At 64.2% G+C, this 111,862-nt stretch carries 106 protein-coding genes, 1 tRNA gene, 3 pseudogenes and 1 riboswitch (1 of these 111 cut by a window edge); of the genes and pseudogenes, 56 read left to right on the forward strand and 54 right to left on the reverse strand.

Going from position 1 to position 111,862, the window contains the following annotated elements; all coding sequences use genetic code 11:
* The first annotated feature begins 116 nt into the window (after nt 1-116).
* The 7 genes from QY049_RS20110 (at nt 117) to QY049_RS20140 (ending at nt 6,621) form a co-directional block, all read left to right on the forward strand.
* Nucleotides 117-1,130, forward strand: coding sequence for an ABC transporter permease (locus tag QY049_RS20110; protein WP_258764241.1), 1,014 nt, complete (start codon nt 117-119; stop codon nt 1,128-1,130).
* Between the two features lie 3 nt (nt 1,131-1,133).
* The gene (locus tag QY049_RS20115; RefSeq protein WP_194478453.1) at nt 1,134-2,033 is read left to right on the forward strand and encodes an ABC transporter permease; all 900 of its coding nucleotides are present in this window, start codon (nt 1,134-1,136) and stop codon (nt 2,031-2,033) included.
* Between the two features lie 88 nt (nt 2,034-2,121).
* On the forward strand, nt 2,122-3,891 hold the full coding sequence (locus tag QY049_RS20120; protein WP_258764239.1) for an ABC transporter ATP-binding protein: 1,770 nt from the start codon (nt 2,122-2,124) through the stop codon (nt 3,889-3,891).
* Between the two features lie 27 nt (nt 3,892-3,918).
* A complete protein-coding gene (locus QY049_RS20125; protein ID WP_194464956.1) occupies nt 3,919-4,098 on the forward strand; it encodes a DUF4089 domain-containing protein in 180 nt (59 codons plus the stop codon).
* 7 nt (nt 4,099-4,105) lie between these two features.
* Nucleotides 4,106-5,500 carry an AtzE family amidohydrolase gene (locus QY049_RS20130; protein WP_258764238.1) on the forward strand — a complete coding sequence of 465 codons (1,395 nt, stop codon included), beginning with the start codon at nt 4,106-4,108 and terminating at the stop codon, nt 5,498-5,500.
* A 1-nt stretch (nt 5,501) separates the two neighbouring features.
* Entirely contained in the window at nt 5,502-5,894 is a 393-nt protein-coding gene (gene hpxZ, locus QY049_RS20135) for an oxalurate catabolism protein HpxZ (RefSeq protein WP_194478450.1), read from the forward strand.
* A gap of 4 nt (nt 5,895-5,898) precedes the next feature.
* Nucleotides 5,899-6,621, forward strand: coding sequence for a GntR family transcriptional regulator (locus tag QY049_RS20140; protein WP_258764237.1), 723 nt, complete (start codon nt 5,899-5,901; stop codon nt 6,619-6,621).
* 7 nt (nt 6,622-6,628) lie between these two features.
* Here the strand turns inward: QY049_RS20140 and atzF are convergent, their stop codons facing one another.
* Nucleotides 6,629-8,434, reverse strand: a complete 1,806-nt coding sequence (atzF, locus tag QY049_RS20145; RefSeq protein ID WP_258764236.1) for an allophanate hydrolase — start codon at nt 8,432-8,434, stop codon at nt 6,629-6,631.
* Nucleotides 8,435-8,628: 194 nt separating this feature from the next.
* Nucleotides 8,629-9,117 carry a MarR family winged helix-turn-helix transcriptional regulator gene (locus QY049_RS20150; RefSeq protein WP_258764235.1) on the reverse strand — a complete coding sequence of 163 codons (489 nt, stop codon included), beginning with the start codon at nt 9,115-9,117 and terminating at the stop codon, nt 8,629-8,631.
* A gap of 150 nt (nt 9,118-9,267) precedes the next feature.
* On the opposite strand from QY049_RS20150, the gene QY049_RS20155 reads away from it, so the two are divergent.
* Together QY049_RS20155 and QY049_RS20160 are read left to right on the forward strand one after the other, a co-directional pair.
* Nucleotides 9,268-11,124 (forward strand): feruloyl-CoA synthase, encoded by a 1,857-nt coding sequence (locus QY049_RS20155; protein WP_258764234.1) that lies wholly within the window; start codon nt 9,268-9,270, stop codon nt 11,122-11,124.
* Nucleotides 11,125-11,339: 215 nt separating this feature from the next.
* Nucleotides 11,340-13,022, forward strand: coding sequence for a tannase/feruloyl esterase family alpha/beta hydrolase (locus QY049_RS20160; RefSeq protein ID WP_258764233.1), 1,683 nt, complete (start codon nt 11,340-11,342; stop codon nt 13,020-13,022).
* A 335-nt stretch (nt 13,023-13,357) separates the two neighbouring features.
* Here the strand turns inward: QY049_RS20160 and QY049_RS20165 are convergent, their stop codons facing one another.
* Nucleotides 13,358-13,858: a MarR family winged helix-turn-helix transcriptional regulator gene (locus tag QY049_RS20165; protein WP_194478444.1), complete on the reverse strand. Its 501-nt coding sequence runs from the start codon at nt 13,856-13,858 to the stop codon at nt 13,358-13,360.
* An 83-nt stretch (nt 13,859-13,941) separates the two neighbouring features.
* Between QY049_RS20165 and QY049_RS20170 the strand changes: the two genes are divergently transcribed.
* Complete coding sequence (locus QY049_RS20170; RefSeq protein WP_258764232.1) at nt 13,942-15,150, forward strand: cytochrome P450; 1,209 nt, start codon at nt 13,942-13,944, stop codon at nt 15,148-15,150.
* 59 nt (nt 15,151-15,209) lie between these two features.
* Here the strand turns inward: QY049_RS20170 and QY049_RS20175 are convergent, their stop codons facing one another.
* Entirely contained in the window at nt 15,210-16,472 is a 1,263-nt protein-coding gene (locus QY049_RS20175; protein ID WP_194478442.1) for an NAD(P)/FAD-dependent oxidoreductase, read from the reverse strand.
* A gap of 322 nt (nt 16,473-16,794) precedes the next feature.
* Here QY049_RS20175 and QY049_RS20180 point away from each other — a divergent pair, with 322 nt between their 5' ends.
* Nucleotides 16,795-17,967: an ABC transporter substrate-binding protein gene (locus QY049_RS20180; RefSeq protein WP_194478441.1), complete on the forward strand. Its 1,173-nt coding sequence runs from the start codon at nt 16,795-16,797 to the stop codon at nt 17,965-17,967.
* Between the two features lie 115 nt (nt 17,968-18,082).
* Here QY049_RS20180 and QY049_RS20185 read toward each other — a convergent pair whose 3' ends face one another.
* The 10 genes from QY049_RS20185 to QY049_RS20230 all read right to left on the reverse strand — a co-directional run bounded on the left by QY049_RS20185 (nt 18,083) and on the right by QY049_RS20230 (nt 28,031).
* A complete protein-coding gene (locus QY049_RS20185; RefSeq protein WP_194478440.1) occupies nt 18,083-19,954 on the reverse strand; it encodes a bifunctional sugar phosphate isomerase/epimerase/4-hydroxyphenylpyruvate dioxygenase family protein in 1,872 nt (623 codons plus the stop codon).
* On the reverse strand, nt 19,951-21,009 hold the full coding sequence (locus QY049_RS20190) for a Gfo/Idh/MocA family protein (RefSeq protein ID WP_258764231.1): 1,059 nt from the start codon (nt 21,007-21,009) through the stop codon (nt 19,951-19,953). The genes QY049_RS20185 and QY049_RS20190 overlap by 4 nt, the downstream gene beginning before the upstream one ends.
* Nucleotides 21,006-21,743, reverse strand: a complete 738-nt coding sequence (locus QY049_RS20195) for an ABC transporter ATP-binding protein (protein ID WP_194478438.1) — start codon at nt 21,741-21,743, stop codon at nt 21,006-21,008. Before QY049_RS20195 ends, QY049_RS20190 begins: the two co-directional genes overlap by 4 nt.
* An 11-nt stretch (nt 21,744-21,754) precedes the next feature.
* A complete protein-coding gene (locus QY049_RS20200) occupies nt 21,755-22,498 on the reverse strand; it encodes an ABC transporter ATP-binding protein (protein WP_194478437.1) in 744 nt (247 codons plus the stop codon).
* Nucleotides 22,495-23,493 carry a branched-chain amino acid ABC transporter permease gene (locus tag QY049_RS20205; RefSeq protein ID WP_258764230.1) on the reverse strand — a complete coding sequence of 333 codons (999 nt, stop codon included), beginning with the start codon at nt 23,491-23,493 and terminating at the stop codon, nt 22,495-22,497. The genes QY049_RS20200 and QY049_RS20205 overlap by 4 nt, the downstream gene beginning before the upstream one ends.
* Nucleotides 23,490-24,365, reverse strand: a complete 876-nt coding sequence (locus tag QY049_RS20210; RefSeq protein ID WP_194478435.1) for a branched-chain amino acid ABC transporter permease — start codon at nt 24,363-24,365, stop codon at nt 23,490-23,492. The genes QY049_RS20205 and QY049_RS20210 overlap by 4 nt, the downstream gene beginning before the upstream one ends.
* Nucleotides 24,366-24,529: 164 nt before the next feature.
* Nucleotides 24,530-25,660 carry an ABC transporter substrate-binding protein gene (locus QY049_RS20215; protein ID WP_194478434.1) on the reverse strand — a complete coding sequence of 377 codons (1,131 nt, stop codon included), beginning with the start codon at nt 25,658-25,660 and terminating at the stop codon, nt 24,530-24,532.
* A 54-nt stretch (nt 25,661-25,714) separates the two neighbouring features.
* On the reverse strand, nt 25,715-26,593 hold the full coding sequence (locus QY049_RS20220; RefSeq protein WP_258764229.1) for a shikimate dehydrogenase: 879 nt from the start codon (nt 26,591-26,593) through the stop codon (nt 25,715-25,717).
* Nucleotides 26,594-26,725: 132 nt separating this feature from the next.
* Nucleotides 26,726-27,664 carry a LysR family transcriptional regulator gene (locus tag QY049_RS20225; protein WP_258764228.1) on the reverse strand — a complete coding sequence of 313 codons (939 nt, stop codon included), beginning with the start codon at nt 27,662-27,664 and terminating at the stop codon, nt 26,726-26,728.
* A 190-nt stretch (nt 27,665-27,854) separates the two neighbouring features.
* Nucleotides 27,855-28,031 carry a hypothetical protein gene (locus QY049_RS20230; RefSeq protein WP_128954487.1) on the reverse strand — a complete coding sequence of 59 codons (177 nt, stop codon included), beginning with the start codon at nt 28,029-28,031 and terminating at the stop codon, nt 27,855-27,857.
* Nucleotides 28,032-28,198: 167 nt separating this feature from the next.
* On the opposite strand from QY049_RS20230, the gene QY049_RS20235 reads away from it, so the two are divergent.
* From QY049_RS20235 to QY049_RS20265, 7 genes are all read left to right on the forward strand, one after another.
* Nucleotides 28,199-28,927: a LuxR family transcriptional regulator gene (locus tag QY049_RS20235; protein WP_258764227.1), complete on the forward strand. Its 729-nt coding sequence runs from the start codon at nt 28,199-28,201 to the stop codon at nt 28,925-28,927.
* A gap of 85 nt (nt 28,928-29,012) precedes the next feature.
* Entirely contained in the window at nt 29,013-29,672 is a 660-nt protein-coding gene (locus tag QY049_RS20240; protein ID WP_194478430.1) for an acyl-homoserine-lactone synthase, read from the forward strand.
* 1 nt (nt 29,673) lies between these two features.
* Entirely contained in the window at nt 29,674-29,892 is a 219-nt protein-coding gene (locus QY049_RS20245; protein WP_301269863.1) for a hypothetical protein, read from the forward strand.
* 307 nt (nt 29,893-30,199) lie between these two features.
* Entirely contained in the window at nt 30,200-31,117 is a 918-nt protein-coding gene (locus QY049_RS20250; RefSeq protein WP_258764225.1) for a branched-chain amino acid ABC transporter permease, read from the forward strand.
* Entirely contained in the window at nt 31,114-32,058 is a 945-nt protein-coding gene (locus QY049_RS20255; RefSeq protein WP_258764224.1) for a branched-chain amino acid ABC transporter permease, read from the forward strand. Before QY049_RS20250 ends, QY049_RS20255 begins: the two co-directional genes overlap by 4 nt.
* Complete coding sequence (locus tag QY049_RS20260; RefSeq protein WP_194478426.1) at nt 32,051-32,818, forward strand: ABC transporter ATP-binding protein; 768 nt, start codon at nt 32,051-32,053, stop codon at nt 32,816-32,818. Before QY049_RS20255 ends, QY049_RS20260 begins: the two co-directional genes overlap by 8 nt.
* The gene (locus QY049_RS20265; RefSeq protein ID WP_258764223.1) at nt 32,811-33,539 is read left to right on the forward strand and encodes an ABC transporter ATP-binding protein; all 729 of its coding nucleotides are present in this window, start codon (nt 32,811-32,813) and stop codon (nt 33,537-33,539) included. Before QY049_RS20260 ends, QY049_RS20265 begins: the two co-directional genes overlap by 8 nt.
* A gap of 45 nt (nt 33,540-33,584) precedes the next feature.
* Here QY049_RS20265 and QY049_RS20270 read toward each other — a convergent pair whose 3' ends face one another.
* From QY049_RS20270 to QY049_RS20280, 3 genes are all read right to left on the reverse strand, one after another.
* Entirely contained in the window at nt 33,585-33,953 is a 369-nt protein-coding gene (locus tag QY049_RS20270; protein WP_258764222.1) for a hypothetical protein, read from the reverse strand.
* A 278-nt stretch (nt 33,954-34,231) separates the two neighbouring features.
* Entirely contained in the window at nt 34,232-35,668 is a 1,437-nt protein-coding gene (locus tag QY049_RS20275) for a glutamine synthetase family protein (RefSeq protein WP_258764221.1), read from the reverse strand.
* Nucleotides 35,669-35,858: 190 nt separating this feature from the next.
* On the reverse strand, nt 35,859-37,217 hold the full coding sequence (locus QY049_RS20280) for an aromatic ring-hydroxylating dioxygenase subunit alpha (protein WP_258764220.1): 1,359 nt from the start codon (nt 37,215-37,217) through the stop codon (nt 35,859-35,861).
* A 111-nt stretch (nt 37,218-37,328) separates the two neighbouring features.
* Here QY049_RS20280 and QY049_RS20285 point away from each other — a divergent pair, with 111 nt between their 5' ends.
* Together QY049_RS20285 and QY049_RS20290 are read left to right on the forward strand one after the other, a co-directional pair.
* A complete protein-coding gene (locus QY049_RS20285; RefSeq protein WP_258764219.1) occupies nt 37,329-38,114 on the forward strand; it encodes an IclR family transcriptional regulator C-terminal domain-containing protein in 786 nt (261 codons plus the stop codon).
* Between the two features lie 114 nt (nt 38,115-38,228).
* The gene (locus tag QY049_RS20290) at nt 38,229-38,561 is read left to right on the forward strand and encodes a PRC-barrel domain-containing protein (protein WP_194478422.1); all 333 of its coding nucleotides are present in this window, start codon (nt 38,229-38,231) and stop codon (nt 38,559-38,561) included.
* 38 nt (nt 38,562-38,599) lie between these two features.
* On the opposite strand, the gene QY049_RS20295 is transcribed toward QY049_RS20290, so the two are convergent.
* Nucleotides 38,600-38,995, reverse strand: coding sequence for a group II truncated hemoglobin (locus QY049_RS20295; protein ID WP_258764218.1), 396 nt, complete (start codon nt 38,993-38,995; stop codon nt 38,600-38,602).
* 2 nt (nt 38,996-38,997) lie between these two features.
* A complete protein-coding gene (locus QY049_RS20300) occupies nt 38,998-39,906 on the reverse strand; it encodes a helix-turn-helix transcriptional regulator (protein WP_194478420.1) in 909 nt (302 codons plus the stop codon).
* Between the two features lie 121 nt (nt 39,907-40,027).
* Here QY049_RS20300 and QY049_RS20305 point away from each other — a divergent pair, with 121 nt between their 5' ends.
* From QY049_RS20305 to boxB, 5 genes are all read left to right on the forward strand, one after another.
* On the forward strand, nt 40,028-41,569 hold the full coding sequence (locus QY049_RS20305) for a benzoate-CoA ligase family protein (RefSeq protein ID WP_258764217.1): 1,542 nt from the start codon (nt 40,028-40,030) through the stop codon (nt 41,567-41,569).
* A gap of 128 nt (nt 41,570-41,697) precedes the next feature.
* The gene (locus QY049_RS20310; protein ID WP_258764216.1) at nt 41,698-42,516 is read left to right on the forward strand and encodes an alpha/beta fold hydrolase; all 819 of its coding nucleotides are present in this window, start codon (nt 41,698-41,700) and stop codon (nt 42,514-42,516) included.
* Nucleotides 42,517-42,534: 18 nt separating this feature from the next.
* On the forward strand, nt 42,535-43,071 hold the full coding sequence (locus QY049_RS20315) for a DUF309 domain-containing protein (RefSeq protein WP_258764215.1): 537 nt from the start codon (nt 42,535-42,537) through the stop codon (nt 43,069-43,071).
* A 117-nt stretch (nt 43,072-43,188) separates the two neighbouring features.
* Entirely contained in the window at nt 43,189-44,877 is a 1,689-nt protein-coding gene (gene boxC, locus QY049_RS20320; RefSeq protein ID WP_258764213.1) for a 2,3-epoxybenzoyl-CoA dihydrolase, read from the forward strand.
* Nucleotides 44,878-44,902: 25 nt separating this feature from the next.
* Complete coding sequence (boxB, locus tag QY049_RS20325) at nt 44,903-46,354, forward strand: benzoyl-CoA 2,3-epoxidase subunit BoxB (RefSeq protein ID WP_301269956.1); 1,452 nt, start codon at nt 44,903-44,905, stop codon at nt 46,352-46,354.
* 173 nt (nt 46,355-46,527) lie between these two features.
* Here boxB and QY049_RS20330 read toward each other — a convergent pair whose 3' ends face one another.
* Nucleotides 46,528-47,328: an SDR family oxidoreductase gene (locus tag QY049_RS20330; RefSeq protein ID WP_258764212.1), complete on the reverse strand. Its 801-nt coding sequence runs from the start codon at nt 47,326-47,328 to the stop codon at nt 46,528-46,530.
* 106 nt (nt 47,329-47,434) lie between these two features.
* A complete protein-coding gene (locus tag QY049_RS20335) occupies nt 47,435-48,493 on the reverse strand; it encodes a polysaccharide deacetylase family protein (RefSeq protein ID WP_301269864.1) in 1,059 nt (352 codons plus the stop codon).
* A 166-nt stretch (nt 48,494-48,659) separates the two neighbouring features.
* Here QY049_RS20335 and QY049_RS20340 point away from each other — a divergent pair, with 166 nt between their 5' ends.
* The 10 genes from QY049_RS20340 to phoB all read left to right on the forward strand — a co-directional run bounded on the left by QY049_RS20340 (nt 48,660) and on the right by phoB (nt 58,682).
* Nucleotides 48,660-50,054, forward strand: coding sequence for an OmpA family protein (locus tag QY049_RS20340; RefSeq protein WP_258764211.1), 1,395 nt, complete (start codon nt 48,660-48,662; stop codon nt 50,052-50,054).
* Between the two features lie 2 nt (nt 50,055-50,056).
* Nucleotides 50,057-50,359, forward strand: coding sequence for a hypothetical protein (locus tag QY049_RS20345; RefSeq protein WP_194478411.1), 303 nt, complete (start codon nt 50,057-50,059; stop codon nt 50,357-50,359).
* A gap of 450 nt (nt 50,360-50,809) precedes the next feature.
* Nucleotides 50,810-51,868, forward strand: a complete 1,059-nt coding sequence (locus QY049_RS20350; RefSeq protein WP_194478410.1) for a lysylphosphatidylglycerol synthase domain-containing protein — start codon at nt 50,810-50,812, stop codon at nt 51,866-51,868.
* Between the two features lie 32 nt (nt 51,869-51,900).
* A complete protein-coding gene (locus QY049_RS20355; protein WP_194478409.1) occupies nt 51,901-53,193 on the forward strand; it encodes an ATP-binding protein in 1,293 nt (430 codons plus the stop codon).
* 152 nt (nt 53,194-53,345) lie between these two features.
* Nucleotides 53,346-54,356 carry a phosphate ABC transporter substrate-binding protein PstS gene (gene pstS / locus QY049_RS20360; RefSeq protein WP_194478408.1) on the forward strand — a complete coding sequence of 337 codons (1,011 nt, stop codon included), beginning with the start codon at nt 53,346-53,348 and terminating at the stop codon, nt 54,354-54,356.
* 198 nt (nt 54,357-54,554) lie between these two features.
* Entirely contained in the window at nt 54,555-55,550 is a 996-nt protein-coding gene (pstC, locus tag QY049_RS20365) for a phosphate ABC transporter permease subunit PstC (protein WP_194482891.1), read from the forward strand.
* Nucleotides 55,551-55,554: 4 nt separating this feature from the next.
* Nucleotides 55,555-56,400: a phosphate ABC transporter permease PstA gene (pstA, locus tag QY049_RS20370; RefSeq protein WP_258764207.1), complete on the forward strand. Its 846-nt coding sequence runs from the start codon at nt 55,555-55,557 to the stop codon at nt 56,398-56,400.
* Complete coding sequence (gene pstB, locus QY049_RS20375) at nt 56,397-57,218, forward strand: phosphate ABC transporter ATP-binding protein PstB (protein ID WP_194478406.1); 822 nt, start codon at nt 56,397-56,399, stop codon at nt 57,216-57,218. The genes pstA and pstB overlap by 4 nt, the downstream gene beginning before the upstream one ends.
* Nucleotides 57,219-57,229: 11 nt before the next feature.
* Nucleotides 57,230-57,946 carry a phosphate signaling complex protein PhoU gene (phoU, locus tag QY049_RS20380; RefSeq protein ID WP_128968872.1) on the forward strand — a complete coding sequence of 239 codons (717 nt, stop codon included), beginning with the start codon at nt 57,230-57,232 and terminating at the stop codon, nt 57,944-57,946.
* A 22-nt stretch (nt 57,947-57,968) separates the two neighbouring features.
* On the forward strand, nt 57,969-58,682 hold the full coding sequence (gene phoB, locus QY049_RS20385; RefSeq protein ID WP_194478405.1) for a phosphate regulon transcriptional regulator PhoB: 714 nt from the start codon (nt 57,969-57,971) through the stop codon (nt 58,680-58,682).
* Nucleotides 58,683-58,784: 102 nt separating this feature from the next.
* On the opposite strand, the gene QY049_RS20390 is transcribed toward phoB, so the two are convergent.
* The gene (locus QY049_RS20390; RefSeq protein ID WP_018644522.1) at nt 58,785-59,297 is read right to left on the reverse strand and encodes a GcrA family cell cycle regulator; all 513 of its coding nucleotides are present in this window, start codon (nt 59,295-59,297) and stop codon (nt 58,785-58,787) included.
* A gap of 457 nt (nt 59,298-59,754) precedes the next feature.
* Between QY049_RS20390 and QY049_RS20395 the strand changes: the two genes are divergently transcribed.
* The 3 genes from QY049_RS20395 to QY049_RS20405 all read left to right on the forward strand — a co-directional run bounded on the left by QY049_RS20395 (nt 59,755) and on the right by QY049_RS20405 (nt 63,123).
* The gene (locus tag QY049_RS20395; protein WP_301269865.1) at nt 59,755-60,957 is read left to right on the forward strand and encodes an aspartate aminotransferase family protein; all 1,203 of its coding nucleotides are present in this window, start codon (nt 59,755-59,757) and stop codon (nt 60,955-60,957) included.
* Nucleotides 60,957-61,880, forward strand: coding sequence for an ornithine carbamoyltransferase (argF, locus tag QY049_RS20400; RefSeq protein WP_194478403.1), 924 nt, complete (start codon nt 60,957-60,959; stop codon nt 61,878-61,880). The genes QY049_RS20395 and argF overlap by 1 nt, the downstream gene beginning before the upstream one ends.
* Before the next feature lie 235 nt (nt 61,881-62,115).
* Nucleotides 62,116-63,123 carry an Hsp33 family molecular chaperone gene (locus tag QY049_RS20405; RefSeq protein ID WP_301269866.1) on the forward strand — a complete coding sequence of 336 codons (1,008 nt, stop codon included), beginning with the start codon at nt 62,116-62,118 and terminating at the stop codon, nt 63,121-63,123.
* 78 nt (nt 63,124-63,201) lie between these two features.
* Here QY049_RS20405 and apaG read toward each other — a convergent pair whose 3' ends face one another.
* Nucleotides 63,202-63,594 (reverse strand): Co2+/Mg2+ efflux protein ApaG, encoded by a 393-nt coding sequence (gene apaG, locus QY049_RS20410; protein WP_194482890.1) that lies wholly within the window; start codon nt 63,592-63,594, stop codon nt 63,202-63,204.
* 190 nt (nt 63,595-63,784) lie between these two features.
* On the opposite strand from apaG, the gene QY049_RS20415 reads away from it, so the two are divergent.
* The 3 genes from QY049_RS20415 to QY049_RS20425 are packed head-to-tail and all read left to right on the forward strand — an operon-like array spanning nt 63,785 to nt 66,825.
* Nucleotides 63,785-65,041, forward strand: coding sequence for an OpgC domain-containing protein (locus tag QY049_RS20415; protein ID WP_194478401.1), 1,257 nt, complete (start codon nt 63,785-63,787; stop codon nt 65,039-65,041).
* A complete protein-coding gene (locus tag QY049_RS20420; RefSeq protein WP_301269867.1) occupies nt 65,041-65,811 on the forward strand; it encodes an SGNH/GDSL hydrolase family protein in 771 nt (256 codons plus the stop codon). Before QY049_RS20415 ends, QY049_RS20420 begins: the two co-directional genes overlap by 1 nt.
* A gap of 12 nt (nt 65,812-65,823) precedes the next feature.
* Complete coding sequence (locus tag QY049_RS20425) at nt 65,824-66,825, forward strand: SGNH/GDSL hydrolase family protein (RefSeq protein ID WP_301269868.1); 1,002 nt, start codon at nt 65,824-65,826, stop codon at nt 66,823-66,825.
* 50 nt (nt 66,826-66,875) lie between these two features.
* Here QY049_RS20425 and QY049_RS20430 read toward each other — a convergent pair whose 3' ends face one another.
* Nucleotides 66,876-68,063, reverse strand: coding sequence for an O-succinylhomoserine sulfhydrylase (locus QY049_RS20430; protein ID WP_301269869.1), 1,188 nt, complete (start codon nt 68,061-68,063; stop codon nt 66,876-66,878).
* A gap of 74 nt (nt 68,064-68,137) precedes the next feature.
* Nucleotides 68,138-68,217: riboswitch (SAM riboswitch) on the reverse strand.
* Nucleotides 68,218-68,327: 110 nt separating this feature from the next.
* Between QY049_RS20430 and QY049_RS20435 the strand changes: the two genes are divergently transcribed.
* The 3 genes from QY049_RS20435 to QY049_RS20445 all read left to right on the forward strand — a co-directional run bounded on the left by QY049_RS20435 (nt 68,328) and on the right by QY049_RS20445 (nt 72,307).
* On the forward strand, nt 68,328-69,434 hold the full coding sequence (locus tag QY049_RS20435; RefSeq protein ID WP_301269870.1) for a 2'-deoxycytidine 5'-triphosphate deaminase: 1,107 nt from the start codon (nt 68,328-68,330) through the stop codon (nt 69,432-69,434).
* A gap of 208 nt (nt 69,435-69,642) precedes the next feature.
* Nucleotides 69,643-70,695 (forward strand): hypothetical protein, encoded by a 1,053-nt coding sequence (locus QY049_RS20440; RefSeq protein ID WP_301269871.1) that lies wholly within the window; start codon nt 69,643-69,645, stop codon nt 70,693-70,695.
* 166 nt (nt 70,696-70,861) lie between these two features.
* The gene (locus QY049_RS20445; protein ID WP_194478395.1) at nt 70,862-72,307 is read left to right on the forward strand and encodes an MATE family efflux transporter; all 1,446 of its coding nucleotides are present in this window, start codon (nt 70,862-70,864) and stop codon (nt 72,305-72,307) included.
* Here the strand turns inward: QY049_RS20445 and QY049_RS20450 are convergent.
* The 5 genes from QY049_RS20450 to QY049_RS20470 form a co-directional block, all read right to left on the reverse strand.
* Nucleotides 72,304-72,744 (reverse strand): hypothetical protein, encoded by a 441-nt coding sequence (locus QY049_RS20450; protein ID WP_301269872.1) that lies wholly within the window; start codon nt 72,742-72,744, stop codon nt 72,304-72,306. The genes QY049_RS20445 and QY049_RS20450 overlap by 4 nt on opposite strands.
* A 114-nt stretch (nt 72,745-72,858) precedes the next feature.
* Nucleotides 72,859-73,254, reverse strand: coding sequence for an SRPBCC family protein (locus QY049_RS20455; protein ID WP_301269873.1), 396 nt, complete (start codon nt 73,252-73,254; stop codon nt 72,859-72,861).
* Nucleotides 73,255-73,392: 138 nt separating this feature from the next.
* Entirely contained in the window at nt 73,393-73,752 is a 360-nt protein-coding gene (locus QY049_RS20460; RefSeq protein WP_301269874.1) for a VOC family protein, read from the reverse strand.
* 55 nt (nt 73,753-73,807) lie between these two features.
* Nucleotides 73,808-74,647: a helix-turn-helix transcriptional regulator gene (locus QY049_RS20465; RefSeq protein ID WP_301269875.1), complete on the reverse strand. Its 840-nt coding sequence runs from the start codon at nt 74,645-74,647 to the stop codon at nt 73,808-73,810.
* A gap of 9 nt (nt 74,648-74,656) precedes the next feature.
* Entirely contained in the window at nt 74,657-75,235 is a 579-nt protein-coding gene (locus QY049_RS20470) for a methylated-DNA--[protein]-cysteine S-methyltransferase (protein WP_301269876.1), read from the reverse strand.
* A 171-nt stretch (nt 75,236-75,406) separates the two neighbouring features.
* On the opposite strand from QY049_RS20470, the gene QY049_RS20475 reads away from it, so the two are divergent.
* Both QY049_RS20475 and QY049_RS20480 read left to right on the forward strand, forming a co-directional pair.
* Nucleotides 75,407-75,480, forward strand: a tRNA-Gly gene (locus tag QY049_RS20475).
* Between the two features lie 113 nt (nt 75,481-75,593).
* The gene (locus tag QY049_RS20480) at nt 75,594-75,779 is read left to right on the forward strand and encodes a hypothetical protein (protein WP_301269877.1); all 186 of its coding nucleotides are present in this window, start codon (nt 75,594-75,596) and stop codon (nt 75,777-75,779) included.
* Between the two features lie 243 nt (nt 75,780-76,022).
* Here QY049_RS20480 and QY049_RS20485 read toward each other — a convergent pair whose 3' ends face one another.
* The 5 genes and pseudogenes from QY049_RS20485 to QY049_RS20505 form a co-directional block, all read right to left on the reverse strand.
* Entirely contained in the window at nt 76,023-77,153 is a 1,131-nt protein-coding gene (locus tag QY049_RS20485) for a hypothetical protein (protein ID WP_301269878.1), read from the reverse strand.
* Between the two features lie 11 nt (nt 77,154-77,164).
* Nucleotides 77,165-77,902 carry an SOS response-associated peptidase gene (locus QY049_RS20490; RefSeq protein WP_301269879.1) on the reverse strand — a complete coding sequence of 246 codons (738 nt, stop codon included), beginning with the start codon at nt 77,900-77,902 and terminating at the stop codon, nt 77,165-77,167.
* An 18-nt stretch (nt 77,903-77,920) separates the two neighbouring features.
* Nucleotides 77,921-78,562 carry a hypothetical protein gene (locus QY049_RS20495; RefSeq protein WP_301269880.1) on the reverse strand — a complete coding sequence of 214 codons (642 nt, stop codon included), beginning with the start codon at nt 78,560-78,562 and terminating at the stop codon, nt 77,921-77,923.
* Nucleotides 78,563-78,590: 28 nt separating this feature from the next.
* Nucleotides 78,591-78,793: pseudogene (locus QY049_RS20500) on the reverse strand (hypothetical protein).
* A 10-nt stretch (nt 78,794-78,803) separates the two neighbouring features.
* Nucleotides 78,804-79,181 carry a hypothetical protein gene (locus QY049_RS20505; protein WP_301269881.1) on the reverse strand — a complete coding sequence of 126 codons (378 nt, stop codon included), beginning with the start codon at nt 79,179-79,181 and terminating at the stop codon, nt 78,804-78,806.
* Between the two features lie 185 nt (nt 79,182-79,366).
* Here QY049_RS20505 and QY049_RS20510 point away from each other — a divergent pair, with 185 nt between their 5' ends.
* On the forward strand, nt 79,367-80,596 hold the full coding sequence (locus QY049_RS20510; RefSeq protein ID WP_301269882.1) for a Fic family protein: 1,230 nt from the start codon (nt 79,367-79,369) through the stop codon (nt 80,594-80,596).
* 6 nt (nt 80,597-80,602) lie between these two features.
* On the opposite strand, the pseudogene QY049_RS20515 reads toward QY049_RS20510, so the two are convergent.
* The 7 genes and pseudogenes from QY049_RS20515 to QY049_RS20545 form a co-directional block, all read right to left on the reverse strand.
* Nucleotides 80,603-81,491, reverse strand: a pseudogene (locus QY049_RS20515) (3'-5' exonuclease).
* 91 nt (nt 81,492-81,582) lie between these two features.
* On the reverse strand, nt 81,583-82,830 hold the full coding sequence (locus QY049_RS20520) for a HEPN-associated N-terminal domain-containing protein (protein ID WP_301269883.1): 1,248 nt from the start codon (nt 82,828-82,830) through the stop codon (nt 81,583-81,585).
* A gap of 95 nt (nt 82,831-82,925) precedes the next feature.
* Nucleotides 82,926-84,539, reverse strand: a complete 1,614-nt coding sequence (locus QY049_RS20525) for a DUF2235 domain-containing protein (protein ID WP_301269884.1) — start codon at nt 84,537-84,539, stop codon at nt 82,926-82,928.
* The gene (locus tag QY049_RS20530) at nt 84,523-86,127 is read right to left on the reverse strand and encodes an E2 ligase fold family C protein (RefSeq protein ID WP_301269885.1); all 1,605 of its coding nucleotides are present in this window, start codon (nt 86,125-86,127) and stop codon (nt 84,523-84,525) included. Before QY049_RS20530 ends, QY049_RS20525 begins: the two co-directional genes overlap by 17 nt.
* Nucleotide 86,128: 1 nt before the next feature.
* A complete protein-coding gene (locus QY049_RS20535; protein WP_245448423.1) occupies nt 86,129-86,617 on the reverse strand; it encodes a Mov34/MPN/PAD-1 family protein in 489 nt (162 codons plus the stop codon).
* Nucleotides 86,614-87,207: a putative metal-binding protein gene (locus QY049_RS20540; RefSeq protein ID WP_301269886.1), complete on the reverse strand. Its 594-nt coding sequence runs from the start codon at nt 87,205-87,207 to the stop codon at nt 86,614-86,616. Before QY049_RS20540 ends, QY049_RS20535 begins: the two co-directional genes overlap by 4 nt.
* Nucleotides 87,208-87,224: 17 nt before the next feature.
* Entirely contained in the window at nt 87,225-87,665 is a 441-nt protein-coding gene (locus QY049_RS20545) for a DUF2604 domain-containing protein (protein WP_301269887.1), read from the reverse strand.
* Between the two features lie 164 nt (nt 87,666-87,829).
* Between QY049_RS20545 and QY049_RS20550 the strand changes: the two genes are divergently transcribed.
* The 4 genes and pseudogenes from QY049_RS20550 to QY049_RS20565 all read left to right on the forward strand — a co-directional run.
* Complete coding sequence (locus QY049_RS20550; protein WP_301269888.1) at nt 87,830-88,435, forward strand: hypothetical protein; 606 nt, start codon at nt 87,830-87,832, stop codon at nt 88,433-88,435.
* Between the two features lie 10 nt (nt 88,436-88,445).
* A complete protein-coding gene (locus QY049_RS20555; protein WP_301269889.1) occupies nt 88,446-88,838 on the forward strand; it encodes a hypothetical protein in 393 nt (130 codons plus the stop codon).
* Nucleotides 88,835-89,608 carry an ImmA/IrrE family metallo-endopeptidase gene (locus QY049_RS20560; protein ID WP_301269890.1) on the forward strand — a complete coding sequence of 258 codons (774 nt, stop codon included), beginning with the start codon at nt 88,835-88,837 and terminating at the stop codon, nt 89,606-89,608. Before QY049_RS20555 ends, QY049_RS20560 begins: the two co-directional genes overlap by 4 nt.
* Nucleotides 89,609-89,697: 89 nt before the next feature.
* A pseudogene (locus QY049_RS20565) lies at nt 89,698-89,956 on the forward strand (hypothetical protein); the annotation flags it as partial.
* On the opposite strand, the gene QY049_RS20570 reads toward QY049_RS20565, so the two are convergent.
* The 4 genes from QY049_RS20570 to QY049_RS20585 form a co-directional block, all read right to left on the reverse strand.
* Nucleotides 89,911-93,192, reverse strand: coding sequence for an exodeoxyribonuclease V subunit beta (locus QY049_RS20570; protein ID WP_301269957.1), 3,282 nt, complete (start codon nt 93,190-93,192; stop codon nt 89,911-89,913). The pseudogene QY049_RS20565 and the gene QY049_RS20570 overlap by 46 nt on opposite strands.
* Complete coding sequence (locus QY049_RS20575; protein WP_301269891.1) at nt 93,192-95,837, reverse strand: PD-(D/E)XK nuclease family protein; 2,646 nt, start codon at nt 95,835-95,837, stop codon at nt 93,192-93,194. Before QY049_RS20575 ends, QY049_RS20570 begins: the two co-directional genes overlap by 1 nt.
* A 332-nt stretch (nt 95,838-96,169) precedes the next feature.
* Entirely contained in the window at nt 96,170-96,544 is a 375-nt protein-coding gene (locus tag QY049_RS20580) for a hypothetical protein (RefSeq protein ID WP_301269892.1), read from the reverse strand.
* Between the two features lie 201 nt (nt 96,545-96,745).
* Nucleotides 96,746-97,048, reverse strand: coding sequence for a helix-turn-helix domain-containing protein (locus tag QY049_RS20585; RefSeq protein WP_301269893.1), 303 nt, complete (start codon nt 97,046-97,048; stop codon nt 96,746-96,748).
* Between the two features lie 217 nt (nt 97,049-97,265).
* Here QY049_RS20585 and QY049_RS20590 point away from each other — a divergent pair, with 217 nt between their 5' ends.
* Nucleotides 97,266-97,988: a hypothetical protein gene (locus QY049_RS20590; RefSeq protein ID WP_301269894.1), complete on the forward strand. Its 723-nt coding sequence runs from the start codon at nt 97,266-97,268 to the stop codon at nt 97,986-97,988.
* Between the two features lie 12 nt (nt 97,989-98,000).
* On the opposite strand, the gene QY049_RS20595 is transcribed toward QY049_RS20590, so the two are convergent.
* Nucleotides 98,001-98,504, reverse strand: a complete 504-nt coding sequence (locus QY049_RS20595; RefSeq protein WP_301269895.1) for a hypothetical protein — start codon at nt 98,502-98,504, stop codon at nt 98,001-98,003.
* Nucleotides 98,449-100,176 (reverse strand): hypothetical protein, encoded by a 1,728-nt coding sequence (locus QY049_RS20600; RefSeq protein ID WP_301269896.1) that lies wholly within the window; start codon nt 100,174-100,176, stop codon nt 98,449-98,451. Before QY049_RS20600 ends, QY049_RS20595 begins: the two co-directional genes overlap by 56 nt.
* Before the next feature lie 150 nt (nt 100,177-100,326).
* On the opposite strand from QY049_RS20600, the gene QY049_RS20605 reads away from it, so the two are divergent.
* A complete protein-coding gene (locus tag QY049_RS20605; RefSeq protein WP_301269897.1) occupies nt 100,327-101,661 on the forward strand; it encodes a hypothetical protein in 1,335 nt (444 codons plus the stop codon).
* A 386-nt stretch (nt 101,662-102,047) separates the two neighbouring features.
* Here the strand turns inward: QY049_RS20605 and QY049_RS20610 are convergent, their stop codons facing one another.
* From QY049_RS20610 to QY049_RS20635, 7 genes are all read right to left on the reverse strand, one after another.
* Complete coding sequence (locus QY049_RS20610) at nt 102,048-102,617, reverse strand: hypothetical protein (RefSeq protein WP_301269898.1); 570 nt, start codon at nt 102,615-102,617, stop codon at nt 102,048-102,050.
* Nucleotides 102,610-104,820, reverse strand: coding sequence for an ATP-binding protein (locus QY049_RS20615; RefSeq protein ID WP_301269899.1), 2,211 nt, complete (start codon nt 104,818-104,820; stop codon nt 102,610-102,612). The genes QY049_RS20610 and QY049_RS20615 overlap by 8 nt, the downstream gene beginning before the upstream one ends.
* A gap of 64 nt (nt 104,821-104,884) precedes the next feature.
* The gene (locus QY049_RS20620; protein WP_301269900.1) at nt 104,885-105,667 is read right to left on the reverse strand and encodes a metallophosphoesterase; all 783 of its coding nucleotides are present in this window, start codon (nt 105,665-105,667) and stop codon (nt 104,885-104,887) included.
* The gene (locus tag QY049_RS20625; protein ID WP_301269901.1) at nt 105,664-106,104 is read right to left on the reverse strand and encodes a hypothetical protein; all 441 of its coding nucleotides are present in this window, start codon (nt 106,102-106,104) and stop codon (nt 105,664-105,666) included. The genes QY049_RS20620 and QY049_RS20625 overlap by 4 nt, the downstream gene beginning before the upstream one ends.
* Nucleotides 106,105-106,209: 105 nt before the next feature.
* Nucleotides 106,210-106,872 (reverse strand): hypothetical protein, encoded by a 663-nt coding sequence (locus QY049_RS20630; RefSeq protein WP_301269902.1) that lies wholly within the window; start codon nt 106,870-106,872, stop codon nt 106,210-106,212.
* A complete protein-coding gene (locus tag QY049_RS39110; RefSeq protein WP_367401197.1) occupies nt 106,793-107,128 on the reverse strand; it encodes an HNH endonuclease in 336 nt (111 codons plus the stop codon). Before QY049_RS39110 ends, QY049_RS20630 begins: the two co-directional genes overlap by 80 nt.
* Before the next feature lie 327 nt (nt 107,129-107,455).
* On the reverse strand, nt 107,456-107,968 hold the full coding sequence (locus QY049_RS20635) for a transposase (protein ID WP_301269958.1): 513 nt from the start codon (nt 107,966-107,968) through the stop codon (nt 107,456-107,458).
* Nucleotides 107,969-108,456: 488 nt separating this feature from the next.
* Between QY049_RS20635 and QY049_RS20640 the strand changes: the two genes are divergently transcribed.
* The 3 genes in view from QY049_RS20640 to QY049_RS20650 are tightly spaced (at most 17 nt apart) and all read left to right on the forward strand, a layout consistent with a single transcriptional unit that may run on beyond the window.
* The gene (locus tag QY049_RS20640) at nt 108,457-109,095 is read left to right on the forward strand and encodes a gluconate 2-dehydrogenase subunit 3 family protein (protein ID WP_301269903.1); all 639 of its coding nucleotides are present in this window, start codon (nt 108,457-108,459) and stop codon (nt 109,093-109,095) included.
* 2 nt (nt 109,096-109,097) lie between these two features.
* A complete protein-coding gene (locus tag QY049_RS20645; RefSeq protein ID WP_301269904.1) occupies nt 109,098-110,867 on the forward strand; it encodes a GMC family oxidoreductase in 1,770 nt (589 codons plus the stop codon).
* 17 nt (nt 110,868-110,884) lie between these two features.
* Nucleotides 110,885-111,862 carry the 5' portion of a cytochrome c gene (locus tag QY049_RS20650; protein WP_301269905.1) on the forward strand. 348 nt of this gene lie beyond the right edge of the window, so 978 of the gene's 1,326 nt are visible here — the first part of the coding sequence; it begins with the start codon at nt 110,885-110,887; the stop codon falls past the right edge of the window.

The following is a 111,862-nucleotide window of genomic DNA, read 5'->3' on the forward strand; positions in this document are numbered from 1 at the left end:
TGAACGAAACGAGAATTGTGTTACCCATGTCGTCGGTTTGATCTGTTACCTATGTCGCCGGTTGCTCATGCAGCAGAGCGCGCTGCACGATCTCATTCCCACACCGGGAGCGCCCCATGCTCACCATGATCGGCAAGCGCCTGATGTTCGCGATTCCATCGCTGATCGGCGTCGTCATCGTCACCTTCCTGCTGACGCGCGCACTGCCGGGCGATCCTGCGGCGTACTTCGCCGGTCCCGCGGCGACCAAGGAAGCCGTCGAGCAGGTCCGCAAGAAGCTTGGCCTCGACAAGCCGCTGATCGAGCAGTTCTTCCGCTACACCAGCGATCTCGCCCATGGCGATTTCGGCAATTCGCTGACCACGGGACAGCCGGTTGCGACCGAGATCCGCAATCGCCTGCCGGCCTCGGCCGAACTGACGCTGCTCGGGCTGATCGTCTCCATCGTCATCGCCATTCCGCTCGGCGTGCTGGCGGCCACGCGACCAGGGTCATGGGTCGATCATCTCTGTCGCGTCACGACGACAGCAGGCGTCTCGCTGCCGGTGTTCTTCACCGGCCTGGTGCTGGTCTACGTCTTCTATTTCCAGCTCGGCTGGTCCCCTGCACCGCTCGGGCGCCTCGATGTGTTCTACAGCGCGCCGCCGACGGTCACCGGCTTCTATCTGATCGACACGCTCATCGCGCGCGATCTCGAGGCGTTCCGCTCGGCACTCAGCCAGCTCATCCTGCCCGCGACGACGCTCGCGATCTTCTCGCTGGCGCCGATCGCGCGCATGACCCGCGCCTCGATGCTGGCGGTGCTCGCTAGCGAATTCGTCCGCACCGCGCGCGCCAGCGGCCTGTCTCCGACCACCGTGATCGTCACCTACGCGTTCCGCAACGCGATGCTGCCCGTGATCACCACGCTCAGCATGGTGTTCTCGTTCCTGCTGGGGGCCAACGTGCTGGTGGAAAAAGTGTTCGCCTGGCCCGGCATCGGCTCCTACGCGGTGGAGGCATTGATCTCCTCGGACTTCGCGCCGGTGCAGGGCTTTGTCCTCACCATGGCGGTGATGTACGTGCTTTTGAATCTCGTGATCGACATTCTCTATGGCGTGATCGATCCGCGCGTGCGGTTGGAGGGCTGAACCATGAGCTCCGTTGCGCCTGCTGTTGAACCGGTCGGTCCCGCACGCACCTCGGGACTCGCTGCGATCATCGAACAGACCCGCTACGTTCTCAGCGAGAACAAGGTCACCGGCTTTGCCTTCGCATTGCTGATCCTGATCCTCGTTGCCGCGATCTTCGGCCCCTATGTCGTGCCCCATGATCCGCTCGCTTCCGACACTGCCGCGGCGCTGAAGCCGCCGTCGGCGGCGCACTGGTTCGGCACCGACCAGCTCGGCCGCGACATCTTCAGCCGTGTGGTGGTGGCGACGCGGCTCGATACCTTCATCGCGGTCGCCTCCGTCGTGCTGGTGTTCCTGATGGGCGGCCTCGCCGGTATCGCGGCCGGCTATTTCGGCGGCTGGACCGACCGCATCGTCGGCCGCATCGCCGACACCATCATGGCCTTCCCGCTGTTCGTGCTGGCGATGGGCATCGTCGCCGCGCTCGGCAACACCGTGCAGAACATCATTCTGGCCACCGCCATCGTGAATTTCCCGCTCTATGCCCGCGTGGCGCGCGCCGAGGCCAACGTGCGCCGCAATGCCGGCTTCGTGCAGGCCGCGCGGCTCTCCGGCAACGGCGAATTCCGCATTCTCCTGGTGCATATCCTGCCGAACATCATGCCGATCATGATCGTGCAGATGTCGCTGACCATGGGCTACGCCATCCTCAACGCCGCGGGCCTGTCCTTCATCGGCCTCGGCGTTCGTCCGCCGACCGCCGAATGGGGCATCATGGTCGCCGAGGGGGCGGGCTTCATGGTCTCGGGCGAATGGTGGATCGCGCTGTTCCCCGGCCTCGCGCTGATGATCGCCGTGTTCTGCTTCAACCTCCTCGGCGACGGCCTGCGCGACATCGTCGATCCGCAGCGGAGGACGTGATGGGCTGGAAAAAATTTGCCAATGATTTCAGTGGCGCCTCTACTGTGCATGGGGTTGTTTTCGACCTCTCGAGTGACGGGAGCCGCGCATGACCGCCCAGCCGCTGCTCGACGTCCAGGACCTCACCGTCGAATTCACCACCCGCCGCGGCATCGTCAAGGCCGTGCAGCACGTCAACATCTCCGTCGCCAGGGGCGAGACGCTCGCCATCGTCGGCGAGTCCGGCTCCGGCAAGTCGGTGACGTCCTACGCGGTGATGCGCATCCTCGACCGCGCCGGCAAGATTGCCGAAGGCTCGGTGATGTTCTCGGGCATCGACGTGAAGGCCGCGACCGAAGCCCAGATGCGCGATTTGCGCGGCCGCGAAGTCTCGATGATCTTCCAGAACCCGCGCGCCGCGCTGAACCCGATCCGCAAGGTGGGTGACCAGATCGAGGACGTGCTGCGCACCCATGTGCAGCAGGCCCAGGTCACGGATGGCGGCGAGAAGGCGATCGAGGCGCTGGAGCAGGTCAAGATCGCCCGCCCGCGCGAGCGCTACCACGCCTATCCGTTCGAGCTTTCAGGCGGCATGTGCCAGCGCGTCGTCATCGCGCTCGCGCTCGCCTGCAACCCGCAGCTCCTGATCGCGGACGAGCCGACCACCGGCCTCGACGTCACCACCCAGAAGGCGGTGATGGACCTGATCGTCGAGCTGACCAAGCGGCGTGCGATGTCGACCATTCTGATCACCCACGATCTGGGTTTGGCCGCCGCCTATTGCGACCGTGTCGTCGTGATGGAGAAGGGCCGTGTGGTGGAGACGGCAAAAGCCGCCGACATCTTTGCGAGCCCGCAGCACCCCTACACCAGGAAGCTGATGCGCGCGACGCCACGGCTCGGTGTGAGCTTGCGCGATCTGCTGCCGGAGGAAGAGGGTTCCGCTGTCATGGCCGGGCTTGACCCGGCCATCCATCACGTTTCGCAAGACCAGTCTCTGTCGATGGACCCCCGGGTCAAGCCCGGGGGTGACGAAAATCCAAAACCCCTCCTCCTCATCGAAAAGCTGGTCAAGGAATATCCCCGCCAGGGCGCGACCGCCACGCTCGGAAAGCTGTTCGGCCGCAAGCCGCCGGTGGAGCCCGACGTGTTCCGCGCCGTCGACGGCATCAGCTTCTCGATCGGTCACGGCGAGAGCGTCGGCCTCGTCGGCGAATCCGGCTGCGGCAAATCGACCACGTCGATGATGGTGATGCGGCTGCTCGACCAGACCTCCGGCCTGATCCGGTTCGACGGCGAGGACATCGGCGGCATCCAGCCTGCCGCGTTTGCCCGGCTGCCGCAGCGCAGCCGGATCCAGATGGTGTTCCAGGATCCGACCGACAGCCTCAACCCGCGCTTTACCGCCGCGCGCGCCATCGCCGATCCGATCATGCAATTGGGCGACATCAAGGGCCGCGACGCGCTCCGCACCCGCTGCGAGGAGCTAGCGACCATGGTCGGCCTGCCGCACAACCTGCTGGATCGCTTCCCGCACCAGCTCTCCGGCGGCCAGAAGGCCCGCGTCGGCATCGCCCGCGCCATCGCCCTGCATCCAAAGCTCGTCATCCTGGACGAGCCGACCGCGGCGCTGGACGTGTCGGTGCAGGCGGTGGTCCTGAACCTGCTTCAGGATCTCAAGGCGCGGCTGGGTATGAGCTATCTGTTCGTCTCGCATGATTTGAATGTAGTGCGCTTGTTGTGCGATCGTGTCATTGTGATGCGGACGGGGCGGATCGTCGAGGAAGGCTCTTCCGAGAAGGTCTTGAGCGATCCGCAGGACGACTACACCAAGGAGTTGCTGACGGCGATCCCGCATCCGCCGTTGCAGGTCCACTAAGTGCACTGAGATCAGCTTGAGAGAGTGATGGCCGAGCCGCTGGACGACTATATCGACGCCGTATCGAAAGCGCTGGCGCTGCCGGTCGAGGAGGCCTGGCGGCCCGCAGTGCGCGCAAATCTCGACGTCTCGCTGCGGCTTGGCCGCCTGGTCGACGAATTCGCGCTGCCGGACGAGACCGAGCCGGCGCCGATCTTCACGGCTTGACGCTGCCATGACCTCCAAGCCGGAGATGACGGCCGCGGGAATCGCAAAGGCGGTGGCCGACGGCCAAATGTCCGCTACTGCTGCCACTGAAGCTGCGCTCGCACGCATCAAGCAGCACGACGGTGTCCTCAATTCCTTCACCGACGTCACCGCCGATCGCGCGCGCGCGAAAGCACGCGCCATCGATGCCGACATTGCGGCGGGCAAGCCGGTCGGTCCGCTCGCCGGCGTGCCCTTCGCGGTGAAGAACCTGTTCGACGTCGCTGGATTGCCCACGCGTGCCGGCTCAAAGATCAACCGCGACTTGGCGCCCGCCAAGCGCGACGCGACGCTGATCGAGCGCATGGAAGCCGCCGGCGCCGTCCTGGTCGGCGCGCTCAACATGGGCGAATACGCCTACGATTTCACCGGTGAGAACATCCACGACGGTCCCTCGCGCAATCCGCATGACACCACGCGGATGAGCGGCGGCTCCTCCGGCGGTTCCGGAACCGCCGTCGGCGGCGCGCTGGTGCCGATCGCGCTCGGCTCCGACACCAACGGTTCGATCCGCGTGCCGTCGTCCTTCTGCGGCATCTTTGGCCTGAAGCCGACCTACGGCCGGCTGTCGCGCGCGCGCTCGTTCCCGTTCGTTGCGAGCCTCGATCATCTCGGCCCGTTCGCGCGCTCGGTCACGGATCTGGCGCTCGCCTATGACGCGATGCAGGGGCCAGATGCCGACGACGGCGCCTGCACGACGCGTGGGTTGGAGCCGACGCTGCCGCTGCTCGCCAATCCGATCTCGGATTTGCGTATCGCGATCGCCGGCGGTCATTTTCAGAAGAACGTGTTCCCGGAAGCCGTCGAAGCCGTCAGCCGCGTCGCCACTGCGCTGGGCGCGGCGAAGGTGGTCGATGTCCCCGAAGCCTCGCGCGCCCGCGCGGCGGCTTACGTCATCACCACCACCGAAGGTGCTTCGCTGCATCTCGATCGTCTGCGCAAGCGCCCCAACGATTTCGATCCGGCCGTGCGTGACCGGCTGATCGCGGGCGCCATGGTGCCGGCGCCGCTGGTCGACCGCGCGCAAAAATTCCGCCGCTGGTATCGCGCGCAGTTCGCCGAGATCTTCAAATCTGTCGACGTGCTGCTCGCGCCGGCAACGCCCTGCACCGCGCCGAAGCTCGGCCAGGTCAATTTCAATCTCGACGGCGTCGAGTTGCCGGTGCGCGCCAATATCGGCATCCACACCCAGCCGATCTCGTTCATCGGCCTTCCCGTGGTCGCGGTGCCCGTGCCGCTCGAACCGCTGCCGATCGGCGTGCAGATCATTTGCGCGCCCTGGCGCGAGGACATTGCGCTCCGTGTCGCATACGCATTGGAGCAGATGGGCGTCGTCGCCGCGCCAGCCCCGAGAGGATTCTGAAATGGAGATCGATCTCCCCGACGTGATCGCGGAAGTCAAAGCCGCGTTCGAACGCTATGAGCAGGCGCTCGTCACCAACGACGTCGCCGTGCTTGGCGAGTTGTTCCGCAACGATCCCCGCACGCTGCGCTATGGCATCGGCGAGAACCTCTACGGCTACGAGGCGATCTCCGGCTTCCGCGCCGGCCGCTCGCCGGTCGGTCTCAACCGCCGCACGGCCAAGACGGTGATCTCCAGCTATGGGCGCGATACGGCTGTCGCCTCCACCCTGTTCTATCGCGACACGGCTCCCGGCAAGGTCGGCCGGCAGATGCAGACCTGGATTCGCTTCCCGGAGGGCTGGCGCGTCGTCGCGGCCCATGTCAGCATCATCGACGAGTCGAAAGAGACCTGACCGTATGATGCTTGACGATTTTCCGCCCGCGACATTGCCGGCCGAGCCGGTGGTGCCCCGCGTCGACCGTGCCTCGCCGTCGGTGCAGAAGGTCACCCGCGCCGAGGAGCTGCGTCTTCAGCTTGCCGACGAGATCGTGCGTGGAGCCCTGGCGCCCGGCGCGCCTCTGGACGAGACCGACATCGCGCGCCGCTTCAGCGTCTCCCGCACGCCTGTGCGCGAGGCGCTGCGGCAACTGGTCGCGAGCGGCCTGGTCGAGGCCCGGCCCCATCGCGGCGCGGTGGTCGCGCAGCCCTCGATCGAGCGTCTCAAGAGCATGTTCGAGGCGATGGCGGAGCTGGAGGCGCTGTGCGCCGGTCTCGCCGCCGAGCGCATGTCGGCTGCCGAGCGTCACGGCCTGGAGGCCATCCATGAAGAGCTCCGCGTGCTGAGCTACGCCGGCAATCCCGATCGCTTCCACGAGGTCAACGAGCGTTTCCACAACGCGATCTATACGGGATCGCAGAACGGCTACATCGCCGAGATCACGCTGGCGACGCGCGTGCGCGTGCAGCCGTTCCGCCGCGCCCAGTTCCGCAATCTCGGCCGATTGGCAAAATCGCAAGCCGAGCACGACCGCGTCGTCGTTGCCATCATGCGCGGCGACAAGCAGGGCGCCGCCGCCGCGATGCGCGCGCATATCGAGCTGGTGCGCGGAGAGTACGAGATTTACGCGGTGTCGGTGTAGCTCGCGCCTACGCCGTCGCGGCTTCGGTCACGAACTTCCGCCAGCCACCATAGCTGGTGATATCCCGCGCCTCGCCCAGCACCTCCGGCTCGACGAGAAAGCCCTTGACGCTGCGGCCATCCGCGAGCCGGATCGTGCCAATCGCCATCGGTGCGGGTATCGCATTGACGAATTTGCCGAACGCAGACGACGACAACGACCAGATCTCCAGCTCGATCGACGTGCCCTTGCCGGCCTCTACGCGCAGCAGGCCCGGCTTCGGCGGCGTGGTCTTCAGCGCATAGAGCCTGTAGTCCGGCGCGGTCCTTGTCGCCTCGATCAACTTGCCGTTCAACGCCTTCAACTCGCCGTTCAGCGCCATGCCGGACAGATGCGCGCCGACCACGGCAACAGGGATCTCGTCGCCGCCATTCGTCGGCAGCGGCGCGAGAGGAGGCTGCGCCACCCCCTTCGCGCCAACCGTCAGCCTCGTATCCGCATGGAAGACCCGACCAATGCCAGCAAGCATCGCATCGCGCCCCGCAGGCGCCAGCAACGTGATGCCGAACGGAATCCCGTCCGCGCGCATCGATGCCGGCACGGCGAGGCCGCAGAGGTCGAGCAGGTTGACGAAATTGGTATAGGTGCCGAGCCTGCTGTTCAGTTCGATCGGATTGGCGAGCACCTGCGCAGTCGTATACGCCGTCGGCGCCGTCGGCAGCACCAGCGCGTCGATGTTTGCAAAGGTGCGCTCGGCGATCTTGCGCAGGCCCTGGAGACGATAGAGCGCGGAGAAGGTTTCCGCCGCCGTCAGCCGCGCACCGGCCGCGGTGATCTCGCGCGTCACGGGATGAATCGTATCAGGGGCCGAGGCCAACAGGTTCTTGATCACGAGGTAGCGTTCGGCGACCCAGGGACCTTCATAGAGCAGCCGCGCCGTCTCGTAGAACGGCTCCAGGTCGAACTCGACCAGATCGGCGCCGAGCGCGGTCCAGCGCTTCAGCGCATCGGCGTAAGCGGCTTCCGCTTTCTTGTCGCCGAAAAAGATCAGCTGCCCGTTGCGCGGCACGCCGAGACGTAGATTCGCCGGGAGTGGCGTGATCGCACCCAGCGGGCGGTCGCGCGAGAACGGGTCAGCCTGGTCAGGTCCAGTCATCACCGAGAGCGCAAGCGCGGCGTCGTCCACGGTCAGGGCGAACACCGAGATGCAGTCGAGCGTGCGGCAGGCCGGCACGAGTCCCGCGGTCGAGATCATGCCGAGGCTCGGCTTCAGGCCGACAATATTGTTGAGCATCGCCGGTACGCGACCCGAGCCAGCCGTGTCGGTGCCGAGTGACAGCGGCACGAGGCCCGCGCCGACCGCAACGGCCGAGCCCGAGCTCGATCCGCCGGGAATGAGATCGTGGCGGATCGAATTTTTGGGAATGCCATAGGGCGAGCGCACGCCGACGAGGCCGGTCGCGAACTGATCGAGATTGGTCTTGCCGATGATGATCGCGCCGGCCGCGCGCAGCCGTTCTACCGCAGTGGAATCGTGCGTCGGCGTGTAGGAGAAGGCCGGGCAGGCCGCCGTTGTCGGAAATCCCAGCGCATCGATGTTGTCCTTCACCGCGACCGGCACCCCATAGAGAGGCAGGCTCGCGGCATCCTTCGCGGCGAGCTTCTCGGCTTCCGCGATCGCGTCCTTCTCGTCGCGCAAGCTGATGAAGACAGCGGGATCGTCGTGGTCGCGGATGCGCTGATAGGTCCGCGCGATCGTCTGCGCTGGCGTGAGCGTGCCCGCGCGATGCGCGGCCACAATCGCGGCGATCGTTTCAGGCTGGTCAGCCCCCATGGCGATAAAACTCCGGCAACAGGTCTCACCCCGGATTGAAGCAAGCGATGTGCCATTGTGTACATTATCCGGACAGCGCGGTCGCTCCGGATATTACAGCAGGATCAGGTGTTTGGGAGCTACGCCGATGAGCGGGCGGGTGATCGCATCAACGGCCGGTTCTGGGCATTTGCCCAAATCATGTGCAGCCAGGATCAGGTGAAGTCCGCAAGAATCTGGAGCAGCCGCTCCCGGTTTGCCTTGCCGATCCTGTCCTCGACATGCCGCTCATGCTCGGCGGCGAGGCGCTTGAATTTGGCCAGCGCCGTCTCGCCCTGGGCGGTGAGGTGCAGGGCGTGCGAACGCCGGTCGGCCTTTGACTTGATCCGCTTCACCAGCCTGCGCTGCTCCAGGCTGTCGAGCAGGTGCACCAGCCGTGCGCGCTCGATGCCGAGGCGCTTTGCGACGGCCATTTGCGAAAGGCCCGGATTGGCGCCGATCACTGTCAGCACCGAATATTGCGTCGGCCTGATATCGACATCGCCGAGCGTCTTGATGAAATCCTGAAAGATCCAGATCTGGAAGCGCCGCACCGCATAGCCGGCATGGCCGACCAGCGCGTCGAGGCCGATCTCGTCCGCGTCGATCCGCCGCGCTGCACCGTTGCTTTTCTGCGGGGGCGTCTGGGCTGCACTGGCTGTCACGTGGGATCTCCTGCCGCCCAACCCTAGCGCCTTGGCGGCTTCAGCGGAAGATTGTTGTTGACGACAACAATTGTCGTGCCCAACATTATAGCCAAAGCAGCCCGGAACGAGGTTGTGACTGATCCCGGACGTGCCGGCGAGGAGGAAGCCATGACGTCAGCCCCACGCGGTGACGCTTCGAGCCTGTTCGCAGCGCCGAGAACCGTCGCCGAGCATCGCGCCGACGGCAGCATCGTGCTGCGCTCGCCGGATCCCTTGCGCGGCAGTGCGCGCTGCATCGGTGACTGGCTGGAGCATTTTGCGCGGCAAGCCCCTGGCAAGATATTCCTCGCCGAGCGCGACAGCGCCGACACGCCCTGGGCCACCGTGACTTACGCGGGTGCCCTGCAGCGGGTGCGTGCAGCGGCGTCGTGGATCCTGGCGCAGGGGCTCAGCGCTGAGCGACCCGTCGTCATTCTCTCCGATAACAGTATTGACCATGCGCTCCTTGCGCTGGCCGCCCAACATGTCGGTGTGCCCTCAGCCGCGATCTCGCCGGCCTATTCGCTGATGTCAAAGGATTTTGACAAGCTAAAGGGCATGATCGCGCTGCTCGAGCCCGGCGCGATCTATGTTTCCGCCACCAGGCCGTTTGCCGCGGCGCTGGCCGCGATCAAGCCGTTGCACAAGGCGCAGATCATCAGTGGTAATGCCGGCGACGCCGATGCGCTTGCCTTCCGCACCATCGCGGCAACGCCTGAAACTCCCGACGTCGCAAAAGCCTTTGCCGCGGTGACGCCCGACACGATCGCAAAATTCCTGTTCACGTCAGGCTCGACCGGAACGCCGAAGGCAGTCATCAACACCCAGCGCATGCTGACCTCGAGCCAGCAGGCCAAGGCGCAGACCTGGACCTTTCTTGAACAGAGTGGCGATGATCTCGTCATTCTCGATTGGCTGCCCTGGAGCCACACCTTCGGCGCCAACCACAATTTCAATCTCGTGCTGCGCAATGGCGGTTCGCTCTATATCGACGGCGGCAAGCCCGCGCCCGGTTTGTTCGCGACGTCGCTCGCCAATCTGAAGAGCGTGATGCCGACGGTCTATTTCAACGTCCCGCGCGGTTTCGACATGCTGATCGCGGCGCTGCGCAGCGACGAAGAACTGCGCCGCCGCTTCTTCGGCGAGGTGAAGTTCGCCTTCTATGCCGGCGCCGCGCTGCCGCAGAACCTCTGGGATGCGCTGGAGCAACTCTCCGTCGAGACGGTCGGCCGTGCGCTGCCGATGGTCTCGGCCTGGGGCTCGACCGAAACCTCGCCGTTGGCGACTGACTGTCACTTCCTGGCCGAACGCTCCGGCAATATCGGCGTGCCGATTCCCGGCACCGAACTGAAGCTCGTCAAGTCGGGCGACAAGCTGGAAGTGCGCGTGCGCGGCCCCAATGTCACGCCGGGTTACTGGAAAGCGCCGGAACTGACGAAGCAAGCTTTTGACGAGGAGGGCTTTTATCTCATCGGCGACGCGGTAAAGCCGGCGGACGCTGAGCGGCCCGAGTGCGGCCTGTTCTTCGATGGCCGCGTCGCGGAAGACTTCAAGCTCAATTCCGGCACCTGGGTCAGCGTCGGCACGCTGCGCGTCGCCGGCATCGCCGCGCTGGCGCCGCTCGCGCAGGACATCGTCGTTGCCGGCCATGGCGGCGACGAAGTGCGCTTCCTGGTGTTCCCGAACCTTGCCGCCTGTCGCGCGCTCGCCGGTCTGCCTGAGAACGCTGCAGTGACCGAGGTGCTGGGCCATGACAAGGTCAGGCGTGCGATTACGGAGGGCCTCGCCAGGTTGAAGGGGCAGAGCGGAAACTCCTCCGGCCACGCCACCCGTGCGCTACTGCTCGCCGATCCGCCGTCGGTCGACGGCAGCGAGATCACCGATAAAGGTTACATCAACCAGCGCGCCGTGCTGACCCGCCGCGCAGACGCGGTGGCGACTTTGAGCGACGATGCCTCCGCCGGGTGGATCGGCTGCGGTCGCTGACTTGAACCTGCGAGCAACGGCTCGTAGCCCGGACGCAGCGCAGCACGTAGTGATGTGCTGCTGAGCCGGCGCCCGGCCCGTTCACGTTGCGCTGGTCCGGTTCTGCATTGCGTTATTTCATGCCGCAACGCGCAGAGGACGCGGACCGATAGACTTGCAAAAATGAGAAATCCAAGTAATGATTATATATCATAACTAAATTAGGGAGGCCGCCCGTGAGGATTGGCTTGGGATCGACCGCCGCGCTGGCCGTTCTTCTTGGATCGACCGCGCTGGCCCGCGCCGAGGGTGAGGCCTGCTCGCCGGTGACCACCGCCTCGCTTGCCGTCTCGGGCGTCGAGATTACGGGATCAAAGACGCAGGAGGCTGCCAACGGGCTGCCCAAGCATTGCATCCTGACCGGGATTGCCAACCAGCGCACCGGTGCGGACGGAAAATCCTATGCGATCCGGTTCGAATTGCGGCTTCCTGCCGAATGGAACGGCCGCTTCCTGCACCAGGTGAACGGCGGCAATGACGGCGTCGTCGTGCCGGCTTTGGGCGACAAGCCTGACGGCTTCGCCTCCGGCGGCACGGTGCCGCTGGCGCGCGGCTTTGCCGTGCTGTCGTCGGACAGTGGGCATTCCGGCTCGGATCCCGCGAACAAGTCGCTGGGTCTGACCGCGGGGGCAGCCTTCGGCCTCGATCCGCAGGCCCGGCGCGACTACGGCTACGCCGCCGACATGACGCTGTCGCCGGTCGCCAAGACAATCATCGCGCTGCACTATGGCCGCAAGCCCGATCGTTCCTACATGGCTGGCTGCTCCAACGGCGGACGCCACGCCATGGTCGCGGCCTCGCGCATGCCCGAAAACTACGACGGTTTCCTCGTCGGCGATCCCGGCTTCGATCTGCCGCGCGCTGCTATTCAGCACGCATGGGACGTGCAGGCCTTCCTGAAGGCTGATCCGGACGTGCGCAAATCAATCACCAAAGAGGACGCGCAACTCATTGCTTCCCGCATCACGGAGGCCTGCGACGCGCTCGACGGCGTCAAGGATGGGCTGACCGCGAACCTCGCGGCGTGCCAGAAGGCGTTCGATTTCAAAAAGCTCGTTTGCGTGCCAGGTCAGACCAATGCCTGCCTGCCCGAAGCCAAGGTCGATGCGCTGAAGACGAGCCTTGCCGGACCGAAGAATTCGAAGGGTGAGCCGCTCTATTCCGACTGGCCGCTCGACGGCGGCATCGGCACCGGCAATTGGCGTGCCTGGAAGGTCGAGAGCCCGGTCGTGCCCTGGAACAACTATCCGATCATCGCCACCATGGGCGCGGCGTCGCTGAACTACATTTTCTCGACGCCGCCGGTTGCGGTCGAAGGCAGCAATGACAAGCTCGTCGACGCACTGAAGGCTTACGATTTCGACAAGGACGCCCCGAAGATCTTTGCCAAGGATGGTGCGTTTACCGAGTCGGCGATGGATTTCATGACGCCGCCCGACGTCGACGATCCCCGGCTCGCGACTCTGCAAAAGGCTGGCGGCAAGATGCTGATCTACCACGGCCAGGCCGATCCGGTGTTCTCGCTGAACGACACCATTCGCTGGTACGATCGGTTGAACAGGAACCTGCAAGGCCATGCCGACGGCGTCGTTCGCCTCTTCACGATTCCGGGCGGCACTCACTGCGGTGGCGGTGTCGCGCTCGACAAGTTCGATGCGCTGACTGCGCTGACGGATTGGGTGGAGAAGGGTAAGGCGCCCGAGCGGATTGTCGCCTCGGCCAATCCCGCCAACAAGGAAGTCCCGGCCTCGTGGAGCCCGAGCCGCACACGACCGCTGTGTCCGTATCCGTCCTATGCCGCCTATTCGGGGCAGGGCAACAGCGAGGACGCCGCGAACTTCGTCTGCAAGATGCCGTAGTCACCTGCCTTTCGGCAATCCGTGACGATGCGCACCATCGACCCCGGAATCTCGAGATTCCGGGTTCGCCTTTCGGGCGCCCCGGAATGACGGTCGAAGACTTTGCTCGATTTGGCTCGCGCTTCCTTTTGAATAAGCCACCATTGCTGACTCACCTCGCACACCTTCTTTTGTTGCCTAAGCAACTAATTTGTGCGAATCCTTCGCAGGTAGGGTGACTGCGGGATAACCGCTGCGCCCGTTCGGGGAGGAGCCATGTCTGGCAGGAACGGTGCCGCCGGCAAACGCTGGCGCATGCTCCAATGAAAGTCGGACGGATCACGCAGCGCAGCGGCTCAGCTATCGCTGCCCGTCACCGCGCCGAGATTTTCGTGCAGCCGGCGCAACAAATCGATCAGCACCTCGCGTTCGTCCCTGCTCAGACACGACAGCAGCCGCCGCTCGCGCTCGAAGGCGGCGACGATCACCTTGTCATGGGTGGCGCGACCCTTCGCCGTCAGCGAGATCGAATGAGTGCGGCCGTCATTGGGATCGGTCCGGATCGACACATGGCCGCGCTTCTCCAGGCCGGCGAGCGTGCGGCTCACCGGGCCCTTGTCGAAGCCGATGACGTGGCAGATGCGCGAGGCGGGAATGCCGGGCTCGATCGCCAGCAGCGACATGATCCGCCATTCCGTGACGTTGACGCCGAACTGCTTCTGATAGAACGCGGTCGCGCTGTTCGACAGCTTGTTGGCGATGAAGGTGATGAAGGCCGGTACGTAACGGTCGAGATCGAGCGTCGGCCCGACGTCGGCAGGCGCAGGCTTTTGGCGGGATCTGGTCGACGGCGGCATAGCGGGATTCTGTCTCGCGGCGTGGCCGATGACCTAAGGGCAAGCGCTGCCCTTTCACAAGATCAAAATGAGGGAGGACCTTCATGAGCGCATCCGGCTCGACCGCATCCGGCGTCCCGCATCTCGGCGTCGACCCTTTCGACATGGATTTCTTTGCCGACCCGTATCCCACGCATGAACTGCTGCGGGAGACCGGGCCGGTCGTCTATCTCGACAAGTGGAAGCTCTATGGCGTGGCGCGCCATGCCGAGGTCCATGCCGTGCTGAACGATCCCGCGACTTTCTGCTCCAGCCGCGGCGTCGGCCTGTCCGACTTCAAGAAGGAAAAGCCGTGGCGTCCGCCGAGCCTGATCCTCGAGGCCGATCCGCCCGAACACACCCGCACCCGCGCGGTGCTGTCAAAGGTGCTGTCGCCGACCGTGATGAAGGGGCTGCGCGATCGTTTTGCGGCTGCAGCCGAGGACCGCGTGGATGCCCTGCTGCAGATGCGCAGTTTTGACGCGATCACCGATCTCGCCGAGGCTTATCCGCTCTCGATCTTCCCGGATGCGCTCGGCCTGAAGCCCGAAGGGCGCGAGCATCTCATTCCTTATGCAAGCCTCGTGTTCAACGCCTTCGGTCCGCCGAATCAGCTCCGCCAGGCCGCGATTGCGCGCTCGGCGCCGCACCAGGCCTATGTCACCGATCAGTGCCAGCGTGACAATCTCACGCCCGGCGGCATCGGCGCCTGCATTCATGCTCATGTCGACGAGGGGGCCATCACGGCTACCGAAGCGCCGTTGCTGGTTCGCTCGCTGCTGTCGGCCGGCCTTGATACCACCGTCAACGGCATCTGCGCCGCCGTCTATTGCCTGGCGCGCTTCTCCGAGCAGTGGCAGCGCTTGCGCGCCGATCTCACGCTCGCGCGCAACGCGTTCGAGGAAGCGGTGCGCTTCGAAAGCCCGGTGCAGACCTTCTTCCGCACCACCACGCGAGAGGTCGAGCTGTCAGGCGCGACCATCGGCGAGGGCGAGAAGGTGCTGATGTTTCTCGCCGCCGCCAATCGCGATCCACGGCGCTGGGACAGGCCCGACAGTTACGACATCACCCGTCGCACGTCGGGCCATGTCGGCTACGGCTCGGGCATCCACATGTGCGTCGGCCAACTCGTGGCGCGGCTCGAAGGCGAGACGATGCTTTCGGCACTGGCTCGCCGCGTCGCCAGCATCGAAATCACCGGCGAGCCCAAGCGCCGTTTCAACAACACGCTGCGTGGGCTAGACAGCCTGCCTGTGACGATCACTGCGGCCTGACGTTACTGGCGGCGAAGGGCGCCCGCTGCACTTTCTCCCACGAGGGGGACGGAAGCAAACTATACCACCTTGCTGCTTCCCTGCGTGATCAGCCGCGCCGCGCGCTGGTCGCGGGCGTAGATCCATAGCCAGCTCAAGGCGACGCTGAGGCGGTGGCGGAGGCCGATCAGGAAGTAGATGTGGGCGATGCCCCAGATCCACCACGCGATGGTGCCGCGCAGTTTGACCTTGCCGAAATCGATGACCGCGAGCCGCTTGCCGATCTGGGCAAGGCTGCCGGCGTGCTTGTAGCGGAATGCGCCCTTGCTCTCGCCGCGCAGCCGCGCCTTGATCGTGTCGGCGACATGCTTGCCCTGCTGCTTCGCCGCCGGCGCGATGCCGGGCACCGGCTTGCCGTCCCAGGCGTTGATGTTGATGGTGTCGCCGATCGCGAAGATTTCGGGATGGCCGGGAATGGTAAGGTCGTCCTCGACCTGCACGCGTCCGGCACGGTCGGCCGGTGCGCCCAGCCATTCCGCCGCTGGCGAGGCGCGCACGCCGGCGGCCCAGATCCGGGTCTTGGCATTCAAGAGCTGACCGCCGAACACCACGCCATCACGGTTGATCTCGGTGACGGCTTGTCCGAGCACGACTTCCACGCCAATCTTTTCCAGCGAGGCTTGCGCGTAGGCCGAGAGGTCGTCGGGAAAGCCTCCAAGCACGCGTGGACCAGCCTCGATCAACACGACGCGCGCCTTGGTCGTATCGATGTTGCGGAAATCGCCGGGCAAGGTGTGATGCGCCATCTCGGCGATGGTGCCGGCGAGTTCGACCCCGGTCGGGCCGGCGCCGACGATGACAAAAGTCAGCCGCGCGGCGCGCTTGGCCGGATCGGTCTCGCGCTCGGCGCGCTCGAACGCCACCAGGATGTGACGGCGCAGCGTGGTCGCGTCTTCCAGCGTCTTCAGCCCCGGCGCCCACGCCTCCCATTCGTCATGGCCGAAATAGGCGTGACGCGCGCCGGTCGCGAGCACCAGCGTGTCGTAGGGCACCTCGCTGCCGTCGTCGATCAGCACGCATCGGCGCGCGGCGTCGACGCCGCTGACCGTCGCGAACAGCGTCGTCACCTCGCGCCGGTCGCGCATGAGATGGCGCACCGGCCAGGCGATCTCGCTGGTCGACAGCGAGGCGGTCGCGACCTGGTACAGCAGCGGCTGAAACAGATGGTGGTTGCGGCGGTCGATCAGCGTGATCTCGACCGCCGCGCCCGCGAGGCGGTAGGTCGTCTCCAGCCCGCCGAAGCCGGCTCCGACGATGACAACGCGATGGGGAGTTGCGGCCATGATGCACCCTTCGAATCTCGCTGCGTCTTTCTCTATTTAAGAGCGGATCGGGCGCCGCGGTCCAATAGCCGTCATCAATCGCGGCATAGGCCTGAAGCATCGATCAGGCGCGCAAAAGCGCCGCAGCCCCCGGACCGGCCCTGGACCGGCCTTGGTCGAAGTGAGTAGAATTATATTTCTTGCTATCCTCATTTGAGGCGAAATATGGTGCAGGAGCGGGCGCTGAGCCATTGGCGGCGTGATAGATTTTGCGTTCAATAGAGACAGACCCGGGGCGGCGATCACCCCGTTTCCGGGATCAATAATAAGGAGGGGAGTGGTTATGAGGACGGCATTCTGGCTGGCGGGCGCAGCAGCGCTGGTGCTGGCAAGCCCGGCTTTCGCCGGCGACACCATCAAGATCGGTTTCGTTTCGACTTTCAGCGGCCCGACCGCCGTGATCGGCAACGACATGCGCAACTCGTTCGAGCTCGCGCTTGATCACATGGGTCGCAAGATGGGCGGCAAGCCGGTCGAGGTGATTTACGAGGATGACGGCCAGAAGCCCGACGTCGGCAAGCAGAAGACCGAGAAGCTGGTGCAGTCCGACAAGGTCGATTTTCTTGTCGGCTACATCTGGTCGAACGTCCTGCTGGCCTCGCTCAAGACCGCGGTGGACTCGCAGACCATTCTGGTCTCGGCGAATGCAGGTCCGTCGCAGCTCGCCGGTGAGCTATGCTCGCCTTACGTGTTCTCGACTTCCTGGCAGAACGACCAGACGCCCGCCGCCATGGGCCTCTACATGAACCAGAAGGGCGTCAAGAGCGTGTTCCTGATCGGACCGAACTACGCGGCCGGCAAGGACATGCTTGCGGGCGTGAAGAGTACGTTCAAGGGTGAGGTCAAGGGCGAGGAATATACGGTCTGGCCGAGCCAGCTCGATTTCTCCGCAGAACTCTCGAAGGCGCGCGCCTCGGGCGCGGAGTCGATCTTCGTGTTCTATCCCGGTGCGGCCGGCGTGCAGTTCCTCAATCAATACGCGCAAGCCGGCCTGAAGAGCACGATGCCGCTCTACACGGCGTTCACCGTCGACGAGTTGTCGCTGCCGCTGCAGAAGGAGAACGCGCTTGGCGTTCCCGGCGCGCAGGAATGGGTCAACGACCTGCCTAACGAGCAGAACAAGCGCTTCGTCGCCGATTACCGCAAGAAGTACACCGGCCTGCGCCCGACCTACTACGGCGCCCAAGCCTATGACGCCGCCCAACTCATCAACAGCGCGGTCGTCGCGGTGAAGGGCGACACCAGCAAGAAGGACGCGATGAAGGCCGAGATGGAGAAGGCCAACTTCAAGTCGCTGCGCGGTCCCTTCAAATACGGCAACAACCACATCCCGGTGCAGAACTTCTATCTCCAGGACGTGGTCAAGGACGGCGAAGGCCAGCTCTCGCTGAAGACGGTTGCGACCATCGTGGAGAACGACCAGGATCGTTTCCACGACAAGTGCCCGATGAAGTGAGCTGAGCTCTTTCCTTCGTCATTGCGAGCGAAGCGAAGCAATCCAGAATCCCCCTGCGGAACGACCCTGGATTGCTTCGTCGCTTTGCTCCTCGCAATGACTGCGTGCATAGAGTTTACACCCGCGGCATGCTCGGAGGGCGCACTTCGCGGGCTTGCGCGGCAAGCCTGATCCCGGCATTGGCCGCGCCAAAGCCCTGATAGCTCCTCCGCTCGACGATCTCGAAGAAGAAGCGCTCATCGAAGATATGGGTGTAGACCTGGAAGAACTCGCCGTCGCCCTCGCGGTCGTAGAGAATGTGGTTGGCGCGGAGCTTTGCCATGACATCGGGCGCGAGCTCGTATTTGGCTTCGATGTCGTCGTAGTAATTGTCGGGAATGTCGAGGAAGCCGGCTCCGCGCGCACGCATCGCGGCGACGGTGGCGAAAATGTCCTCGCACGCGAAGGCGACGTGCTGCACGCCTGAGCCGAAAAACTCCGAGATGAAACGCGCCGGCAGCGTGCGGTTGGCGGAGGAGCCGTTGACGACGAAGCGCAGGCTCTGGTCGCCGTTGATGAGAGCCTGGCTCTGCACGAGGCCCCTGGGATCGGCGATCTCCATCTGCGGCAGCCGCTTGAGGTCGAGGATCCCGGTGTAGAACAGCAGCCAGGACAGCATCTCGTCATAGGGCATGGACTGCGCGATGTGGTCGACGGCGAGCAGCGCATCCGTGCCTGCGTCGCTTGCAACCGGTGCGAAATCCGTATCCCAGTTCTTGCCGGCCTGGTCGAGGAAATACAGAAGGCTGCCGCCGACGCCGTGGATCGCGGGGATTTCCAGCTCGCCCGGTCCGACCGGTTGATAGAAGGTGCGCGCCTTCAGCGTCTCCGCGCGCTGCATGGCAAGGCCGGCGTTGTCGACATCGAGCGCGATGGCGCAGACGCCGGGGCCGTGCGTCACGTAGTGCGAATGCGCAAAGCCGTCGGTCTCGGAGTTGATCACGAGCTCGACCTTGCCCTGCGACCAGCGTTCCACCGCCTTGCTGCGGTGCTTGCCGGTCTTGCGGAAGCCGAGCTGCGAAAACAGCTGAGCGAGCTCGCCGGCCTTGGTCTCGTTGACGGCGAATTCGATGAAGCCGGTGCCGCTGCTCCTGGGCTTCGGTGCCAGGGGCTCGCCCACGAGCTTTGGCCAGTCCGGGGCAAGGTGGTCCTGCAACAGGATCAGCGAGCGCAGGCCGTCGACCGCGGTCTGCGCCGCGGAGCCCGCGCGGAACTGATCGTTGAAGATCTCCAGCGACCACGGCCCGGAATAGCCGGTCGCCGCGATCGCCTGCATGAACTCGCCGACCGGCAGATCGCCCTGCCCGGGGAACGAACGGAAGTGCCGACTCCACGACAAGATGTCGAGCTCGAGCTTCGGCGCGTCGGCAAGCTGCACCAGGAAGATCTTGTCGCCGGGGATCGAGGCCATCGCGCGAACCGGGAAGCCCGGCGCCAGCGCGTGAAAAGAGTCGAGGATGACGCCGATTGCGGGATGATCGGCACGTCGCACGATCTCCCAGGCGTCGCGATAGTCGTTGACGTGGCGTCCCCAGGCCAGCGCCTCGTAGCCGACGCGCAAGCCGCGCTTGGCGGCGCGGTCGCCGAGCTCGCGAAAATCGTCGGCGGCGCGGTCGATGCCGCCGAGCGAAGCTGGCGACACGTTGGAGCAGATCAGCAACAGATCGGTGCCGAGCTCCTGCATCAGGTCGAACTTGCGCTCGGCACGGGCAAAATTGCGCGCGCGCTGCGGCTCCGGCATGCCCTCGAAATCGCGGAACGGCTGGAACGCACAGATCTCGAGGTTGAGGTCCTTGCAGAGCTTGGCGATGTCGCGCGGGCCTGAACCGAACGACAACAGGTCGTTCTCGAAAATCTCGACCGCCTCGAAGCCGGCGGACGCGATGGCGCGCAGCTTCTCGTCCAGCGCGCCTGAGAGGGAAACGGTTGCGATCGAGCGCTTGTTCATGCGGCCTGCTCCATGATGTGGCCCGGCGATATTTTTTGGCCCGTGCGCGCCGCCTCGCTGACGGCTTCGACGACCGCGAGCGTGCCCATGGCGTCTTCCACTGAGATCAGGGGTTGTTCCCGGCCCGCGATCACGGCGCAGAAGTGCCGGAGCTGCTCGGCCAGCGGATCGAATGTCACAGGCGCGATCGTCTCGCGCGACAGCTGCGCATACCAGCCAGGCTGCCGCCTGTAGGACCACAACTCCATGTTGGGCACCGATAGCGAGCCCGCGGTGCCGGAGAAGATGTAACAGGGCTGATCCTGCTTGGGATACGCAGCATTCTCGCCCGAGGCGAGCTCCCAGCTCCACGGCGCGGGCGTTGCGTCCGACACTGTCACCGTGCCCAGCGCGCCATTGGCGAAGCGCAGCAGCAAGGCGGCGGTGTCCTCGACGGCGAAGCCGCGAACCTTGTTCGAGGTCAGCGCCTGCACCTCGGTGATCTCGCCGCAGACGAAGCGGAAATTGTCGATGTCGTGGATGAGGTTGATGAGGAGGGGGCCGCCGCCGTGCTCGCGCCGCCACGCCACGTCGAAATAATCGTCGGGCTTTTTCAGCAGCCACAATCCGACCACGGCGGTGAGCTGGCCGAGCTTGCCGGTCGCCACCGCCTCGCGCGCGGTCTTGATGATGGGATTGTGCCGGCGGTGATGGCCGACCAGCATCGGCACGCCCGTCCGTTTGATCGCCGTGCACAGGCGTTGCGCGGTCGCGACGGTGTCAGTCACCGGTTTCTCGATCAGCGCGGGCACGCCGGCTTGTGCGCAGTCGAGCGCCATCTCGAAATGCAGCGCGTTCGGTGAAGCGATGATCAGACCATCGGGCTTCTCGTCCGCCAGGAGCGCGCGGTGGTCCGCATGCCAGGGCGTGCCGCGCGCCAGCGCAAATTCACTCGCGGCGGGGGAGGGGTCGGCGATGCCCGCGACCACGCAATCGGGCGACGCGTCGATCAGTTCGACATGGCGGCGGCCGATCAGGCCGGCGCCGGCAACGGCGATGCGCATTTTCGCGCTCATGCCGCGCTCTCCTCCATGGCGCCGCCGAGGAAGAGCTGGCCGATCCTGGGGTCGTTGAGGATGCGCTCCGCCTTGTCGACCATGCGGGTCTGGCCGAGCTCGAGCACGATGCCGATGTCGGAGATCTCCAGCGCCGAGCGCGCATTCTGCTCGATCATCAGGATGGTGACGCCGCGGTCGCGCAGGGACTTGAGGATGTCGAAGGTCTGCTGCACCATCAATGGCGAAAGGCCGATCGAGGGCTCGTCGATCAGAACGAGCTTGGGCTCGAGCAGCAGCGATCGCGCGATCTCGAGTTGCTTCTGCTCGCCGCCCGAGAGCGTCGAGGCCTGCTGCGTCGATTTGCGACGCAGTGCGGGGAAGAGGTCGAGCGCTGCTTCGATCCGTGTCGGCAGGTCGATGCCCTTGCCGGCGGCGACACCGCCGAGCTCGATATTGCTGCGAACCGAAAGCTCGGGGAAGATGTTGCGGCCCTGCGGCACGTAGCAGATGCCGGCATTGAGCAGCGCGCGCTGGCTCAAACCGGTGACGTCGCGGCCGGCAAAACTGATCTTGCCGTCGCGCAGCTTGAGCAGGCCGAAGATCGCCTTGAACACGGTGGATTTTCCGGCGCCGTTGGGGCCGATGATCGTGGTGATGGTCGCCGGCGGCACCGAGAAATTGGTGCCGTTCAGGATCGTCATCTTGCCGTAGCCACCGACGAGATTGTGAACCGAGAGGATCGGGTCGCTCATGGTCGCTTTCCCTAATGTCCGAGATAGGCTTCGATCACGGCAGGGTTCTTGCGCACTTCGTCCGGCCGTCCCATGGCCAGAACCTTGCCTTCCGCCATCACCATCACACGCGAGCACAGCGACATCACGAACTCCATGTTGTGCTCGATCACGACGAAGGTGGCGTTCTTCTCGCGGTTGATCGCGACCAGCCGCTCCTTCAGGTCCGCCAGCATCGTCGGGTTGACCCCGCCGGCGGGCTCGTCGAGCAGCACGAGACGCGGCCCGCCCATGAACGCCATGGCGGCGTCGAGCAACTTCTGCTGGCCGTAGGAGAGGCCGCCGGCAGGTTCGGCCGCGAGATGGTCGAGCTTGAAGAAGCCGATCATCTGGTTGGCGGCCTCGGTCAGTCCGGCATCGGAGCGGCCGACCAGGCGCGAGGCCATGTTGCCCTGATGCTCCTGGCCCGCGAGGATCAGGTTTTCCCGTACCGAGAGTTTTGGGAACACTTGCAAGAGCTGGAAGGTGCGGCTGACGCCGAGCTTGTTGAGCTCGGAGGGGCGGAGGCCCGTGACGAGCTTGCCGTCGAGCTTGACCTCCCCGCCCGATGGCGTGAGCTGGCCGAGGATGCAGTTGAACAGGGTCGACTTGCCGCAGCCGTTCGGGCCGATCAGGCCGAGGATCTCGCCCTCGCGCACGTCGAAGGAGACGCCGTCGACCGCGGTGATGCCGCCGAAGCTCTTCTTGATATTGGTGACTTCGAGCACCGCACTCATTGCGCCGTCTCCAGGCGGGACTTGGCGACGGCACGCAGCGCTGAGGCTGCCTTGGTGCGTCGCGCGGCCATATAGCGTTCGAGGATGCCCAGGATGCCCGTCGGCGACCAGATCAGAAGTCCCATGACCGCGATGGCGTAGAGCATCAGATAATAGCCTTCGGTGAAGCGCAGCCATTCCGGCAGCAGCACTGCAATCATCGCGCCCAGGAAGGGACCGAAATAGAAGCCGGCGCCGCCGACGATCACCATCATCAGGAGATCGAGCGAGAGCGACAGGTTGAAGGGAACGGGATCGATATATTGCGTCAGCGGCGCATAGAGCGCGCCCGCGACGCCGCCGAGCGCCGATCCGATTGCAAACGCCATCAGCGTATAGCGGCGGGTGTCGATGCCGAGCGATTGCGCGCGCAGCGGATTTTCGCGCAGCGCCATGAAGGCGCGGCCCCAAGGCGAACGGATCAGCCACCACACGGCAACCGAGACGATCGCGAGTGAGCCGAGGCAGACATAATAGAACGGCAGGGGCTTGTTGGTCGCGACGCCGAAAATATGCGGCCGCGGAATGTTGGAGATGCCGTAGATGCCACCGGTGAGCCAGCTCTCGTTGCGGAACACGAGGAAGGCGAGCGTGGAGAAGGCAAGGGTGACGAAGGCGAGGTAGTGGTGCTGCACGCGCAGCGCGGGATAGCCGAGGATCCAGCCGACCGCGAAGGCGAGCACGATCGCCGCCACGATGGCGGCCGGCAGCGGCCAGCCGTGAGTGGTCATGATCGCTGAAGCATAGGCGCCGATGCCGACGAAGGCGCCCTGCGCCAGCGAGACCTGGCCGGCATAGCCGAGCGTGAGATTGAGGCCCATCGCCGCGATGGTCATCACCGCCCACTGGCTGAGAATGAACAGGCCGTAGCGGTTGAAGTTGATGGGAATGACGATCAGGCCGGCGACGACGATGAGGCCGAGCGCGATCTTCAGGGGTTTGGCAAAGCCGCTCATACCGTGCGCTCCTCGGCGCGGCCGAGCAGTCCTTGCGGCCGGAACAGGATCACGGCGATCAGGAAGATCATCGGCACGGCGGCGCGGTATTGCGTCGAGACGTAGGCGGCCGCGAGGTTGTCGAGCACGCCGATCAACAGGCCGCCGGCGATCGCGCCGCGCACCTGGTTGAAGCCGCCGACGATCGCCGCGATGAAGGCGGCCTGGCCGAGCACTTCGCCGGAGGAGAATTTCGCCAGATAGATCGGCGTGATCAGCAGCGAGGCCAGCGCGACCAGGAAGGCGTTGATCAGGAAGGTCAGCAGGATCATGCGCTCGACCGGCACACCGATGATGCGCGCGACCGTCGGGTTCTGCGCCGCTGCCTGCATCTGGTGGCCGAGCGAAGTGCGGTTCAGCAGCGTGGTCAGGCCGAACACGGCAACGATCGCGACGACGAGCACGCCGATGCTTTGCAGCGAGACGGCGTGGCCGAGCACGGAGATGTCGCTGGTTGGTACGATCGACGGGAAGGGCGAAGCCTCTGCGCTGAAGAATTGCTTTACGGCTTCCTTGATCCCGATCGCGAGCGCCATGGTCGCGATTGCCAGCGGCAGCACGCCGTGGCGCATCATCGGGTCGACCAGAAGCATCTTGAAGGCGAGGCCCAGCAGGATCATCGACAAGAGGGTACCGAGGATGATCGCGAGCCAGAACGGCGCGCCGACATGCATTGCCGCCAGCATCAGGAACGCCGGAAGCATCACAAACTCGCCTTGCGCGAAATTGATGGTCTGCGAGGTCTGCCACAGCAGCGTGAAGCCGACCGCGACCAGCGCGTAGATCGCGCCGGTGGCCAGTCCAGCGACCAGAAGATCGAACAGATTGGACATTTTCCCCTCTCGCGTCGCTCTTTCGTCTCCCTCTCCCAGTCTTACGGAAGAGGGCGGGTGAGGGGCTCTGTCCGCGAGCCCATCTCTCACCGGCCTTGCAGAAGCACTCCTCACCCCGACCCTCTCCCCGCCAAGAGCGGGGCGAGGGAGAAGGGAGGCGAAAATCACTTCATCTTCGGCAGCACCTGCTTCACCACCTGTTTGCCGTCGACCACCTCGACCAGGAAGCTCTGGCGATCGATGTCGCCATTCTGGTCGAAGGTGACGTCCATCAGGATGCCCGGCTCGTCGGCGGCCTTGATGGTCAAACCGTGCAGCGTGTCGGCGAAGGCCTTTGAGTCGACCTTGCCCATCTTCTCGGTGGTGGCCTTCACCATGTAGACGGCCAGATAGCCCTTCAGGCCGTTGTGATCAGGAACGTAATTGTACTTCTTGGAGAAGCGGTCGCGGAAACCCTTGATCAGGTCGACCGGGGCGTCGGTGGTGAGGCCGACATGGCCGCGCGCGCCGTTGGCGGCATCGCCGGCGAGTTCGATCACCTTCTGGCCGATCAGCGTGGTCTCGCCCATCAGCGGCGCGGTGACGCCCTGGCGCTTCAGCTCTTTCAGGATGCGCGCGCTCTCTTCCTCGTTGAGGTAGATGAACACGGCGTCGGGATTGGCGGCCTTGATCTTGCCGACGTCGGCGGCGAAGTCGGCCTGGCCGGCTTCTGTCGAGAGATCTGCCACCACCTTCGAACCAAGACGCTCGAGCTCCTTGATGACGACGTCGCGGCCACCGCGGCCAAAGTCGTTGTTGACCCAGACCACCGCGACCGACTTCGCCTTCATGTCGTCGTGAATGTATTTTGCGACCTTCGGCATCGAGGACTGCTGGCCGAACGAGGTCCGGAACAGGAACTTGTTGCCGGCCTGCGTCAGCTCGGCGGCTTCGCCGCCCATGATCTGCGTGATGCCGGCTTCGGCGGCGAGCGGGGCGGTGACCTTCACCGAGCCGGAATAGCCGGGGCCGAGCAGCACATAGGGCTCGGCATCGAGTGCCTTCTGCACCTGTGCGCGGGCAACGCCGGGGTTGGACTGCGAGTCGGCGTGGGTGACCTCGAGCTTGCGGCCGAGCACGCCGCCCTTGGCGTTGATCTCCTCGATCGCGAGATCGATGCCGTTCTTCCAGTTGGTGCCGACCGTGGCGCCGCCACCCGAAAGCTCGGCGACGTCGGCGAGCTTGATCGCCTGCGCGAAGGCGCCCGTCGTCGTGATCGCGGTGAGCAGCGCGCCCACCAGTAGCGTTGATTTCATCGTCCTCTCCTCCCTTTCAATTTTGCAAGCGGCCTTGTGTCCGGCCGCTTCGCCTCAAGCTGCCTGATAGGCGGCGCTGCGCGCGGCCATCACGGCGTCGAAAGCCTCTCCCATGACTTCGGTCGAAGGGGCAAGGCCGGTGAACAGTTCGAAGGCGTCGGCGGCCTGGTAGATCGCGAGCTCGCGCCCGGTCATGATCCGCGCACCCTTCTCTTTCGCTGCGGCAAGCAGCGGCGTGATCAGCGGCGAATAGACGGCGTCGGCTACCCACAGGTCCGCGCGCAGCAGCGCCGGCGGCACCGGCGTGTCCCGGTTCGGCAGCATGCCCACCGGCGTGCCGTTGACGAGGCCGGTCGCGCCGTCGAGCGCGTCCTCGACGCTTCGGGCCACCCGTGCGCCGCCATGCGTGGCCAGCAGCGAGGCGAGCTTCTCGGCCCGGGCCGGCTCGCTGTCGAAGATGCGAAGGTCGGCCACCTTCAGGCTCGCCAGCGCAAAGGCGATCGCTTTGCCGACGCCGCCGGTGCCGATGACGGCCACAGCATTTGCGGAGGGCCCCAGCAGCGGCTTGACGGCGCGTGCAAAGCCGGTGGTGTCGGTATTATGGCCGATCAGCCGGCCGTTCTTGACGACAACGGTGTTGACCGCGGCCATGGTGGCTGCGGTCGTGGCGAGCTCGTCGAGCAGCGGCACCACGGCTTCCTTGTAGGGAAAGGTCACGTTGACGCCGGCAAAGCCGAGCCGCCGCACGCCCTCGAGCATCATGCTGAGCGCGGTCGCGTCAGCGCCGGCGACCTCGATCAGCTGGTAATGGCCGCGCAGGCCGAGCGCCTCGGCGGCGCGTTCATGCATGGCGGGCGAAGCGGAATGGGCGATCGGCGCGCCGATCAGGCCGGTCAGGAGCTTTTTGGAGGCAGCAGGTCCGCGGCTAGACATGATCCACTATCGTCTTTCGGGGCGCGTTGATATCAGGCCATTAGCGGGGAAATCCGCGCAATTCCAAGAGGGACGATAGTCATTCCCGAGCCTAACACAATTACTCATTTATCCGACAAACCTAACATTATGTTATTTCTTTCGCCCGCGCGCCGACGCGACCTTGCCATTGCCGCGGGAGGGCTCGACCGCGCGCATCTCGGCGCGCAGCGACTCGATGAAATGCTCGACATGCAGCGATAGCGGCGCGCCGCGCTTGACCGCGATATAGGTGTCGAACCGGGTCGGCTCGGTAATCTTGATCAGCTCGATCCCGGGATAGCCGCCATGGGCCACCGTGAACTGGTCGATGATGGCGATGCCAAGCCCCGCCTTCACCAGTGCGCAGACCGTGGTGCCGAACCGTGCACGGATGGTGATGTTGTACGCCAGCCGGTTGCGCGCAAAGATCTCGGCCATGATCCGGCCGTAGGGGTCGTTGGGGTCGATGCCGATCAGCGGGTAGCGGGTGATCTCGGCGGCCGAGACCTGCTTGCGGCCGGCCAGCTCGTGGCCCGGCGGCACGATGCAATAGAGCTCGCCCGAGGCGAGCGGCATGAAGTCGAGCCCGGAATGCTCCAGGCGGTAGCTCATCGCCACGCACTCGCCCCGGCCGAGCATGAGATAGTCGATGGCTTCCTCCAGCTTGAGGATGTTGATGTCGATGCCGAGGTCGGGATAGCGGCGGCGGACGCGCTCGATCGCGCGTGGCACCATCACCTGCGAGATGCTCGGGACCGAACCGATGCGCAGCTCGGACAGTCCTCCGCGGCCGATCTTGGAGATGATCTCGGAGAGGTCGTCGACCTTCTTGTAGACTCCGTTGATCTGTTCGAAGATGTTCTGGGCTTCCGGCGTCGGAAAGTAGCGGCCGTTCTGGCGCTGGAAGAAGCGGATGCCGAGCGAACGCTCGGTGTATTTGACCAGGCGGCTGATCCCCGGCGCCGAGACGTTGAGCAACTTCGCCGCGCCGCCAATGGTGCCTGTCACCATCACGGCACGGATCACTTCAACCTGGCGCAGCGTCATCATGGTCTTGGCATCCGAAAGACGATCGTGGTGGCGATCATCTCACGAGAGCCGTGATGTCAGCTAGCGGCAAGTGCTCGACGGTGGATGGGGGAGCTGCGCTCCATCCGGGCATCTTGGAAGTCGGCGCGCTCGAATTGAAGGACGGCGTCGCGCGATGCGTTGCGTCGGCGTCGTTTGCTGCAACCGCGTTCTAGCTTGCCGGTCCCTCCGGCGACACGCTGCCGGGGCGCTCCGCGCGTTCGCTTTGCAGTACGTCACGCGCGAACTCGATGATCTTCTGCTTGTTTGCCGTATCACGGACGGCGAAAAACACGCGGTTCAATTCCAGGCCGAGCACGCTGTTGAGGGCGATGTTCTCGTCTTCCATCGTGGTTTTCCCGCTCCAGACGTCTTAGGTGTAACTGGACGTGACTTCCTCCACAAGTAGATTAAATCTTCGATCCCAGCGCCACACCGGGAAATTACGGGCGCGGTGAATTGAGGCAGCCGCCAAAGGCGTGCTATACGAAACCTCGAGGGTCAGGAAACGCACCGATGCCCGCCGTGGATTATGGCCGCGAAGCGCTGGACTTCATTGAAGGGCTGGGAGCCTATGGCAATGTTCCTGACGCCATGGACGCGCTCGCCGTCACCTTCGGCCGCTACGGCTTCGAGCACATCATCGTCACCGGATTGCCGAATCCCGATCAGCGCTTTTCCCAGATGGTGCTGGCCAAGAAATGGCCGGCAGAGTGGTTCAGCCTCTACACCGAGAAGAGCTACGACCGCGTCGATCCCGTGATCCGAAAGTGCCGTCAGACGGTCAATCCGTTCGAATGGTCGGAAGCGCCCTACGACGCAGAGCTGGAGCCGGGCGCAGTGGAAGTGATGCGGCGTGCCGCCGATTTCCGCATGTCGCGCGGTTTCGTCGTTCCGATCCACGGTTTGACCGGCTATGAAGCCGGCGTCTCCCTCGGCGGCGTTCATCTCGATCTCAATGTCCGCAGCAAGCCCGCCTTGCACTTGATCGCGATGTACGGCTTCGACCACATCAGGCGTCTGCTTGCGCCGTCGCAGCATCCGTCGGCGCGCCTCACTCCGCGCGAGCGCGAGGTGATCACCTGGGCGTCGCAGGGCAAGTCGGCCTGGGAGATCGGCGAGATCCTGAACATCACCCAGCGCACGGCGGAAGAGCATCTTGCAACCGCTGCGCGCAAGCTCGGCGCCGTCAACCGGACGCATGCGGTCGCGATCGCGATCCGCCAGAGAATCATCAATCCCTGAAATCGCCGCCTACTGGGAAATTTCCCAATAGTCGGTTGGGCTGATTTCGCTGAGTCTTCCCCCATTTCAAACTATGGGGGAGTTCATGATTCATGTGATTTCTGCCGTCAACCGGCACCTCTACGAAGACGTCCTCGACCAGCATTTCCGGGTTCGTCACGAGATCTTCGTCGAAGAGCGCAAATGGGAGGCGCTGCGCAAGCCCGACAGCCGCGAGATCGATGCGTACGACAACGAGGACGCGATCTACCTGCTGGCCCTCGAGAACCGTCGCGTGCTCGGTGGCTCGCGGCTGTATCCGACCACGAGGCCGACGATGATGAGCGAGGTGTTTCCCCACCTTGCGGCGGTGCGCGGTTGTCCGGCCGATCCGCAGGTATGGGAGTGGTCGCGCTTCTTCGTGACGCGCGAGCGGCGCGACGGCGCGTTCAATCTGCAATTGATGGCGGCGGCGCAGGAGTTCTGCCTCGATCAGGGCATCGACCGGCTCTGCCTCGTGATGGAGACATGGTGGCTGCCGCGCTTCCACGATATCGGCTTCGTCGTCACGCCATTGGGATTGCCGGCGCTGGTCGAGGATTCCTGGACCATGGCCGCGACGATCGAGATCCGCCAGGAATCGCTCAACGTCGTGCGCGACCGGATCGGGATGAAGAATCTCGTCCATCAGGACGGACCGCGTCTCGATTGTATCGCCCGTGCCAACCTTTGCGGCCGCACCGCCGCGCAACGAAAGAGCGCCTGAGATGTCGAACCTGATGCGGGACAGCCTAATCATGGCGCAAACCAAGGACGAGAATCTCGGCTACATGTCCGACATGGCGCTCGAGCTGGCGCAGATGGCGGAAGACGCCGGGCTGGCGACGCTGGCCTACATATTCCGGATGGCCGCGCTGGAGGCCTCGACCGCCAACAGCGAGCTCAACGAGCAAGACGATCTCCCCCGTCGGGTCACGTCGCATTAGACGTACCTTCACTCCGACACCTGTCGCACCCTCTTCCCAGCATTGGGGGAGGGTGATCTTTTGGGTGCGGCAGGCTGACCCACCCCTGCGCGGCAGCCTTCTTGCACGGCCGGTTTTGAAAGGCCGATTTTGACCACATGCAGCGGCATGCAACAAAGTGCATGTTTGGTGTCGAATCGCTCTTGCCTCGGAACGATACTGCCATTACCCATTTTTCCGCCTTGTAGAGGCACAGGGGGAGCTCTTTCACTGATGGCGACTGTGTTCGAACATCGGCGCGCGTCTGCATGCGCCTGAAAGAGTCTTGATGCTGCTCGTCGTCGAACAGTTCCTGAACGGATTGCAGTTCGGCCTGCTGCTGTTCCTGCTCGCCGCCGGCCTGACCCTGGTGTTCGGGATCATGGATCTCGTCAACCTTGCGCATGGTTCGCTCTACATGATGGGCGCCTATTTCGCCGCGACCTTCGCGGCGTGGACCGGCAGCTTCCTGCTCGGTGCGCTGATGGCGCTCGGTGCGACGCTGATCCTCGGCATCGTGCTGGAGATGTCGGCGCTCCGGCATCTCTATGGACGCGACCATCTCGACCACGTGCTCGCGACCTTCGGCCTGATCCTGTTCTTCAACGAGGCCGTGCGCCTGATCTGGGGACCGGCGGGCCTTGCGCTGCCGCTGCCGCCCTGGCTCACGGTGCCGGTGCCGATCCTGCCCGGAATTCAATATCCGGCGTACCGCCTCGCCATCATCATCGTGGCGCTGCTGGTGGCGCTGCTGCTCTATCTCGGCGTGATGCGCACCCGCATCGGCATGCTGATCCGCGCCGGCGCCTCCAACCGCGAGATGATCGGCGCGCTCGGCATCAACATCAAGCTGCTCTACACGCTGGTGTTCGGCCTCGGCGCTGCGCTCGCCGGCCTCGCCGGCTTGATGCAGGCGCCGATCCTCACCGTGCAGATCGGCATGGGTGAGAACATCCTGATTCTCGCCTTCGTCATCATCGTGATCGGCGGCATCGGCTCGATCCGCGGCGCGTTCCTCGCCGCGATCTTCGTCGGCATGATCGACACGCTCGGCCGCGCCTTCCTGCCCAATCTGCTGCGGCAGGTGCTGAGCGGAGCTGCGGCCTCCACCGCCGCGCCCGCGCTGTCCTCCATGCTGATCTACCTCTTGATGGCGATCGTGCTGGTGGTGCGGCCGGAGGGGCTGTTTCCGGCCAATCGTCGATGAAGGGTTTGAGCGTGAGCAAGGCCGTCACGGCCCTGATGCTGGCAGGCCTCGTGCTGTTACCGCTCTATTCTTATCTGTCCGGCAACATCTTCATCCTGACGCTGTTCACCCGCATCGTCATCCTTGCGATGGCCGCCGCCAGCCTCAACCTCATCATGGGCTTTGGCGGCATGATGAGCTTCGGGCACGCCGCCTATCTCGGCATCGGCGGCTATGCCGTCGGCATGCTCGCGCAGGAAGGTATCGGAAGCGGCTTCATCCAGTTTCCAGTCGCGCTCGCGGCGTCGGCGGTCTACGCGCTGGTGATCGGTGCGCTGTCGCTTCGCACCCGCGGCGTCTATTTCATCATGATCACGCTCGCTTTCGCGCAGATGGCCTACTACGTCGCCTCGGGCCTTGCACGTTACGGCGGCGACGACGGCCTCACCGTCTACAAGCGCAGCGATTTCCACGGCCTGATCAACCTGTCGGATCGCACGCAGTTTTATTATCTTTGCCTGGCCTGCCTGTTCGCCGTGATCTTCCTGATCTGGCGCATCGTCAATTCGCGCTTCGGCCTCGTCGTGCAGGGCCTGCGCTCCAACGAGCAGCGCATGCAGGCGATCGGCTTCCCGGCAAAACGCTACAAGCTGGTCTGCTTCGTCATCTCGGGCATGATGTGCGGCCTCGCCGGCGCGCTGCTCGCCAACAACACGGATTTCGTCAGCCCGGCCGTGATGTACTGGACCCGCTCCGGCGATCTCATGGTGATGGTGATCCTGGGCGGCATGGGCACGCTGTTCGGCCCGGTCATGGGTGCGGTGGTGTATCTCCTGCTGGAAGAGTTCCTGTCGCAGATCACCGAATATTGGGCGCTGATCATGGGCCCGCTGCTGCTGCTGATCGTGCTGTTCGGCCGTGGCGGCATCATGGGCCTGCTGGGGAGGGTTGGCCGTGGCTGAACCGCTGCTCCGCGTCGAAAAGCTGGTGCGTCGCTTCGGCGGCATCACCGCGACGGACAATGTCTCGCTCGACGTCGCGAGCGGCGAGCTGCACGCCATCATCGGCCCGAACGGCGCCGGCAAGACCACGCTGATCAGCCAGCTCACCGGCCATCTCGAACCGCATTCCGGCAGCGTCTCGCTTGATGGTCGCGACATCACCTATCTGCCGGCCTATCGCCGCTGCGCGCTGGGGCTCGCGCGCTCGTTCCAGATCACCTCGCTGCTGCTCGACTTCACCGCCGCCGACAATGTCGCGCTCGCAGCGCAGGCGCATGCCGGCACCTCGTTCCGCTTCTTCGCCGACGCGCGCAAGGAGAAGGGCCTGCGCGATGCCGCGAGTGCCGCGCTCGACCGCGTCGGGCTGGCTCATCGCGCCGATGTCCTGGTGTCGAAGCTTAGCCATGGCGAGCGACGCCAGATCGAGCTTGCTGTCGCACTCGCCAGCAAGCCGAAATTGTTGCTGCTCGACGAGCCCATGGCCGGTCTCGGCGTCACCGAATCCCAGGGCATGGTGAAGCTGCTCCAGGAGCTGCGCAAAGAGGTTTCGATCGTGCTGGTGGAGCACGACATGCCCGCGGTGTTCGCGCTCGCCGACCGCATCTCGGTGCTGGTCTACGGCCGCGTCATCGCCTCCGGCGATCCCTCTGCGATCCGCGCCAACGAGGACGTCAAGCGCGCTTATCTCGGCGACCAGCATGTGGTGGCGCACCATGGCTGAAGAAACGATGGCTCACACCCTGCTTGAGGTCGACGGCATCGAGACCTGTTACGGCCTTTCGCAGGTGCTGTTCGGCCTGTCCTTGTCGATCAAGCCGGGCGAGATGGTCTCGCTGATGGGCCGCAACGGCATGGGCAAGACCACCACGATCCGCTCGATCATGGGCCTGACGCCGGCGCGATCGGGCGCGATCCGTTTCGAGGGCACGGAGGTCAGGCAGCTTCCGTCGTACCGGATCGCCAAGCTCGGCGTCGGGCTGGTGCCCGAGGGGCGCCAGATTTTTCCGAACCTCACCGTACGCGAAAATCTCGTCGCGGCTGCGGCCGATCGTTTTGATAGCGCCAATCCCTGGACGCTTGCCGCGATCTACGTGCTGTTCCCGCGCCTTGCCGAGCGCGCCAGCAACATGGGTAACCAGCTCTCCGGCGGCGAGCAGCAGATGCTCGCCATTGGCCGCGCGCTGATGACCAACCCGAAGCTCCTGATCCTGGATGAGGCGACCGAGGGCCTCGCGCCGCTGATCCGTGAGGAGATCTGGCACTGCCTGTCGCTGCTGAAGAGCCGAGGACAATCGATCCTCGTCGTCGACAAGAACGTCGACCATCTCGCCCGCATCTGCGACCGCCACTTCATCATCGAGCGCGGCAAGACGGTATGGAGTGGCACGTCGGATGAGCTGATGGCCGAGCCGGATCTGCAGCACAGGTATCTGGGGATTTGAGCCCGCGCTCTCTTTCCGTCACTGCAATCCAGACTTTCTAACCCCTCACCAGTAAATCCCGTGCCGATGCAATTCGCGAATCACGCGCGCCTCGGTGGACGGCTCGCGATGCTTTTGCTTGGCCGTCCGCGCAACCGGCTGAACGGACGTTGCGGCCGGCGCTGTCGCCGTCTGCACGGGTGCGGCTGGCGGAGTTGAAGCGGGCGTGGTGGTCGCTGTCTGGAGATTCGCCGGCGGTGTTGCCGTCGGAGCCTGTGCTGCCTGCGGCGCGGCGGCTGCTGCCGGCTGCTCGGTCGTCTGGCTCGCATTGGTCGCTGCGAGGCTGAGGCTGCGCGAGCCGCCGGCATAGGCCTGGCTGGCCAGCAAGGACATCGTCGCGATGAGGATCAGCTTGCGCACGGAAACCCCCTTCATTTGGTCAACCCGTCTGACCTGATTTGCGTGCCGTCAGCGGGCGAGGTGGTGCACGCCGATCTCGACCAGGGTGGTCCGGCAGGACAGGCGATAGATCAGGCTCAGCAATTGACCCAACATGATCGAACTCCATTGTTGATCATGGGAAGCAAGCGTAGCCCTCGCGCTTTTCAGGCGATCTTCGCCGCGCCGGGAAAACGACTTCGTCGGGGCGCGGAGTGATGTCGTCGGAACGAATGCGATGAAGTCGTCTCACAGGGGCGTGAGGCGGAGCTCGGTCAAAACATCTCGAAATATTCGCGGTGCTCCCAGTCGGTCACCTCCGCCAGGAAGCGGTCGATCTCGGCGTTCTTGATGTGGGTGTAGTAGTCGACGAACTCCGCCCCGAATTTTTCACGGAAGAACGGATCGTCCTTCAGCGCGGAGACCGCATCGCGCAGGCTCTTCGGCAACAGGGGCGCCTCGGTCTCGTAGGGCGTGTCGGCGGAAGGGCCGGGATCGCATTTGCGGTCGACGCCGTCGAGGCCCGAGAGAACTTGCGCGGCCATATAGAGGTAGGGATTGGCCGCGGGCTCGCCGACGCGGTTCTCCAGCCGCGTGGCGGCATCGTTCGCCCCGCCGAGCACGCGGATCATCACGCCGCGATTGTCACGACCCCAGATCGCGCGGTCAGGCGCCAGCGAATAGGACCGGTAGCGCTTGTAGCCGTTGATGGTCGGCGTCGTGAACACCGTGGCCGCACGGGCGTGATCGAGCAGGCCGGCGAGCCAGGCGCGCCCGAACTCGCTCAGCGGCTGTCCGGTCTCCCTGGCCATGAACAGATTGTCGCCGCTCGCGCGCGAGACGACCGACTGATGCAGGTGCCAGCCGCTCGCGAACAAATTCGGCAGTTTCGGCCGGCACATGAAGGTGGCGTGATAGCCGTGCCGGCGCGCGATCTGCTTCACGGCGCTGCGAAACAGCACCATGTTGTCGGCTGGCTCCATGCCCTTCCTCGGCGCGAAGGTGAATTCGCACTGGCTCGGGCCGAACTCGACCTCGACGGAGCGCAAGGGCAGGCCGAGCGCGACGATGTCGCGCCGCAAGATCTCCAGCACCGGCTCCATCTGGTCGAAGCGTTGCTCAGTGAGGTACTGATAGCCGTGAGAGAGCAGGCTCACCGAGGGCGGCGTGCCGGGCTGGCCCGCGTCCTCAGGGCGCATGTGCTGATCGTCGAGCTTGAAGATGTGGAATTCGACCTCGAGGCCTGCGACGAAATCATGGCCGCGGCGACCCAGCTCGTCGAGCGCCTTGCGATAGAGCCCGCGCGTTGCGAACGGCACCGGGCGGCCGTCCTGGAAATACAGGTCGCACAGCACCCAGCCGGTGGCCGGAGCCCATGGCAGCACGCGAAACGTGGTGGGATCGGCAACCATCAGCACGTCGGCCGCGCCCTCCATCTCCTTCATGCCGAAGCCGCCGCCCGCGGTGAACACCGGAAACACCGTGCGGTGCGAGGTGTCCTTGGCGAGCATGGTGGTGGTGATGGAGCAGCCGCCTTCCAGCGAGGCGATCGCCTCGGCGGCGATGATGGTCTTGCCGCGCAAGATTCCGTGCTGGTCGGGGAAGGCGAGGCGGATGACCTCGAGGTTCCTGTCCTCGACGAGACGGCGCATCCGCGCTGCGGCGTCCTTCTGCTCATCCGACCACAGCGCATGGCGTGCGACGAAAGTCACTGCAATCTCTCCTTGATGTTCGCGAGCGTAGCCCACGCTGTCATCGTCCGCGAAGGCGGACGATCCAGTATTCCAGAGACGGCAACGCAACCACGAGGGGCCGCGGCGTACTGGATGCCCCGCTTTCGCGGGGCATGACAGCGGAGAATGTGGAGCCGACGTCGCGACTCGCCGTCGGCGGAAGTCACCCTCACTCCGCTGCCGTCAGCCGATGCACCTTGCCTTCGATGTCCTTCGGCACCGGTGCCGTCCACGGCGCGCCGCGGCGGCGCTTGACGTCGACTTCCATCCAGTAGGTCTCCCAGCCGCGGGTCGGCCCGATGCCGTCCATCGTCGCCGGTCCCTGGATGCTGCGCGCATTGGCTTCGTCCAGGAACAGCATCGGCTTCTCGCCGCCGCCGACCTTCTCGATCTCCTGCCGCAGCAGGCGGCGATATTGCACGATCGCCTTGTCGCTCGAGCCGAGATGCTCCTTGGTGCGGTCCTGGATAGCACCCATCGATTCCACCGCCCACTGGTCGTGGACGTTGATGTCGTTGCCCATGCCGGTATAGGTGGCGGTCTGCTGCTCGTGCGGATCGAAGCCGTAATCGTTGCTGCGGTTCTTGCGCGAGACGTAGTCCGGCAGCTCGTAGAGCTCGAGCCGCTGGTCGCGCATCTTCTTCTTGTCGACCGGGTTCGAATAGCTGGTGAAGATCGCGTACCAGTAGCAGTTCTCGTCATCAACAGGCACGTGCCACTGCGTGATCGTCATCTCCGTGCTCATGGGAATGACGAAGCCGTGCGGGAACAGCTGGTTGGTGACGCGCACATGCGTCCGTTCCCCGTCGATTTCGCGCAGCGCGATCAGCCGCAGCCCGTATTCGGTGTGCTCGACGTTGATGATCGGGCGATCGTATTCGCGCAGGATCTTCGTCATCGGCAGGTCTGAGCCCGCCGATGCACCGCGGAACTGCTTGCCGTAGGCGGTCGACGTGTCCTCGTCCTCGAAGAAACGATGCAGATAGGACGCGTGCGCGGGATCGATGCCGACCTCGAGCGCCTGCAGCCAGTTGCAGGCCATGTGCCCCTTGAACGCAAAGGTGTGCGTGCCGGGTGCAACGAAGCAATCGATCTCCGGAAATGCCGGCGGCTCGCCCTCGCCCAGATAGGCCCAGAGGATGCCGCTCTTCTCCACCACGGGATAGGAGCGCTGGCGGATGTTCTGGCAAAGCTTCGAATCCTTCGGCTCGGCCGGCGTCTCGATGCACTGGCCCGACGCGTCGAACAGCCAGCCATGGAAAGCGCAGCGCAGCCCGCCATGCTCGAGCCGTCCGAAGACGAGGTCGGCGCCGCGATGGGCGCAGTGGCGATCGATCAGGCCGTAGCGACCGGTCTCGTCGCGAAACAGCACCAGGTTTTCACCGAGCAGGCGCACAGGACGGATCGGCCGCTCGCCCTCCAGTTCATCGACCAGCGCCGCCGGCTGCCAGTAGCTCCGCATCAGCTTGCCGCACGGGTCTTTCGGCCCGGTGCGGGTGATCAGGTCGTTCTGTTCCTGGCTCATCATGGCGGTCGCGTCCTTTTCCGAAGAGCGTTTGTTCGCCTATTGAACGAATGGGCGAATTATGACATGCCTTGGATCGGCAGCAAGCACTATTTTGCAGGACATTCCCGAGCCATGCCCAAGTTGAAGCGAAGCGAAACTGACGAGCGGGCGACGGATTTCGTCGAAAGCCTCGATCGCGGGCTGCGCCTCTTGCAATGCTTCGGCACCAATGCAGGCCCGATGACGCTCAGCGATCTCGCCCGGGCTGCCGGCCTGCCGCGCGCAACGGCGCGGCGCATGCTGTTCACGCTTCAGCGCGGCGGCTTCGTCAGCGGCGACGGAAAGCTGTTCTCGCTGACGCCGCATGTGCTGACGCTGGCGGCGTCCTACCTCCGCTCCAACCAACTCGTCACGGTGTTGCAACCGGTACTCGATCGCATCGCGACCGCGGCGAACGAAATCTCCTCGCTCGCAGTGCTCGACGGCGACGATGTCGTGTTCATCGCCCGCAGCGGCCCGGCACGAATGTTCTCCGGCGGGCTGGAGATCGGCTATCGGCTGCCCGCGTTCTGCACCTCGGTCGGCCGCGCGATGCTCGGCCAGCTCGGCGACGCTGATCTGGCGGTACGCCTCAAGGCGATGAAGCGCGAAGCGCTGACGCCCCAGACGGTGACCGACCCCAAGGCGCTCCTCACGACCATCGCCGCTGACCGTGCGCTGGGCTATTCGCTGGTCGACCGCGAGGCCGAGCCGCATTTCCGCTCGATCTCGGTGCCCGTACGTCGCTACGACAACGTGATCGTCGCCGCCATCAACATGGGCGCCCATATCGACCGCGTGCCGGCGCAGGAACTGATCGGCCGTTTCCTGCCCCTGCTGCGCGAGGGGGCGGAATCGGTGCAATCGCAGCTCTTGTAGCTCGGGCGGGCGTAGCGAGGTTCGGGACGACTCGTGCGAAGGATCGCGGATGTCGCTTCGCTGATCCGGGCTGCGGGACTATACTGCGCCCGACACAACGCCAGGGAGCACGCCATGCAACACACCATGGTTCCCAGTGACCGCGTGCAGCACGTCGCCGTCTACGGCCGTGACGGCACGAAGCTCGGCACGATCGAGCGGTTGATGCTCGACAAGGTGAGCGGAACGGTCGCCTACGCCGTCATCAAGACCGGCGGACTGCTCGGTACCCACCACCATTATCCGGTGCAGTGGAGCGCGCTGAAATATGATTCGGGCCGTCAGGCGTTCCAAGTCGAACTGACGCCGGAGCAATTGAGCAGCGGCCCATGCGAGTTCGACGGCGAGGAGTTCGATTGGGGCGACCGCTCGCGGCCCTACCAGCATCCGAATTACTGGTCGATCTAGCTGCGTCGGAAGTACTCACTACGCCCCGGCAAGCAGCGTTACGTCCGGTTGCGCATCCAGTCGGCGAGGCCGGATATTGCCTTGTCGAGGTCTCGCCGCGCAGCGGCGTCGGTGACGGTCTCCTCCATCGCGCCGCGCATGCACAGCAGCCACGCGTCGCGCTCGGCGTCACCGATGGTGAAGGCGATGTGGCGCTGCCGCAGCCGCGGATGGCCCTTCTCGGGCGTATAGAGCTTTGGACCGCCGGTCCATTCCGTCAGATAGCGCTTCAGCACGTCCCGGATCAGCCCTAGATCGCCCGCATGCATCGCGCGGATCACTTTCGCTTCCGGCAGCGTGTCCATTCGGTCGTAGAAGCAGTCGACCAGGGCGTCGATCGTGGCGCTGCCGCCGATCCGCTCGAACATTGAGGTGGTGGCGTCGGTGGAGGTCATCGTTACAGCGCAACACTCCGCAGCCCAAAGCTTCGCGCCTCGTTCTGCAGCACCGGCCGCACCGCATCGATCAGCCGGGCCGCCGCAGCATCGACCGACAAGCCCGCCGTGTCCACCACCGCCGTCGCGCGCGCATAGAGCGGTTCGCGGCTGAGCAGGATGTTGCGCAGCTCTGCCATGGCGGAGCGATCGTCCGCCATCGGACGCAGATCGCCCTGGCGGCGGACGCGGGCCATGTGCTCCTCGGGCTCGGCCTTCAGCCAGATCGTGTAGAACGAGGTCAGGATCTGGTCGAAGGTCAGCGGCTCCGAGACGATGCCGCCGCCGGTTGCCAGCACCATCAATTCGTTGCGCGCGAGCAGCTGTTGCAGCGCGGCCTGCTCCATGCGGCGAAAGCCTTCCTGGCCGTAGAGCGCGATGATCTCGGCGACCGAGAGGCCGTTCTGCTGCTCGACCTCCTTGTTGAGTTCGACAAAGCTCCAGCCGATCTTCTTCGCCAGCATCCTGCCGAGCGTGGACTTGCCGGCGCCGCGGAGGCCAATCAGCGCGATGCCGCAGAACGGCGCGCGTCGTGGTGCCGTCGCGCTGCCGCCGGCGAGCAGATCCTTGGCTTGCGCGATTTGCGCTGGCGTCGCTTTGCGCAGGAGATCGCGAAACATCTGCCAGTCCGGCGTCGGATCGGCCGAGGGGAGCAGATCTTCCAGATGCGCGCCCATCGCGTCGGAGACGCGGCGCAGCAGCACGATGGAGACATTGCCCTTGCCGCTCTCGAGCTGCGCGATGTAGCGCTCCGAAATTCCTGATACCTTGGCGAGCACTTTTCGCGACATGCCGCGCAGCGCGCGCATGGTGCGCACGCGCTGGCCGAGCTGTTCGAGAAAACGGGATTCGGCGTCGGGACTGTCGGTCATGAGCCTTCTTTACAGGTGTCCTGCGGCGCGTTTTAATGAAACATAATGCCTGATGGCATTGACAGCAAGCTGTCACAGTGTCTTTCTATGAATTATAATTCTAAATTCGGGGGAGACGACCGTGAGCGAGGGATCCTACAACGCGGTGACCTGGCTGCTCGACCGTAACGTCGAGGAAGGCAGGGGCAACAAGCTCGTCTTCGACGATACCGTTTCGCGGCTGACCTATGGCGAGCTCCAGCGCGAGACGCGGCGTGCCGCGAACATGCTGCGCCGGCTCGGCGTCCGCCGCGAAGAGCGCGTGGCGATGATCATGCTGGATACGGTCGACTTCCCGATCGTGTTCCTGGGGGCGATCCGCGCCGGCATCGTGCCGGTGCCGCTCAACACGCTGCTGACGGCGGATCAATACGCCTACATTCTCGCCGACTGCCGCGCGCGCGTGCTGTTCGTGTCGGAGGCGCTCTATCCTGTGATCAAGGACGTCGTCGGCCGCATGCCCGATCTGGAGCATGTCGTGGTTTCCGGCGCCAAGCAGAACGGCCACAAGCAGCTCGCCGAGGAAATCGCCGGCGAGAGCGACCAGTTCACCACCGCTCCGACGCATCCGGACGAGCCGGCGTTCTGGCTCTATTCGTCCGGCTCGACCGGCATGCCCAAGGGCGTGCGCCACATCCATTCGAATATGCAGGCGACCGCCGATACCTATGCGAAGCAGGTGCTCGGCATCCGCGAGAGCGACGTCTGTCTCTCCGCGGCAAAATTGTTCTTCGCCTATGGCCTCGGCAATGCGCTGACCTTCCCGATGTCGGTCGGCGCCACCGTGGTGTTGAACAGCGAGCGCCCAACGCCGGCGCGGATGTTCGATCTGATGAACCGTTACAATCCGTCGATCTTTTACGGCGTGCCGACGCTGTTCGCGGCCATGCTCAACGACGAGGCGATGAAGAGCGAGCGCGGCGGCAAGTCGCTCCGCATCTGCACCTCGGCCGGCGAGGCGCTGCCGGAATCGGTCGGCAACAGCTGGAAATCGCGCTTTGGCGTCGACATTCTCGACGGCGTCGGCTCGACCGAGCTGCTGCACATCTTCCTGTCGAACGCACCCGGCGACATCAAATACGGCTCGTCCGGCAAGCCGGTGCCGGGCTATGCTGTCAGGCTCGTCAACGAAGCCGGCCAGGACGTCGCCGACGGCGAAGTCGGTGAGCTGCTGGTCGATGCGCCCTCTGCCGGCGAGGGCTACTGGAATCAGCGCCACAAGAGCCGCCGCACCTTCGAGGGCCCGTGGACCCGCACCGGCGACAAATATGTTCGTGACGCTGACGGCCGCTATACCTTCTGCGGCCGCGCCGACGACATGTTCAAGGTCTCCGGCATCTGGGTCTCGCCCTTCGAGGTCGAGAGCGCGCTGATCACCCATCCCGCCGTGCTGGAGGCCGCCGTCGTGCCGGAGGCCGATCCCGAAGGCCTGTTGAAACCGAAGGCCTTCGTCGTGCTGCGCCCCGGCGCGACGACGAGCGACCTGCAGGAGATGCTGAAGGAACACGTCAAGCAGAAGATCGGCCCGTGGAAATATCCCCGCTGGATCGACGTGGTGGACTCGCTGCCGAAGACCGCGACGGGAAAGATCCAGCGCTTCAAGCTGCGGGAAGGGGCGAGTTAGCGAGTCCGTCATTCCGGGACGGTGCGAAGCATCGAACCCGGAATTTCGTGCGGCAATGGCAATCTCGGGATTCCGGATCAACGCGCCTTGCGAGTTGTCCGGAATGACGGAGTGAATGGAAACAGAGCATGACCAGCCTCACCCCCGCCGGCTTCCTCAGCATCGGCAACGCCAGCCTCGAATTTATCTGGCTCGCGCCATCAGCCGCGGATGCGCCGACCATCGTCATGCTGCACGAAGGTCTCGGCTCCGTCGGCCTGTGGGGCGACTTTCCCGAGAAGCTCCAGCAAGCCACCGGCGCCGGTGTCTTCGCCTATTCCCGCGCGGGCTATGGCCAGTCGAGCCCGGTCGCGCTGCCGCGGCCGCTCGACTACATGCACCGTGAGGCGCTCGACGTGCTGCCGAAAGTGCTCGACGCGATTCCCTTCAAGCGCGGCCTCCTGCTCGGCCATTCCGACGGCGGCTCGATCGCGGCGATCTATGCCGGCTCGCATCAGGATCATCGCCTGCAAGGCATCGCGCTGATCGCGCCGCATTTCATCGTCGAGGACGTCTCGGTGAAATCCATCGCCGCGATCAAGACAGCCTATGAGACCACCGATCTCAAGGCCAAGCTGGCGCGCTGGCACAAGGACGTCGACAATGCCTTCTACGGCTGGAACGGCGCTTGGCTCGATCCGAAGTTCCGCGACTGGGATATCTCGGAATATCTGGCCTACATCCGCGTTCCCGTCATGGTCGTGCAAGGAAGGGACGACCAATATGGGACACTGCGTCAGGTCGAAATTGCGCAGGAAGAGTGTTATTGTCCGGTAGATCTAAAAGTTATTTCAGACGCGGGGCATTCCCCGCATCGTGAAGCGCCGGGGGCGACGCTTGACGCGATCGAGCAATTTGCAAGAGCGGCCCTGCACGACGATCAGGGACTTCGGGGACGCGCCGCCTGACCATGCGGAGGCACATCCATGAATGTGCCTTCACATGCCGGCGGTCCGTTGCCGTGGCCGCGATGGGCCTATGTGCCTGGTGAGACCGGTGAGGTCGAGGCGGACTACGAAACGCTTGATTTGGCCAAGGCGCTGGTGCCCTCGGCCTTCCGCGGCTACGTGCCGGCGCGCCATCCGGCGCTGCGCTATGGGCTCGCGCTGAACGACCGCGGCTATTTCTGGGAGGCGCAGGAGGTGCTGGAGGCGCTGTGGGCCGCTGCTCCCCAAGGCGGCCGCGAACGTATCCTGTTGCGCGCCTGCGTCCATGTCGCCAACGCGAACTTGCGGCTGCGCATGCAGAAGGCGCATTCGGCCGCGCGACTGTTCGGGGATGCCCTCACCGAACTGCGGGCGCTCAGCGCGCGCAAGGTCGCGGCTGCAGGCGACGGCTTCGTCGAGAGCTTTCCGGTCCCGGCGCTGATGGCCTTGCTTCAGGCCAAGCTCGGCCGGACCCAGATCACCAAGGCGGACTGGATCGGGCTCGGCGCTATCGTGCGGTCCCAGGCGCCTTCCTGAAGTATAATACTTTCATGAAACAAAGTGCATGTATTGGCCGTTGAGGGCTAGACGTGGTTCTAAAGATGCACTATTGTGCATCTAACGTTAAAACCAAGATGAGCTCAAGGGTGGCCCATGGCCGGGGAAGATCGGCGCCTCGCAGGCGGCGCGACATTCATCGATTTCCAGACCGAACCGTCCCGCTACAGGCACTGGAAGCTTGCGGTCGACGGTGACGTCGCGACGCTGACCATGGACGTCGACGAGAATGGCGGCCTGTTCGAGGGCTATCTGCTCAAGCTGAATTCCTACGATCTCGGCGTCGACATCGAACTGGCCGACGCTGTGCAGCGCCTGCGCTTCGAACATCCCGAGGTGAAGGTCGTCGTGATGCGCTCGGCCAAGAACCGCGTGTTCTGCGCCGGCGCCAACATCCGCATGCTCGCGGGCTCCACCCATGCCCACAAGGTCAACTTCTGCAAATTCACCAACGAGACCCGCAACGGCATGGAAGACTCCTCCGAGAATTCCGGCCAGCGTTTCATCACCGTGGTGAACGGCTCGGCTGCCGGTGGCGGCTATGAGCTTGCGCTCGCGACCGACCACATCATTCTCGCCGATGACGGCGCCTCTGCTGTCGCGCTGCCGGAAGTGCCGCTGCTCGCGGTGCTCCCGGGCACCGGCGGTCTCACCCGTGTCGTCGACAAGCGCAAGGTGCGCCGCGACCACGCCGATTTCTTCTGCACCATCGAGGAAGGCGTGAAGGGCAAGCGCGCCGTGCAGTGGCGCCTGGTCGACGAGATCGCGCCGAATTCGAAACTGGAAGCCAGGATCGTCGAGCGTGCCAAGGAATTTGCCGGCAAGTCCAGGCGCGCCGGCAGCGGCAAGGGCATCGCGCTCTCGCCGCTGAAGCGCGTAATCGACGAGACCAGCATCCGTTATGGCTTCGTCACGGTCGATATCGACCGTGCCGCCCGCATTGCCACCATCTCGATCAAGGCGCCGGAGACCGCAGCGCCTGCCGACATCGACGGCATGATGGCGCAGGGCGCTGCGTTCTGGCCGCTGCAGGTCGCGCGCGAGCTCGACGATGCCATCCTTCACCTGCGCATCAACGAGCTCGAGATCGCGATGCTGGTGTTCAAGAGCCATGGCGAGCGCGCCCATGTGCTTGCATCCGACGCCTTCCTCGAAGCCAACAAGGCGCATTGGCTGGTCAACGAGATCAGGCACTACTGGAAGCGCGTCTTGAAGCGCATCGACGTCACCTCGCGCACGCTGGTGACGCTGGTCGAGCCGGGCTCATGCTTTGCCGGCACATTGGCCGAACTCGTCTTCGCCGCCGACCGCTCCTACATGCTGATCGGTGCGCGCCAGGGCGACAACCAGCCGCCGCCGTCGATCGAATTGTCGGCGATGAACTTTGGCCCGTATCCGATGAGCCATGGCCTGACGCGGCTGGAATCGCGCTTCCAGGCCGATCCGGCCGATGTCGAGCGCGCCGAAGCCACGCTCGGCACCGCGCTCGACGCCGAGCAGGCCGAAGAGCTCGGCCTCGTCACCTTCGCGCTCGACGACATCGATTGGGACGACGAGGTCCGCGTGTTTCTCGAGGAACGCGCCAGCTTCTCGCCCGACAGTCTCACCGGCATGGAAGCGAGCCTGCGCTTCGTCGGCCCCGAGACCATGGAATCAAAGATATTCGCGCGCCTGACCGCCTGGCAGAACTGGATCTTCCAGCGTCCGAACGCGGTCGGCGAGGAAGGCGCGCTGCGCCGCTACGGCAGCGGCCAGAAGCCGAAATTCGATATGACGAGAGTTTAAGGAGCGAGCGGCCATGAACATGAACATGAACATGAACATCATGAACGTCGACTACTCGACCAAGATTCCGAACAACGTGAATCTCGCCGAAGACCGCCAGGTGCTGAAGGCGCTCGAGGGCTGGCATCCCGGCTACATGGATTGGTGGAGCGACATGGGCCCCGAGGGCTTCCAGGAGTCGCTGGTCTACTTGCGCACTGCTTATTCCGTCGATCCGCGCGGCTGGGCCAAGTTCGACTACGTCCGCATGCCCGAATATCGCTGGGGCATTCTCCTTGCTCCGCAGGAGGAGAACCGCGTCGTTCCCTTCGGCGAGCATTATGGCGAGCCGGCCTGGCAGGAAGTTCCGGGCGAATATCGCGCGATGCTGCGTCGCCTGATCGTGATCCAGGGCGACACCGAGCCGGCTTCGGTCGAGCAGCAGCGTCATCTCGGCAAGACCGCGCCGTCACTCTATGACATGCGCAATCTGTTCCAGGTCAATGTCGAGGAAGGCCGTCATCTCTGGGCAATGGTCTATCTGCTCCAGAAATATTTCGGCCGCGACGGCCGCGAGGAAGCCGATGATTTGCTCCGCCGTCGTTCCGGCGATGCCGACGCGCCGCGCATGCTCGGCGCCTTCAACGAGGCGACGCCGGACTGGCTGTCCTTCTTCATGTTCACCTATTTCACCGACCGCGATGGCAAGATGCAGCTGCACTCGCTGGCGCAGTCGGGCTTTGATCCGCTGTCACGCACCTGCCGCTTCATGCTCACGGAAGAAGCGCACCACATGTTCGTCGGCGAAACCGGCATCACCCGCGTCGTGCAGCGCACCTGCGATGCGATGCGCGAAGCCGGCATCACCGATCCCTCCGACATCGCCAAGGTCCGCGCGCTCGGCGTGATCGACCTGCCGACCATCCAGAAGAAGCTGAACCTGCACTATACGCTGTCGCTCGATCTGTTCGGCTCGGAAGTCTCGACCAACGCCGCCAACGCCTTCAACACCGGCATCAAGGGCCGCTATCACGAGACCCAGATCGACGACGATCACCAGCTCAAGAATTCGACCTATCCGGTGCTCAAGCTGATCAACGGCGAGATCAAGCTGGTCGACGAGCCGGCGCTGACCGCGCTCAACATGCGCCTACGCGACGATTACAGCCAGGATTGCGTCAAGGGCATGCTGCGCTGGAACAAGGTGATCTCGACAGCCGGCTACGACTTCAAGCTGACGCTGCCGAACGTGGCCTTCCATCGCCACATCGGCGAATTCAAGGACGTGCACGCCACGCCCGACGGCATCCTGATCGACGACGCCACCTGGGCCAAGCGCAGGGACGATTGGCTGCCCTCGACCGCCGACGGCGACTTCATCACCTCCCTGATGCAGCCCGTCACCGAGCAGGGCAAGTTCGCGTCGTGGATCTCGCCGCCCAAGGTCGGCATCGACAACAAGCCGGGCGATTTCGAATACGTGAAGATCGAGTCGTAAGCGTCAGGGGGCGGACGCTCGCACAACGCAAATGGTGTCATCACCCGCGAAAGCGGGTGATCCAGTATTCCAGAGGCGGTTAGAACCGAGAAGTCATGGCGTGCTGGATGCCCCGGTCAAACCCGGGGCATGACAGCGAGCGTTGGGTGAGAGCGAAGCACTTGCCCTCAGTCTTACCCCGCGATCTCCAACCCCGCATTGGCGTACACCACACCGCCGTCGACCGCGATGGTGTTGCCGACGACATAATCGCCCGCGCGCGAGGCGAGGTAGATCGCAACGCCCGCCATGTCCTCGTCGGTGCCGATGCGCCGCGACGGAATGCGCTTGGCGACGTCATCCGAATGGTCGCGCGCGGCACGGTTCATGTCGGACTTGAACGCGCCCGGCGCGATCGCGGTGACGTTGATGTTGTCCTTGATCAGCTTCGTCGCCATGCGTCGCGTCAGATGGATCACCGCGGCCTTGCTGGCGGCGTAGGAATAGGTCTCGCCCGGATTGACGAAGATGCCGTCGACCGAGGCGATGTTGATGACCTTGGCCGGCCGCTGGTGCGAGGCCGCCGCGCGCAGCGGCTTGGCCAAAGCCTTGGTCAGGAAGAACAGCGACTTGACGTTGAGGTCCATCACCTTGTCCCAGCCGCTCTCGGGGAATTCGTCGAAATCCGCGCCCCAGGCAGCGCCCGCATTGTTGACGAGGATGTCGAGCTTCGGCTCCAGCTTGATGATTTCGCCGGCGAGCTTGTTGCAGCCTTCGACGGTCGAGATGTCGATCGGCAGCGCGATGCATTCGCCGTCATATTGCGCCGACAACTCCTTCGCGGTGGCTTCGCAGGGACCGGCCTTGCGCGCCGTGATGTAGACCTTCGCCGCGCCGGCGCCGAGGAACCCGGCCGCGATCATCTTGCCGATGCCGCGCGAGCCCCCGGTCACGAGAGCGATGCGGCCTTTGAGCGAGAATAGATCGTTGGACATGGTGCCTCCCTTGGGTTGGCCACGTTTTGAGCGCGGCGGGGAGGGGAGTCAACTCGGTGTCGCCCTGGCCCCCCGTGCGCAATTGCGCACCAGGCCGGGACGACGCTCAAGCCGCCGCGATCCGGCGAAAGCCGTTCCACATCGCGGTCGCGGCGCCGGAGGTCAGCACCGGCAGGATGCGCGCGTCCTGGTAATTTCCGTTGAGCGAGACGCGCGGCAGCGCGGTCATGTGGCCGGCGTTCTCGGCGAACAGCATGCCGGGCCGTGTCGTCACCGCGGTCTTGAAGCCGGCGGATGCGGCCAGCGTAAATTCGCGCGTTCCTGCGGCCTCGCGGTCGCCATAGGGATAGGCGAGGTGCAGGACCTCGCGCTCCAGCGCGTTCTCGATCCGCACCCGGCTCACCGCCATCTCCTGCGCGGCGATCTCCTCGCTCTGCTTGGCCAGATTGCAATGGCTGATGGTGTGGGCGCCGATCGTGACCAGCGGATCGGCCGCGAGCCGCTTCACCTCGTCCCAGGACAGGCAGAGGCTGCGGCACAGCGCTTCGATGTCGACACCGTGCGCGGCGCAGAGCGCCTCGATCTCGCGTTTCAGATCGTGCTCGCCCGGCAGCGCGCGCAGCCAGTCATGCAGACGGTCGAAGGCTGCCTGCTTCGCGGCCGGCGTCGTTGCATCGAGTCGCAGTGCGGAATGACCGATTTGCACGTCGACCTGCCCGGCTTTGGCGATGACGGCTTCCAGCGCGGCCCACCACAGCCGCCCCGTGCCTTCGGCGAAGTCGCTGGCGACGTAGATGGTCGCGGGCGCGTCAAATTCGCGTAGCACCGGCAGTGCGTGCTCCCTGTTGTCGCGATAGCCGTCGTCGAGGGTGAAGGCGGCGAAGCGGCGCTCGAAGCGGCCCTGAACCAGCCGTTCGTGCAGCTCGTCCATGCTGACGATGTCGATCTCGCGCGAGCGCAAATGGCACAGGGCCGAGCGCAGGAAGTCCGGGGTGACCTCGAGATGCCGGTTCGGCTGGAACGCGCCCTCGCGAGCCGGCCGCACATGGTGAAGCATGAAAATGGCGCCGACGCCCGACAGCAGCGGGCGCAGCAGATGGTGCGCCCCGCTGAAATAGAGTGCTCCCAGCCCGGCGCGAATGACGTTGTTACGGAGTTGTTTCATGACCGGCGGGCCGACCCCTGGCATTCCGCCCGCAACTCTAGGGAATGACCCTTGAAGAAAAAGTTATTCCAATTGTCCACGGGGGGCCCCTGAAAGGGCCCCATTTCCGGTTTGACAGCCTGCCAAGGGTTTGTTTTGTCTCCGGTTCCAGAGTTCGGGTCGTCGAATGCAGATGCTTTTCAGGTGGGCCAGCAAATGGTGGCCGGGGCTGATTCCCCTGGCCATCATGTGGGGATTTGCGGCCTGGAATAACACCTTGCCCGTCGAGGCCGACCTGTCGGCCCGCAGTTCGGCCGCGCTCAAGGGCACCGTCCTGGACAAGACCCGGATCGTGGTCGATGGCCGTGACGTGAGGCTGGCCGCGGATGCCTTTTCCGAGGAGGGGCGCCGCGACGCCGTGACCACGGTCGAGACGGTTCCCGGTGTGCGGCTGGTCGACGACCAGACCCGCCTTGTTCCCGAAGCCAAACCCTTCGTCTGGAACGCCGAGCGTGACGTGGTCCGCGTGACACTGTCGGGCTCCGCGCCGCTGCCGTCGATGAAGGCGAGACTCACGGAGGCCGCGCGAAAAGAGGTCAACGGGACCGAGGTCGCTGACCAGATGGGCCTTGCCCGCGGCGCCCCGCCGCGGTTCGAGGCGGCGGCGATGCTGTTGCTCGACCAGATCGGCAAGCTGAAGGACGGCAAGGTCACGATCTCGGACACCAAGGTCAATCTGTCGGGCATGGCCCGTGAACTCGGCGGTCGCGAGGCGATTGCGGCGGCGCTGAAGAACCTTCCCGAAGGTTTTTCGATCGCTGCCAACGAGATCAAGGCGCCGCCTTACATCTTCCAGGCCTACAAGGATCCGGTCGCGGCCACCGTGACGCTGAGCGGCTACGTCCCCGATAACAACGTGCACGCTGCGATCGCGACCAGCGCATCGAGGAAATTCTTCACCGAGAAGGTCGTCGACAATCTCAAGGCCAGCGTCGGCGCGCCCGCCTCCTTCAACATGGCCGTGGTCGCAGCGCTCGGTGCGCTGTCGCGCCTGTCGACCGGCACACTCGTCGTGTCCGACCGCGAGGTGAAGCTGTCGGGCGATGCGCTGTACGAAGGTGCCGCCAGCGACATCCGCGCCGGCCTCGGCAAGGACTTTCCGAAAAACTGGCAATACAAGCCCGAAATCACCGTGAAGCCGGCGGCCGGGCCGGTCGACGGCACCGTCTGCCAGCAATTGTTCTCGGAGCTGCTGGCCAAGGGCAAGATCCGCTTCGGGTCCAAGCGCGCCGACATCGATCCTGACTCCACCGGCATTCTCGATCACCTGATCGAGACGGCGCTGCGCTGTCCGACCACCAATATCGAGGTCGCGGGCCATACCGATGCCGATGGCGAGGACTCGTTCAACCAGGCGCTGTCGGAGAAGCGTGCACAGGCGGTGATCGCCTATCTGGTCAAGGCCGGCCTGCCGGCGGATCGTTTCACCGCGGTCGGCTACGGCAGCACGCAGCCCGTCGCCGGCAACGACACTGACGATGGCAAGGCGCAAAACCGCCGCATCGAATTTCTGGTGAGGTGACGATGCTCTATCTCGTCTCGTTTCATATGGGCTGGCTGATCGGGTCGGTGCTGCTGGGCTTCTGCATGGGCTGGATCTCGGTGGTTCAGCGTGGCAACGGCACCTCGAAAGTTACCGCGCGCTGGCTCGCGGTGCTGGTCGCAGGCCTGGTCGCGGCCTCGTTCGCGCATGTGGTCCCGGGCCGCTTCGGCTATTGGCTCGACCTCGGCCTCGTCATGTTCGCGTGCTACCTGGTCGGCTGCACCATCGGAGCATGGCTCCGGTATTGGGTGGTGTCGCGCAGCCAGCCGTCCGCCGCTCTGTGATGTTGCCCTGCACCCTGACCGTCGTGGACAGGGGCTGGCCGCGGGGCGTTCGGCAGATCGGAAAACCGTGAACGACGGCTCCGGTCACCCCCTCTTTCAACAGGCGGATGCGGTCCATAGATTGATTTCGACTTAAGCCGTTGCGGAACATTGTCCGGTCGGAATCATCAAAACTTCACGGCGACTGCGCAGGATTGCCATGGAGATTAGCCTCAAGCTTGCCGCCGAAAGCGCCAAACCGTGCATCACGAGCCCGCAAACCTGCCTAAAATATTGAATGCACGTGTTTTTGTTCACATTGGCGAATTCCACTCCGCCCCAAAACGCGCTAGTGGAGGGACGGGGGGCATGCGCGAGGCCGGAGCCGGCGGCAAGGGTTCGTTGAGTGCTCGTTCGTTGAGTGCCTGTTCGCCGGCCACCCTGGCCGCTGAAGCGTTGTTCGAGGTCTAGATGCTGGAAGCCATACGCAGGGCGATGACGTTTCTGCGCCAGAAGCAAATCCTGCATAAGCTTGGCGTTGTGATCAGCGTCGCGGTCATCGGCATCGCTTGCTATGTGCTCTACCACATGCTGCGCGGCATCGATGTCAACGAGGTGATCGAGGCGATCAAGAGCACCGAGCCGAGCCAGATTGCGATGGCGGCGCTGTTCGTCGCCGCGGGCTATTTCACCCTGACCTTCTACGATCTGTTCGCGGTACGCGCGATCGGCCATTCCCACGTGCCCTATCGCATCAACGCGCTCGCCGCCTTCACCAGCTATTCGATCGGCCACAATGTCGGCGCCAGCGTCTTCACCGGCGGCGCGGTGCGCTACCGCATCTATTCGGCCTATGGCCTGAACGCGATCGACGTCGCAAAAATCTGCTTCCTCGCCGGCCTCACCTTCTGGCTCGGCAATGCCGCCGTGCTCGGCCTCGGCATCTCCTATCATCCGGAGGCGGCCGCCTCGATCGACCAGTTGCCGCCCTGGCTCAACAGGACGATCGCGATGATGATCATCGTGGGGTTGGTCGGCTATGTGGTCTGGGTCTGGACCCAGCCGCGGGTGGTCGGGCGTGGTCCCTGGACCGTGGTGCTGCCGGGCGGCCCGCTGACGCTGCTCCAGATCGCGATCGGTATCATCGATCTCGGCTTCTGTGCGCTCGCGATGTATGTGCTGGTCCCGGACGAGCCCAATCTCGGCTTCGTCGTGGTCGCCGTGATCTTCGTCTCGGCGACGCTGCTTGGCTTTGCCAGCCATTCGCCCGGCGGGCTCGGGGTGTTCGACGCCGCCATGCTGGTCGGCCTTTGGCAGATGGATCGCGAGGAACTGCTCGGCGGCATGCTGCTGTTCCGGGTCCTCTATTACCTCTCCCCTTTCGTGATCTCTGTAATCTTGCTGACGTTTCGCGAAGTTATCATCGGCGCCCGATCGAAACGGCTGCAGCAGGCGGCGCTCAAGCTCGACCCCGGCCCGGCGCGTGAGGCCGCCTACGTGCGAGAGCGCCGCGACAGCAGCGGCGCCTGACCGGCGCCAGCTCCCAGGAGAAGTCCGCCCCTATGGCGATCGACGCCCCATCTTCTCCCCCGGCACAGCCCTGGACCGACCGGCTGCGGCATTCGACCGTGATCCTGATCGCCGCGGCGCTGGCGCTGTCGGTGGTGGTCTCACTCGGCGAATTGTCGGTGATCCGGGCGGCGACGGTGTTCCTCTGCATCGCGGCCGCGGCGCTGATCCCTTGGCGGCTGCATGATACTGCGGCCTCGCGCGAAGACGTCAGGCGCGTCAATCCGGTCGAGAGCGCGGCGGTGGCTGCCGTCGTCGCCGGCATGCCGGATCCGGCCGTGCTGCTCGACCGCGCCGGCCGCGTCATCCATCTCAACGCCGCCGCCGCTCAGCTCGCGCCGGCACTGCGCAAGAACGAGCTCGCCCAGTTCGCGCTGCGCTCGCCGGAGATCATCACGGCGCTGCGCGAATCCATTGCGACCACCGAGGCGCGGCGCGCAACCTATCTCGACCACGTGCCGGTCGATCGCTGGATGGAGCTGATCATCACGCCGGTGCCGGTGCCGACCAATTTCGGCGGCGCCGACAAATGCATGCTGATGACTTTCCACGACCAGACGCCGCTGCGCCGGGTCGAGGAGATGCGGGCCGACTTCGTCGCCAATGCCAGTCATGAATTGCGCACGCCGTTGGCCGCGCTCTCAGGCTTCATCGACACGCTCCAGGGGCAGGCCAAGGACGATCCCAGGGCACGCGAGCGTTTCCTCGGCATCATGCACAATCAGGCCACCCGCATGGCTCGCCTGATCGACGACCTTCTGTCGCTGTCGCGGGTGGAGCTGTCGGCCCATGTGCGGCCGGACACCCTGGTCGACCTGCTGCCGATCATCTTCCAGGTCGCAGATGGCCTCGAGCCGCTCGCCCGGGAGCGCCAGGTCCAGGTGGAGACCCATCTGCCTGAAGCGCCGGTGATGATCGCCGGCGACCGCGAGGAGCTGCTCCGTCTGTTCGAAAACCTGATCGAGAACGCACTCAAATACGGTGCCTCGGGTGGACGCGTCATCGTCTCGCTGACTACGCCCGAAGCCACTGACGGAACTCCGGAAATACGTGTCATGGTGCGCGATTTCGGCCCCGGAATCGCGCCCGAGCACCTGCCGCGCCTGACCGAGCGCTTCTACCGGGTGGACGTCGGCGACAGCCGTTCGCAGGGCGGGACGGGGCTCGGATTATCGTTGGTGAAACATATTCTTAACCGTCACCGCGGCCGTCTTTTGATCGAGAGTGTGCCCAAGCAGGGGGCCACTTTCACCGCCTGTTTTCCTCAGGCTAAGACTTTAGTTTAGGCCATAAAATCTAGCGATTTCAATCGGTTGATTGTGTCATCCGACTGTCACGAAACCTTCGTAAAAGCTCAGTCGACCGCTCCTAAAGGGGCGGCGTGGGGGAGCGCGATCGGGCGCTGATGGGCGCTTCGTTCCCCTGTATGGAGACCAGCATGAATTTCCTCAAAACTATCGTCGCTGCCGGCTTGGTCGCCGCATCGACGTCTGCCTATGCTGCCGACATCACCGGCGCGGGTTCCAGCTTCATCTTCCCCGTCCTCTCGAAGTGGGCCGATGCCTACAAGAAGGACACGAACGGGGTCGTGAACTATCAGTCGATCGGCTCCGGCGCCGGCATCAAGCAGGTGCAGGCCAAGACCGTGACGTTCGGCGCCACCGACGCTCCGCTGAAGGCCGAGCAGCTCGAGAAGGATGGCCTCGCCCAGTGGCCGATGATCATGGGCGCGATCGTTCCGGTCGTGAACATCGATGGCGTGAAGCCGGGCGACATCATGCTCGACGGCCAGACGCTGGCTGACATCTTCCAGGGCAAGATCACCAAGTGGGATGACGCGGCGATCAAGAAGCTCAATCCGAAGGTGACCCTGCCGTCGGCCGCGATCTCGGTCGTGCATCGCTCGGACGCTTCGGGCACCACCTTCAACTTCACCGATTACCTGGCGAAGGTCAGCGCGGACTGGAAGTCGAAAATCGGTTCGGGCACCGTCGTCGAGTGGCCGTCTGGCGTCGGCGCCAAGGGCAATGAAGGCGTGTCCGCCAACGTTGGCCAGACCAAGAACTCGATCGGCTATGTCGAATACGCTTATGCCAAGCAGAACAAGCTGACCTACACCGGTCTGGTGAACAAGGCCGGCAAGCCGGTGCAGCCGACCAACGAAGGCTTCCAGGCCGCGGCCTCGAACGCCGACTGGGCTCACGCTCCCGGCTACTTCCTGATCCTGACCGACCAGCCGGGCGACAAGTCCTGGCCCATCGTTGCCTCGACCTTCATCCTCATCCACCGGGATGCGACCGACAAGGCAGCCGTCCAGGACGCGCTCAAGTTCTTCAAGTTCTCGTTCGACAAGGGCGGCAAGATGGCTGAAGAGCTCGATTACATCCCAATGCCCGACTCGGTCGTCAAGCAGATCGAGAAGACCTGGGCTGCGGACATCAAGAGCTGAGCAAGCGGCTCTCGTGTCCCGGACGCGGTACGGCTCTGGCGATGCGAACCATCGTCCAGCGCCGCGCCGCTGAGCCGGGCGCATAAGACTAGAGGCCCCGGATCGGCGTCGCACCGCTTCGCGCTGCGTTCCATCCGGGGCACGAGACCAGGCAGGCCAAACAGAATATAGTCAGTACAGGGGATCGGCGTGGCAGACATGGCCGTACAGAGCGACGCACCGGTGATGGAAGCTGCCGGACCCTATGACCGCGCCAAGGCGCTCAGCGCCTTCAAGCTGGGTGACATCACTTTCTATTGGATCACCCGCCTCAGCGCGATTTCGGTCCTGCTGATTCTCGGCGGTATCATCATTTCCCTGGTCATCGGTGCCTGGCCGGCGGCGAAGGCCTATGGCCTGCCGTTCCTGTGGTCGCAGCGCTGGGCGCCCTCGGCTGATCCGCCCGTGCTCGGCGCGCTTTCGCCGATGTACGGCACCCTCGTCACGTCTTTCATCGCCATGCTGATCGCGATTCCCGTGGGTCTGGGCATCGCGATCTTTCTGACCGAACTGTGCCCGCAATGGCTGCGCCGTCCGATCGGTATTGCGATCGAGCTGCTCGCCGGCATTCCCTCGATCATCTACGGCATGTGGGGCTTCTTCGTGCTCGGGCCGTTCCTCGCCTACACCTTCCAGCCGTTCATGATCGACACCTTCGGTTCGGTGCCGATCCTCGGCGCGGTCTTTGCCGGCCCGCCATCCTATCTCAGCCTGTTCAACGCCTCGCTCATCCTGGCGATCATGGTGCTGCCCTTCATCACCGCGATCTCGGTCGACGTCTTCAAGACGGTGCCGCCGGTGCTGAAGGAAGCGGCGTATGGCGTCGGATGCACCACCTGGGAAGTCGTCCGCAACGTGGTCATTCCCTACACCCGCGTCGGCGTGATCGGCGGCGTCATGCTCGCCCTCGGACGCGCCCTCGGCGAGACGATGGCGGTGACCTTCATCATCGGCAATTCGTTCCGCATCTCGACCTCGATCTTCGCGCCCGGCACGACCATCTCGGCGGCGATCGCGAGCGAGTTCGCCGAAAGCGACGGCTTGCACCAGTCCGCGCTGATCCTGCTTGGTCTGCTGCTGTTCGTGCTGACGTTCTTCGTGCTGGCGGCCGCGCGGCTGATGCTGTTGCGGCTTGAGAAGAAGGCGGGAAAATAGCGCCATGAATCCGATCTACGCACGCCGCCGCCGCAAGGACATCGTCATTCGCGTCCTGTGCGTTGCCGCCGCCCTGTTCGGCGTCACCTGGCTCGCGCTCATTCTGGCGACGCTGCTCTACAACGGCGTCACCGGTCTCAACTTCCAGATCTTCACGCAAAGCACGCCGCCGCCCGGCTCGACCGAAGGCGGATTGCTCAACGCCATCGTCGGCTCGGTGATCATGACCGTGATCGGCGTCGGCATCGGTGCGCCGCTCGGCCTGTTCGCGGGGACCTATCTCGCCGAATACGGCCGGCACGATCGCCTGACCTCGGTGATCCGCTTCATCAACGACATCCTGCTCAGCGCGCCCTCGATCATCATCGGCCTGTTCATCTACGGCGCGGTGGTGGTGCCTATGCGAGGTTTCTCCGGCATCGCTGGCTGTCTGGCCTTGGCCGTGATCGTGATCCCGGTGGTGCTGCGTACCACCGAGGACATGCTCTTGCTGGTGCCCAACCCGTTGCGCGAGGCCGCCAGTGCGCTCGGTTTGCCGCGCTCGCTGGTGATCAAGAAGATCGCCTACCGCGCGGCGCGCTCCGGCCTGATCACCGGCGTGCTGCTCGCGACCGCGCGCGTTGCGGGTGAGACGGCGCCGCTGCTGTTCACCGCGCTGTCGAACCAGTTCTTCAGCCTGGACCTCACCAAGACGATGGCGAACCTGCCTGTCACCATCAACAACTTCGTGCAGAGCCCCTACGAGTACTGGAAGCAACTCGCCTGGAGCGGCGCCCTGCTGATCACGCTCACCGTGCTTGCCTTGAACATTGGCGCGCGCATTCTTGGCGCCGAGAGGACCGCAAAATGACCGATCTGTCCGTATCCGTGAGTTCCAACGCTCATCTGGCATCGCAGCAGCCGTTGCCGGAGGCCCCGGCCAAGGTGACGGTGCGCAACCTCAACTTCTATTACGGCGAACACCACGCGCTGAAGAACATCAACCTGGCGCTCGGCACCAACCGCGTCACGGCCTTCATCGGGCCGTCGGGCTGCGGCAAGTCGACCCTGCTGCGCATCTTCAACCGGATGTACGACCTCTATCCGGGCCAGCGCGTCACCGGTCAGCTCATGCTCGACCAGACCAACATCCTCGACCCGAAGCTCGATCTCAACCTGCTGCGCGCCCGCGTCGGCATGGTGTTCCAGAAGCCGACGCCGTTCCCGATGACGATCTACGAGAACATCGCCTTCGGCATCCGTCTCTACGAGAAGATCTCGAAGTCCGAGATGGACGGTCGCGTCGAGAAGGCGCTGCGCGGCGGCGCGCTGTGGAACGAGGTCAAGGACAAGCTCAACGCCTCGGGCCTGTCGCTCTCCGGCGGCCAGCAGCAACGCCTCTGCATCGCCCGCACCGTCGCAGTGCGGCCCGAGGTGATCCTGTTCGACGAGCCCTGTTCGGCGCTCGATCCGATCTCGACCGCCAAGGTCGAGGAACTGATCCAGGAACTGTCCGAGAACTACACGATCGCGATCGTCACCCACAACATGCAGCAGGCGGCCCGCGTCTCCGACAAGACCGCCTTCATGTATCTCGGCGAGCTGATCGAGTTCGACGACACCAGCAAGATCTTCACGTCGCCGTCCGACCGGCGCACGCAGGATTACATCACCGGCCGGTTCGGCTGAGGAGACGGGACATGGGTTCTGAACATACCGCAAAAGCCTTCGACACCGACCTCCAGGAGCTCACCCGCCTGGTGGCCGAGATGGGCGGCATCGCCGAACGCATGATCGTCGATTCCGTCGATGCCCTGATCCGCCGCGATGTCGCGCTCGGCCAGCGCGTCGTCACCATCGACGCCGAGCTCGACACGCTGCAGAGGAAAATCGAGGAGCGCGCCGTGCTCACCATCGCACGCCGCCAGCCGATGGCGGTGGATCTGCGCGAGATCGTCGGAGCGATGCGCGTTGCGACCGATCTCGAGCGGATCGGCGACCTCGCCAAGAACATGGGCAAGCGCGTCGCGGCGCTGGAGACGGATTTCCATCCGCTCAAACTGTTCCGCGGCCTCGAGCACATGACCGACCTCGTGCAGCAGCAGGTCAAGTCGGTGCTGGACGCCTATGCCGCGCACGATCTGCCGGCGGCGATGGCGGTGTGGAAGGGCGACGAGGAAGTCGACGCCATCTGCACCTCGCTGTTCCGCGAACTCCTCACCTACATGATGGAGGATCCGCGCAACATCTCGTTCTGCATCCACCTGATGTTCTGCGCCAAGAACATCGAACGGATCGGCGATCATGCCACCAACATTGCCGAGACCGTGTTCTACATGATCGAAGGCCAGGCGATCACCGACAAGCGGCCGAAGGGCGACATGACGACGTTCGCCACGACGGTCCCGAACACCTGATCAGGCAAGGAGCGACCAGACCATGGGCGCACGCATTATGGTGGTTGAGGATGAGGAAGCTCTCACCGAGCTTCTCCGCTACAACCTCGAAGGCGACGGCTATGACGTCGAGACGGTGATGCGCGGCGACGACGCCGACACCCGCCTCAAGGAGCACATCCCCGATCTGATCGTGCTCGACTGGATGCTGCCGGGGCTGTCGGGCATCGAGCTGTGCCGCCGGTTGCGGACGCGGTCCGACACCAAGCAGCTGCCGATCATCATGCTCACTGCGCGCGGCGAGGAGAGCGAACGGGTGCGGGGCCTTGCGACCGGCGCCGACGATTACATCGTCAAGCCGTTCTCGGTGCCCGAGCTGTTGGCACGCGTGAAGGGGCTGCTGCGGCGCGCCAGCCCGGAGCGGCTCGCGACCGTGCTTGCTTTCGGCGACATCGAGCTCGACCGCGAAAAGCGCCGCGTGGCGCGCTCGGGCCGGCCGATCGATCTCGGCCCGACCGAATACCGTCTGCTCGAGTTCTTCCTGGAGCATCCCGGCCGCGTGTTCTCGCGCGAGCAGCTGCTCGACAGCGTCTGGGGCCGCGACATCTATATCGACGAGCGCACCGTCGACGTGCATATCGGCCGCCTGCGCAAGCTGCTCAATCTCGGCCGCGAGCAGGACCCGATCCGCACCGTCCGCGGCGCGGGCTACGCGCTCGACGATCGCTTCGCGAAGGCCGAGCAGGCCTCCGGCTAGCTACCTAGCTGCCCGCAAGCAAAACAAAAAAAGCGCGCTCGGCGGCGCGCTTTTCTTTTTCGCCCCGGCCGGTGCCGGGACGATGTCGGTCTCAAGCTGTACTCAGCGCGTGCCGGGCTTGGCCGGTGCGCGGCGGCGATCGGCTGCCGGCTGATACGCAACGCGCGAGTGCTGGGCGCAGTAGGGCAGGCCGGACAGGGCCTTGCCGCCGCAGAAGAAGAAATCCGGGCTCGAGGGATCGCCCACCGGCCAGTGGCAGGTGGCTTCGTTCAGCTCGAGCAACGAGAGCCGCTGGCTCATCGGCACCACGTTGTCGTAGGTAACGGGTTCGGCCTCGACCTCGACCTCGAAGGCCTGCGCCAGTGCGGTGTTGCCGCGCGCGATCGGCCTGCTCACCCGCATCATGTGCTGCGCAGGACGTGCCTTGCGTGGCCGCGGAGCCGCTGACGAGGGGCTCTTGGCGCGGCCGGACAGGCCGAGCCTGTGCACCTTTCCGATCACGGCGTTACGGGTGACATTCCCAAGCTCGGCGGCGATCTGGCTGGCCGAAAGTCCGGCCTCCCAGAGCTTTTTCAGCTGCTCGACGCGATCGTCGGACCAGGTCAAAACCGTCATGGCACCCTTTCCTTCGCCGCGCGCCCGCCATCCTGGGGCCGCACAACGAATGCCTAAGCCTCGAAAAACCCGTGCCGCCGGAATCCCTTAAGGCTCGCCGGGCGCGCGAAGTGCGCCCGAACGTTTACGCCGGTACATGAGGACTCTTGGGATCAGAACCGCTGCACGAGATGTCGTATCTGACAAGCCAAACGCTACAATATGGCGTGACTCGCGCGCAAGAGTCCGCCGACTCGCTTCCACATGTTCCGTGGCGAAAATCCTGCAAAATCGTCACCGCAAGACTACGGATTCAGCGTTTCACGAGGCTTTCCGGGCGGCATTGACACCCGGATCACCAGGCCTAAGATGGCCGTGCGTGCCGCCCTTAAAAGGCGGCACGTTTCGTTTTCCGGGCCGGTCAATGGTGCGTTGCGCAATGCACGCGTCGGCCGTCCGCAACAATCAAGTGATCGTCATGACCAACAGCGCAGCGCCGCATTTGCTCCCCGTTTTCGCCAGGGCCGACATCGGTTTTGAGCGCGGTGAAGGCGTCTGGTTGATCGCAACCAATGGCGATCGCTATCTCGATTTCACCTCGGGCGTCGCCGTGAACGCGCTCGGCCATGCCCATCCTGCGCTCGTCAAGGCGTTGCAGGAGCAGGCGACCAAGCTCTGGCACATGTCCAATCTGTTCCAGAGCCCGGATGGCGAGAAGCTCGCCGCGCGCCTGTGCAACGAGAGCTTTGCGGACTTCGTCTTCTTCTGCAATTCCGGCGCCGAGGCGCTGGAGGGCGTGATCAAGCTGGTTCGCCATCATCATTTCTCCAAGGGCCATCCGGAGCGCTACCGCATCGTCACCTTCGAGGGCGCCTTCCACGGCCGCACGCTGGCGACGCTGGCCGCAACGGGATCGGCAAAATATCTCGAAGGGTTTGGTCCGCCGATGGACGGTTTCGACCAGATCCCGCATGGCGACATTGAGGCCGTGAAGAAGGCGATCGGTCCGCACACCGCCGGCATCCTGATCGAGCCGATCCAGGGCGAGGGCGGCGTGCGTTCGGCGCCTCCCGGCTTCCTCAAGGCGCTGCGCCAGCTCTGCGACGAGAAGGGCTTGCTGCTCGCATTCGACGAGGTGCAGACCGGCATGGGCCGGACCGGCGATCTGTTCGCTCATCGCCGCACCGGCGTCACACCCGACGTGATGTCGCTTGCGAAAGCGCTCGGCGGCGGTTTTCCAATCGGTGCTATCCTGGCGACCGCGGATGCGGCCTCCGGCATGGGCCCCGGCTCGCACGGCTCGACCTTCGGCGGCAACCCGCTGGCGATCGCGGCTGCGAATGCCGTGCTCGACGTCATGCTCAAGCCCGGCTTCTTCGATCACGTGCAGAAGATGTCGCTGCTGCTGAAGCAGAAGCTCGCTTCCGTGATCGACCGTCACCCTGACGTCGTCAGCGAAGTCCGTGGCGAGGGCCTCCTGATCGGCATCAAGGCCGTAGTGCCCTCCGGCGATCTGGTCGCCGCGCTCCGCAACGAAAAGCTGCTCACCGTCGGCGCCGGCGACAATGTCGTGCGCTTCCTGCCGCCCTTGATCGTCACCGAGGCCGAGATCGAGGACAGTGTCAGCCGGCTCGAACGCGCCTGCACGGCGCTGTCAGGCAACAAGCGGGCGGCAAGCTGATGAGCAAGGGTCCCAAGCACTTCCTGGACATCAACGAGCTGCCGCTGTCGGAGCTCAAGAGCATGCTCGCGGCCTCCTCCGCCATGAAGGCGAAGCAGAAGGCGCATCAGCCGGTCAGGCCGCTCGAAGGCAAGACGCTGGCGATGATCTTCGAGCGACCGTCGACCCGCACCCGCGTTTCGTTCGACGTCGCAATGCGCCAGCTCGGTGGCGAGCCCATCATGCTCACCGGTGCCGAGATGCAGCTCGGCCGCGGCGAGACTATCGCCGATACCGCGCGCGTGCTGTCGCGCTATGTCGATGCCATCATGATCCGCATCCTCAACCACGAGGCGCTGCTGGAGCTTGCGGCGAATGCGACCGTGCCTGTCATCAACGGCCTGACGCGGCGCTCGCATCCCTGCCAGGTGATGGCCGATCTCATGACCTACGAGGAGCATCGCGGTCCGATCGAAGGCCGGACCGTGGCCTGGACCGGCGACGACAACAACGTGTTGGCGTCCTGGGCCCATGCCGCCGAACGCTTCAAGTTCAACCTCAACGTGGCAACGCCGCCGGAACTCGCTCCGAAGAAGGTGATGCGCGACTTCATCAAGGCGACCAACGCATCGATCGTGCTCGGCACCGATCCCGAGGCTGCCGTGAAGGGCGCCGATTGCGTCGTCACCGACACCTGGGTGTCGATGGGCGACAAGGAAGGCGAGCATCGCCACAACGTGCTCAAGCCTTACCAGGTCAATTCCAAGCTGATGTCGCTCGCCAAGCCAGATGCGCTGTTCATGCACTGCCTGCCCGCCCATCGCGGCGAGGAGGTCACGGATGAAGTGATCGACGGGCCGCAATCGGTCGTGTTCGACGAGGCCGAAAACCGCCTGCACGCGCAGAAGGGCATCTTGGCCTGGTGCTTCGACGCGGTCAAGTAGCCTGGGCGCGCGGTAACGATCGTCGTCCTGGCGTAAGCCACGACCCGATACCACCGAGCTTTGTTTGGCGAAGATTGGCGATTGCCGGCGTGCGCCACAACTCCTGGGGTTATGGGTCCTGGCCTTCGCCAGGACAACACCGAGTTTGCGGTATCGTATGTGATCAAAGCAGCCTTCGGGCGCGTTGATCTGCGCCCCCTTCCATTTTCAGCCCTCCGACCCCAGATAAAGCGCCATGGTTTCCCAATCCCCTGACATCAAAACCGGGCCTGAAGGCCCGGTTCGCGCGCCTTCAGCGGTTCCGATCGACGATGCCGTGCTGCCCTACGAAGTCGACGCGCTCGATGTGCGCGGTCGCCTGGTGCGGCTTGGCCCTGCGCTCGACGAGATCCTGACCAAGCACGATTACCCGGCCCCGGTCGGCAAGCTGCTCGGCGAGGCCATCGTGCTGACGACGCTGCTCGGCTCGGCGCTGAAATTCGAAGGCCGCTTCATCCTCCAGGCCCAGACCGACGGGCCGGTGTCGTTCCTGGTGGTCGACTATCAGGCCCCGGATCGCCTGCGCGCCTATGCGCGCTTCGACGCCGAGCGGCTTGGCGATGCCAGGGACTCCGGCACGCTGCTCGGCCGCGGTCATCTCGCCATGACCATCGATCAGGGGCCCGACATGAGCCGCTACCAGGGCCTGGTCGCGCTGGACGGCGGCAGCCTGGAAGAGGCCGCCCACGAATATTTCCTGCGCTCCGAGCAGATCCCGACGCGTGTGCGCCTTGCGGTCGGCGAGGAGTGGCGTTCGAGCGACGGCGGCAAGCACCGCTGGCGCGCCGGGGGCATGCTGATGCAATTCCTGCCGAAGGCGCCGGAGCGCGCGCGGCAGGCTGACCTGCATCCCGGCGATGCGCCTGAGGGCCTCGAGGCTCACAGCGTCGCTGAAGACGATGCCTGGGTCGAAGCGCGCTCGCTGATCGAGACCGTCGAGGACGTCGAACTGATCGATCCCGATCTCTCCGGCGAGCGGCTGCTCTATCGTCTTTTCCACGAACGCGGCGTGCGCGTGTTCAAGCCGCTCGTCCTGAAAGCGCAATGCTCATGCTCGCGCGATGCGGTCGCGTCGATGCTGAAGAGCTTTTCGCCTGACGATCGCAGCGCGATGGTCAAGGACGACAAGGTCGTCGTGACCTGCGAGTTCTGCTCATCGGTGTACGAGTTCACGCCCGAAGAGGCCGGCGTCGAGGACGCGTAAGGCGCGCTCCATCCTGGTTCATTCCGAGCCCCACGCCCGGTGTCACCGCCCGACTTGATCGGGCGGTGTGTGCCGCCTTTAATTCAACACCCGCTTGTTGTCCGGGCTGTCGAGCGAAAATGTCGGCACGTCGATCTCGAAACGTTCGCCGGTTTCGCTGACCATCTGGTAGCGGCCGGTCATGAAGCCGGAGGCGGTCGAGAGCGGCACGCCGGAGGTGTATTCGAACCGCTCGCCGGGGGCGAGGGTCGGCTGCTCGCCGACGACGCCTTCGCCCTTGACCTCCTGCTGGCGGCCGGAGGCGTCGGTGATGATCCAGTGCCGCGTCTTGAGCTGCACGGTCTCGTCGCCCGAATTGGTGATGACGATGGTGTAGGACCAGAAATAGCGCGAGCGGTCGGCCGACGACTGCTCCGGAACAAAGTTCGGCTCGACGGTCACTTCGATCTGGCGGGTCACGGCGCGGTACATGGCTGCCATCATAACGAAAACCCCGCCGGGAACCAAACGCCGCAGGCGGCCGGGGCGACATCGTCCCGCCAGAATTCACGAGGAAGTAGACCCCAAATTTGGTCCAGCCGCTTTGCGAGGCGGCGACTGGACCGGTACACTCCTTTCAACTTTCAACGTCGCGATTTTGCGGAAGGGTTTTTGGGCCCCGATGACCATTGCCGATCAAGTGACGGGATCGACGATCGCGGGAACGACAGGCGCCAAGCCCGCGGAGGCCAAGCCGCGCATTGCTGCGCCGGCCATCACGCTGCCGGCCATCGGCGAGCGCGAGCTCAGGCTCGACCTGTTCCGGGGCCTCGCGCTGTGGCTGATCTTCATCGACCATCTGCCGCCGAATTTGCTGACCTGGTTCACGATCCGCAATTACGGCTTCAGTGACGCCACCGAGATCTTCATCTTCATCTCCGGCTACACCGCCGCCTTCGTCTACGGCCGCGCCATGCTGGAGAGCGGTTTCGTCATCGCCACCGCGCGCATCCTGCGCCGGGTCTGGCAGATCTATGTCGCTCACGTCTTCCTGTTCACGATCTTCCTCGCCGAGATCTCCTACGTCGCGACCAGCTTCGAGAACCCGCTCTACACCGAAGAGATGGGCATCATGGACTTCCTCAAGCAGCCCGACGTCACCATCGTCCAGGCGCTGCTGTTGCGGTTCCGTCCCGTCAACATGGACGTGCTGCCGCTCTACATCGTGCTCATGCTGGCGCTCCCGCTGATCCTGTGGTCGATGAAGTGGAAGCCCGACGTCACGCTCGCGCTCTCGGCGCTGCTCTATGCGGCGACCTGGGAATTCGACCTCTATTTCTCCGCCTATCCGAACGGCTTCTGGGCGTTCAATCCACTGGCCTGGCAATTGCTGTTCGTGTTCGGGGCATGGTGCGCGCTCGGAGGTGCGCGACGCATGTCGCGCATTCTGGCATCACCCGTGACGATATGGATCTCGATCGCCTACATCGTCGCGGCGTTCTACGTGACGTTGACCTGGTACGTGCCGCAACTCGGCCATCTCATGCCGAAGTGGCTCGAGCAGTGGATGTATCCGATCGACAAGACCGATCTCGACGTCCTGCGCTTCACGCATTTCCTGGCGCTGTCCGCACTCACCGTGCGCTTCCTGCCGCGGGAGTGGCCAGGTCTGAAATCACCGTGGCTGCGGCCTCTGATCCTGTGCGGTCAGCATTCCCTCGAGATCTTCTGCCTCGGCGTCTTCCTGGCGTTCGCCGGGCATTTCATCCTGGCCGAGGTCTCTGGTGGACCGGCCATGCATGCGCTGATTAGTCTCTCCGGGATCCTGATCATGTGGGGCGTTGCCTGGGTGATTTCGTGGTACAAGCGCGTGGCTGACAAGGGCGGTGCGAAAACCAAAAACGCCGTCGGCAACGCCGATCTGGCGGGAGGGGGCTGATGAAGGCGAAGGTTCTCCTGAGCCTGATCCTGCTATGCGGTGGCCTCGCCGCGCCTTCGGCGCGTGCGGGCGATGCCGTGCCTGCCGCGCCCGCAGCCTGCGAATTGCCGCCCTATCTGCTCGCCACCGACAGCCAGCTCCACAAGGTTGCCGACACCGTCAAGGCAGGCAAGCCGCTCGAGATCCTGGTGATCGGCAGTCGCTCCACGACCATTCCGGCCCAGGAAGACAGCTCGTACCCGGCGCGCATGCTGGCCAATTTGAAGGACAAGCTGCCGCCTGCGGAGACCGTGCACGTATCCGTAGAAATACAGAGCAAGAAGACCGCGGAGGAAGCCGCGGGTACCTTCGTTAAGCTCATGGAAGCAAAAACGCCTACTTTGGTCATCTGGCAGACCGGGACCGTGGATGCTATCCGCTCCATCGATCCCGACGATTTTCGCGGCGCCGTGACCGATGGGGTCGCTGCGTTGCAAAATGCGGGGGCTGACGTCGTCTTGATGAACTTGCAGTACAGCCCGCGTACCGAAACCATGATTTCGGCGCCGCCCTATCTCGACAACATGCGGGTGGTGGCGCAGGAGCATGATATCCCGCTGTTCGACCGTTTCGCGATCATGCGGCAGTGGAATGATCAGGGTCAGTTCGACCTGTTCAGTCCCTCTCGCGGCCCTGAGCTGGCGAAGCAGGTCCATGATTGCATTGGCCGGGCGTTGGCACAGTTTGTGATCGACGCTGCCCATCTGGGGCCGGCCGAGCAGCAGAATTGAGGTCTAGCGTTAATGAGTTCTCTCCGCCCTTTTGGCCTGTCGACATGGCTGGTCGCGCCCGCCGCGGCGGCGCTGCTGATGCTGACGCCTGTGCTGCGGGCACCCGCCCTCGCGCAAGCAGCGCAGGCGACACCCGCTCCGCAGCAGGCCGCTGATCCGGCACCCGCATCGCCCTCCCAGACCACGGTCGCTGCGACCAGCCAGCCGCCCGCCGAGCAGCGCGGTCTCACCTCGCGCGCCATCGACAAGGTCAAGCAGGTCGCGAAATCGGCCGGCGACATTTTCAGCCGTGTGCCGTGTCTGTCGCCGAAGGGCAGCTCGAAGACGACGGGCTCGCTGCCGCATGTCGCGAGCAAGCTCATCGCCGGCAAGCCCGTCGTCATCGTCGCGTTCGGTTCGTCGTCGACCGCGGGCTATGGTGCGAGCTCGCCCGACTTCAACTATCCGAACCGTCTCGCCGCGCAACTGCGCCGGCAGTATCCGACCGCCGACATCAGCGTCATCAATGCCGGCGTCGGCGGCGAGGATGCGCCCGAGATGATGAAGCGCCTCCAGAAGGAGGTGATCGACGTACATCCGGATCTCGTGATCTGGCAGGTCGGCACCAATGCCGTGCTGCGCAATCTCGATCCGGGCGAGACCGCCAGGATGGTCGAGGACGGCGTCACCCGCATCCAGGCCGCCGGCGATGCCGACATCGTGCTGGTCGACCCGCAATATTCACCGCGCGTCACCGAGCGTCCTGAAAGCGCAAGCCGGATGGTGAGGCTGCTCGGCAAGGTCGCCGAGCTCCGTCACGTCGGCATCTTCCCGCGTTTCGAGGTGATGCGCGACTGGCACGAGAAGCAGGCGCTTCCGGTCGAGAGCTTCGTCATCGCCGACGGCCTGCACATGAACGATTGGGGTTACGCCTGCTTCGCCCAACTGCTCGGCGACGACATCATCCGCTCGGTCGGCCAGATCAAGCTCGGCGTGAACGTGCCGGCCGACGTGCGTACGTACCGGCCGATGTGAGCCGTCTCCTCCCCATTGTCGTCCCGGCCTTCGCCGGGACGACAATAACCTCACGCCTTCTCCAGCGCCGCCGTCAGATCCTCGATCAGATCATCCGCATGCTCGAGCCCGGCCGAGAAGCGGATGAAGCCCTCGCTGATGCCGAGGGCTGCACGATCCTCGGGCTTCAGCCGCTGATGCGTCGTCGTCGCCGGATGCGTGACGAGGCTCTTGGCGTCGCCGAGATTGTTCGAGATCTTCGCGAGCTTCAGCTCGTTGAGCACGCGGAACGCCGCCGCCTTGCCGCCCTTCACCTCGAAGCCGACCAGCGTCGAGCCGCCGCGCATCTGCTTTTTCACCAGAGCCGCCTGCGGATGATCCTCGCGGCCGGGATAAACCAGCCGCGCAATCTTGGGGTGGCTCGCCAGCACGTCGGCGATGTGCGCCGCGGTGTCGGTCTGCGCGCGCACGCGCACGCCCAGCGTCTCCAGGCCCTTGAGCAGGACCCAGGCGTTGAACGGCGAGATCGACGGGCCGGTCTGGCGCATGAAATTGTGGATGTGCTCGGCGATGAAGGCTTCCGACGACAGGATGATGCCGCCCAGGCAACGACCCTGGCCGTCGATGTGCTTGGTCGCGGAGTAGACGACGACGTCGGCCCCTAACGCGAGCGGGCTCTGCCAGATCGGCGTTGCGAACACGTTGTCGACGACGAGCCGCGCGCCGCCCTTGTGCGCTATCTCGGCAATCGAGGGAATGTCGAGCACGTCGAGCGTCGGATTGGTCGGGCTCTCCAGGAAAAACGTCTTGGTGTTCGGCTTCACCGCGCGTTGCCATTCATCGAGATTGGCGCCGTCGACCAGCGTGGCCTCGATGCCGTAGCGCGGCAGCAGGTCCTGAATGACGTAGAGACACGAGCCGAACAGCGCGCGGGAGGCGACGACGTGATCGCCGGCCTTCAGCGGTGCGAGGATCGCGGTCGTCACTGCGGCCATGCCTGTCGCGGCCGAACGTGCGGCCTCGGCGCCTTCGAGCTCGATCATGCGACGTTCGAACATCGCGATCGTCGGGTTCGAATAGCGCGAATAGATGAAGCCGGGGTCCTCGCCCTTGAACCGCGCCTCGCACTCCTCGGCGCTGTTGTAGACATAGCCCTGGGTCAGGAACAGCGCCTCCGACGTCTCGCCATATTGCGAGCGCAGGGTGCCGGAATGGACCAGGCGGGTTTCGGGACGGTAATTGGCAGGCGACTTCGACATAGGACCCTCCGATATGACCGTCTTGTCGAAAACGGTCACAAAAAAACCGGCCTGGATATCTCCACGGGCCGGGATCACAGAGGTCCCCGGCCTGTTTAGCGACTTATTTAACGTGGCTGCAAGCCGGCCGGCTCAAATCACCACGGGATAAGTGATGCTCATATTCCGCAATGCCCTTTTCGTCAAGGCGTCCATCGGATAGCCGTAAAAGGCTAGTATTTCCCGCAAGTCCGGATGTACTCGACCCCTGATGAGGACCTCCTGTTGACGTTCACGGTTGCCGCCGACGCCAATGGTATCCTGCCCGACCGCATGATCGCGGCGATGGCGGAAGAGGGCCTTATCCTGCCCGCTTATGATTTCGTCGAAAGCCAGATCCAGCCGGCGAGCCTCGACCTGCGCCTCGGCGACATCGCCTATCGCGTGCGCGCGAGCTTCCTGCCCGGTCCCGGCGCCACCGTGGCCGAGCGCATCGACCAGTTGAAGCTGCACGAGTTCAGCCTTGCCGACGGCGCAGTGCTCGAGACCAACTGCGTCTACATCGTGCCGCTGCTGGAGAGCCTCGCGCTTCCGCCGGAGATCGTCGCCGCCGCGAATCCGAAAAGCTCGACCGGCCGGCTCGACGTCTTCACCCGCGTCATCGCCGACGGCACCCGCCGCTTCGACATGATCGGCGCCGGCTATCACGGTCCGCTCTATGCCGAGATCAGCCCGAAGACGTTTCCGGTCCTGGTGCGCGAGGGCTCGCGCCTGTCGCAGGTACGCTTCCGCACCGGTGATGCGATCCTCAATGCCGACGCGCTCGAAAGCTTGCATGCCACCGAGCGTCTCGTCGACATCGACGATGCCGATCTCGCCGGCGGCGTCGCCGTCTCCGTCGATCTCTCCGGCGAGAAGGGCAGCGGCTTCGTCGGCTATCGCGCCAAGCGCCACACCGGCGTGGTCGATGTCGATCGTCGCTCCGGCTACGCGGTTGACGATTTCTGGGAGCCGATCTCGGCGCGTCCCGACGGCAGCCTGATCCTCGATCCGGGCGAGTTCTACATCCTCGCCTCCAAGGAAGCCGTGCAGGTCCCGCCTGACTACGCCGCGGAGATGGTGCCGTTCGATCCGCTGGTCGGCGAATTCCGGGTGCACTATGCCGGCTTCTTCGATCCCGGCTTCGGCTATGCCGGCGCCGGCGGCCAAGGCGCACGCGCCGTGCTGGAAGTGCGCTCGCGCGAAGTGCCGTTCATCCTCGAGCACGGCCAGATCGTCGGCCGCCTCGTCTACGAGAAGATGCTGGCCCGCCCCGACGCCATGTACGGCCAGCGCATCGGCTCCAACTACCAGGCGCAGGGGTTGAAGCTGAGCAAGCACTTTCGGGTGTAGCCGTATCCCCGTCCTCCGCCGTCATTCCCTGCCTTCGCGTCGCGAATGCGGGGAATCCAGTAAGCCGCGGCCTCTCGTTTCAATCACTGACGTCTCTGGAATACTGGATCGCGCGGTCTTCGCCGGGCGATGACAGCGAGATTGTGGCCGGTTGCCTCGCTCTATCCGCGATGACACACTCCGGCAAAACAACAAGCCGGGAGCGAACATGACCGTCGCAGCAGACGCCGCGCAAGCAGCGCAATGGAAACGCTGGCGCGCGGTCGCCGACCTCTATCACGCCTACTTCACCGGCCTCATCCTCACCGTGGTCACGCGGCGCGGCACGGCGGATGCGGCCGAATTCGTCTTTCGCGTGTTTCGCCGCCAGCAGCAGGAGCGATTCCTTCCCGGACTCGTGAAGCTCGGGATCGATCATCTGCCGCCGGCCGTGGCGGCTGCGCAATATCACTATCTCTCCAACTGGATCGGCGGCGTGCACGTCGAATACATGTACGAGAGCGACACCAAGGCGTGGATCCGCTATCCGCCGCCGCGCTGGATCTGGAAGGGGCCGGCGATCTGTGGCGTGCCCGGCGAGGTCTCGCGCGCCATGCTGCGCGGCTGGCACGCCAACAACGGCGTCGCGCTCGGCGATACCCGGCTGGGCTTCGTCTGCACCAAGCAGAGTGTCGACGGTCAGGACGGCCTCGAAGGCTACTATCATCAATACGACCATCCGCTCGAACTCGACCAGCGCCTGGTGTTCGCACGGCATCTCGAAGCGCCGCTGTTCGATGCGAAGACCGCGCCGGCGCTGCCTGTCGCGAGCTGGCCCAAGCCGCGCCTCGAAAAGGCCTACCGCAACTACGCCATGGAATATGTGCGCACGGCCGCGCCGGTGATGGTGCAACTGTTCGGACCTGAAGACGCCGGCCATCTCCTGCACATCACCGGCAAGCTGATCGGCATGCAATTCTTCGACGAGATCGCGGAGCCCCTGGCCATGCGCCGGGGTGGCGCGAGCGAGTTCGCATCCTTCCTCAGCGCGCTGTTCGCAGCGCAGGACGATATGGCCGAGACCACGCAATCCGAAGGCAGCTTCGAAATCCGTCAGCAGAGCTGGAAGCTGATGGACGATGTCGCCGACTATCATCGCGCCTGCGCCAAGGTGCTGGAGGGACTGTTCGAAGGGCTTGCTGCGGGATGCGGCCGGCATATCGGCGTCCACTTGCGCCCGGCAGCAGGCGGCCGTCTGCCGATGGTCTGGACAGTCGGGTAATTCCACCGCTTGAAATGCGCTGCCGCAGGGCACGCCTGCACCCGACGCAGGAGGAATCGGCAGCCGCCGTGCTAACAAGTGCCTGCCGCGCCTTTCGCGCGAGGAAATCGATTGTCACACCTATGCATTGCCGCGCCGCAAACGGCGCTTGTGCCCGGGAGAGGAAATGACTGATCTCGCCGAGATCCCGGTCGATGAGCAGGAACGTCCGCTGCCGCCGCCACGGCGCCCCGCACGGAGCGCGCTGACCGACGGGCCGATCCTGCGCACGCTGCTCTCCCTCGCCTGGCCGAACGTTGTCGCGCTGTCCGCCGGCACCTGCGTGGTGATCGCGGAGACCTCCTATATCGGCCGTCTCGGCGTCGAAGCGCTGGCCGCGATGGCGCTGGTGTTTCCGACAGTAATCCTGACCATGACCATGTCGGGCGGCGCGATGGGTGGCGCCGTGGCCTCCGCGATCGCGCGTGCGCTCGGCGCCGGCGATCGCGAGCGCGCCGGCTCGCTCGCCGCGCATGCGCTTCTGATCGGTCTCACCTTCGGTCTCGTCTTCATGCTGGGCATGCTGATCTTCGGGCCCCAGGTGCTCGAGATGCTGGGCGGCCGCGGCAACGTGCTGGCGCATGCGATTGCCTACACCCAGGTGTTCTTCGGCGGCGCGGTGCTGCCCTGGACGCTCAACACCATGGCCGGCGTGCTGCGCGGCACCGGCAACATGAAGCTGCCGTCGCTGTTGATTCTCAACTCAGCGGTCTGGCAGATCCTGCTCGGCGGCACGCTTGGCCTCGGGCTCGGACCCTTCCCGCAGCTTGGCATGCGCGGCGTCGCGGCCGGCGCATTGATCGCCTACTCCATGAACATCTGCGTGATGGGCTGGTATCTGTTTTCGGGCCGCGCGCGCGTCGTTCCAAAACTGCGCGGGCTGCGCATCCAATGGGCGATGTTCTTCGACATCCTGAAGGTCGGCGCCATCGCCTGCTTCTCGCCGCTGCAATCGGTGCTGACGATCTCGATCTTCACCCACATGCTGGCAAAATTCGGCACCGCGATCCTTGCCGGCTACGGCATCGGCGCGCGGCTTGAATTCCTGCTCACCTCGATCGCGTTCTCGTTCGGCATCGCTTCGGTGCCGATGATCGGCATGGCGGTCGGTGCCGGCCGCATCGCCCGCGCGCGGCGCATCGCCTGGACCGCCGGCGCGAGCGCCTTCGTCGCGGTCGGCGCGCCGGCCTGCCTCGTCGCGCTGTTCCCCGATCTCTGGGTCAACATTTTCACGGACAGCGCGACGGTGCGCGCGACCAGCCATCAATATCTGTCGACGGTGGCGCCGTTCTACGCCTTCATCGGCCTCGCCTCGACGATGTACTTTTCGTCGCAAGGTGCAGCCAAGGTGATCGGCCCGGTGCTGGCGCAGACCGCGCGCCTCTTCTACATCGCCGCCTGCGGCTGGTGGCTGTCGACGCACGATGCCACCGCGCAAAGCTTCTTCTGGCTCGCCGCGAGCTCGATGGTCGTGCTCGGCCTGCTCTCGTGTTCCAGCGTGGTGCTGACGCGCTGGGGGCCGCGCGAGACGAAGCCGGCGGTTCGCCCGGCGCTCTCGGTCGTTGCAGACTAGCGATGCCGATGGCGGCGATGGCCGCCACCGCCGACGTTGGCGAGCCGCATTATCTGCGGGATCATCGCCATGATGTCGCCGCCGCCGGCCCCGCCGAGCATGCCCATGATATCGCCGCCGCCCATGCCGCCGTTCATGGGCGCGTAACCGGCGCCGTAATTGGGAGCGCCGAGGCCACCTAAGCCTCCCATAGCGCCGCCGCCATTTTCCATCATGCGGCTCATCATCGGGCCCATGGTCTGCATCAGCATGGCGAAGCGGCGCTTGCCCATCTTCGCCTTCATCATCTCCAGCATCGGCGCCATCTGGGTCATCATGCCCTCGCCGCCGACACCTCCGCCGAGGCCCGCGAATTGCGCCTTGGCCGGCGCGCTCGAAATCGAAAACAGCAGCAGCACGGCAGCGGCCTGGCAGATCACCTTGTCTGCACGTCTCATGGCATGCTCCTCGCGTGCGTGGCGCCGCCGGGAGAGCGAAGCCGTCAGGACGCACGCGGTCATGGTTACGGCCGACGAGGGGTGGGCTCTGTGAGAGAGATCACGCAGGCGCGTCTAGGAGGGTGGAAATGCCTTGTGCATGGCGATCACCGCCGCCTTGGTCTGCTCCTGCACGTAAGGCGCAAGCTCGTTCGGCAGCATGTCGATGATCCAGACCAAGCGGCATGTCGCCTCGCCGTCGGCAATCACCTGCACCGAAGCGCTGTAGTGTTTCAGCCGTTCGTTGTTGATCGCGTAAACCAGCCGCTGCCGCCCGTCGTCGCAATCGACCAGCACCTCGCGCGCGACCGAGCCGTTGGCAAAGGTGACGATGCGCGCGTCGCCGTCGAGCGAGCACGTCGTGACGAAGCCCGGCACCAGCCGCTGATGCAGCGCGCCGAAATCGCGCACCGCATCCCAGACGTCGCGGGCCTGGGCGGGGAGGGAGATGTCGTTGTGGATGGAGGCCATGTTGCTTCCTCATGAAACAGAATTCGCAGGGTGGGCAAAGGCGCAAAGCGCCGTGCCCACGATCTGTCGATGATCGCGACGGATGGTGGGCACGCTTCCGCTTTGCCCACCCTACGGCATCGCGTGCGCCGCTAACGCTTACGTACAAACCGCCTCGACATTGTTGCCGTCAGGATCGATCAAGAACGCCGCGTAATAGGTCGGGCTGTAATCCTTGCGTGGGCCGGCGCCGCCATTGTCGTGGCCACCGCTCTTCAGGCCCTCGCGGTGAAAGGCCTTCACCGAATCATGGTCCTTGGCGCGAAACGCGATATGTGCGCCATCGGCCTTGCGTCCCTTGTTCAGATGCAGCCAGAGCGCCGGCTCGCCCTTCGGCCCGAAGCCGGCATAGCCGTCGCCGCTCGAGCACAGGATATAGCCGAGCGGTGCCAGCACCGCGGTGTAGAAGCGCGTCGCAGCGTCGAGGTCGGCTACGCGCAGTCCGATATGGTCATACATGGTCGTCTCCATTGCAAAGCGCGCCGCAAGTGGCGCGCGCCGGAGACGACCCTAGTCAGTTGAGGGTGAAACGCTCTTGGAGAATCTTGCGCTCACCACGCGCTGCCTGCCGGAATTTTGTCGGCGACATGCCGGCGGCGCGGTGGAAGGTGCGGACGAAGTTGGAGAGGTCACCGAAGCCGACGTCATAGGCGATGTCGGTGACCGCGATGTCGTCGTCCGTGAGCAGGCGCGCCGCGTGCCGCAGCCGCGAGCGCACCAGATATTGATGCGGGGTGACGCCGAGCACGCTGGAGAACAGCCGCAGGAAATGGAACGGGCTTAAGTCCGCCAGACGCGCAGCCTGTTCGAGATCGATCTCGTCATGCGAATTGTCGTCGATCCAAAGCGCTGCCTCGACGGCGCGGCGACGGTCGCGCGCCGTCGGCGCCACCTTCTTGCGGGGCTTGCCCGAAGCGACATCGACAAAGCGGCTCGCAAAAATCTGGCCGACCTCGTCGAGGCCGAGGTCGCTGTTGCCATCTGCCGCCGTCTGGGCGAGTTCGCCCAGCACCATCAGTTCGGGCAGTGGCGGTGTCGCGCCGACCTGCCAGGTCTCGCGCCGCCCGCCGAGGGCATCGACCAGGTCCTCGCTCAGGAAGAACGACAGGCAGACGTCGCCACAGACATGATCGTGCGTGCAGGTGTATTCGTCGCCGGGCGCGCCGACCAGCAGCGAGCCCGCCACCAGCTCGAAGAAGCCGGCGCGGCAATGACAGCCGAAGCTGCCCGAGCGCACATAGGCGATGGAATGACCGGTGCGGCACTCGGCAAATGGCGTGTCGCCCGGTCCCGCGTCGCAGCGAAACTCGGAGACCGTCATCGTCTGTGACGTCAGCAGCGTGGTGGCATCCATCCTGGATATTTAGGAGGGCGACCGCGGCGGGGCAACGGGCAGCAGCACCTCGAACAGCGTCTTGCTGGCGATCGGGTGAGCGCCTTCGAGCGCCAGCAGCCGCCGCTTGGAGATCACCCCGCCATAGGGCGAGATTCGGTCGGCATAACCGCCCGCTTCCAGCACCCGGTGGCAAGGCACGATGATCATGTAGGGATTCCGAGAGATCGCCTGCGCCACCGAATGCGCCGCCCCCGATGCGCCCAAAGCCTTGGCGATCTCGTGATAGGTCCGCGTCTCCCCGCGCGGGATGGTGCAGGCATACTCATAGACCCGCCGATTGAAGGCCGGCACGTCGCCGGCGTCGAGACTGACGTCGGAAAAATCCGGCTCGCTGCCCTGCAGCAAGGACACGATGCCCTCGATCGCGAGCTCGGTGTTAACAGGCACCGCCTGCTCGCGCGCCTCGGGATGGACCTGGAAAATCCTGCGGCGGGTGTCGATCTCCCGCGCCTCGGGCAATTGCACGGCGACCACGCCGGAGTTGCTCCAGACGATGCCGCAACGGCCTATTGCCGTGTCGAAAATCGCGTAAGCACGCCCCACCATGCACACGCCCCACTCAGTGCAGGTCCCCAGACGTTGGATCATAACACCGCCACAATTGGGCGCACCTGGAATCTTGCCGGGACGTTGACAACCGTCCAGCCTGGCGCGCCAAACCGCTTGGCGCCGGACACGGTCTCGGCTAATCAGGATGGGTGCGGAAGACGCGCATCGGCGGGCGTAGTTCAATGGTAGAACGGCAGCTTCCCAAGCTGCATACGAGGGTTCGATTCCCTTCGCCCGCTCCAGTCGCCTTTACCCAATGAAACAAGGCCTTCCCGGACGTTCCGCATCCCGGATCCTCGTTGGTTCCGAAAATCGCGTACAAGCCCCGTACAAAAAATAGCCCGGAATCTAGCGGATGGTGCGTCGGCATGCCCTGCCGGCGGACGAAGATCGCCCCCGGCACCGGCAATATCACGTCGGCACCACCATCATCATGGTGCCGACGACGATGCCCATGATGATGATCGCGAGCGGAGGGTCTGGCTACGCAGCTTCGGCGCGGTTACCCGACGAGTTCTCTTTGGACGAGATGTTGAAGTAAGCGTTCGGCGAACCAGCGTGCGTACGCTCGGCGGAGAAGCCCATCGCCAAGCCGCCGCGTTTAGCATGCCGTTCGAAACGTAGTCTCGACGCTCTGCTCGCCGAGCATCTCCGCAGTTCTCGAGGACGCGCGCCTCAGCGTGTTCGGCGGACTCGCCGCGGTCCCGCGACACGCAATAACCAAAGCCGCTGAGCTCGGGCTCGAGGTCCGTCGCCCATGTCGACATGGATGATCTTTCGCAACTCAACCGCCATCGCCGCTGTTTGGCTTTGAGCGCCAGTCAGCATCCATGGGGCCCAAAACGATTTGATCGGGGTCGGCCAGGGCCGCTTGAACCTCTTCATCAGTCACAGCGAAGCGCATGAAATTTCTGTCCTTATCGTGAAGAGATGTGAATGTATGCCCATCCGGCATCAAGATTTTATTGGGATCGCTGAAAGTGTGCCGCCCAATGAAGGCCGCCAAGCGTGCCGGGTCGTGTCTATCAGCGAGATATGGATTGAAATTCCGGCGAGTGTGAACCTGAGAAACGACGGCATTCAATTCTGGGTTCCAGAAGTAGGTGACGCGCGTGGCGTCATCGTGAAGCACCGTACCGTCATAGAACATCGTCGCCGCCACTTCGGCGAACTGGATGGGATGTAGCGCATGTCCGCCTAGAAAATCCCAAGTTTGACTTAAGAATCGACGATGTAACCCACCATCGAAGAGGCAGATGACACCGAGCGTACCCGTGCGGAGGCCGACACCGAGCGTGATCGGATTGTCGAAAAAATCGAATGCCTCAAATCGTTTGTCTCTTTCGTCTATTCGGAATCGGTACAGCGAATAGGGCACGTCGTAGAAGTATCTGGGAATGGCAGGGTCTCCGGCGTAACAGGCGACCATCCCTTTCTTCATCGCAAAAGCTCTTTCGATCATCCCGAGGTAGAGCGTGCCTGGCATGATATCATTGGGAATTATGCGATCCGGCTCCGGAAGATCACGGGTGCGGAAGTCAATCGCCGCTTGGCTCTTACGGATGAGGAGCCAGAAGATCTTTCCAAGCCATAAAGCGAGTTCCTCATCATCGAGCTGGTCGACGGAAGAAAAAGGATCATGCGACGTCAACAGCGGAGCGAGGCGGGTCTCAATCGCACCGAAAGTCCTGTTGTTGCATCGCTGGCAAATGCGAAGCTTTACAGTATCGTACCGCTTGCCGGTGAAATTCGGGATGTTTAGCCGACGGGTCCAAAGATTATGGTGGCGTTGCAGCCACTTCGGAAAAATGTGCTCCTCGTCGGACGGAAATCTCGCGAAAGATCGGCCACATAACGCGCAATGTGTAGATACGTCGCGCGGCTTGAGCACGTCAGATATCATCCTAAGCGACATCGATCACTCTTTCAGGTACCCTCTCGGGCTGCCGATACGGCCAGATCTTCCTTTACGCCGCGGGCGACGATCCGGAGCGCGCCGTCCGTAAGCGGCCGCTGTAACTTGAGGGCCTCGTCCGCGGGTGCGGTCATCCAAGTCTCGACCTCGTCAGGCGTCGTCAGGATCACGGGCATCGCCTTCGGGTGGATGGCGCCGACCTCGGCGTTCGGCTCCGTCGTGAGGAAAGCGTAGAGATCGTTGGCAGTCTCGCCTTCCTTGATCTTCCTGACAGAGGTCCAGTTCGTCCAGATGCCGGCGAAGCACGCGAGGGGGCGGGTCTCGTCAAGTGCGAACCAGATGTCACCGCCCGCGGCCTTGTTGAACTCGCTAAACGAATTGAACGGCACCACGCAGCGATGCTCCGGGTCCAGCCAGCGCGTCCAGTGCTTTGACTTCACGTTCCGGATGTTCGTCGTACCGCCGTCCGGCTCCATCCGCAGCAATTCCTTGAAATCGACCGGCTGGCCCTTGGCCTCGAGCTTAGTGGCGCGGTTCCTGGTGGCCTCCATCAGCGCGTGCTGCGAGGACGGCATGCCCCACCGCGCGGTCGTGAGTTCGCGGCCGTCGGCGCCGGTTCTGATGATCGGCGCCTTGTAATCCGGGAACACGCCAGGCATGGGCGCGAGGTTGCCGACGTACCGATTGACGACGCGGAACAGCGCGCTGATGGCGGCTTGGTTGGTGGTGATCGAGTAGAGATTGCACATGAGCCGGACCAGTAAACCCTAGTTCGAGTCCTCGTCGCCGGCGCGATCGCGAAGCGGCGCTTCGGATCGGGGACTCACTCCTCGCGCGGCTCTCGCCGCTTCGCTGTCGATCCTGAGATCGAACGACGTCGGGTTCGCTTGCAGGTCCCTGTACAGCGTCCGGACGATAGCCTGATAGACCTCTCGCAAGAGTGAGTTGGTTTCGACGAGCAGATTCCCGATCAGCGTGATCCCTTCGTCGAAGACCGACTGGATCAGGTACAGCGGCGTTTCGCCCTCCTCCGATACGTCGAACGGCTGCGTCGTCATCCTCATTATCTCCTCGTCCGAGTGCGCCATCATAGTGTTCCGCATATCGACGAGCCGGGCGTGGAGTGCGCGCTTTTGGTCGGACAGCTTGAGGCCGACCATCTTCATGGTGAGCGGCGGCGTCCCGCCCCGCGACTGGGTGAAAGGCCTTGTGTAGGCGACCACGAGCGTCGTTTCGAAACAGCGGAAACGCCGCAAATCGGCTGTGGAGTAGCTCGCATCCTCGTCGCAGTCGTAGAGGAATTCGCACGCGCTCAGGGCCTGCTGCAGATCGTTTTGCGAGTACAGAAGGCGCCGCCTGCGGGCGTCCGCGTACTGCGTCATCTTCTCCGGATTCGGTGGTGCGGACATGATCGCGGAACTGCCTCCTCGACTACAATCACGGCCCGGACGGATCGTGCCGCGCCCGAAATGCCGGTTGCGGCGGCGTGGCCGGCGGGCGCCGCCCGGCCTTAGCACATTTGCCGCAGCGGAGGCGTGGACGAAGGTCGTCGGCGGACGTGACGACGCGGCGATGTCGACGTCGCGCCTGGCCTTGCGGTCGCCGCCGCTGAAGGGCGTGGGATGGTGCTTCGGCGCCACTCGCCGGCGCTCAATCGAAGGAAGGCCAGCAGCCGTCCTCTTCGTGCCGCGCGGTCCGTTGCTGGCAGGTCGCGTCGAGCAGGCGCTGCCCCACCTCTTTCCAGACCGCGTCCGGGCCGTAGAGCCTGACGGCGTCGGCCTTCTGGATTTCCACGATGCTGCTGCAGCGGTTGCACGCGACCCGCAGCACGTGCCGGCCGATCTGTGAAACCTTGCTGGACTGAATCGGGCGGCTGACCTGTCTCTCGTCGGCGCTGGCGTCCTTCAGGACGGCGTCCCAGTATTCGGCAGACATCCTGTCGCCGGGACCGACCGCGGGCGACAGGGGGCCGTTTGTGCCGACCGCAGCGCTGGCAGCCAGCTTTTCCATCTGTTTGGGACTCGGCATGCGCCAACTCGCTGGTCTGTCAGAAGCCATCGAGCGACTAGAACATAACAAGAACAATGAGGTCGAGTTGGAACTTTGGCCACCCAAAAAAGCCTACACTGAGGTCGCCGCGATCGCGGCATGTTATGGCTTTTTGAAGGAACCCTAATTATAAATAGCGAATTGGCTCCTCAGGTTTGGTTTTCATGAAGCGCAGCGATCTCAGCCATAAGATCCGGGAAACTCTAAAGCGGCTGCCTGCCCCATATGATTCTCACTATGGGATCGTCCCGCCGGCGCCTCCGGAAGACGGCGTCTTTGCACCCGGTGCCACGAAAGCCTTGGAGGCTGCTCAAGCGGCGTTCGGCAAGGTCGACGCGATCGCAGCCCAGATGAAGGACCCCTACATCGTCAGCCGGGTACTGACCAGACGCGAGGCGGTCAGTTCCTCGTCAATCGAGGGCACCCAGAGCACTCTCGACGAATTGCTTTCTGTCGAGGAGACGGGCGACGACGGCGCCCGGGACGAAGCGCGCCAAGTCCGCAACTACGCCGTAGCCTTGGACGGATTCATCCCGAAGGCCGCCGATGATGGATACAGCGTCTTCACGATGGACCTGATCAAGGATCTCCATCGCGCAGTGATGAAGGACGATCCGGATTATCAGGATATTCCCGGCGACCTCCGCTCGCGCGTCGTGTGGATCGGCGGAAACCGGGACATCGCGTACTCGAGCCTGAATCCTCCGCCTCCTGCCGACGTCCCCGACTGTCTTGCACAGACGGTCGATTATCTCCGGAACGAGGGGATGCAGCAGATGACCCAAGGGTTCATCACGCGCATGGCGATCGCGCACACTCATTTCGAGGCGGTACACCCCTTCCGCGACGGCAACGGTCGCGTCGGCCGCCTTCTGCTTCCGCTCATGATGGCCGCGGAAAAGCACGTGCCCTTGTACCTTTCGTCCTACATCGAGAGCAAAAAGGGGACGTACTACGCCTCGCTCAAGGATGCTCAGCAGCGGCTCGACTGGGAGCCGATCATCACGTTCATGGCGGACGCCGTCACCGGTACCGTCGAAGAGCTCATTCGGACCCGCACGGCGTTGTCGGAATTATCGGAGCTTTGGCGAGAGCGCCGGAAATTCCGGAAGGGATCCGCGGCCGCGCGCGCGCTTGACGAACTTCACAACTATCCGGTCGTGACGGCCAAGCGACTCGGCGAACTTCTCGGGATCAGCGCTCCGCAAGTCCACCAAGCCATCGCGCAGTTGGAAGACGCCGGCATCTTGGAGGAAAGGACCGGCTATGCGCGCAATCGCGTCTACGCCGCCTCCGAGGCTCTTGGCATCATCAACCGCCCGTTCGGCGAAGACCCTCTTCTCCCCGGCAAGATCGAACCGAACGAGAATTCGGAGAGCCCCGAGCGGACGTGATGCCCGCTACTCCCTGACGGAGAAACGGGTGAACGCGGTGAGGGTCTGCAGCCTCGGGGCGATGTCCCGCAGGTAGATCGCCGATTTGAGGAAGGCGATCTCGTCGTCGACCGCCGTCTCGCCGACGTCGACGTACCAGGACCTCGGTTTTCCGTCGCTGCCGTCGCTCCATCTGTAGCCGCGCCGCTTCAGCGCATCCTTGAGATCGAACGGCGACTGCTCGGCCCACACCTCACCGTCTTTCTTCGGGCCCGCTCTAGCAGCACCGCAAGCGCCGGCGCGCCCGCGGCCGGCAGTTCGGCGGCGAGGATCTCGAGGAGGGCGTGGCAGTCGTCCACGGCCCTGTGCGCATGGTGAAAGAAGCCGGCGCCGTTGAGCAGGTATCCGAGTTGGGCGCCCGCGAATCCATGATGGCGCCACTCCACTTCGGTTGCCGAGCAATCCCATGCCTTGTGTTCGAACACGGCCCAGAACCGTTCGGCGAATTTCCTGTCGAACGCTGCATTGTGCGCGATCGTTATGACGGAATCCTGGACGAAGGTTTCGACGGCGGCCGTTTCGATGCGATGGCCGGCCACCATCTCTTCGGTGATGCCGGTGAGCGCTGTCACCTCCGCCGGGATCGGTATCGACGGCTCGTTGAACGAGGTGAACACGTCGCGGACGCCGACGATGCGGCCGTCGCCGACGGAGTCGAACTTCACCATGCCGAGTTCGATGACCTCGTCCTTCTGCAGAGGCCGGTGGTCTCGACGTCGAGCAGGATTCCTGTCTTGACGGCCTGGTCGGTCGGCGAGGCCGAGATCCGTCGCGGAATCAGGCGTCGGAGGACGCGATAGTCTTGCGATTGGCCGAGTGCTCCGCCATCTCGGCCAGACTGAGATCGGTGCAACATGACCCCCTGCCAACTAACTGCCGCGGCCCGTCCGACCGCGGCGGAAACTATCACGTGGACTGGCTCGGAAGACCGATTCCGTCGGCTTTCTTCACGGCACAAGCGAGAATCCGTGTTTCGGCTTCGCCGCCCAGCGGCGGATGTCCTTGTCGCCGACCTTGACCGTGCTGGCCTTGACGAGGCGCAGCCATCGCTCGTCGGTGCGGTAGAAATCCGGGCGTTCGTCCTCACCGAGGATCAGGTTGGACTGGTCGGCGAACAGGACGAGTGCGGTGGCGGCATGGTGTCGCGAACTGTTGTATCGAATGCCGTCGACCTTTCGCTTTCCAATCTTGACCGCGGTCCGGACGTATTCGGTGACGATCTGGGTCGGCACGTACTCGACGTGAACCCGGTCGTCGCGCGCGATCGGGCGGGAGATTTCCCTGCTGATGCTGTGGAGGAATCCGAGGCGCGGCCGCGGATCGCCCATGGTGTCCGACAGTTCGGCGAACACGCTGGGCACCTCGGGCAGGCGCGTGAGATCGAGGATCAGCAGGTCGCGATCGTTGACGAACTCGCCCACCGCGTACGTGCCTGGCTCGTCGGCGGTTTCGGCGAGTGCGGTCTCGCGGTCCTCGGCGGCATAGGTCATGACGACGCCCGGCGGGCTCATCCGGTTGGTCTTGATCGCATGATCGGTCGGCGGCGGACCGAGCGTACCGGCGGTCTTGTAGTGCGCTCCCTTGCCCTGCCATCGTGCGCGATAGACCGGCGTGCCTGCCGGGAGCGCCACGAACGCATCGGCGTCTTCAGCGTAAGAGAAGATGGTGCGCAGGATTTCGGCAGGAGAATAGAGTTCGTCGTTGTCGGGCCACGGCTTGTTCTTCGCCTCCTGCAGGAAGAAGTAGCGACGCTTGTGTTTCACCATCTCGCAGAAGCGTTCCCAACTGAACGTAAGTTGCTGCGCCGGCGAAAGCGCGTAGGGCTCGACCTCGCCCCACAGTTCGCTGTCGACTCCGTTGGAGATCGCCTGGCGGAGCCGGTCGCCGACGTCCTGGGGAAAGTCGAGGCCCAATTCGTCGAAGATTTCGTAGGTCCACCAGGTCTCACCCTGCCAGCCGCCTTCGCGGCTTTCGTAGGCCAGGCCGGTGTTCGCAGGATCGTCGTAGTAGCGGTGGATGGTCGCGTTGATGTGTTCGATCACCTCGTCGAGCGGAGCGGCGATCGGCTCGTCGCCGGTCGCTTCGCAGAAGTCGCATTCGGTGCGCTCGGCGTGGTTTGAGCAGAAATCCTTCATGCCCTGATCGCCGAAACATTCTGCGCAGACGAATTCGTCGTTACCTTGGTAGCGCGGCACGCAAACCTCCCGTCATGTCACCGCCGCGGCTGAAGATTCGGCGGAGCAAATATGTAGTAGCTCCCGCGCACAGATTCACTCGGATCCCCCGACGGTCATACCGCGGGTCTGTCACGCGTGGGGCTTTCTTCGGCGGGGAATTCCGGCGGCTCGCCAGCAAGGTTCTTTTGGCCGTCGTAGGAGTTCGCAGGGAAGGCCGCACCGGCTGCCCAAAAGCGAGCGAAGTCGTCGTGCCTGCTCAAGGAGACCGGGCGATAGGCGCCGTATCCGTCGTCCAGGCGGACGGCCTCGGCGTCGAAGCGCCGGTAGACGCTCTCGTGGATGATGCCGTGTAGGCCGCCGTCCGGCAGATCGCGGTGCTTTTCCGTCCAGGTGAAGCCCGTCCACCGCGGGATGGAATCGAAGCCGGCGGCCACCTCGTCGTGCTGCGGGCCGTCCGGATGCGGCCAGACCCTCAGCAAGTTGCGATCAAACTTCAGACCGTGCGGGACGGCTGCCGCCCAGCGGGTCATCCAGTCGAGCGCGATGTCCGAGAGCCGCGACTCGTTCTCGGGGTAGCCACCGCCGACGTCGGCGTGGTCGCCGGCGAACCAGACCTGCTCGAACCACTGGATGCCGTTTCCGTCCTTGCCCGCGCCGCGCGGGCTCGACCAGGCGACGCGCGCGAAATCCTTCCTGTTTTCGTCGATCGAGATCGCGTGCCTGGCGTAGCTGACCTGCGCGCTCAGTTCGGTATCGTAGAACTGCATCCAGAGTTCGTTGAGATGCATGGTGCGCAGCTTATCGCCCCGATCGTAGCCCTCGACTGTGAAGTCCCACTTCAGGTGCGTGTAGACGTAGACCACTAGCGCGGTGAGGGCCGCGAGCGCGATGACGCCGCCGAACACGTTGAGGAAGGTGAAGTACGCCAGGAAGCTGTCAGCCGGCAGAAAGGCGACCAGCACCTGGACGACCGCCGCGAACACGGCGACGCCGCCTGCGAAGACGCAGGTGAACAGCAGGAAGGTCGGCAGGTTGCCGAGCGCCGCGACGGTGTCGAACACGCCGACGAAGTACGGATAGACGTTGGCGTTCTCCGGCGCAGCCGCGTCGGCGGAGCCATAGCGCCGCCGGAAGGCGCGCGCGATGCGCACGCGCGTGTCGAGCAGGAACTTCTGGCGCGGCGTCGCCTTGTCGGTCTTGCGCGGCTCGGTGAACTGGTAGACGTGCTTGACGGCTTCGGCGGCGAGCTTGCGCACCGAAGCGTCGTCGAGCTTGAGGGGCGTCCCGGGATCGTCCGCGGCATGCGTCGGGATTCCGCAGCGTGCGACGATGCCGCCTAGACAGCGCACGGTGTACGCGCCCCTCGAAAATCCGATCATGAAGATGCGGTCGCCCGGACGCCACAACCGGATGAGCGCGGCGTAGCAGTCGATAAGGTTGCGGGTGATGCCGAAGCCGGTCGCCTGCGCCACCGTGTTGTGGATCCAGCGCAGCGCCTTGCCGAAAATGTTGACGCCGTCCGCCTCCGAGCCGAGGCCCGGATCGTAGAACGCGACCTGATCGCGAGGATCGATGGCCGAATCCGGGCCGCAGCGGCTCGCGCGGTACATCTTGTAGACGTTCGTGCGGGCCTCGTCGAAGCGGAAGCCACCGGCCTGGCCGGTGCCGTCCGAGTAGATCACGATGTTGCGGCCTGCCGGCTCGATGTCCTCAAGTCCATCGCTCATCGCGGATAGCCTCCAAGCAATCTATTTCGGTTGATCTAGCCAATTTCTTCTGTCGCATCGTGGCGTCCAGGCGATACTTTTTTCGATAGGCCTCCAGGAAATCCTGGTCGCGACAGATGCACCTGCCGGACGTATCTTGAGCGTGCGGGTCGGCAAGAATGGCGGCAAGCGGACGCATAAGATTGATCCGTGTGCTGGTCGCTGATGGGACCGGCAGACCTTCGGCATGCTTGACGAGGTCTGCGGCCAAACCCAATCCCGCAAGTGCGGATTGAAACGCCATCGGAACGATGGCCGCGCCGGCATTGCCGGCGCCGGTCAGCCCGATCATAAACCCGCCGCAAATCGCCTTCTGGTAAAAGGTGCGCAGCGGCTGACCGACGAACGACGATAGATCGGCATAGGGGACGTTGAAGGCGGTCGCGACCCTCTGGACAAAATTGTCGGAGACGCCGGCGCTGTTCTGCAGGAGCGCGCGTACCTCCATCTTCGCTTCGGGAAGTCTCAGTTCCTCGGCGACCTTTTCGTCTTCGCTCTTGATCGTCCCCGTCGGCATGTAGAGGCAGGCGAGGCACGCCTTGCCGTCGTCGAAGCCGTGTCTTGAGATCCCGAGGTCGAGCTGCTGGGTCCAGGCGTTCACGATCCAGCGGGGCAACGAAGCCTGTACGCCGATGCGGTCCGGCCCGTTGTCGAGCGCGACCGCGACGCGTTCGAAGTACCGCTTCTGACGGCTGCCGACGTAGTCGCTCCATGGCATGGGCTGCCCGGCGACGCTGAGGCCTTTTCTCTTGAGGATTCGTTGCGCTAGGCGGGATTTGGGCTGACCGACGTCCTTCTGAACGGCCATGACGTATCGCTGGAGGTTCGATAGATCGACCGTGTCATGGTCGACCGCATGGAGAGCTCCCGTGAGACCAGGAACGCGGCTTAGCGCCCACATCGCACCGTGTCCGATCGCACCGAGTCCGACGAGATACGCGTCGCCGAGGTCGATCTCGGCGGGGAGGGGCGGATTTTGCGCGCCGGCTTGGCCGTAGTCGAACAGAGAGACGTCGATCCGCTGGTCCAGTTCCCCGCGTGTAAGCTGTCCGGCAAAGACGAACCGAAAGACGTTCGCGGTCGCGAAGCAGGCAGCAGCGCCGGCGCCAAACGGGTTCGTGGTCGCGCCGGAGCCGAGCGGGCCGTCTGCGGAGATCAAAGCGCGCCAGCCGTCCGATCCGGCGAATATCTTGGTCATGGCGCCGGCGGTATCGGTCGAGCCGACGACGATCGCGACGCTCGAGCGAGTGATATCGCGCTCGACATCGATACGGTCGTTGATCTTGCGAGCCAGTCGCTCCAATTCTTTCCGGTATTTCTCCGCCTCGCCGCCGGCACATGCAATGGAGATCGTCGGGTAGAGCCGCGCGAGTACCCTGACGCAGAGGTCCAATGTCGCGCGTCCTTCCGGCGACGCGGCTGCCGCCTCGTCGAAGGCCAGGCCGATCACGTGTCCGGACAGCGTCGCCTTGTACGCTTCCAGATTGAAGTTCATGAGGACCTGGGACGCGGCCGTAGCGGTCCGGTCGAAGAAATTCGCGAAGGCCATTCTAGTCCTCGATCACGATCGTTTGGGCGGCGCGCGACGGGGCGATTTCCCGCCAATGGCCCGAACCGTCCAGCCGATAGGACGCAAGCCGGCCGATATCGAACACGCCGGAAGCGAAGTCCGGCACCACGAGCGAGAAGCACCCGACCGTGGTCGCGACCGCGAATTCGTCGTCGGTGCTCGAGTGGTAGGCGCGGCCGGGGTGGCTGTGGATTTGCGCGATCAACGACAGGCCGTTGCGGTATAGCCAGACGTTGATGCGATGGAGCTCCTCGGCGCCGGTGATGACGCATACACCGTCGGCGGTCCGGATGTGGCGCTGCGCAGGAATGACGGCCTGATCGACCTGAAATACCGCGCCGTTCTGTCTTCCGACCCAAAGCCCGAGGCCTTCGTAGCCTTGCCGACCGACGTCGCGCAGGTGCTTGTGGACGATTTGGGCGTCGCGCCGCTTGACGACGACCTTCTCGACGTCGACCAGACGCATCATTCCGGGATTCCCATCGGGTTCGGGGCGAGGCCCTGTATCTGAATCTGGATGTTGTACGCGGCGAGAGGATCTGCCCCGTAGATCCAAATCTTTTCCAGAATGAAGACCAAGGAGCCCTCGCCAGAACCCCGATGCAGTAGCCATGAATCCCCCGTGTGGGCTGGATTGTCGTGATATTCGCGGACCCCGGGCAGGCACAGGAAGGGAAAATCGTCCGGCTTGTTCGCCTGTAGCATCGCGGAAAGCTGGATCGCGCCTTGCTGAATCATCGCCGCGATCATCTCGGGCGGAGCACCGGGCATGGCAGGACGCCTGAGCATCTGGAAGCCGACGTTCGACGCCGTCAGCCGCTCGCGTGTGAAGGGGTCGACGAAGCGGACCGATGGGGGTTGCAGATCGTAATCGGCAAAGTCGACGATCACGGCGGCGACGATCGGCGCCGGCTTGATCTTGGTCGCGGCGAACGCGACGAAGACCTCCGGAAACGTGGCGCCGAGCAGAAGCCAACCGCGCTTTCGGTAGGTCGCCTCCAGCATGCGGTAGGCGGCGACCTCACGATCGAATTTGGCTCGCGAGACCTCGGGATCCACGACCTGTGGCGCTGCGGTCAACCGGCCACCCCCGCCTTCAGGCTCAGGAACAGGGTCGTTTCCTTGCCGAAATGATATTCGCCCACACGCTTTTCGGGATCGAGCAGGGTGCCGGCCTCGTTCTTGATCTCCCAGTTTTCCGGCGGCTGGGCCACGTTCTGGGTATCGTGCAACGCCTTCTTGCGGACCTCGGCCAGCGTTTCGTCTTCCTTGGCCTCGACGACGGTCGGCTGACCGTTCACCACCACGGTGATCCGGACGCGGTGGTCGTGACCGTGATCGTGGTCCTTCTCGCGCTCGCGACGCGCCTCTTCTTCAAGCTCGTGCTCGCGCTCATCAAGATCGTGCTTGATCTTCTCCTCTGAACGGATGACCTCGTCGACGCCTTCGATTTCCTTCTTCAGGAATTTCGCCTCGCGTTCGAGCTCATCGGCGGTCTTGTTTCCGTGCTCGGACATGGGTAGCTATCCTCTCTGGCCTAAGCCCAAGGTTGCGTGGACAGCGGATTGGCTGCCATCTACAAACATCTGCGCTCGCCGAGCCGGACTCGGACACGAAATTTTTCGTCCGAATTCGGCGCCGGTCGCGCATTCGAAGATAGGGTTGCCCAGCTGGGGGCCTCATGAGGTCCGACGATATCGATGGAGAGGGCCCGGGCGGTGCCCGCCACACGGCGGAGCAGATCCGGGCGATGCTCGAAGGCCTGACCGACGACGACCATCGTCGGTTGACGGCCATCGTGCGCTATTTCGCGCCTCGCACCGATATGACCGAAGACGACCTGCGGCAGGAGGCCTTTCTCAGGGTCCTGTCGAGCCGGACCTGCAGCGTCGACGTCGGGATCGTCGAATTTCTGGCCGGCACCGTCAAGAGTATCGCTTCCGAGACGCCCCGCGCCCGCAAGAGGGCGAGGGATGGGGCCGGGCTCGAACTGGTCTACGTGCCCGAGTATGGCAGTGGCGACTCTTCGGAACCGGTGGACCGTGCTACGCCTTCTCCCGAGGACCAAGCTCTGGCACGGACCGTGTATGCGAAGGAAATCGAGCGGGCAGGCAAGCTCGTCGCCGGAGACTACGAGCTCGAACTGCTGGTCGAGGCGTTGGCCGAAGGATACCGCGGAAAGGATCTGGAGAGTGTGCTTGGGACCGACACCAAGGGATTGGCTGCAGTGCGGAAACGATGGATTCGTAAATTGCAGGTAGGCTTTCCAAACGGCGTGCCACTTTGAGGATGCGACGATGAGCGACAAAGAGCGTGTCGACCGGCTCGACGATGCGATAATCGAAGAGATCCTGGGAATGAGCGGAGCGGAAACCGCCGCGCTCGTTGGAGCCGCCGACGTTGCGGCATCGCGAAAAAGCCTGGCTCAAGCGAAAGGGATGGTCGGGAAGCTGCGGCTGGCGCGGGCGAAAGCCGACGTCGCGCTGGACGCGGCAGGCGCCGCGGCGATCCGCCCGAGGACGGACGGACACAGGGTGAATACATTGCGGAAGTCGGATCCGGCTCTGGACAAGAAGATGACGCTCGCCGCCAGAAGCGGGACGGCGAACGCGGAGGCGGATGCGGCCAGTTTGGACGAAGACCTGGCGGAGCTCGACGCATGGGAAGCGCAGGATCTAGACCGGTCGTGAGCCGACGGCTGACTCTTCCCGAGCAACTATTGCAGGACTTCGGGATAGAGCGTCCGGAAGAGATCGATCTGCACGCCATCGCCTGGGAGCTTGGTGCGCGCATAAAGTACCGCGAATTGCATTCGTGCGAAGCGAGGATCGTGGGTCAGGGCGGCCGTGCCATCATTACGGTGGATTCCAAGGCAACACCTCGTCGGAAGCGGTTTTCGATAGCTCATGAACTCGGGCATTGGCATCATCACCGCGGACGCTGCCTGATCTGCCGGACGGATGAGATCGGCAATCGACGGCGCTCCGTAACGGATCCCGAACGCGTAGCCGATGACTACGCGTCGGACCTGCTGCTGCCGCGTTATCTGCTCGAGCCGATGCTCAAGGCCTGTCCTCGCCCGACGCTGAAGTTCGTGCGGGAGACGGCCGAGGCCTTCGATGCGAGTGCTACTGCAACGGCCTTGAAGATCGTCGAGACCGATCGATTTCCCATCATGCTGGTTTCCCATTCACAGAAGGGGAGGGCCTGGTTCAGAAGAGCGCCGAGCGTACCGGAGCACTGGTTTCCTAAGCAGGAATTGGACCATGAGAGTTTTGCGTTCGCTGCTCTATTCGGGAAGAACGAAGACAGAGGGGGTCCCAGACGCATCGGTGCCGACGCATGGTTCGACCATAGAGGTGCCGACGATTTCGAGATTTATGAGGAAACCTTCCGCGTAGCCTCCGATCAGATATGCACGATACTGTTCTTCAACGACGCCAAGATGCTCCGCGAGTAACCGGTGGGCAATGGAGTTGAAGCCGAAGCGATGGCGGGCCATGGCTGTCGCCTCGATCAGGCGACCAGTCCCTTTGACGATGTCACCCTCCGAGTCTCGACAGGTACCCTTGGATTGAAATCGAATGCTCGCGCTGCAAGACTAAGCGGGACGTCGACTTAGCGACGCTGCCCCATCCGCCACACAACCTTCGTCCAATACTTGGGGAGCCGGCTTCGTTGCAGCAAATTATGCGCCCAGACCAATCGCCGGCCCGCTGCCGGACCAGGCGGCGGGGTGTCGTTTTGCTTCAAATCCTTGGCTCAAGATGCAAGAGTGATCCAATCGACCAGGCCGGAAGTCATATAGACGATGGCGCCCCGACGCGATCCGGTCGCGCGAAGGTACTGGACGAGTTGTCGCCGATAGGTTGAGAACTCGGCCTCCTTGGGATCGACGTCGCTCTTCCAGTCGAAGACGACCATGCCTTCATCGTCGCGGGCGATCGCATCAGCTCGGCCGCCGACCAGATCGTCGGGACCGGCCGCCGTGCCGTAGACCGGCACCTCCGCCACGAGCCTTCCGCGATATCTGTCGACGTCCGGCAGTCGCAGCGTCCGCAGTGCGGTCGAAGCGAGCTCCCGTACGTCGATCGCGGCGTGCGTCGGAGCCATCGAAGACAATTGATCGAATAGTTCGTTGGACCGGGCCGTGGCGGCTTCCAGGTTCTCCTCCAACTCGCCGGAGATGAGCTCCTCCATCAGCTTGTGGAGAAGGATGCCGCGGATGCGGCCTCCTTCGACCGTGGTCTCGGCTCGTGGCAGCTCTTCGCCCGTCTCGAAGGACAGTTCGTCGGTGATGACGTCGGGATCGCCGTCGCTCGGCTTGATCCAACGGACGCGGGGCGCAGCTTCGATGCGCGATCGCTCTTCCGTGAAGATCTGCGCGGTCTGCCCGTTCGCCACCGGCACGCGCGAGGCGACGGGCGTTCGGGGTAGGCGGCCGATGTCGAGTTCGGGAACGGTGTCCAATTTGAAGTCGAGAAGCTTCGCCCAGGAAGCGTCGTTGCTCCATGAGAAGTCCGGAATGACCAGGAGCTCCATCGCCCGGGTGCATGCGACGTAAAGGAGCCGCACGTTCTCTTCCCTTTTCTCCTGCTCTTCCGTCCGCAGCGCGTCGCCTAGTCCCGGCGGCACCACCTGGCCCAGCGCCCAATGCAGGCTTTCGTCCTGTCTCCTGTGCACGAACGTCTCGGCCCGCCGCGGCATGGACGAGCGGTTGATCGGAATCACGACCGGCCACTCCAGACCTTTGGACGAATGCACGGTGACGATCTCGATCGACTGTCCGTCGGCCTCCATCATCCCTTCCGGTGATGCCGATCCGCTCGACCATTCGTCATCGATGTCCCTGGCGAACTGGACGAAGCCGCGGACGTCGTAGCTTCGTGCCCGTTCGACGAAGCCGTCCACGTTCGCGAGCGCGCGCGCCGCTTGGTCGCCGCTGCGGGCGGCGACGATGGCGCGGATGCGCAGACGCTCGATTGCCTCGGCGAGAACGAAGGCGGGCGCCGTCGCGTTGATGCGGCGGCGCAGGTCAGTCAGAATGGTCAGCACTTCCCGTGCGACGGGGTTTCGGACCGCCGCCGGATCGGTCCGGAGAGACAGACCTGAGATCCGGTCGCGGTCGACGGGAAGATCGGCAGTGATGTCGAGCAGCTCCTGCTCGGTCAGGCCCACGAGCGGACCGCGCATGAGCGCTCCCAGCGCCAGCGTGTCGTGGGTGTCCGCCAAGGCGCGGATCAGCGCTACCAGATCCTGCGCTTCCTGCCGCTTGTAGAGGTTTTTGCCCGCCTGCGAAGCGAAGGGCAGTCCAGCCTCCTCGAGAGCGCGTTCGTACCGCCAGAGGTCCGTGGAAACCGGTGCAAGGAGAGCGATGTCGCCCGGACACAGGCGCCTGGTCTCGCCGTCGTTGAGCTTGATATCGACGTTGCCGATGAGGCGCGCGCAAACTTCGGCCACGGCCTGGGCTTCCTCGTCGCGGGCACTGTCGACCCTCGTCAACGGGGGAAGCTCTACGGAAACCTTCGCCACGCACGGCAAGCCGTGCTCGCTGGCCGCCCTCGTCGTCTGCAAGGCCACGTAACCGGCCTGCTGCGACGAGAGCCGCTCCTCGAAGCATTGGTTCACGTGGTCCAAAATCTGGCCGCGAGACCGAAAGTTCGCGGTGACCCTGAGGATATTGTCGGGGAATTGCGCCTCGATCGTTTCGCGCACCCTGAGATACGTCGCCAGGTCCGCGCCGCGGAATGAATAGATGGCCTGCTTCGGATCGCCGACTACGAAGAGGTGGCCCGGCCTGAGCGATCGCGCGTGCCAGGCGCGGTCGTCCTTCGCCGTTCCGCACAACAGAAAGATGATCTCCGCCTGCACGGGATCGGTGTCCTGGAACTCGTCCACCAGAAGCCGCGAGAAGCGCTCGGCGGCGGTCGCCCGGACTGAATGATGGTCGCGCAGCACCTCGCGGGACGTGAACAGAAGGTCGTCGAAATCGAGGACGGCGGCCCGCCTCTTGAAGGTCTCGTACTCCATCATCACTTCGTCGAGCTCGCCCGAGAAGATCCCGATGATGGCCGTCGCGATCCGTCCCATCAGCGTGCAGTAGGCCTGCCGGCATCGGCCGAAATGCTCTTCCGCCTGATCGGCAAGCCGCTCGCCGTCCGCACCGCCAACCTTTCGCCACAGCGTCCGGCGTCTGTAATCCCGAAGATTGGACGTGCCCTTGCGCATGATCGGCAGCCATGCGGGATGCGCGAGCTCCAGCAGGCCTTCGAAGTCGGGCAGGGGATCGAAGCGCCCTTGGAAGTGGGTGACCAACGCCTCGAGCGCGACGATGTCTGGATCGGCTTCGGGGGGTACGTCGACCCGGTCGCACCAGCGCCGGAATTCCCGTACGCTCTCCGCGAATTCGACGTCCGCGTGCGCATCGAGATCGGCGGGCAACGGCCGCGCTCCCCGATGGCGTCGGCGGAATTTGGCGAAGCTGCGCAGCAGTCCTTCGGCGTTGATCGGATCACGCCGAGCAACCGATGCGATCGGATCCCCGGCCGCCGGCGCGGTCCGGTCGAGCCTGCCGCGCCACCACCTGTCGAAGATCGCGTCGAACGCGAAGTCGGCCTGATCTCCGTCCAGGACATCCGCGCCGGGATCGATCGCGGCTTCGACGGAATACGTCTTCAGGAGGTCGTGGCAGAACGAATGGATCGTTCCGCAGGTTAGTTCGTCGAGGCGCTTCGCGGCGGCGCGCAGCATCGCGGTCTGGGCGGCGTCGGGACCGGAGGGCAGGGCCGGCCGGAGCTCGTCAGGAATCCGGCCCTCGAGTATGCGATGGAGGTAGGAGGCGATGCGCTGACGCAGTTCGCCCGCCGCGAGTTCGGTGAACGTGATGGCCGCGATCGACTGCGGATCGACCCCGCGCGCGAGCAGCATCACCACGCGACCGGCGAGCAGGGACGTCTTCCCCGTGCCTGCTGCGGCTTCGACCAACAGGCAGGACTCCAGATCGGTCAACGCCCTGAGACGTTCGGCCCCGTCGACCATCTCCATCACGGAGCGCTCCAATATCGCGAGATGGCTGCGTTGATCTTGTTGCTTGCGGCCAGCTTACGCCTTTCGTATCCGGGCGACGCCGGCAGCGCCAATCGAAGTTCGTTCGACCTGTCGAACGAAAGCCGGCCCGAGGTGACGACGCCTTTGCGCATCATCGAGACCGCGACGTTGACGAAGGCGGCGATCTGCTCGATGGCGGCATCGAGATCGGGAAGCCTGACGGCGAGAGTATCGCCGCGAAGATAGAGAAGCCGGGCAACCACCGTCGGTTCGCCATCGAGCAGCTGTCGGCAGGCGAGTCCGTACAACGCCCGCTGCAGCTCGGACCCGCCCTGGATCACTATGCGTCCCGCGTTCCTGGGCGCTTGGCCGGTCTTGTAGTCCCAGACGCGGACGGCGGTGCCCGAGCTGTTGATATCCAGCCGATCGATCGATCCGCCCAGGGTGACGGGCGTCCCAGGTATCGCGACGGGAATGGTCGGATCCCACGGCAGTTGCCGCTCCGTGTCGACGACGTTCGATTGGCCGAACGGCACTTCCGTCCAGCTTCGAGTACCCGCATCCGTTATTTCCTTCCGCAGCAATCCCGCGAGAGCCAATGATGCCGCGAAATCGACGGTATTGCGCCAAAGCAGCGCCGGCGGCGTCTGTCCCCGCAGTGGCCACGCGTCCCTGACGACCGACGAGGCGTCCGTGAGAGCGGTTTCGATCTCCGCGTCCGACGCGCGTGCATATCCGGGCTTCGGCTCGAGCGCGTCCACCGCGCGCCGAAGAAGCTCGTGGACCAGCTTGCCGAGCTCGACGGGCAAGATCGTCAGCGGCTGCTCGCGATCGCGAGGCGCATTCCAGCCTAGCGCATAGCGCCACACGAAACCGAGCGGATCCCGTAGCATCCTTTGCAAGGATGTTGCGGACTGCACGCGTTCGATTGATCTCACGACGACTGGATGTTCGGCGTCGAACTTCCCGTCGTGCGGCGTGAACCGCTCAAGATGCCAATCGCGCCAGCAAGCATCGGCCGATCGTACGCGCTCGACCTCGGACGCGTCCTGGGGGCGGGCCATGAGGCGATCGGCCTCGTTCCAGGCGTACTCCGGAACGCGCGCTCTCGAGAGCTGCTCCTCCCTCCGACCTTCCGAAAGGGGACTTCGGCCCACTCGGCTTCCCTGCGCGCTTCGGCGCCCGCGAGAAAGCACGGCTCCGCCCGTGGCCGCCTCGACGACGATGCGGAAATGTCGTCGGTCGGCTTCGGCGACCGGATCGACATCGACGATCGCGCTCGAAAGAACGTGATCCGGAACGAGGGAGTCGTTGCTTTGCCGGCGAGGCCAGTGCCGGTCCGTCAGCCCGAGAAGCCGGACGTACGGGCGCGGCGCGGTGGCCAGCTCCCGTGCCGAGCACCACACCACGGAGTCGGCAGGGTCGTGATCGGACTCGAAGCGCGAGGTCCGCAGTGAGAGCTCGATGGCCTCCGGAGGAGCGCTGCGCAACGCGCTCTGCCATAGCTGGAGCGCCCTACCGTGCAAAACGAGGACCGCGGCTTCGGCCGCCGCCGGGATGCCCCGCGCTAGGATATCTACGATCGGCAATGCGGCCGCCGCGCCCGCCAAAGACGCATTGCTCGCTGCGGCCGCCGAAATAGCGCGTCGCCACTCATCAGGGCGCGACAAAGTCGCGCCGCGTGGCAGCGCTGCCAGCCAATTCGCGGGCAGGCTTTCGAAAGCGCTGCGCTCGCCCCGGCAAAGGGAAACAAGACGTCGCAACCGTTGCTGGTTCAGACCGTGTTGAAGCACGTCCGCCAGCGCGGCACACCGCTGACCGTCGCGGGTCGAAAGCGCGGGAATCCCGTGCGGAAAGGCCAGCCGGAATCCAGCGTCGGGCGCGAGAGCGCGGAAGTAATCGTCCCAAGGGGGCGTCCCCGCAGTAGCGATCGCGATCTCGTCCGGCCGGGCCGCGCCTGAAGCGATCAGGTGCCGCGCCCATCGCAGACTTTCGACGGCCTCGTGTGACGGATCGGCACACGACACGGCAGAGGGCGCGGGACGTTCGTCCTGTGGTGACCGCACGATCCTTCCCCCGAACCAATCGGTTTCCGCGTGCGGCGACGCGATCCATTCGACCGGGACCTCCCTCGCCAACGCGTCGATCAGGGGCCGCCAAAGCGGGGGAATAAAGGATAAGCGATCGATCGTCAGCGGTCCGATCGTACGGGCCGCGTGCCGTATCCTCGACAGAGCCTCCTCGCGCAAATCGATCGGAAGCGCCGTCGCGAGCGGCAGCTCGCGCCGAACGAGGTCCTCGATCGAAGCCAGATCGGCGAGGCGTGCATTCTTCGCGTCCGTTCTACGAAGAGAGACGTCGGCATCCCAGACCTTGCGCAGCGCGCGAGAGACCGCCCGCGTCATGCCCGGAAGATGCCGCACCTTCTCGATGTCGCGGAAGCCGCCTGCCGCGAGGGCCTGCTGGATCGCCCGATCCAGATGCTCCGAAGAAACCGGCGCACTGAAGCCTCCGGCGAGGCGCGCCGCCAAATTGGGAAGCGTGAGGATCTGCAGGCCGTTTTCGCGGGATCGCGCTGCGGCCGCACGGCGCATCCGGAACGCCAGCGCGCTGCCGACTATTGAGGTTCTCAATTGCGCCATCGCCTTTACTGGCCGCCTTTTTGCCTCATCCGATTCTCATCGTATCACCCCGCATCGAAATAGCCGGGAAAATGGCTGCAGATTCGCAAAAAAGCGGCTTGGCGGTCAAAGCGGCGAATTTGACTTCCTCACCGCGACAGGTGCGGACTCGTTGACCGGCTCTCAACTGGCGGCCTTCTTCGTTCGGCCGCCGGGCTGGGGGCGAATGTCGAGCGCCGATGTCTCGAAGGTAATCCCAGCGAAGAAGGTCGAAGATACTAAATTCTGAGGGCAACCCAATCCTCTCTGCGAGAGGACACATCAGGCAAGGTCATCTCTCGGAATAGTTGGATCTACGCGACATCCGTCCCGACAGGGGAGGCCCGCATCTTTCGATACCCGGTCCGCAGCTTGCGGCGGAAGCGCTTCCTGTCTTCGAGGCGCGCCGCGATCTGGCCGGCGTCGTTCACCTGAACAGCTGCCATAATTTCGTTGTAGACAGTGTTCCGGACCGAGAGCGGAAAAGTGCTCGGAGCAGCGGCGAACGCGCGCGGATACATCGTCTCGATATGAAAAGCGACCGCGTCGCCAACGTCCTTTGCGATTTGCTTGACCAACTCGCGGGACCACGCCGTCTCGATTGAGGACGGGATTTCTTCGCCCGGGCGGTTTCGGTCTGCCATCCCGAGGCTCTCGGCTTCGCCCTCGCCTGCACTCGACCTCTTCATCACCAATCTCCAATGCCCGTTGTATCCGCCCGGCGGGAACCAGCGCGCGATTGTCGCAGGCTATAAGTCGCTCGTAGCGGCAACCATGATCCCCCTGCCAGCAAAAGACTCAATCAAAAACAGTTTTGGTCAAATTGAATAATGTGGAAAGCGAGGTGTGTGGCCCACGGCCGTTTCGATGACTTTGCCGAAGGGCAGCGTTCACTTCGGCTTGGCGGGTGGCGTCAGGAGCTCGCCTACCGTTACCTCGAGCGCATCGGCGATCTGCTGGATCATCTGCAATGTGGGGTTTGCCCGCTGCCTCTCGATGAGAGAGATCGCCGCCTGATCCACGCCTAACGCTTTGGCCAAGCCTGTCTGACTGAATCCTTGAGCCTTGCGTAGGCCACGCAGGTTCATCGCAAGAATGACCGCTGCCACCGATTTCCGCTCGGGAAAGCGGCGGCCGAACGGCTTGTTTTTCGGCGCGGCCGATTTGCGCGGTTTCTTGGGTTGCCTTGTCAAAATCCGAGCGGGCTCAGTTTGGATGACCCCCTAAGAGACATCCTGCGGACGAAGGATTCATCGGAACGACCGTCCTCTACTGAGGTCAAGTGCCTGCAACGCTTTTCCACCGGTTCGGATCGGCAACCTCGGGGAGCATTACACGTAAGCCGCGCCGAAGCGCTGCTGGTGCTCGAAAAGGGCTGCTTTTGATCGGACGTTCGAGTAGAAGCTGGCCATGGCAACTTCTACCGCGCTTGCTGAAGATCTCGCGACGGCCTTGGGAATCCCGGCTCCGTCGGTGATGCACGTCATGCGCGGGCTGAGGGCGGCCGGCCTGATCGCCTCGCTCGGCCGCGGCGTGAGCGCATCGGCGATGTCCAGGGACGATGCCATCGCCCTTCTGATCGGACTTGCTTCGGGGGCTCCGGCGGCTCATCTGGAGCCGGACGTCCGGATGCTCATGGGGATGAAGCTCCGCCGTGCCGACCGGCCGCCCGGGTTTTCGGGAGTGCGCCATGCCATCGGCAACCGCTTTTTCTCCTTGCGGGAGGATCACACTTTCTTCGACGGCCTGACCGTCCTTTTCGAACAGGAATGGGGCGGACCGGTATTGGACGAGGACGGATACGAAAAGCGGCGGGGTCCTCTCGACAGGCTCGACACCCTGGGCATAACCATCGGCATGGACGGCGGGCGGAGCGGGGGCTTCGCGATCATCCGCGGCGGATCCCCGGACGGCATCATTCGCAACTTCTACAGCACCTGGCAGGTCAGCAAGACCGAGGGGGAGGGGCTTACGCAGCTCTTCGAGACGGACGCCGACGCTTTCCAAATGATGTACTTCGGCGGCAAGGTTCTGCGCGCGGCGCTCGACTCCCTAAAGCGGCCGGCAAACCGCGAGCGGGTCCGCACCCGGCGCAACCTGCGCTTCTCACGCACGCCGCAGAAATCCGTCTGAACGTCCGCTCCTCTACCGTCCCGGGGCCCGACGCGAGATGAAGCCGTCGATATGGCTGAACCGGCCGTCTTTGCGGACAAGTTTCAGCAGCGCGTCGCTGAAGCATTGGAAGTCCGAGCTCGGCTCGACGGCATCGTAGAGTTCACGGATGGCGGCGCGGCCATCCCGCTCGACGATGAGAAGGGCGAGCTCTTCGTCGCTCGCTTTCTTGGCGCCCCCTGCGGCTGGGGTGCAAGCCGATCCGGCCGCCCAAAGGACGCGCGCATCGACGGTCCAGCGTCGGTCAGAACGTTGACGGAGCCTGACGGCGATCTTCGTGAGAGTGCGGTTTATGTGGTCCCTGTCGAACCGCAGCTGGAGGACCAGCGGCAATTTGTCGTGGAGCTCGGCTCCGAACATCGCTCTGCGCTCGGAGACGAGAATTTTGACGCATTCCTCGTCCAGCTCCGGGCATTCCAGTTTATACTGCATATTTTTGGTCCCGCCGAACGAACAGCGCCGCCGTGGGATCGGCATGCCAGATTCCGTCGGAGACCTGGAGAGCCGGGTAGTAGTCCGCGGCGCGGCTCAAGATCTTGTCGAGCCCGGCCAAATGGCGAAGATGGCGCGGCAGCAGCTTTCTGATCTCACTCGACGTCGAATGGCCGCGCAGCCGCAGCACCTCGATGGCTGCGAGCGCGCATTCGTCCTCGATGCTGAGGTGGCGTGGCCGCGTCTCTTCGAGGTTGGAGAGGAACCAGAGTCCCGGTCCCTTTCTGCAGATCTGAGGGAAGCGCTCCGCCGCGCGTTCCAGGAAGTAGGAGAAGTGGGGACGCAGGCGCGACAACGTGTCCTTCATATCGGGCGACAGGCGCTCGCGGATCTCGATCGCGGTCATGGGAGCGCCCCTCGCCGTGAAGATCTGGACGACCTCCCGGCCCAAGGCCTTGTAATCGACTCCGCCGAAGCGCCGCGGCGCATACTTGGTCTTCGGCGTTGCAGGGACGTCCTCCCGTGCCGCATGCCACCAGCGGCCGTCGGGCAGCTTTCGCAGTTCGGGCGGGTTCGCGGAAGTCAGTATCGCTGCCGAGTACTCCTTCTTGAAGTCGAAGGATCGACCGCGGTGTATGCCGGCGATGTAGATCTCGGCGGGACCGGCGGGACGGCCGGTCTCGGTGATCAGCGCGACGGCGAACCGACTGAAATCGAGGCGCCGTTCGGCAGCTTTGTCGGCATTCCGCCGCTGCGGGGTCGGCTCGCCGGCGTCGGTGGTAGATCTCGTCGATTTGCGCGAGTGGTAGTGCCTCGGGAACACGTAGGATTCGGGCACGGCGAGTCCCGGGATCCAGAAGGCTCCGTTGTCGAGCTGTTCGAGCTTCGAGGCCTCCCTCAGGACTTCGCGGGACTGCTTCCTGGAGAACTGCGGCAGATATTCGTTCGCCAGAGCTGCGTCGAATATCTCGGCGGAGAGCGCCGGCCTGCGCACCTCCCACAGGTAGGTGAAGGCGAATCCTTGGAAGGCCTGCTCATCGAGCGCGTTGAGTTCGCCGCGCCGCTCTGAGATCAGCGGCAGCGGCTGAAGACGAGTCACGTAGTCCGTCGTCACCGGAGGCGCGCGCGATGCCTCCGCGGCGCGCCGGGCCGCCTCGCGCAGACGAGCGCCGGTGCCGCGGCTCACGGCGCGCCCTTCAAAGGAGACGATCGGAGACACTGCCGCCGGCGGTTCGACGCCGGACCGATTGCGGACCTCCTCGGCTTCGGCGAGCAGGGCTCTCACCCCCGCCTTCCAAACGCGCACCATGTCCGCGACCCCATTCTGACCGCGGTTGATTGCGGTCCTGACCTTAGGGACGGAGACCAAGTCCGGATTCAGGGTGCCCACGCTGGATGCCAAGGCCATCATCACGGCATGGGCCTGTTCGTCGATTTCCACAGCTTTCGAGTCGGGCGAGTAAAGCCCTTTACTCGCTGCCGCAGTAATGGTCGCAAGGTCGAAAAACTGCGGATTCCGTCCCGCCATACCCTCGAGAACATTGGGAAAACCGTGGTCGTCTTTGGGGGACTGATGGCGGGATGGAATCGCGATTTCGTTGCAGATCAATAGGTTAGCGGTACCCGAGAATCGATTCGATTCCTTTCCCGGCGCTTCGCTACCATATTGAATCTGCTTGGGCTTTTCTTTTGTCCCGCCAGTCATCTGCAAAACCATCCCGCCATCGTTCGCCTAACCGGTAAGCCAGAAGCTGGGCCCGATCGCGCGGTTACTCTGCATTACTTCGCATATTTGTCAAAAGATAATTTGTATCATGATATGCTCATCTCCTTGCCGGCGAACGGTCGGTGATGAACGGAGACATTGATGCACGATATAGTTTTGCCTCTCGAGGATCACGTGCGGCCCCACTGGTCGGCTCGGGACCGTTGTTACTATTACCGTCACGAGATGCGCCGGCCGCCGACAGGCTTCGTCCTCACCAAGGCCGAGCGCAGGCTCGGCACGGACTACAAAGTGGCGATGCAGCGCGCCCGCGAGATCAACGCCAGGCTCAAGCGTTACCGGGCCGAGCAAGCCTCGAACGTGATGATCGACCGGCCGGCGGCCGGAACGATTGCGGAGCTCTTCCAGCGGTGGAAGAAGCACCCGACGTACCGGGGGTCCCTGATCACCGACGCCACGCGCAGCTACTACGACGGCATCATGTCCCGGGCGCAGCGGCACGAACTCCGCTGCAGCGGTTTCGCCGGCATGAAGTTCGCGGACGTCCCAATCCGGAAAATCGACGTTCTCGCCGTCAAAAGGCTCGTGTTCGATTATGCAGACTTGGGGCTCAACGTCAGCCGGGCCGACGCTGCCAACAGATTCCGCGACACGATGCGGACGATCTGGAACGCGATGGCCGGCGAATTTCCTGGCATCGCCGAGCACAATCCCTGGCCCAAGGCTCGCAAGCTAAAGCACGTCAAGAAGAGGACGCGCCGCGCGGATCTGGTCGAGCTGGCCTTTCTCTACCGCGGTTCGAAGATCAAGGATTCGAATCTCGGCGTCGCGGCCTGGGCCATGCACGAGTTTCAGATCCGCTCTGGAGCGATTCTCTCCGCTTGGCTATGCCAGCATTGGAAACCGGCTGACCGACCCTTCCAAGTCTACGTGATCAGGCCGAAAACCGAGAACTCGCGCTGGATCGATTTGCGGGACGAGAACGGCGAGCCGCTGTATCCGGGTCTCGAGGCTGAGATCGACCGCATCAAGGGCACGCGCACCGAAGGCATCCTCATTCCGAAGGACGGCACCCATGACACGCCCTGGGCGCTGCCGGGAAAGAAGCTGCCGGGCGAATTCTACGCGCGCTTCGGCGAGGTCAGGCAGGCTGCGGGCCTCCGCGACGACATCAAGTGGACATCGTACCGGCACGGCGGCGTCTCGGAAAGCGCCGAAGCCGGTTGCACCGAGCAGGAGCTGATGGCCATCAGCGGCCATCTCGATCCGCGCACCGCGCAGAGGTATATCCACGAAACGCAACTGATTGTCACGACGTCGCAGAGGAAGCGCCTCGCGCACCGCGCCCGCATCCTGCAGCTCCTGTTGGCCAACGGCCGGCTCGAATCCTTGCGCGACGATCCGCAGGTGCAGGCCCTGTTCGCGGCCCTGACGCCGTACCTCACCCACGAAACCGAGATCTACCGCGGGGCGTGACGACGCGAGGCGAAGTCCCGGATTGCGTCCGCGAGCCAAACCGCCTCGGGGCGACCCGAGACGGTGCGGCACGCGGTCGGCGGCGCGGCATCCCCTTTCTGAATCGCCTTGCAGAGCTCCCTCGTCGTCGCATAGTCGAGGAACGCCGCCGCCGTCTCGGCCCTCATCTCAACCGGCCAAATTGGAGGAAACTTGGCCGGTCGGTTCGGTATGTGGACGCGTGTGGCCCGCAACGGCGTCCTGACCATCTGCGGTGATTGGGTTGCGACCGTCTCGGACACCGGCGTCCGCGCGCCAGCGCGCGGAAGCCGCACGAAACGCACCCGGTCCGGCGGAAGATCGTTTGCATGTGCCGGGGTGCCGACGTCGCGAGGAGTCTCGCTCATTTAGGCGCCCGAGTCGGGGCACGTCCGGTACATCTCGCCCGGACCCGGGAAGTCGATCTCGAAATGGTCCGAAATCTCCGACGCAGGGATCGTTAGATCGTCGACCTGCTCCGGGTCCGCCGACTGGTCGATGATCCCGACGACCACGGTGCGGAAGTCGAGATGCACCAGGCGCGCAAGATGCGCGCGCAGCACGAGCTCGGCGGCGCGGAGGTCCTCCTCGACGCGACGCCGCGCCATCGGCGACTGCGCGCCTTGGTGGCAGAAGGCATAGGCACCGGCCCAGGAGCTCCGCTCGTCGAGGACGACCATGTCGACCACGACCGTTTCGCACGGCCCTTCAACCGGCAGGGACAGGCCGACGTAGCCTCCGCGCGCGCGCGCCACCGCATGACGGGCTTGTTCGGTTACCGGGATCCGCAAGTTCGCGATCACCTTGTATCTGCCGGATGCCTGGAGCGCCGCGGCGACCGCCCGGCGTGCCAGATCGTTGCGTCGGCCCGCCGCGGGCGTCGGGCGGCTCCGCCGCGCGGGCGGCAGCGAGGGCAGCTTCGTTGCTTCCTTACTCATTACCATTCCTTCCCAGTTTCCGTTCAAATCCCTTTGCTCGAGCTTTCGCGGGCGCTCGGCCACCGCAATCGGCGACGATCCTCGCTACTTCGAGTCCTTCGATGTTTCCCTTGGCGAGCAGCCGCGCCGCGACCTCGTCGAGCGCCGCGCGGTTCTCGGAAATCAAACGGACGCACGCGGAGCGCGCCCGCGCCAGGAGTTGCGCGCTCTCGGCGCGGACTTCCGGAAAGATCAGCAGATTGGAAGTCGCGTCAGCCGCACCGAGATAGAGGAAGCGCGGGCCGGCGAGACAGTACGATCCGACCAGAGCGGCGGCCTCGGCGGTCGCCTGGTGAAGGTCGGAGCCCGAGGTCCCGGACCATCCACCACTTGCTTCGGCAAACCTGGCCTCTTCTGCGGCGTGTCCGGCGAGCAGAACCTGCAGCCGGCGGAAACGGTCCGCGAACGTACCTGCGTTTGGCACCTCGCGGAGCCGGAACGACGCGGCCGCCCGTTCCCCCAGAGCTGTCATCGTGGCCACCGCCCCCATCGGCCCGTGCAGGAGCACGTCCACCAGGATGTGACCGGCCTCATGAGCGGCGATGCGCGGAAGCAGCGCTTCGGGCACTTCGTTGCCGCCGGCAAAGGCGCGCCTCAGGTCGTTAGCCGCGAGCGGCCGGCCCTCGCGCCTGGCGATGCGCCGCGCGTCAGCGACCAGGCGCTCGATATCCGCGCCCGTGCATCCGGCGGCCGCCACCGCCAAATCGTGGAGGTCGGCGTCGGCCAGGTCGCCGCGCAGGCGGACCCGCATCATGCGCTCCAGCTCCTCGTGATCGGGCAGCCCGATGTGGATCACGCGGCCGAAGCGTCCGGGGCGCAGCACGGCAGGGTCGCATCGGGAGGAGTTGTTGGTGGTCGCCAGGAAGGCGATCCGCGGCCGCTCGGTCAGCGCTCGTCCACGCAGGCCGGCGCCTTCTGGGAGTCCGTCCACCATGGAAAGGAAGGCTGCGGTTGCCTGAAGAGCATAATCGCGATGAGAGTGGTTGATCGTCGCTCTGTCGGTGAAGCTATCTAATTCCTCAACTAAAAATAGAATTGGCGCCTTCTGCGCCATCCGGCAGGCTTCCGCATGGTCGCGCCGCATCTCGCGGAGGAAGTGGCCCAAATGGCCTTCGCCTGCCGACTGCCAGCGCGAGTGGCTGGCAACCAGAATTTCCAGCTTCGATTCACGGGCGATCAGACGACACAGCGTGCTTTTGCCGACGCCGGGTGGGCCGTCGAAGCAGACTCCTGTGCCTCCCTCGACGGCACTCCAAGGTATTTCGCCTCGGCGCCACGCTTCTACGCTATGGACGAAGGATTTCGCGAATTCCGTAGCAGCTCCCATTCCGTGCAATTCCGAGAGGGTCAGTTCGCGAACATCGGCTTGCGCGACCAGGCTGGACGTCAGCTCCCGCAGTCGGCGCATGCATTCGTCGGCAGAACGATCGAAGCGCACCGCAAGCGCGATCTCCTCGATCCCGACCTTTGCAAGAAGCTCGGGCTCCAGCGTCGCGCGGGTCCTCCCGCCGGTGACGATCCGTATCGTTTTCGCGATCGTGTCGAAATCCGGAGAGCCGATCGCGATCTTGTAGTCGCAGATCCGCAACAGCGCGTCGGGAAGGTGGGTCTCCGCCAACGGCGAGAACGCGAGCACGGGGCGCGCCGCGGACACTGCCGCCAGCGCATCGACCTGGTTCGTGAGCCGGGACGTCGCCTTCGGCGGCTCCCACACGACCAGATGGACCACGCCCCCTGAAGATTTCTGGGCTGCGAGGGGCGAGTGCTCCGAATCCAACGACGTGGTATGGGCGCCGGGAGCACCCAAGATGACGGCCCTCCAGTGCGCCTCGACGAGCCGCAGGGTCGTCGAATCGTAAACGTCGAACGCCACGACCGGCGCCGCGCAACGGATCGCGTGTCCCAGACCTTGGCATCCGTCCACGGCCTTCGCCAACATGAGCTTAGTCGCGACCGCGTGGGCGCCGTCAACGTTGGGCCGTACACTCGTTTCCGCATCGAGTCCGGAGTCCATGCGCGACCGCGAGAGGTCAGTGTAGGACCGTCCGCGCGCGCCGCTCGTGAATTCGCGAATCGAGGCTTCGTTTTCATCAGACGTCCTGCGCCTCAACTCGGACCAGTTCTTCGTTTCCTTGCGGTAGACGTCGCTTTCGAACGGTCCCATAGGCGCGGGTCGCGCCGTCGTTTTCGGCGCGGACGTGACGGCGTCTGCTGGTTTCGGCGGACGTCTACGCATCGGGGATCTCCACGACGAATGCCGGATCGAAGAGCGGGTTCTCGTCTCCGTAACCCGCGGGATTGCTGACGAGGCGCGTGCGACCGCGCCGGATGTCCATGCTGTGGTGCGTGTGGCCGCTGACCACGAGATCGGGCTGGTAGATGTCGATCAGCCACTCGAGCCGGGAGGCGTAGGCCGCGGTCTCGATCTCGCCGCGGAACACCGGCGCCACCGCGTCCAGCACGATGCCATGGTGGAAGATGCAGACCGTCGGTCCCGCGTGCAATTTCCCGAGCTCCCGGATCACGAACTCTCGGGACTGGAGATGGAGCGTACGCGCCTCCTCGGGGCGGAAGCGCCGCCACGGACTGCGGCTCCACTTGATCCGCCTATGGTCGAGCAGGTAACCGGCGGCCGCCCCTATCGCCGCGGGCCGCAAGGATTCGCCGAAGGCGCCGTAGTCGGTCCACATGGTGCAGCCGATAACGCGCAGCCGCCCGAGGAAGCAGACCGCATTCTCGAGCAGGCCGACGCGGAGCGCGGCCGCCGCCTCCCGTCCCGCGGCAAGCTCCTCGCGGTACGTCGCGTGCCGCGAATAGAATTCGTGGTTGCCGGGCACGGCGACGATCTCGAGCGGCTCCGGATATGCGCGCCTGAGCGCTTCGACGGCATGAACGAGTCCTTCGCAGGTGTCGCCAGCTACGACGACGGCGTCGACGCCCCGCACCGGCGGAGGCGCACCCCTTCTTCCCGGGTAACCGAGATGGAGATCGCTCATGATCTGCAGTCTCATTCCGCGCTTCTCCGTCGAGGGGAACGCCGGCGGCCTCTCTGCATGAGCCAGGATTCCGCCACCCGCGTTTCCGCGGATCCCGCGCAGTGCAGCCGACCGAAGAGATGGCGCATCGCAAGCCTCGCGGCGGGGTCGCCGCCATCAGCGCACAACGCGAGGGACGTCATGGCGACGTCGAACTCCGGGCGGCCGAACGCGGCGGCGCCGAGCTGCAGGGCCAGCCCGACCGCGGCGGCCGGATCGCCGTTCGCGGCGGCGAACCATCTGGCGTACCGCAGGAGGGGCGAGCGGGAGATCGCCGCCCGTATCGAGAGGCGTGCCGCCGAAGTCAGGTCGTGGGCGGCACGCGTCCGCCACCACCGCCAGGGCGGCGCGGAGCATCCGCGGCGATGTCCGCCGGACGGCGCTCGGGATCGATCGTACGGTTTCTCGCGCATTCCTCTTTCCCCGAAAAGTCGGGGAGGCGCGGTTTTTGCCGCGCCTCCCTCCTCGCCACGCCGGGCCGTGCGATGCCTCGCCGGAGCACGCCCCATGGTGGTCCTCTAGCCGATCACTTCGACTGCGTAGGTGCCGTTGACCGGGCGCCAGTCGCCGATGCCGCGGAAGAACCCGGCGACCCTGAACGTGTCGACTACCTCGACCCGGTCGAGCAGCGTCGGCAGAAACCGCGCGGTGAACTCGACGCTCCAGTCCGCGAAGGCGGGACGCGTCCTCATCGTCCGTGATCCGCGCACCCTAACGCCGGTGCGCAGCCTGAACGAAGGATTCGTCCAGAGCTCGTCCAGATCTTCCGGCCCGTCGTACTTCAGGATCGCGTTCTTCTCGACGACGAGCCCGGCACGCGCCTCGTCACCGCGCTTGCGCGTCCGAGCGGCGCCCACGAAGCTCGCCATCAGCGCCTCGCACGGAATGCAGGGGCGCCCCCCGTCCAACCACAAGCCGCCATTCCATTCGACGCGCGCGATCTCCTCATGATCGGCGATCGTCTTCTGCCTCTTGCCGGTCAGGCGCGCCAGGGCCCGCGAGGCCGGGTCCAGCGGATCGGCCAAGCGCCCGCAATGCATCAACAGTCGCTTGGTGCCAATCAGCCTGAAGCGGATACCTACGGATTCCATGTTCTTCCTGTCAGCGGGTTGGATCGACGAGAGGGCGACGAACGTCGCGCATCGGCCGAACGTCGGCACGGAGCGGTGGACAGCGGGCATAGCGGCGGCGCCGGATCATGTCCTCCACGCCCCGATGACACGGTCGGCAGAGCGCGATCAGATCGCCGACGCTCTCCCGGCCGAGACGACGATACGTGGCATGGTGGACCTCGAGCGGCGCTTCGCGCGTTCCGGACTCGAAGCAAAGGCGGCAACGGCCACCGCTGGATGCGAGCTCGGACAGGCGTGCAGCGTTCGTACGCCACCGGGTGCTGCAGATGTAGCTGGGATAATGCATGTGCTCCGTCCGGGTCATCTTGGTCTAATGTGATATATCACATTCATTGATGTGAGCATCTACGTTAGCACGGCGCTTCCGCGCTCGTCGGCTTTTTGACGGCAGATTCTCTGGCCACTTTCGCCGACGATCGGCTCTCTATCGTGGACGTCGGCTATGCCAAGCGGTCGGTGATCGGAACGCGATGCCCGTTTTTCGGCCGGTTGACATGGCTGCATGCCCACCAGGCGACTGCTACCCGGTTATGAGATAGTCTTTAGTTCGCAGCTACAGAGCTATCGCCCGAAAATGGGCCGGAACCAATCCATCGTTCGTACTCGGTGACAATTTGCACAGAGGTCGCCATCATATCGTCTGCTGCGGCTCTGGAGCTCGATTGGGAATTCCCCGCGACATTCGCCACACGTAAACCTGGTCGGGGCCACCTGCGTGGTCAGGATGCGTGAACGGGCCGTGTCGAAGCCGTAGCGTCCGCTCCAGTCGAGCATTCAGGACATCATCGGCGGCGTTCACATAGGTGTCTTCGATCTTGCGATCCCAAGAGGCGAGGATTTCGGCCTTCCAGTCGTTCAGCGCCGTCAGGACAGGCCTGAAGGCAAGGACGATTTCCGCCGGCAGGGTCTTGATCCAGTCCTCAAGCGCGGACCTAGCTCCGGCCCTGTTTCTGTTATCCCAGATGTCTGCAAGCCGTTCCCAGTACGCCGCATGCAGCGCAGGGACGAAGTTCAGCCATTCGTCGAGCTCGGTCAACAACGCTGGCAGGAGCCGGGAGCGTCTTTCTGCGAGGAGATGACCGCTGCGCAGCGGCCTGTCGCGCTTCCTCGCTGAAGGATCCTCGAATCGTTGCTCAGCACGCAGTCAGTCTAGGCCGGCCCGGGATCAGCCAATCCAGCTCAAGTGGGCGTTTATCCCGACGAAGACATCCTGCTAAGCGCGTGCACAAACGATCGCGCTGTACCTGGCCGCCGAAGAAAGTCGGTGTTCGGTAATGTCTTCGTTCGCCTTCGGAATGCGCAACGTCGATGAATGAAATCACGACTGCAATCGTCTCTAAATGTGCGTGATTTCGCGAAACTTGCTGCAATCGACGCGCACCAACATAGGCTTCGTTGACAAGCTGTCGAGGCCGATCCCAATGTTTCTCCATCAATTGTATTGGCTGGCTGTCGTTGTCTTTCAACCCGAGACGCGGCCAGTCGCGGAGATGGCGAATGACAAAACAGACTCCCGGATTCGCGCGCCGGTCCTTTGTCCTGGGCGGCGCAATGATTGGAGCGGCTACGGCAGCGGCAGCTACAATACGGGATGGTGAACTGGGGGCGCCCCCTCGCTCTTATCGTGGATCGATGCCCGTTCAAGAGGGCGCAGCCGATTCGCCACCGGAGGTTCGCGGCATCGACTACAAATTTTTTACAGCTGAAGAGCGGGAATTTGTCGAGGCGGCCGTCGACCGACTGATCCCGCCGGATGCTGTTGGACCAGGTGCAGTCGAAGCAAATGTGCCGTTCTTCCTGGATCGGCAGTTGGCGGGCCCGTTTGGGCGCGGCGACCACTACTATCTCGGCGGACCTTGGAAGGAAGGCGCCCCGGAGCAGGGCTATCAGCTGCGCTTCTCGCCGGCGCAACTGTATCGAGCTGCGATCAAGGCGATCAACAGCCATACGTCCGAACAATTCAACAGAGCTTCCTTCGCTCAACTCAGCGGAAGCGACAGGGATCGTGTTCTGAAGGGGCTCGAAGACGGTAGCATCGCGCTTGATGGCGGAGTCAATGCGCGCATATTTTTTGCGATGCTCCTCCAAAATACCAAAGAGGGCTACTTCTCCGATCCGATCTATGGCGGCAACAAGGATATGGCCGCTTGGAAGATGATTGGCTTTCCTGGTGCTCACTACGACTATAGCGAGTGGGTGGAGCGGCACGGTGAGCGCGTGCCCTATCCGCCAGTGGCCTTCAAGGGCCGTCCCGGCTGGCGGGAGGCCTGAGCATGGCTACCACTCTGAAGCCCGTTGATGCGGTCATGGTCGGGTTCGGCTGGACCGGTGCGATCATGAGCCAACAACTTTGCGACGCAGGCCTGAACGTGCTCGGACTCGAGCGCGGCCCCTGGCGAGATACGCCCACTGAATTTGCCACGGGCTTCGCGCAGGATGAGTTGCGTTACATGTGGCGCCACCACCTATTTCAGAACGTTTCGGATGACACTCTCACCATACGAAACAATTTGAGCCAGGAAGCGCTTCCGATGCGCCATCTGGGTTCATTCCTGCTTGGGACCGGCGTCGGTTCAGGTGGTGTGCATTGGAATGGCCAGATCTGGCGCTTTCTCCCGAGCGATTTCCAGACAAAGAGCCACAACCAGGAGCGCTACGGCAAGAACGCGGTGACCGACTACGACCTGACGGTGCAGGACTGGGGCGTCACCTACGACGAACTTGAGCTCCATTACGATGCGTTCGACAAGCTTTGTGGCACCAGCGGTAAGGCAGGAAATCTAAGAGGGAAAATTCAACCGGGAGGCAACCCATTCGAGGGGCCTCGTTCGGACGAATATCCCACTCCGCCAATGAAGCAGACTTACGGCCCGACTCTGTTCGGCCAAGCTGCAGCCTCGCTCGGCCGTCATCCCTTCCCGCACCCCGGAGGCAACCTCAGCCAATCCTACGTGAACCCGCTAGGTTGCCAGTTGGGGAAGTGCACTTACTGCGGTTTCTGCGAGAAGTTCGGCTGCGGAAATTATTCAAAGGCGAGTCCTCAAACTACGGTGCTTCCTTATCTGATGCGGAAATCGAACTTCGAGCTCCGCACGGAGTGCGAGGTGCTCCGGATCGAGCTCACGCCGGACAAGAAGAGGGCCACCGGCGTTACCTATGTGAACAGCGCGGGCGAGGAGTTCTTCCAGCCGGCCGAGATGGTCTTCCTAGGAGCGTATATCCTGCACAACGTACGCCTCTTGCTGTTGTCGGGCATCGGGCAGCCATACGATCCCAGGACAGGCGAGGGTTTGGTGGGCAAGAACTACGCCTACCAAACAATGTCGTCTGTGAATGTCTTCTTCGAAGACAAGATCATCAATCCGTTCATTGGAGCCGGTGCGCTGGCGACGGTGGTCGACGATTTCAACGGTGACAACTTTGATCATTCCGGTCTGGGTTTCATCGGCGGCGCTTATATCGCCGGCATGGTCACCGGCGGGCGTCCCATCGAGATGATGTACACGCCGAAGGGTACACCGGCCTGGGGCTTAGAGTGGAAGCACTCCGCCGCGAAAAACTATCTGCGTTCGTTCAATCTAAGCATCCACGGCTCAAGCATGAGCTCGCGTGGAAACTACCTGGATCTCGACCCGACCTACCGTGACGTATTTGGACGGCCGATGCTTCGGATGACGTTCGATTTCAACGGAAACGATTTGAAGATGTCGAACTACCTCACCGACAGGACGGCAGAAATTGCGCGAGCAATGAATCCCCGGGAGATCAAAGAAAATCGTCGGAAGGGATCTTGGAACGTCGTTCCCTATCAGACAACGCACAACACGGGCGGCGCCATTATGGGTGACAATCCGCAGAACAGTGTCATCAATAAGTATCTGCAGTCGTGGGACGTGCCGAATGTATTTTCGATGGGCGCCGGCGCCTTCCCGCAGAACCCCGGCTACAATCCGACGGCTACCGTCGCGGCGCTTACCTATCACGCTGCTCAACACATCATCGCGCGCTATCTGAAGGCCCCTGGTCCTATGGTGCACGCATGAAGTGCTCTCCGTACTTCATGACCACCGCCGTGGGCCTCGGTGTTGCAGCACTCGCTGCGATCGGTTGGGCTGAAGGTCAGACATCGGCACTGCCCCAGCATCGCTCATCGGCGGTCACGGCTCTCTCGATTCTTACTGCGCAGATCCCGGATGGCGCAGATGCCGAGAAGCTGCGTCACGGACAGGAGCTGATGCGCGCCGGTGATTGCGTGTCTTGTCATATGCGCAAAGGCGGAGAGCCACTGTCCGGTGGACTCGGTCTCAAAACTCCATTCGGAATTATCTATTCATCGAACATTACTCCAGACCTGGAAACTGGCATCGGGCGGTGGACGGCAGATCAGTTCTACCGCGCCATGCACGATGGTCATGGGGTGAATGGTGAGAACCTTTACCCCGCCTTTCCTTACCCATGGTTTCGCAAGATGAGCCGTGCGGACGACGATGCACTGCTTGCCTATATCAAAACGACAGCGCCGGTCCGCTATACGCCACCGGCTAACGAATTGATGTTTCCCCTCAACCACCGAAGCCTCGTTGCCGGCTGGAATCTGTTGTTCCTCAAGAAGGAGCAAGAAGCATCGGTCTCTGAGAAATCGAAAGCTTGGAATAGGGGCGCCTATCTGGTGAACGGGCCCGGCCATTGCGGTGCCTGCCATACCCCGAAGAACGCGTTCGGCGCCGATCGAGCCGGTCAGGAGTTCAAGGGTGCCATTGTCGACAACTGGACGGCTCCGGATCTGACCGGCAACGTTCGTACGGGGCTTGGTGCCTGGAGCGAGGCGGATATCGCCGAATATCTGAAGACTGGCCGCAACGCTCACGCGGGAGCGGGAGGCGCAATGGCCGATGTCGTAACCTATTCCACATCGCTCCTGACTGATGCGGATCGCGCAGCCATCGCGGTGTACCTCAAGAATCTTCCGGGAAGTTCTTCTAAATCCGCCACAGTGCTGGTGGATGCGGCCTCGCTTTCCCGTGGGCGCGAGATCTAT

The sequence above is a fragment of the Bradyrhizobium sp. WYCCWR 13022 genome, from assembly GCF_030435535.1.
In the GTDB taxonomy this organism is placed as follows: domain Bacteria; phylum Pseudomonadota; class Alphaproteobacteria; order Rhizobiales; family Xanthobacteraceae; genus Bradyrhizobium.

What these genes read in the sequence shown, in the direction of transcription:
- QY049_RS20280 (WP_258764220.1), bottom strand. Translation starts at nt 37,217, where the DNA reads ATGATGAGCCAGGAACAGAACGACCTGATCACCCGCACCGGGCCGAAA.
- QY049_RS20290 (WP_194478422.1), top strand. Translation starts at nt 38,229, where the DNA reads ATGCAACACACCATGGTTCCCAGTGACCGCGTGCAGCACGTCGCCGTC.
- QY049_RS20485 (WP_301269878.1), bottom strand. Translation starts at nt 77,153, where the DNA reads ATGTCGCTTAGGATGATATCTGACGTGCTCAAGCCGCGCGACGTATCT.
- argF (WP_194478403.1), top strand. Translation starts at nt 60,957, where the DNA reads ATGAGCAAGGGTCCCAAGCACTTCCTGGACATCAACGAGCTGCCGCTG.
- QY049_RS20340 (WP_258764211.1), top strand. Translation starts at nt 48,660, where the DNA reads ATGCAGATGCTTTTCAGGTGGGCCAGCAAATGGTGGCCGGGGCTGATT.
- QY049_RS20110 (WP_258764241.1), top strand. Translation starts at nt 117, where the DNA reads ATGCTCACCATGATCGGCAAGCGCCTGATGTTCGCGATTCCATCGCTG.
- QY049_RS20615 (WP_301269899.1), bottom strand. Translation starts at nt 104,820, where the DNA reads ATGGGACCGTTCGAAAGCGACGTCTACCGCAAGGAAACGAAGAACTGG.
- QY049_RS20640 (WP_301269903.1), top strand. Translation starts at nt 108,457, where the DNA reads ATGCCCGTTCAAGAGGGCGCAGCCGATTCGCCACCGGAGGTTCGCGGC.
- QY049_RS20455 (WP_301269873.1), bottom strand. Translation starts at nt 73,254, where the DNA reads ATGGCCTCCATCCACAACGACATCTCCCTCCCCGCCCAGGCCCGCGAC.
- QY049_RS20470 (WP_301269876.1), bottom strand. Translation starts at nt 75,235, where the DNA reads ATGGTGGGGCGTGCTTACGCGATTTTCGACACGGCAATAGGCCGTTGC.
- QY049_RS20355 (WP_194478409.1), top strand. Translation starts at nt 51,901, where the DNA reads ATGGCGATCGACGCCCCATCTTCTCCCCCGGCACAGCCCTGGACCGAC.
- QY049_RS20440 (WP_301269871.1), top strand. Translation starts at nt 69,643, where the DNA reads ATGACCGTCGCAGCAGACGCCGCGCAAGCAGCGCAATGGAAACGCTGG.
- QY049_RS20445 (WP_194478395.1), top strand. Translation starts at nt 70,862, where the DNA reads ATGACTGATCTCGCCGAGATCCCGGTCGATGAGCAGGAACGTCCGCTG.
- QY049_RS20420 (WP_301269867.1), top strand. Translation starts at nt 65,041, where the DNA reads ATGAAGGCGAAGGTTCTCCTGAGCCTGATCCTGCTATGCGGTGGCCTC.
- QY049_RS20570 (WP_301269957.1), bottom strand. Translation starts at nt 93,192, where the DNA reads ATGGAGATGGTCGACGGGGCCGAACGTCTCAGGGCGTTGACCGATCTG.
- QY049_RS20230 (WP_128954487.1), bottom strand. Translation starts at nt 28,031, where the DNA reads ATGGAAGACGAGAACATCGCCCTCAACAGCGTGCTCGGCCTGGAATTG.
- QY049_RS20215 (WP_194478434.1), bottom strand. Translation starts at nt 25,660, where the DNA reads ATGAAATCAACGCTACTGGTGGGCGCGCTGCTCACCGCGATCACGACG.
- QY049_RS20535 (WP_245448423.1), bottom strand. Translation starts at nt 86,617, where the DNA reads ATGATGCGTCTGGTCGACGTCGAGAAGGTCGTCGTCAAGCGGCGCGAC.
- QY049_RS20645 (WP_301269904.1), top strand. Translation starts at nt 109,098, where the DNA reads ATGGCTACCACTCTGAAGCCCGTTGATGCGGTCATGGTCGGGTTCGGC.
- QY049_RS20345 (WP_194478411.1), top strand. Translation starts at nt 50,057, where the DNA reads ATGCTCTATCTCGTCTCGTTTCATATGGGCTGGCTGATCGGGTCGGTG.
- QY049_RS20575 (WP_301269891.1), bottom strand. Translation starts at nt 95,837, where the DNA reads ATGGCGCAATTGAGAACCTCAATAGTCGGCAGCGCGCTGGCGTTCCGG.
- pstC (WP_194482891.1), top strand. Translation starts at nt 54,555, where the DNA reads ATGGCCGTACAGAGCGACGCACCGGTGATGGAAGCTGCCGGACCCTAT.
- QY049_RS20465 (WP_301269875.1), bottom strand. Translation starts at nt 74,647, where the DNA reads ATGGATGCCACCACGCTGCTGACGTCACAGACGATGACGGTCTCCGAG.
- QY049_RS20205 (WP_258764230.1), bottom strand. Translation starts at nt 23,493, where the DNA reads ATGAGCGGCTTTGCCAAACCCCTGAAGATCGCGCTCGGCCTCATCGTC.
- QY049_RS20530 (WP_301269885.1), bottom strand. Translation starts at nt 86,127, where the DNA reads ATGGCCTTCGCGAATTTCTTCGACCGGACCGCTACGGCCGCGTCCCAG.
- QY049_RS20155 (WP_258764234.1), top strand. Translation starts at nt 9,268, where the DNA reads ATGACGTCAGCCCCACGCGGTGACGCTTCGAGCCTGTTCGCAGCGCCG.
- QY049_RS20170 (WP_258764232.1), top strand. Translation starts at nt 13,942, where the DNA reads ATGAGCGCATCCGGCTCGACCGCATCCGGCGTCCCGCATCTCGGCGTC.
- QY049_RS20450 (WP_301269872.1), bottom strand. Translation starts at nt 72,744, where the DNA reads ATGAGACGTGCAGACAAGGTGATCTGCCAGGCCGCTGCCGTGCTGCTG.
- pstA (WP_258764207.1), top strand. Translation starts at nt 55,555, where the DNA reads ATGAATCCGATCTACGCACGCCGCCGCCGCAAGGACATCGTCATTCGC.
- QY049_RS20140 (WP_258764237.1), top strand. Translation starts at nt 5,899, where the DNA reads ATGATGCTTGACGATTTTCCGCCCGCGACATTGCCGGCCGAGCCGGTG.
- QY049_RS20235 (WP_258764227.1), top strand. Translation starts at nt 28,199, where the DNA reads ATGCCCGCCGTGGATTATGGCCGCGAAGCGCTGGACTTCATTGAAGGG.
- boxC (WP_258764213.1), top strand. Translation starts at nt 43,189, where the DNA reads ATGGCCGGGGAAGATCGGCGCCTCGCAGGCGGCGCGACATTCATCGAT.
- QY049_RS20545 (WP_301269887.1), bottom strand. Translation starts at nt 87,665, where the DNA reads ATGTCCGAGCACGGAAACAAGACCGCCGATGAGCTCGAACGCGAGGCG.
- QY049_RS20350 (WP_194478410.1), top strand. Translation starts at nt 50,810, where the DNA reads ATGCTGGAAGCCATACGCAGGGCGATGACGTTTCTGCGCCAGAAGCAA.
- QY049_RS20510 (WP_301269882.1), top strand. Translation starts at nt 79,367, where the DNA reads ATGAAGCGCAGCGATCTCAGCCATAAGATCCGGGAAACTCTAAAGCGG.
- QY049_RS20495 (WP_301269880.1), bottom strand. Translation starts at nt 78,562, where the DNA reads ATGTCCGCACCACCGAATCCGGAGAAGATGACGCAGTACGCGGACGCC.
- QY049_RS20600 (WP_301269896.1), bottom strand. Translation starts at nt 100,176, where the DNA reads ATGGTTTTGCAGATGACTGGCGGGACAAAAGAAAAGCCCAAGCAGATT.
- QY049_RS20225 (WP_258764228.1), bottom strand. Translation starts at nt 27,664, where the DNA reads ATGATGACGCTGCGCCAGGTTGAAGTGATCCGTGCCGTGATGGTGACA.
- QY049_RS20195 (WP_194478438.1), bottom strand. Translation starts at nt 21,743, where the DNA reads ATGAGCGACCCGATCCTCTCGGTTCACAATCTCGTCGGTGGCTACGGC.
- QY049_RS20300 (WP_194478420.1), bottom strand. Translation starts at nt 39,906, where the DNA reads ATGACCGACAGTCCCGACGCCGAATCCCGTTTTCTCGAACAGCTCGGC.
- hpxZ (WP_194478450.1), top strand. Translation starts at nt 5,502, where the DNA reads ATGGAGATCGATCTCCCCGACGTGATCGCGGAAGTCAAAGCCGCGTTC.
- QY049_RS20590 (WP_301269894.1), top strand. Translation starts at nt 97,266, where the DNA reads ATGGCAACTTCTACCGCGCTTGCTGAAGATCTCGCGACGGCCTTGGGA.
- pstB (WP_194478406.1), top strand. Translation starts at nt 56,397, where the DNA reads ATGACCGATCTGTCCGTATCCGTGAGTTCCAACGCTCATCTGGCATCG.
- QY049_RS20415 (WP_194478401.1), top strand. Translation starts at nt 63,785, where the DNA reads ATGACCATTGCCGATCAAGTGACGGGATCGACGATCGCGGGAACGACA.
- QY049_RS20190 (WP_258764231.1), bottom strand. Translation starts at nt 21,009, where the DNA reads ATGAGCGCGAAAATGCGCATCGCCGTTGCCGGCGCCGGCCTGATCGGC.
- QY049_RS20580 (WP_301269892.1), bottom strand. Translation starts at nt 96,544, where the DNA reads ATGAAGAGGTCGAGTGCAGGCGAGGGCGAAGCCGAGAGCCTCGGGATG.
- QY049_RS20285 (WP_258764219.1), top strand. Translation starts at nt 37,329, where the DNA reads ATGCCCAAGTTGAAGCGAAGCGAAACTGACGAGCGGGCGACGGATTTC.
- QY049_RS20125 (WP_194464956.1), top strand. Translation starts at nt 3,919, where the DNA reads ATGGCCGAGCCGCTGGACGACTATATCGACGCCGTATCGAAAGCGCTG.
- QY049_RS20625 (WP_301269901.1), bottom strand. Translation starts at nt 106,104, where the DNA reads ATGCGCGAGAAACCGTACGATCGATCCCGAGCGCCGTCCGGCGGACAT.
- apaG (WP_194482890.1), bottom strand. Translation starts at nt 63,594, where the DNA reads ATGTACCGCGCCGTGACCCGCCAGATCGAAGTGACCGTCGAGCCGAAC.
- QY049_RS20200 (WP_194478437.1), bottom strand. Translation starts at nt 22,498, where the DNA reads ATGAGTGCGGTGCTCGAAGTCACCAATATCAAGAAGAGCTTCGGCGGC.
- boxB (WP_301269956.1), top strand. Translation starts at nt 44,903, where the DNA reads ATGAACATGAACATCATGAACGTCGACTACTCGACCAAGATTCCGAAC.
- QY049_RS20255 (WP_258764224.1), top strand. Translation starts at nt 31,114, where the DNA reads ATGAAGGGTTTGAGCGTGAGCAAGGCCGTCACGGCCCTGATGCTGGCA.
- QY049_RS20270 (WP_258764222.1), bottom strand. Translation starts at nt 33,953, where the DNA reads ATGAAGGGGGTTTCCGTGCGCAAGCTGATCCTCATCGCGACGATGTCC.
- QY049_RS20310 (WP_258764216.1), top strand. Translation starts at nt 41,698, where the DNA reads ATGACCAGCCTCACCCCCGCCGGCTTCCTCAGCATCGGCAACGCCAGC.
- QY049_RS20425 (WP_301269868.1), top strand. Translation starts at nt 65,824, where the DNA reads ATGAGTTCTCTCCGCCCTTTTGGCCTGTCGACATGGCTGGTCGCGCCC.
- QY049_RS20185 (WP_194478440.1), bottom strand. Translation starts at nt 19,954, where the DNA reads ATGAACAAGCGCTCGATCGCAACCGTTTCCCTCTCAGGCGCGCTGGAC.
- QY049_RS20120 (WP_258764239.1), top strand. Translation starts at nt 2,122, where the DNA reads ATGACCGCCCAGCCGCTGCTCGACGTCCAGGACCTCACCGTCGAATTC.
- QY049_RS20405 (WP_301269866.1), top strand. Translation starts at nt 62,116, where the DNA reads ATGGTTTCCCAATCCCCTGACATCAAAACCGGGCCTGAAGGCCCGGTT.
- QY049_RS20250 (WP_258764225.1), top strand. Translation starts at nt 30,200, where the DNA reads ATGCTGCTCGTCGTCGAACAGTTCCTGAACGGATTGCAGTTCGGCCTG.
- QY049_RS20610 (WP_301269898.1), bottom strand. Translation starts at nt 102,617, where the DNA reads ATGAGTAAGGAAGCAACGAAGCTGCCCTCGCTGCCGCCCGCGCGGCGG.
- phoU (WP_128968872.1), top strand. Translation starts at nt 57,230, where the DNA reads ATGGGTTCTGAACATACCGCAAAAGCCTTCGACACCGACCTCCAGGAG.
- QY049_RS20480 (WP_301269877.1), top strand. Translation starts at nt 75,594, where the DNA reads ATGGTGCGTCGGCATGCCCTGCCGGCGGACGAAGATCGCCCCCGGCAC.
- QY049_RS20165 (WP_194478444.1), bottom strand. Translation starts at nt 13,858, where the DNA reads ATGCCGCCGTCGACCAGATCCCGCCAAAAGCCTGCGCCTGCCGACGTC.
- QY049_RS20620 (WP_301269900.1), bottom strand. Translation starts at nt 105,667, where the DNA reads ATGAGACTGCAGATCATGAGCGATCTCCATCTCGGTTACCCGGGAAGA.
- QY049_RS20490 (WP_301269879.1), bottom strand. Translation starts at nt 77,902, where the DNA reads ATGTGCAATCTCTACTCGATCACCACCAACCAAGCCGCCATCAGCGCG.
- QY049_RS20555 (WP_301269889.1), top strand. Translation starts at nt 88,446, where the DNA reads ATGAGCGACAAAGAGCGTGTCGACCGGCTCGACGATGCGATAATCGAA.
- QY049_RS20505 (WP_301269881.1), bottom strand. Translation starts at nt 79,181, where the DNA reads ATGCCGAGTCCCAAACAGATGGAAAAGCTGGCTGCCAGCGCTGCGGTC.
- QY049_RS20525 (WP_301269884.1), bottom strand. Translation starts at nt 84,539, where the DNA reads ATGAGCGATGGACTTGAGGACATCGAGCCGGCAGGCCGCAACATCGTG.
- QY049_RS20175 (WP_194478442.1), bottom strand. Translation starts at nt 16,472, where the DNA reads ATGGCCGCAACTCCCCATCGCGTTGTCATCGTCGGAGCCGGCTTCGGC.
- QY049_RS20630 (WP_301269902.1), bottom strand. Translation starts at nt 106,872, where the DNA reads ATGCCCGCTGTCCACCGCTCCGTGCCGACGTTCGGCCGATGCGCGACG.
- QY049_RS20330 (WP_258764212.1), bottom strand. Translation starts at nt 47,328, where the DNA reads ATGTCCAACGATCTATTCTCGCTCAAAGGCCGCATCGCTCTCGTGACC.
- QY049_RS20180 (WP_194478441.1), top strand. Translation starts at nt 16,795, where the DNA reads ATGAGGACGGCATTCTGGCTGGCGGGCGCAGCAGCGCTGGTGCTGGCA.
- QY049_RS20335 (WP_301269864.1), bottom strand. Translation starts at nt 48,493, where the DNA reads ATGAAACAACTCCGTAACAACGTCATTCGCGCCGGGCTGGGAGCACTC.
- phoB (WP_194478405.1), top strand. Translation starts at nt 57,969, where the DNA reads ATGGGCGCACGCATTATGGTGGTTGAGGATGAGGAAGCTCTCACCGAG.
- QY049_RS20550 (WP_301269888.1), top strand. Translation starts at nt 87,830, where the DNA reads ATGAGGTCCGACGATATCGATGGAGAGGGCCCGGGCGGTGCCCGCCAC.
- QY049_RS39110 (WP_367401197.1), bottom strand. Translation starts at nt 107,128, where the DNA reads ATGACCCGGACGGAGCACATGCATTATCCCAGCTACATCTGCAGCACC.
- QY049_RS20295 (WP_258764218.1), bottom strand. Translation starts at nt 38,995, where the DNA reads ATGACCTCCACCGACGCCACCACCTCAATGTTCGAGCGGATCGGCGGC.
- QY049_RS20265 (WP_258764223.1), top strand. Translation starts at nt 32,811, where the DNA reads ATGGCTGAAGAAACGATGGCTCACACCCTGCTTGAGGTCGACGGCATC.
- QY049_RS20390 (WP_018644522.1), bottom strand. Translation starts at nt 59,297, where the DNA reads ATGACGGTTTTGACCTGGTCCGACGATCGCGTCGAGCAGCTGAAAAAG.
- QY049_RS20315 (WP_258764215.1), top strand. Translation starts at nt 42,535, where the DNA reads ATGAATGTGCCTTCACATGCCGGCGGTCCGTTGCCGTGGCCGCGATGG.
- QY049_RS20605 (WP_301269897.1), top strand. Translation starts at nt 100,327, where the DNA reads ATGCACGATATAGTTTTGCCTCTCGAGGATCACGTGCGGCCCCACTGG.
- QY049_RS20220 (WP_258764229.1), bottom strand. Translation starts at nt 26,593, where the DNA reads ATGTCTAGCCGCGGACCTGCTGCCTCCAAAAAGCTCCTGACCGGCCTG.
- QY049_RS20245 (WP_301269863.1), top strand. Translation starts at nt 29,674, where the DNA reads ATGTCGAACCTGATGCGGGACAGCCTAATCATGGCGCAAACCAAGGAC.
- QY049_RS20460 (WP_301269874.1), bottom strand. Translation starts at nt 73,752, where the DNA reads ATGTATGACCATATCGGACTGCGCGTAGCCGACCTCGACGCTGCGACG.
- QY049_RS20240 (WP_194478430.1), top strand. Translation starts at nt 29,013, where the DNA reads ATGATTCATGTGATTTCTGCCGTCAACCGGCACCTCTACGAAGACGTC.
- QY049_RS20595 (WP_301269895.1), bottom strand. Translation starts at nt 98,504, where the DNA reads ATGCCGATCCCACGGCGGCGCTGTTCGTTCGGCGGGACCAAAAATATG.
- QY049_RS20395 (WP_301269865.1), top strand. Translation starts at nt 59,755, where the DNA reads ATGACCAACAGCGCAGCGCCGCATTTGCTCCCCGTTTTCGCCAGGGCC.
- atzF (WP_258764236.1), bottom strand. Translation starts at nt 8,434, where the DNA reads ATGGGGGCTGACCAGCCTGAAACGATCGCCGCGATTGTGGCCGCGCAT.
- QY049_RS20130 (WP_258764238.1), top strand. Translation starts at nt 4,106, where the DNA reads ATGACCTCCAAGCCGGAGATGACGGCCGCGGGAATCGCAAAGGCGGTG.
- pstS (WP_194478408.1), top strand. Translation starts at nt 53,346, where the DNA reads ATGAATTTCCTCAAAACTATCGTCGCTGCCGGCTTGGTCGCCGCATCG.
- QY049_RS20430 (WP_301269869.1), bottom strand. Translation starts at nt 68,063, where the DNA reads ATGTCGAAGTCGCCTGCCAATTACCGTCCCGAAACCCGCCTGGTCCAT.
- QY049_RS20115 (WP_194478453.1), top strand. Translation starts at nt 1,134, where the DNA reads ATGAGCTCCGTTGCGCCTGCTGTTGAACCGGTCGGTCCCGCACGCACC.
- QY049_RS20210 (WP_194478435.1), bottom strand. Translation starts at nt 24,365, where the DNA reads ATGTCCAATCTGTTCGATCTTCTGGTCGCTGGACTGGCCACCGGCGCG.